The sequence below is a fragment of the Pseudomonas lactucae genome (assembly GCF_036688725.1).
In the GTDB taxonomy this organism is placed as follows: domain Bacteria; phylum Pseudomonadota; class Gammaproteobacteria; order Pseudomonadales; family Pseudomonadaceae; genus Aquipseudomonas; species Aquipseudomonas lactucae.
In genome coordinates this window covers 1-115,343 of sequence record NZ_JAQQPT010000008.1, presented here as the reverse complement: position 1 = coordinate 115,343, position 115,343 = coordinate 1, and the positions used below count along the sequence as shown (strand labels likewise).

Annotated in this window: 102 protein-coding genes, 1 tRNA gene and 1 pseudogene (1 of these 104 running past the window's edge); 42 read left to right on the top strand and 62 right to left on the bottom strand. The window is 60.7% G+C overall.

Going from position 1 to position 115,343, the window contains the following annotated elements:
• Positions 1-885: the 3' portion of a transporter substrate-binding domain-containing protein gene (locus V6M90_RS11170; RefSeq protein WP_332846474.1), read on the top strand. The gene continues 2,736 nt to the left of window position 1, outside the view; 885 of the gene's 3,621 nt are visible here — the last part of the coding sequence; the start codon falls outside the window, past its left edge; it ends in the stop codon at positions 883-885.
• Between the two features lie 216 nt (positions 886-1,101).
• Here the strand turns inward: V6M90_RS11170 and V6M90_RS11165 are convergent, their stop codons facing one another.
• The 9 genes from V6M90_RS11165 to V6M90_RS11125 form a co-directional block, all read right to left on the bottom strand.
• Positions 1,102-2,397, bottom strand: a complete 1,296-nt coding sequence (locus V6M90_RS11165) for a tetratricopeptide repeat protein (protein ID WP_219996003.1) — start codon at positions 2,395-2,397, stop codon at positions 1,102-1,104.
• A 180-nt stretch (positions 2,398-2,577) separates the two neighbouring features.
• Complete coding sequence (locus V6M90_RS11160) at positions 2,578-4,383, bottom strand: TolC family protein (RefSeq protein WP_332846473.1); 1,806 nt, start codon at positions 4,381-4,383, stop codon at positions 2,578-2,580.
• Positions 4,384-4,386: 3 nt separating this feature from the next.
• Positions 4,387-5,628 carry an HlyD family type I secretion periplasmic adaptor subunit gene (locus tag V6M90_RS11155; RefSeq protein WP_141063336.1) on the bottom strand — a complete coding sequence of 414 codons (1,242 nt, stop codon included), beginning with the start codon at positions 5,626-5,628 and terminating at the stop codon, positions 4,387-4,389.
• Positions 5,625-7,955, bottom strand: coding sequence for a type I secretion system permease/ATPase (locus V6M90_RS11150; RefSeq protein ID WP_332846472.1), 2,331 nt, complete (start codon positions 7,953-7,955; stop codon positions 5,625-5,627). Before V6M90_RS11150 ends, V6M90_RS11155 begins: the two co-directional genes overlap by 4 nt.
• Positions 7,956-8,372: 417 nt before the next feature.
• A complete protein-coding gene (locus V6M90_RS11145) occupies positions 8,373-9,293 on the bottom strand; it encodes an OmpA family protein (RefSeq protein ID WP_003174614.1) in 921 nt (306 codons plus the stop codon).
• 224 nt (positions 9,294-9,517) lie between these two features.
• Entirely contained in the window at positions 9,518-10,444 is a 927-nt protein-coding gene (locus V6M90_RS11140; protein ID WP_332846471.1) for an OmpA family protein, read from the bottom strand.
• 124 nt (positions 10,445-10,568) lie between these two features.
• The gene (locus tag V6M90_RS11135; RefSeq protein ID WP_332846470.1) at positions 10,569-11,036 is read right to left on the bottom strand and encodes a hypothetical protein; all 468 of its coding nucleotides are present in this window, start codon (positions 11,034-11,036) and stop codon (positions 10,569-10,571) included.
• A gap of 344 nt (positions 11,037-11,380) precedes the next feature.
• Positions 11,381-14,878, bottom strand: a complete 3,498-nt coding sequence (locus tag V6M90_RS11130; RefSeq protein WP_332846469.1) for an Ig-like domain-containing protein — start codon at positions 14,876-14,878, stop codon at positions 11,381-11,383.
• A gap of 397 nt (positions 14,879-15,275) precedes the next feature.
• Complete coding sequence (locus V6M90_RS11125) at positions 15,276-15,947, bottom strand: LuxR C-terminal-related transcriptional regulator (RefSeq protein WP_003174617.1); 672 nt, start codon at positions 15,945-15,947, stop codon at positions 15,276-15,278.
• Positions 15,948-16,372: 425 nt separating this feature from the next.
• Here V6M90_RS11125 and V6M90_RS11120 point away from each other — a divergent pair, with 425 nt between their 5' ends.
• Positions 16,373-17,869: a catalase gene (locus V6M90_RS11120; RefSeq protein ID WP_408637296.1), complete on the top strand. Its 1,497-nt coding sequence runs from the start codon at positions 16,373-16,375 to the stop codon at positions 17,867-17,869.
• An 88-nt stretch (positions 17,870-17,957) separates the two neighbouring features.
• A complete protein-coding gene (locus tag V6M90_RS11115) occupies positions 17,958-18,782 on the top strand; it encodes a mechanosensitive ion channel family protein (RefSeq protein WP_003174619.1) in 825 nt (274 codons plus the stop codon).
• Positions 18,783-19,094: 312 nt separating this feature from the next.
• Here V6M90_RS11115 and V6M90_RS11110 read toward each other — a convergent pair whose 3' ends face one another.
• The 20 genes from V6M90_RS11110 to V6M90_RS11015 form a co-directional block, all read right to left on the bottom strand.
• Positions 19,095-19,604 (bottom strand): C40 family peptidase, encoded by a 510-nt coding sequence (locus V6M90_RS11110; protein ID WP_003174620.1) that lies wholly within the window; start codon positions 19,602-19,604, stop codon positions 19,095-19,097.
• Between the two features lie 221 nt (positions 19,605-19,825).
• A complete protein-coding gene (locus V6M90_RS11105; RefSeq protein ID WP_332846468.1) occupies positions 19,826-20,848 on the bottom strand; it encodes a hypothetical protein in 1,023 nt (340 codons plus the stop codon).
• Positions 20,849-21,287: 439 nt separating this feature from the next.
• Positions 21,288-22,859 (bottom strand): lactate dehydrogenase, encoded by a 1,572-nt coding sequence (locus V6M90_RS11100; protein ID WP_332846467.1) that lies wholly within the window; start codon positions 22,857-22,859, stop codon positions 21,288-21,290.
• Positions 22,860-23,093: 234 nt separating this feature from the next.
• A tRNA-Lys gene (locus V6M90_RS11095) sits at positions 23,094-23,169 on the bottom strand.
• A gap of 111 nt (positions 23,170-23,280) precedes the next feature.
• Entirely contained in the window at positions 23,281-23,928 is a 648-nt protein-coding gene (queE, locus tag V6M90_RS11090) for a 7-carboxy-7-deazaguanine synthase QueE (RefSeq protein WP_141063342.1), read from the bottom strand.
• Positions 23,929-24,092: 164 nt separating this feature from the next.
• Positions 24,093-24,926: a tol-pal system protein YbgF gene (ybgF, locus tag V6M90_RS11085; protein ID WP_141063343.1), complete on the bottom strand. Its 834-nt coding sequence runs from the start codon at positions 24,924-24,926 to the stop codon at positions 24,093-24,095.
• A gap of 6 nt (positions 24,927-24,932) precedes the next feature.
• Positions 24,933-25,433, bottom strand: a complete 501-nt coding sequence (gene pal / locus V6M90_RS11080; protein ID WP_003175795.1) for a peptidoglycan-associated lipoprotein Pal — start codon at positions 25,431-25,433, stop codon at positions 24,933-24,935.
• Positions 25,434-25,488: 55 nt separating this feature from the next.
• Entirely contained in the window at positions 25,489-26,769 is a 1,281-nt protein-coding gene (tolB, locus tag V6M90_RS11075) for a Tol-Pal system beta propeller repeat protein TolB (protein ID WP_003175796.1), read from the bottom strand.
• A gap of 17 nt (positions 26,770-26,786) precedes the next feature.
• Complete coding sequence (gene tolA / locus V6M90_RS11070) at positions 26,787-27,860, bottom strand: cell envelope integrity protein TolA (RefSeq protein WP_003175797.1); 1,074 nt, start codon at positions 27,858-27,860, stop codon at positions 26,787-26,789.
• Positions 27,860-28,312 (bottom strand): protein TolR, encoded by a 453-nt coding sequence (tolR, locus tag V6M90_RS11065; protein WP_160384999.1) that lies wholly within the window; start codon positions 28,310-28,312, stop codon positions 27,860-27,862. The genes tolA and tolR overlap by 1 nt, the downstream gene beginning before the upstream one ends.
• A 23-nt stretch (positions 28,313-28,335) precedes the next feature.
• Positions 28,336-29,031, bottom strand: a complete 696-nt coding sequence (gene tolQ, locus V6M90_RS11060; protein ID WP_003175799.1) for a protein TolQ — start codon at positions 29,029-29,031, stop codon at positions 28,336-28,338.
• 1 nt (position 29,032) lies between these two features.
• Positions 29,033-29,488 carry a tol-pal system-associated acyl-CoA thioesterase gene (gene ybgC, locus V6M90_RS11055; protein WP_003175800.1) on the bottom strand — a complete coding sequence of 152 codons (456 nt, stop codon included), beginning with the start codon at positions 29,486-29,488 and terminating at the stop codon, positions 29,033-29,035.
• A 139-nt stretch (positions 29,489-29,627) separates the two neighbouring features.
• On the bottom strand, positions 29,628-30,686 hold the full coding sequence (gene ruvB / locus V6M90_RS11050; protein WP_003175801.1) for a Holliday junction branch migration DNA helicase RuvB: 1,059 nt from the start codon (positions 30,684-30,686) through the stop codon (positions 29,628-29,630).
• Positions 30,687-31,298: a Holliday junction branch migration protein RuvA gene (gene ruvA, locus V6M90_RS11045; protein ID WP_003175802.1), complete on the bottom strand. Its 612-nt coding sequence runs from the start codon at positions 31,296-31,298 to the stop codon at positions 30,687-30,689.
• Between the two features lie 67 nt (positions 31,299-31,365).
• Entirely contained in the window at positions 31,366-31,890 is a 525-nt protein-coding gene (gene ruvC, locus V6M90_RS11040; RefSeq protein WP_024077147.1) for a crossover junction endodeoxyribonuclease RuvC, read from the bottom strand.
• 188 nt (positions 31,891-32,078) lie between these two features.
• Positions 32,079-32,825 carry a YebC/PmpR family DNA-binding transcriptional regulator gene (locus tag V6M90_RS11035; protein WP_141063344.1) on the bottom strand — a complete coding sequence of 249 codons (747 nt, stop codon included), beginning with the start codon at positions 32,823-32,825 and terminating at the stop codon, positions 32,079-32,081.
• A gap of 137 nt (positions 32,826-32,962) precedes the next feature.
• Complete coding sequence (gene aspS, locus V6M90_RS11030; RefSeq protein ID WP_021491234.1) at positions 32,963-34,738, bottom strand: aspartate--tRNA ligase; 1,776 nt, start codon at positions 34,736-34,738, stop codon at positions 32,963-32,965.
• Positions 34,739-34,846: 108 nt separating this feature from the next.
• Complete coding sequence (locus V6M90_RS11025) at positions 34,847-35,068, bottom strand: FmdB family zinc ribbon protein (protein ID WP_003175806.1); 222 nt, start codon at positions 35,066-35,068, stop codon at positions 34,847-34,849.
• 166 nt (positions 35,069-35,234) lie between these two features.
• Positions 35,235-35,576: a ribbon-helix-helix domain-containing protein gene (locus V6M90_RS11020; RefSeq protein ID WP_003175807.1), complete on the bottom strand. Its 342-nt coding sequence runs from the start codon at positions 35,574-35,576 to the stop codon at positions 35,235-35,237.
• A 182-nt stretch (positions 35,577-35,758) separates the two neighbouring features.
• Complete coding sequence (locus tag V6M90_RS11015) at positions 35,759-36,232, bottom strand: Dps family protein (RefSeq protein ID WP_003175808.1); 474 nt, start codon at positions 36,230-36,232, stop codon at positions 35,759-35,761.
• Between the two features lie 351 nt (positions 36,233-36,583).
• Between V6M90_RS11015 and V6M90_RS11010 the strand changes: the two genes are divergently transcribed.
• Positions 36,584-37,186, top strand: coding sequence for a cold-shock protein (locus V6M90_RS11010; RefSeq protein WP_078734478.1), 603 nt, complete (start codon positions 36,584-36,586; stop codon positions 37,184-37,186).
• A 70-nt stretch (positions 37,187-37,256) separates the two neighbouring features.
• Here the strand turns inward: V6M90_RS11010 and V6M90_RS11005 are convergent, their stop codons facing one another.
• Complete coding sequence (locus tag V6M90_RS11005; protein ID WP_003175810.1) at positions 37,257-37,463, bottom strand: SlyX family protein; 207 nt, start codon at positions 37,461-37,463, stop codon at positions 37,257-37,259.
• A gap of 3 nt (positions 37,464-37,466) precedes the next feature.
• Positions 37,467-37,892: an HIT domain-containing protein gene (locus V6M90_RS11000; RefSeq protein WP_003175811.1), complete on the bottom strand. Its 426-nt coding sequence runs from the start codon at positions 37,890-37,892 to the stop codon at positions 37,467-37,469.
• A 742-nt stretch (positions 37,893-38,634) separates the two neighbouring features.
• On the opposite strand from V6M90_RS11000, the gene V6M90_RS10995 reads away from it, so the two are divergent.
• Positions 38,635-39,915, top strand: coding sequence for an OprD family porin (locus V6M90_RS10995; RefSeq protein WP_003175812.1), 1,281 nt, complete (start codon positions 38,635-38,637; stop codon positions 39,913-39,915).
• A gap of 188 nt (positions 39,916-40,103) precedes the next feature.
• Here the strand turns inward: V6M90_RS10995 and V6M90_RS10990 are convergent, their stop codons facing one another.
• Entirely contained in the window at positions 40,104-40,946 is an 843-nt protein-coding gene (locus V6M90_RS10990; RefSeq protein ID WP_332846466.1) for a mechanosensitive ion channel family protein, read from the bottom strand.
• Positions 40,947-41,082: 136 nt separating this feature from the next.
• A complete protein-coding gene (locus V6M90_RS10985) occupies positions 41,083-41,568 on the bottom strand; it encodes a YajQ family cyclic di-GMP-binding protein (RefSeq protein ID WP_003175814.1) in 486 nt (161 codons plus the stop codon).
• A gap of 123 nt (positions 41,569-41,691) precedes the next feature.
• Here V6M90_RS10985 and V6M90_RS10980 point away from each other — a divergent pair, with 123 nt between their 5' ends.
• Genes V6M90_RS10980 through V6M90_RS10970 form a run of 3 tightly spaced genes read left to right on the top strand, consistent with a single transcriptional unit; the run spans position 41,692 to position 45,273 of the window.
• On the top strand, positions 41,692-42,609 hold the full coding sequence (locus tag V6M90_RS10980) for a putative 2-dehydropantoate 2-reductase (protein WP_141063347.1): 918 nt from the start codon (positions 41,692-41,694) through the stop codon (positions 42,607-42,609).
• A 46-nt stretch (positions 42,610-42,655) separates the two neighbouring features.
• Complete coding sequence (locus V6M90_RS10975; RefSeq protein WP_141063348.1) at positions 42,656-44,692, top strand: sensor histidine kinase; 2,037 nt, start codon at positions 42,656-42,658, stop codon at positions 44,690-44,692.
• Between the two features lie 2 nt (positions 44,693-44,694).
• The gene (locus V6M90_RS10970) at positions 44,695-45,273 is read left to right on the top strand and encodes a cob(I)yrinic acid a,c-diamide adenosyltransferase (RefSeq protein WP_141063349.1); all 579 of its coding nucleotides are present in this window, start codon (positions 44,695-44,697) and stop codon (positions 45,271-45,273) included.
• Between the two features lie 129 nt (positions 45,274-45,402).
• Here the strand turns inward: V6M90_RS10970 and V6M90_RS10965 are convergent, their stop codons facing one another.
• The 3 genes from V6M90_RS10965 to secA all read right to left on the bottom strand — a co-directional run bounded on the left by V6M90_RS10965 (position 45,403) and on the right by secA (position 50,444).
• Positions 45,403-46,347 carry a Nudix family hydrolase gene (locus V6M90_RS10965; protein WP_042945938.1) on the bottom strand — a complete coding sequence of 315 codons (945 nt, stop codon included), beginning with the start codon at positions 46,345-46,347 and terminating at the stop codon, positions 45,403-45,405.
• Positions 46,348-46,366: 19 nt separating this feature from the next.
• On the bottom strand, positions 46,367-47,584 hold the full coding sequence (argJ, locus tag V6M90_RS10960; RefSeq protein WP_003175819.1) for a bifunctional glutamate N-acetyltransferase/amino-acid acetyltransferase ArgJ: 1,218 nt from the start codon (positions 47,582-47,584) through the stop codon (positions 46,367-46,369).
• Positions 47,585-47,708: 124 nt separating this feature from the next.
• Positions 47,709-50,444 (bottom strand): preprotein translocase subunit SecA, encoded by a 2,736-nt coding sequence (gene secA, locus V6M90_RS10955; protein WP_042945209.1) that lies wholly within the window; start codon positions 50,442-50,444, stop codon positions 47,709-47,711.
• A gap of 305 nt (positions 50,445-50,749) precedes the next feature.
• On the opposite strand from secA, the gene V6M90_RS10950 reads away from it, so the two are divergent.
• Complete coding sequence (locus tag V6M90_RS10950) at positions 50,750-51,205, top strand: DUF721 domain-containing protein (protein ID WP_003175821.1); 456 nt, start codon at positions 50,750-50,752, stop codon at positions 51,203-51,205.
• A 4-nt stretch (positions 51,206-51,209) separates the two neighbouring features.
• Here V6M90_RS10950 and V6M90_RS10945 read toward each other — a convergent pair whose 3' ends face one another.
• On the bottom strand, positions 51,210-52,688 hold the full coding sequence (locus V6M90_RS10945; RefSeq protein ID WP_003175822.1) for a helicase HerA-like domain-containing protein: 1,479 nt from the start codon (positions 52,686-52,688) through the stop codon (positions 51,210-51,212).
• Positions 52,689-52,885: 197 nt separating this feature from the next.
• Between V6M90_RS10945 and V6M90_RS30130 the strand changes: the two are divergent.
• From V6M90_RS30130 to V6M90_RS10930, 4 genes and pseudogenes are all read left to right on the top strand, one after another.
• Positions 52,886-53,917 (top strand): annotated as a pseudogene (locus V6M90_RS30130) (cache domain-containing protein); the annotation flags it as partial.
• Positions 53,918-54,010: 93 nt separating this feature from the next.
• Complete coding sequence (locus V6M90_RS30125) at positions 54,011-54,775, top strand: methyl-accepting chemotaxis protein (RefSeq protein ID WP_370694862.1); 765 nt, start codon at positions 54,011-54,013, stop codon at positions 54,773-54,775.
• A 117-nt stretch (positions 54,776-54,892) separates the two neighbouring features.
• Positions 54,893-56,005, top strand: a complete 1,113-nt coding sequence (locus V6M90_RS10935) for a glycosyltransferase family 4 protein (protein WP_003175824.1) — start codon at positions 54,893-54,895, stop codon at positions 56,003-56,005.
• Complete coding sequence (locus V6M90_RS10930) at positions 55,998-56,741, top strand: DUF2334 domain-containing protein (protein WP_003175825.1); 744 nt, start codon at positions 55,998-56,000, stop codon at positions 56,739-56,741. Before V6M90_RS10935 ends, V6M90_RS10930 begins: the two co-directional genes overlap by 8 nt.
• A gap of 510 nt (positions 56,742-57,251) precedes the next feature.
• Here the strand turns inward: V6M90_RS10930 and V6M90_RS10925 are convergent.
• The gene (locus V6M90_RS10925; RefSeq protein ID WP_003175826.1) at positions 57,252-57,422 is read right to left on the bottom strand and encodes a hypothetical protein; all 171 of its coding nucleotides are present in this window, start codon (positions 57,420-57,422) and stop codon (positions 57,252-57,254) included.
• Positions 57,423-57,502: 80 nt separating this feature from the next.
• Positions 57,503-58,351: a formyltetrahydrofolate deformylase gene (purU, locus tag V6M90_RS10920; RefSeq protein WP_003175828.1), complete on the bottom strand. Its 849-nt coding sequence runs from the start codon at positions 58,349-58,351 to the stop codon at positions 57,503-57,505.
• 349 nt (positions 58,352-58,700) lie between these two features.
• Here purU and mvaT point away from each other — a divergent pair, with 349 nt between their 5' ends.
• Positions 58,701-59,075, top strand: a complete 375-nt coding sequence (gene mvaT / locus V6M90_RS10915) for a histone-like nucleoid-structuring protein MvaT (RefSeq protein WP_003175830.1) — start codon at positions 58,701-58,703, stop codon at positions 59,073-59,075.
• A 77-nt stretch (positions 59,076-59,152) separates the two neighbouring features.
• On the opposite strand, the gene sbcB is transcribed toward mvaT, so the two are convergent.
• On the bottom strand, positions 59,153-60,580 hold the full coding sequence (gene sbcB, locus V6M90_RS10910) for an exodeoxyribonuclease I (protein WP_332846465.1): 1,428 nt from the start codon (positions 60,578-60,580) through the stop codon (positions 59,153-59,155).
• Positions 60,581-60,747: 167 nt separating this feature from the next.
• On the opposite strand from sbcB, the gene V6M90_RS10905 reads away from it, so the two are divergent.
• The 6 genes from V6M90_RS10905 to V6M90_RS10880 are packed head-to-tail and all read left to right on the top strand — an operon-like array spanning position 60,748 to position 67,415.
• Positions 60,748-61,440 (top strand): RDD family protein, encoded by a 693-nt coding sequence (locus V6M90_RS10905; RefSeq protein WP_042945213.1) that lies wholly within the window; start codon positions 60,748-60,750, stop codon positions 61,438-61,440.
• On the top strand, positions 61,437-62,417 hold the full coding sequence (locus V6M90_RS10900; protein WP_003175833.1) for a stage II sporulation protein M: 981 nt from the start codon (positions 61,437-61,439) through the stop codon (positions 62,415-62,417). Before V6M90_RS10905 ends, V6M90_RS10900 begins: the two co-directional genes overlap by 4 nt.
• The gene (locus V6M90_RS10895; RefSeq protein WP_332846464.1) at positions 62,404-63,930 is read left to right on the top strand and encodes a DUF4129 domain-containing protein; all 1,527 of its coding nucleotides are present in this window, start codon (positions 62,404-62,406) and stop codon (positions 63,928-63,930) included. Before V6M90_RS10900 ends, V6M90_RS10895 begins: the two co-directional genes overlap by 14 nt.
• Positions 63,927-65,084: a DUF4350 domain-containing protein gene (locus V6M90_RS10890; RefSeq protein WP_332846463.1), complete on the top strand. Its 1,158-nt coding sequence runs from the start codon at positions 63,927-63,929 to the stop codon at positions 65,082-65,084. The genes V6M90_RS10895 and V6M90_RS10890 overlap by 4 nt, the downstream gene beginning before the upstream one ends.
• On the top strand, positions 65,081-66,076 hold the full coding sequence (locus V6M90_RS10885) for an AAA family ATPase (RefSeq protein WP_003175836.1): 996 nt from the start codon (positions 65,081-65,083) through the stop codon (positions 66,074-66,076). Before V6M90_RS10890 ends, V6M90_RS10885 begins: the two co-directional genes overlap by 4 nt.
• A 7-nt stretch (positions 66,077-66,083) precedes the next feature.
• The gene (locus V6M90_RS10880) at positions 66,084-67,415 is read left to right on the top strand and encodes a DUF58 domain-containing protein (protein WP_003175837.1); all 1,332 of its coding nucleotides are present in this window, start codon (positions 66,084-66,086) and stop codon (positions 67,413-67,415) included.
• A gap of 36 nt (positions 67,416-67,451) precedes the next feature.
• Here the strand turns inward: V6M90_RS10880 and V6M90_RS10875 are convergent, their stop codons facing one another.
• A complete protein-coding gene (locus V6M90_RS10875; RefSeq protein WP_141063357.1) occupies positions 67,452-67,814 on the bottom strand; it encodes a PilZ domain-containing protein in 363 nt (120 codons plus the stop codon).
• Between the two features lie 223 nt (positions 67,815-68,037).
• Positions 68,038-68,412 carry a tol-pal system YbgF family protein gene (locus tag V6M90_RS10870; protein ID WP_078734495.1) on the bottom strand — a complete coding sequence of 125 codons (375 nt, stop codon included), beginning with the start codon at positions 68,410-68,412 and terminating at the stop codon, positions 68,038-68,040.
• Positions 68,413-68,587: 175 nt separating this feature from the next.
• Between V6M90_RS10870 and pyk the strand changes: the two genes are divergently transcribed.
• A complete protein-coding gene (gene pyk / locus V6M90_RS10865; protein ID WP_078734496.1) occupies positions 68,588-70,039 on the top strand; it encodes a pyruvate kinase in 1,452 nt (483 codons plus the stop codon).
• A 161-nt stretch (positions 70,040-70,200) separates the two neighbouring features.
• On the opposite strand, the gene V6M90_RS10860 is transcribed toward pyk, so the two are convergent.
• On the bottom strand, positions 70,201-71,133 hold the full coding sequence (locus tag V6M90_RS10860; protein WP_003175841.1) for an iron-sulfur-binding ferredoxin reductase: 933 nt from the start codon (positions 71,131-71,133) through the stop codon (positions 70,201-70,203).
• A gap of 229 nt (positions 71,134-71,362) precedes the next feature.
• On the opposite strand from V6M90_RS10860, the gene V6M90_RS10855 reads away from it, so the two are divergent.
• The 4 genes from V6M90_RS10855 to V6M90_RS10840 all read left to right on the top strand — a co-directional run bounded on the left by V6M90_RS10855 (position 71,363) and on the right by V6M90_RS10840 (position 77,572).
• Positions 71,363-72,886 (top strand): fumarate hydratase, encoded by a 1,524-nt coding sequence (locus tag V6M90_RS10855; RefSeq protein WP_305427729.1) that lies wholly within the window; start codon positions 71,363-71,365, stop codon positions 72,884-72,886.
• Positions 72,887-72,991: 105 nt separating this feature from the next.
• On the top strand, positions 72,992-74,758 hold the full coding sequence (locus V6M90_RS10850; protein WP_042945217.1) for a sensor histidine kinase: 1,767 nt from the start codon (positions 72,992-72,994) through the stop codon (positions 74,756-74,758).
• Positions 74,752-76,086, top strand: coding sequence for a sigma-54-dependent transcriptional regulator (locus V6M90_RS10845; RefSeq protein WP_141063359.1), 1,335 nt, complete (start codon positions 74,752-74,754; stop codon positions 76,084-76,086). The genes V6M90_RS10850 and V6M90_RS10845 overlap by 7 nt, the downstream gene beginning before the upstream one ends.
• Before the next feature lie 166 nt (positions 76,087-76,252).
• Positions 76,253-77,572, top strand: coding sequence for an MFS transporter (locus V6M90_RS10840; RefSeq protein WP_332846462.1), 1,320 nt, complete (start codon positions 76,253-76,255; stop codon positions 77,570-77,572).
• Between the two features lie 85 nt (positions 77,573-77,657).
• On the opposite strand, the gene V6M90_RS10835 is transcribed toward V6M90_RS10840, so the two are convergent.
• Positions 77,658-78,413 (bottom strand): COG4705 family protein, encoded by a 756-nt coding sequence (locus V6M90_RS10835; RefSeq protein ID WP_332846461.1) that lies wholly within the window; start codon positions 78,411-78,413, stop codon positions 77,658-77,660.
• A 188-nt stretch (positions 78,414-78,601) separates the two neighbouring features.
• Here V6M90_RS10835 and V6M90_RS10830 point away from each other — a divergent pair, with 188 nt between their 5' ends.
• Positions 78,602-79,234 (top strand): flavin reductase family protein, encoded by a 633-nt coding sequence (locus tag V6M90_RS10830; protein ID WP_332846460.1) that lies wholly within the window; start codon positions 78,602-78,604, stop codon positions 79,232-79,234.
• 11 nt (positions 79,235-79,245) lie between these two features.
• Here V6M90_RS10830 and V6M90_RS10825 read toward each other — a convergent pair whose 3' ends face one another.
• Positions 79,246-79,494 (bottom strand): hypothetical protein, encoded by a 249-nt coding sequence (locus V6M90_RS10825; RefSeq protein WP_332846459.1) that lies wholly within the window; start codon positions 79,492-79,494, stop codon positions 79,246-79,248.
• 44 nt (positions 79,495-79,538) lie between these two features.
• Positions 79,539-79,880 carry an antibiotic biosynthesis monooxygenase family protein gene (locus tag V6M90_RS10820; RefSeq protein WP_332846458.1) on the bottom strand — a complete coding sequence of 114 codons (342 nt, stop codon included), beginning with the start codon at positions 79,878-79,880 and terminating at the stop codon, positions 79,539-79,541.
• A 328-nt stretch (positions 79,881-80,208) separates the two neighbouring features.
• On the opposite strand from V6M90_RS10820, the gene V6M90_RS10815 reads away from it, so the two are divergent.
• Positions 80,209-81,138 (top strand): AraC family transcriptional regulator, encoded by a 930-nt coding sequence (locus V6M90_RS10815; RefSeq protein ID WP_332846457.1) that lies wholly within the window; start codon positions 80,209-80,211, stop codon positions 81,136-81,138.
• Positions 81,139-81,161: 23 nt separating this feature from the next.
• Here V6M90_RS10815 and V6M90_RS10810 read toward each other — a convergent pair whose 3' ends face one another.
• Genes V6M90_RS10810 through edd form a run of 4 tightly spaced genes read right to left on the bottom strand, consistent with a single transcriptional unit; the run spans position 81,162 to position 86,169 of the window.
• Positions 81,162-82,589, bottom strand: coding sequence for an ATP-binding protein (locus tag V6M90_RS10810; protein ID WP_003175852.1), 1,428 nt, complete (start codon positions 82,587-82,589; stop codon positions 81,162-81,164).
• Between the two features lie 31 nt (positions 82,590-82,620).
• Complete coding sequence (locus V6M90_RS10805) at positions 82,621-83,355, bottom strand: response regulator (protein ID WP_003175853.1); 735 nt, start codon at positions 83,353-83,355, stop codon at positions 82,621-82,623.
• 34 nt (positions 83,356-83,389) lie between these two features.
• Complete coding sequence (locus V6M90_RS10800; RefSeq protein WP_141063361.1) at positions 83,390-84,346, bottom strand: glucokinase; 957 nt, start codon at positions 84,344-84,346, stop codon at positions 83,390-83,392.
• Positions 84,343-86,169 (bottom strand): phosphogluconate dehydratase, encoded by a 1,827-nt coding sequence (gene edd / locus V6M90_RS10795; protein ID WP_003175855.1) that lies wholly within the window; start codon positions 86,167-86,169, stop codon positions 84,343-84,345. Before edd ends, V6M90_RS10800 begins: the two co-directional genes overlap by 4 nt.
• 221 nt (positions 86,170-86,390) lie before the next feature.
• Between edd and gap the strand changes: the two genes are divergently transcribed.
• The 6 genes from gap (at position 86,391) to V6M90_RS10765 (ending at position 93,069) form a co-directional block, all read left to right on the top strand.
• On the top strand, positions 86,391-87,392 hold the full coding sequence (gap, locus tag V6M90_RS10790) for a type I glyceraldehyde-3-phosphate dehydrogenase (RefSeq protein WP_003175856.1): 1,002 nt from the start codon (positions 86,391-86,393) through the stop codon (positions 87,390-87,392).
• Positions 87,393-87,530: 138 nt separating this feature from the next.
• Positions 87,531-88,049, top strand: a complete 519-nt coding sequence (locus V6M90_RS10785) for an RNA polymerase sigma factor (protein ID WP_003175857.1) — start codon at positions 87,531-87,533, stop codon at positions 88,047-88,049.
• Positions 88,050-88,122: 73 nt separating this feature from the next.
• On the top strand, positions 88,123-89,091 hold the full coding sequence (locus tag V6M90_RS10780; protein ID WP_332846456.1) for a FecR family protein: 969 nt from the start codon (positions 88,123-88,125) through the stop codon (positions 89,089-89,091).
• Positions 89,092-89,207: 116 nt separating this feature from the next.
• Positions 89,208-91,775: a TonB-dependent receptor gene (locus V6M90_RS10775; protein ID WP_332846455.1), complete on the top strand. Its 2,568-nt coding sequence runs from the start codon at positions 89,208-89,210 to the stop codon at positions 91,773-91,775.
• A 137-nt stretch (positions 91,776-91,912) separates the two neighbouring features.
• Positions 91,913-92,521, top strand: coding sequence for a biliverdin-producing heme oxygenase (locus V6M90_RS10770; protein WP_141063364.1), 609 nt, complete (start codon positions 91,913-91,915; stop codon positions 92,519-92,521).
• A 146-nt stretch (positions 92,522-92,667) separates the two neighbouring features.
• Complete coding sequence (locus V6M90_RS10765) at positions 92,668-93,069, top strand: YbaN family protein (protein WP_332846454.1); 402 nt, start codon at positions 92,668-92,670, stop codon at positions 93,067-93,069.
• A 54-nt stretch (positions 93,070-93,123) separates the two neighbouring features.
• Here the strand turns inward: V6M90_RS10765 and V6M90_RS10760 are convergent, their stop codons facing one another.
• The gene (locus V6M90_RS10760; RefSeq protein WP_003175862.1) at positions 93,124-93,687 is read right to left on the bottom strand and encodes an NAD(P)H nitroreductase; all 564 of its coding nucleotides are present in this window, start codon (positions 93,685-93,687) and stop codon (positions 93,124-93,126) included.
• 139 nt (positions 93,688-93,826) lie between these two features.
• Between V6M90_RS10760 and V6M90_RS10755 the strand changes: the two genes are divergently transcribed.
• From V6M90_RS10755 to V6M90_RS10745, 3 genes are read left to right on the top strand one after another with little or no spacing between them, the layout of a single operon-like run.
• Positions 93,827-95,266 (top strand): di-heme oxidoreductase family protein, encoded by a 1,440-nt coding sequence (locus V6M90_RS10755; protein ID WP_003175863.1) that lies wholly within the window; start codon positions 93,827-93,829, stop codon positions 95,264-95,266.
• Between the two features lie 31 nt (positions 95,267-95,297).
• Positions 95,298-96,362, top strand: a complete 1,065-nt coding sequence (locus V6M90_RS10750) for an imelysin family protein (protein ID WP_003175864.1) — start codon at positions 95,298-95,300, stop codon at positions 96,360-96,362.
• Positions 96,363-96,364: 2 nt separating this feature from the next.
• A complete protein-coding gene (locus V6M90_RS10745) occupies positions 96,365-97,462 on the top strand; it encodes a DUF1513 domain-containing protein (RefSeq protein WP_332846507.1) in 1,098 nt (365 codons plus the stop codon).
• A gap of 90 nt (positions 97,463-97,552) precedes the next feature.
• On the opposite strand, the gene V6M90_RS10740 is transcribed toward V6M90_RS10745, so the two are convergent.
• From V6M90_RS10740 to colR, 5 genes are all read right to left on the bottom strand, one after another.
• The gene (locus V6M90_RS10740) at positions 97,553-97,780 is read right to left on the bottom strand and encodes a hypothetical protein (protein ID WP_042945223.1); all 228 of its coding nucleotides are present in this window, start codon (positions 97,778-97,780) and stop codon (positions 97,553-97,555) included.
• Positions 97,777-98,496, bottom strand: coding sequence for a lipopolysaccharide kinase InaA family protein (locus V6M90_RS10735; RefSeq protein WP_003175867.1), 720 nt, complete (start codon positions 98,494-98,496; stop codon positions 97,777-97,779). Before V6M90_RS10735 ends, V6M90_RS10740 begins: the two co-directional genes overlap by 4 nt.
• 4 nt (positions 98,497-98,500) lie before the next feature.
• The gene (locus V6M90_RS10730; protein WP_003175868.1) at positions 98,501-99,181 is read right to left on the bottom strand and encodes a class I SAM-dependent methyltransferase; all 681 of its coding nucleotides are present in this window, start codon (positions 99,179-99,181) and stop codon (positions 98,501-98,503) included.
• Between the two features lie 187 nt (positions 99,182-99,368).
• Entirely contained in the window at positions 99,369-100,649 is a 1,281-nt protein-coding gene (locus V6M90_RS10725) for a sensor histidine kinase (RefSeq protein ID WP_141063366.1), read from the bottom strand.
• Positions 100,639-101,322: a two-component system response regulator ColR gene (colR, locus tag V6M90_RS10720; RefSeq protein ID WP_003175870.1), complete on the bottom strand. Its 684-nt coding sequence runs from the start codon at positions 101,320-101,322 to the stop codon at positions 100,639-100,641. Before colR ends, V6M90_RS10725 begins: the two co-directional genes overlap by 11 nt.
• Before the next feature lie 201 nt (positions 101,323-101,523).
• On the opposite strand from colR, the gene V6M90_RS10715 reads away from it, so the two are divergent.
• On the top strand, positions 101,524-103,473 hold the full coding sequence (locus V6M90_RS10715; RefSeq protein WP_332846453.1) for an LTA synthase family protein: 1,950 nt from the start codon (positions 101,524-101,526) through the stop codon (positions 103,471-103,473).
• A gap of 51 nt (positions 103,474-103,524) precedes the next feature.
• Entirely contained in the window at positions 103,525-104,244 is a 720-nt protein-coding gene (locus V6M90_RS10710) for a phosphatase PAP2 family protein (protein WP_332846452.1), read from the top strand.
• A gap of 78 nt (positions 104,245-104,322) precedes the next feature.
• On the opposite strand, the gene groL is transcribed toward V6M90_RS10710, so the two are convergent.
• From groL to V6M90_RS10685, 5 genes are all read right to left on the bottom strand, one after another.
• Positions 104,323-105,969 carry a chaperonin GroEL gene (gene groL, locus V6M90_RS10705; RefSeq protein WP_003175873.1) on the bottom strand — a complete coding sequence of 549 codons (1,647 nt, stop codon included), beginning with the start codon at positions 105,967-105,969 and terminating at the stop codon, positions 104,323-104,325.
• Positions 105,970-106,019: 50 nt separating this feature from the next.
• A complete protein-coding gene (locus V6M90_RS10700; protein ID WP_003175874.1) occupies positions 106,020-106,316 on the bottom strand; it encodes a co-chaperone GroES in 297 nt (98 codons plus the stop codon).
• Between the two features lie 247 nt (positions 106,317-106,563).
• Positions 106,564-107,040 carry an FxsA family protein gene (locus V6M90_RS10695; protein WP_003175875.1) on the bottom strand — a complete coding sequence of 159 codons (477 nt, stop codon included), beginning with the start codon at positions 107,038-107,040 and terminating at the stop codon, positions 106,564-106,566.
• Positions 107,041-107,106: 66 nt separating this feature from the next.
• Positions 107,107-107,838 carry a HugZ family pyridoxamine 5'-phosphate oxidase gene (locus V6M90_RS10690; RefSeq protein WP_332846451.1) on the bottom strand — a complete coding sequence of 244 codons (732 nt, stop codon included), beginning with the start codon at positions 107,836-107,838 and terminating at the stop codon, positions 107,107-107,109.
• Between the two features lie 96 nt (positions 107,839-107,934).
• Positions 107,935-108,942, bottom strand: coding sequence for a DUF481 domain-containing protein (locus V6M90_RS10685; protein ID WP_042945227.1), 1,008 nt, complete (start codon positions 108,940-108,942; stop codon positions 107,935-107,937).
• Between the two features lie 132 nt (positions 108,943-109,074).
• On the opposite strand from V6M90_RS10685, the gene V6M90_RS10680 reads away from it, so the two are divergent.
• From V6M90_RS10680 to V6M90_RS10665, 4 genes are all read left to right on the top strand, one after another.
• On the top strand, positions 109,075-109,449 hold the full coding sequence (locus V6M90_RS10680; RefSeq protein WP_003175878.1) for an MGMT family protein: 375 nt from the start codon (positions 109,075-109,077) through the stop codon (positions 109,447-109,449).
• Between the two features lie 43 nt (positions 109,450-109,492).
• Entirely contained in the window at positions 109,493-111,025 is a 1,533-nt protein-coding gene (locus V6M90_RS10675; protein WP_141063367.1) for an AmpG family muropeptide MFS transporter, read from the top strand.
• A gap of 156 nt (positions 111,026-111,181) precedes the next feature.
• Positions 111,182-112,897: a proline--tRNA ligase gene (locus V6M90_RS10670; RefSeq protein WP_003175880.1), complete on the top strand. Its 1,716-nt coding sequence runs from the start codon at positions 111,182-111,184 to the stop codon at positions 112,895-112,897.
• Between the two features lie 20 nt (positions 112,898-112,917).
• Positions 112,918-113,871, top strand: a complete 954-nt coding sequence (locus tag V6M90_RS10665; RefSeq protein WP_003175881.1) for a hypothetical protein — start codon at positions 112,918-112,920, stop codon at positions 113,869-113,871.
• A gap of 66 nt (positions 113,872-113,937) precedes the next feature.
• Here the strand turns inward: V6M90_RS10665 and dinB are convergent, their stop codons facing one another.
• The gene (dinB, locus tag V6M90_RS10660; protein WP_042945229.1) at positions 113,938-114,996 is read right to left on the bottom strand and encodes a DNA polymerase IV; all 1,059 of its coding nucleotides are present in this window, start codon (positions 114,994-114,996) and stop codon (positions 113,938-113,940) included.
• Positions 114,997-115,343 lie beyond the last annotated feature (347 nt).

Below are 115,343 nucleotides of genomic sequence, written 5' to 3'. Positions count from 1 at the left end.
AGCATCTGCACGCGCCTGGCGACGCTGCTCGGCGCACGGTTGAGCATCAACAGCACACCCGGCCAGGGTTCATGCTTCCAATTGGAGTTCAAAGCCGAACAGACCCGCCAAGCCCCCACCACGACCGTGGCCGCGGCACTGCCCCAATCCCGTTATCACCTCAACATTCTGGTCGTCGAAGACCACGCCCCCAACCGCCTGCTCCTGTGCCAGCAGATCGAATACCTGGGCCACACCGCCGTGCCCTGCGATGACGGTGAAACCGCCCTGGCCAAATGGAAGCAGGCCGACCCGCCGTTCGACCTCACCATCACGGACTGCAATATGCCGCTGATGGACGGCTACGAACTGGCTCGGCAAATGCGCCGGATCGAGCAGTCGCGCGCCGTGCGACCCCATCCGATATTCGGCCTCACGGCCCATGCGCAATCCCAAGTGGTGGACGATTGCCTCGCGGCCGGTATGACTCAGTGCCTGTTCAAACCGCTTGGCATCGAGACGCTTACCCAGCATATCGGCGCCGTGTCGGCTCAGGCTGAACGCAGGGCCGGCGCGGCCCAGGCCGAAGGCGGTGAACTGCAAAAACTCAGGGCCCTGGCGCCAGAAGCGTATAAGCCGTTGGTTGAGCAATTTATCCGCTCCAGCCAAGAGGATCGAGCCAGGTTCGAGGCCCTGCTGAGCGACAACGATTGGAAAAAAATCAACACCCTGACGCACAAGGTCAAGGGCGGCGCCTTCATGGCCGGCGCGCAACCGCTCATCGAGGCGTGCAACCGCCTCGAAGCGTTAATCGAACAAGATGACCTGACCGCCGGCAAGACCCAGGTCGGCATCGTACTGAACGTCATGCAAGCCCTGGAACAACACCTGCTGGCAGACCTTTGACGCGCTGCAAATGAGCTGTCGTGGTGAGCGGGCTTGCCCCGCGCCGGGCTGCGAAGCGGGCCTAAAACCTGCATCTCGGTTAATCCCGGTACACGGCGGCGACCTTATCGGGGCTGCTTAATGCCAGTCAGTCAAGGCTTTGAAGGGGTAAAAAGTGACCTGTGGCGAGGCAGCTTGCTCCCTCGCCACAGATACAGTGTTGTCCCTTAAGCCCGCTCACCCCAGAGAGGACGTCAGTTCAACCCGCCACTGGCCCTTGGCGATGGGGTCGGCGATAAAAAACGGCAGGTCCGCGCGCCATTGTGCGTGGCTCACCACCGAGCGGTAGCGGCACACTTCAACGCCGTCCTGGTTCAGTACACGCCACCCCTGAAAGGCTCCGTCGGCCTGGTCGCTGGTACCGCGAATGCCTTGAAAGCTGGCATTGCTGCCGACATGAAACTGATCGGTTTGCCAACGGATCGGCGCATGCGGCGCAAACGGCTGGGCGTCGTGGAAGTCGAACCACGCATCGTGGCTCAGGACACTCGTGCGCAAGGTCGGCCACACCTGTTCGCGCAAAAATATCTGGTCGGCGAAGCGCGTCACGTCCGATTGACGGCCAAGCCAGGCTTGCATCAGCGGTTTGAGTGGCGGCAGAGCACCCCGTGCGCCGCCCCACAACCCCGCCAGAATCAACTCGGTATGGGTAAAGTAGTCACGCATGTGGTGAAACCAGCATGAGCCGGCCAGCCATTGCGCAACCGCCGCTTGCTCGCGTTCGCAGAGCAGCGAATCGGCATCGCGGATCAGGTAGCGGTCCACCTGCGGGTCGTCGGCTACCAGAAAACGCCACATCAACGGATGCACGCCATCCTGGGCCGAACCGCTCATGTCGACCACTTGCGCACCGGCCTCGACCAACCGTTGCTGGATCGACGGCGGCACACTTTCATCCAGGTAAACACGGCAGCGCCAATGGGGGAACAATTCGGCGGCCACCTGGACGTTGGCGATCGCCGGTTCGCAATAGCGCGGGCTCTCGCCGAACAAGCTGTAGGCAATGATGTTGCGCTGCGGCTGGTCGGTGCGAAACGCCGGCGGATGCTCGCTCGCCGGTCGGTATACGACGCCCTGGGCATGGCGGGCATCGGCGCGTTCCAAGGACAGTTTGCCGTAGCGTCGTGTGTCGTCACGCAAGCCAAGATGGCCGCATACTTCCGCCAGGCCATCGAGCCAGGTGGCCCCGGCCTGTGCCTGCTGGCCTTCGGGCGCGTTGAAGATGCGCAGGTAAATCGCATGCGCCTCGGCGAAGCGACGCAGCCGCATCAGGCACAAGGCGTAGTCCGAGAGCACGCCCATGTGCTGCGGCACGATCTTCAACGCCTGCTGCGCGGCGGTGCAGGCGCCCGCGTAGTCCTGGCTCGCCATGGCCACGCTGAACGCCTGGGCCAGTTGTTGGAACTGACGAGCCAGCGCCGCCTGACCCTGGGCCGGGCGCACGCGCGCGGCGGATTTTTTTCGATGGCTCATGCCGTTATCTCCAGCGGGGCGTAGGTACCTACACGCCGTCAATATGATGATGCTACACGCAAGGGCATAGGTATCTACGCAACTTGCGCTGAACGAAAAATCTAGAGCCAATGGCTGTTGTGGTGAGCGGGCTTGTCGAATCGTCGCACCGCCCGCTCACCACAGCGACGGACAAAACGCTCATCGCCCGTCACCCTGCAGCCAATTGCCCAACGCGCCGGCGCCGGCATACTGGCGCAAGATCGCCTGGTAGCCGTCGAAACGGTTAGTGATCTCGCTGACTTTGTTGCCGTAGTGGTCGCTCTCGGCGGACAGCACATCCAGCAGCGTGCGCTTGCCCAGGTGATACCACTGCTCGTAAAACGCCACGCGAATGCCCTCGGACTCGGTGGTGAGGCTGCGGTACAACTCGGCGCGTTCCATAAACGTGCGCGCTTCATGGTTGGCGGTGCGAATGCCGTACTCCAGGTCCAGGCGCTGCTGCTCGCCCTGCTGCCGACCGGCTTCGGCGCGTTGCAAGGCCGCGCGCTCCGAAGCGCGGGTGGAGCCGCCACGGAAGGCGCCCCACGAGACGGCCAAGTGGGTTTCCCACGGTTGTTCACGGCCCAGCGAATCTTCGGCGGTGGACTTGCTGACCACCCAGTTCAATTGCGGCAATGAAGAGGCCCGTACCACTTTGGCCTGCAACTCGGCCGATTCGGTCTGCGCCTTGGCCTGGTGCAGCGTCGGGTGGTCATCGACCTTGCTCAACAAGCTCTCGAGGTTGGCCAGACGAATGTTCCATTGCGGCGTGCGCGGAATCAACAGCGGACGCTCGCCCACCAGTTTGCGCAGGTTGATCTCGGCATCCCGGGCACGGGTTTCGGCCGAATCGCGGGCGGCTTGCGCTTGCAGCATCCGCGACTTGGCCTGGGTCAGTTCGCTGGCGCGGCCTTTGTCCACGGCGACGATACCGGCCAGCATCTTGACCAGTTCGTTCATGCGGTCCATGTACTGCTGGCTGAGGTCGACGATGATGCGCTGCTTGCCCAGCTCGACAATCTTGGTGGTGACATCGAACGCGGAGTTTTCAAGCTCGGCTTCAATCGCAGAGGCCGCCGCCGCCGACAGGTGCCGACGGCTCTCGATGGTGTGGCGAATGCGCCCCCAGTCGTACACCGGGGTGACCACGTTCAGGTTGATCCCCGCACTGTTACCTTCGCTGTGTTCCGAGCCCGAGCCGAACTTCTTCGAACCGGCGGTGGTACCAATGTCCACCTGGGGCCAACGCTGCCCCTTGGCTTCATCGATATCGGCCTCACTGGCCGAGTGTTCCGCCAGCGCCGCCTGCACCCGCGGGCTGCGTTCGGCGGCGGCCCGCACGGCGCGATGGAACAGTTCGCGCAGTTCGCGCTCGGACGGCCCGACCGCCGTGACTTGACTGGCCGCCACGGCGCTCGACACGCCCAGCGTGGCCAAGGCCGATACGCCCGGCACCGTCTGGCGCACGTTACCCGACGCGGCACCGGATGCACCGACAGGCCGCGTTTGAGCGCCGGACGTCGCGGTGAACGTGAGCGGCTTTGACGCGGTGTCGGCGTTCACCTTGGAAAACGCCAGTGTCTCATCGCCCGAACGCAACGGACGGGCCGCCGGGGTATACGCCGTCACCGGCGCCGCGCGCTCGAACACCACCGGTGCTTGCGTGACCCGCGCCGCCGGCGGGCGCACTTGCAGCTCGGGTTCCAGCGACACCGTTCTTACCCTGGCAGGCGCGGCGGGTTCCAGCGATACGGTCTGGACCTTGGCGCGCGGTGCCGGCGCAACGGGGGTCACCGGCGTACGCGCGGCCGGGGTGGCCGCTTCAAACGTCGGCAACTCGTTGGCCTGCACCGAAGCCCCATACAGGCCGGCCGACAAGCACCACAGCAGCGAAGCGAATACGTTCAAGCGATACGGCGGTTCAGCGGCGGTATGCGCCGCTGTCTGGTTATGAATGGAAACCATGATTCATCTCTCCCGGAAGGCTTCACGCGCCTTGAGCACGGGCTTGAGCAAGTAATTGAGGATGGTCTTTTCACCGGTGCGGATCTCCACCGAGGCAACCATGCCCGGAATGATCGGCAGCGACTTGCCGCCCGCCGTCAGCTCACTGCTGTCGGTCAGCACCAAGACCCGGTAATAGGTGTCGTCGGGGCGACCCGATGCGGCTTTCTGGTCGTCCTTGAGGGTGTCCGGGCTGATGTGTTCCACCCGCCCTTTCAGGCCGCCATAAATCGCGTAGTCATAGGCGGTGATCTTCACCGTGGCCGCCAGGCCAGGGCGCAGAAAGGCCACGTCCGAAGGGCGGATCTTGCCTTCCACCAGCAGTTGCTCCTCCAGGGGCACGATCTCAAGGATGTGCTCGCCGGGCTGGATCACCCCGCCAATGGTGCTGACCCGCACGTTTTTCACGGTGCCGCGTACCGGTGCGGTGATCACCGTGCGGTCGCGGATGTCGGCGCGGCCGATCAGGTTCTCGCTGATCTGCGACAGCTCCAGTTCCAGCCGTGACAGCTCGGAGTTGGCGTCGGCCTGGAACTTGTTGATGCGCTCGACGATCTGCGACTTGATGTCGTTGGCCGAACGGCGGATACGCAGCAACTCAACTTCCGACATCAGCCCTTTGGCCGCCAGCGGCTCGGCCAGGCGCACTTCACGCGAAGACAGCGTAAAGCTGCGCTCCAGTGCGCTGATGCTGTCGTTGAGCGCGCGTTTACGCGACTCATAGGCACGGGTTTCCTGAGCCACCACGTCCGGGTCCTGCTTGACCATGTCGTCGAACTCCAGCGGCTGTTGATACGCCTCGGAACGCAGACGAGCGATCGACGCTTTGAGGCCGATGACCTTGGACAGCACTTCGCGGTAGCTCGACTCGGCGCGGGTCGGGTCGATCTTGAGCAGCACCTGGCCCTTCTCCACCACGGCGCCTTCGCGCACGTTCATCTCCAGCAGGATCCCGCCCTCAAGGCTCTGAATCACTTGTTCACGGCTCAGCGAAATGATCTTCGCCTCGCCCAGGGTGATTTCCTCCACCCGGGCGAAATACGCCCACACCACGCCGATCACCAGCACGGCGGCGATGAGGTACAGCACCAGCTTGGAGCCGGGGGTGGTCTGGGACAGCAACGACTCTTGAACGTCGTTCATGAACGCGGCATCGCCGGGCTCAAGGTTGGCCGGTTTGTCACGGCGCAAAAAGGTGCGGATCACGGTCTTACCTCTGCTTTTACAGTCGCGCTCGCTGGGCGTGCAGGCACTGCCGCCGCAACGCTGGGGGTCGGTTTTGGCGCGGCGGGGGCGCCTGGGCGGGCCGCGGCCTGGGCCGTTTGCACGGCTTCGGGTGGGGTGTTGCTCGACAGCGCCGCGAGGATCTGCGCCTTCGGGCCATCGGCCACGACCTTGCCGTCGTCCACCACCACGATGCGGTCCACCAGCGCCAGCAACGACGGACGATGGGTCACCACCACCATGGCCTGGCCTTCGGTGGCGCGTTTGAGGTGCTCCAGAAACAGCACTTCGGTCTGCGAATCCATGGCGCTGGTGGGCTCATCGAGCAACAGCATTTTCGGCCGCGCCAGCAGGCTGCGGGCCAGGGACACCAACTGCCGCTGGCCGCCCGACAGGCCTTCGCCCATCTCGCCGATCGGCAGGTTGATGCCCTTGGGATGCTTGGCCGCCACGTGGTCGAGACCGGTCAGGCGCAATACCCGCAAAAACTCTTCGGCGGTGGCATCCGGACGGCCGATCATCACGTTCTCGCGCAGCGAGCCGTAGAACAGCCGCGCATCCTGGCCGACATAACCGACCGCTTTACGCCAGTCGGCCGGGTCGATCTGGTTGACGTCCAGGCCGTCGGAGAACATCTGCCCTTCGACCGGGGCATACAGGCGCGCCATCACCCGCAACAAGGTGGATTTACCGCTGCCGATACGCCCCAGGATCGCCACGCGCTCACCGGCGGCCACCGTCAGGTTGACGGCCTGCAGCACCGCGGGGTTGGGTTGCATCGGCGGCGCGGGGTACGAAAAGCCTACGTTCTTGACCGTCAACTGGCCGGTCAGCGGCGGCTTGGACAGGTACTGGCAGGTCGAGTCGCGATCCACCGGCATGGCCATCAAACCATTGAGCGAACCCAGCGCCGCCTTGGCTTGCTGGAAGCGCACGGCCAGGCCGATCACTTGCCCCAGCGGCCCGGTGGCACGCCCGGCGAGCATCACGGTGGCGATCAGGCCGCCCATGGTCAGGTCGCCGGCGTCAATCAGGTACACACCGATGATGATCAACACCACGGTCTGGATCTGTTGCAAAAAGGTCACCACGCCCGTCGCCAGGCTGGACAACGAACGCGACTTCATCGAGGTCGCCGCCGACAGCGCGCTGAAGTTTTCCCAACGGCGCTGCATGTAGGCTTCGCCGCCCACGGCCTTGAGGGTTTCCAGGCCTTCGACCGATTCCACCAGCACGCCTTGCTTGAGGGCGCCTTCACGCATGTTCTCTTTCATGGTGCGCGCCAGCGGCCACTGGATGATCACGCTGATGATCAGAATCAGCGGGATCAGCAGCAACGGCACCCAGCCCAGCGGGCCGCCCACCACAAAGATCACGCCAACGAACATCAGCACGAACGGCAAGTCGGAAATCGCCGCCAGGGTGGCCGAGGTGGCGAAGTCGCGCACCGATTCGAATTCGCGCAACTGGTTGGCGAACGAGCCGGACGACGCCGGTTTGTTTTCCATGCGAATCGACAGCGCCTGGCGAAACAGCATCGTGCCCAGCACTAGGTCGGCTTTCTTGCCGGCCACATCAAGCAAGTGCGCACGCACATACCGCGCCACCGCTTCAAAAATCATCGCGATGGACACACCGATGCCCAACGACCACAGGGTCACAAACGCCTGGTTCGGCACCACCCGGTCGTACACGTTCATGGTGAAGAAAATCGTGGCCAGGCCCAGCACGTTGATCAACACCGCGCCAATGGCCGCACTGCGGTAGTAACTGCGGTAGCGCCACAGGGTACTGAGCAGCCAGTGGCCGGCCGGGCGCGCGACTTCATCGCCGGCGCGCAGGTCGACCTTGGCCCTGGGCTTGACCAGAATGGCGTGGCCGGCATACAGCGCATCGATACCGGCCTGGTCCAACTCAACCGGCTCGCGGCCGATTTCCGGCAGGATCACCTGGTAGTAGTGGGCTTTCTTGCCCTCTTCATTGGCACGGATCACCCGCCCGAGCAGGATGCAACCGCCCTGCTCCTTGCGCAGCAGGACCATCGGCACCAATTGCTTGGGCAGGGCCTGGGGCCGGCGCTCCACCAACCCGGCGGTGAGCCCGGCGGCAGACAACGCCGCCAGCGCCAGCGACGGCGCCAGCTGGTTGCCCTTGGGCAAGCCGGCAGTGAGCGCCTCGGCGGACTTGCCCACGCCGTAGTGATCACACATCCACGACACACTGTCGAGCAAGGTGTCCTGGATAGTCGTTTGAGAAGCGGGCAACACCTTGTCTTGCACGCTTGAGCCAACAGGCGCGTCTGTAGTCATCACAAGAGTCCTGGATCGCCGGTGGCGATCACCATGAAAATGGATGTCTCAAGGCAGACCCACCTGTGCGGTGGAGCCTTGGAAACCGTTAGGAGAATTCTGACAAGACGGCCTGTTTGGATGAATAAGACCTGTCCCAAAACAGTGGCATGCCATGAGAGATGAATGTGCAGGCCACATTTGAATCTCCTGCACTTTTTGGATCTTCTGCAGTGCCTGGATACCCAGTTTTGATCGGGTTGTTGTGGTGAGCGGGCGGTGCGACGATTCGACAAGCCCGCTCACCACAGAGAACGGAACGATCTCAATCTCAGAACGGTGCATGCGAAGGTGGAGGCAAGCCCCCTCCCACATTTGGATCTCCAGCACTTTTTTGGATCTCCAGCAGTGCCTGGATGCCCAATTGCATCCCGTCTTTCAGCGCTGCCCCAACTCCACCGTTACCACCACCCGCCGGTTCGGCGCGTAGCAGGCGATGCGTTGTTCGCGGTTGCCGTAGCAGCTGTACACCACCGGCTCGCGGTTGCCGGCGCTGGAGGCGCTGATGATCGATTCGGGGATGCCCTTGGCGATCAACAGGCTGCGCAAGGTGTCGGCGCGGCGCTGGCCCAGTTGCTGGTTGGCGGCCTCGTCGCCGATCGGGTCGGTGTGCCCCACCACTTGCATCTGTTTGATCTGTGCATCGTCGTGCTGCAAGGCGGTGATCAGTTGGGCCAGGGCCTTGTGCCCGGCGGCGGAGATGTCCTGCGGGCCGGATTTGCCGAAGTTGAACACCACATCACCCGACAGCTCATAGCGCTTGAAGCGCGAGGTGTCGACCAGGTAGTCGTAATGCCGGCACGCTTCCACGGTCGAGGCGCGGGACACCGCATGGGCTTGCGTGCGCGACGTCGCCAGCTCACGCTCGGCCTCGGCGCGGTTCACCGGTTGCGGGAAGGTGTTGCCGTCTTCGCGCACTCGCAGAAAATAGGTTTTGCCGCCTTGCAGCGACGCTTGATACAGGTCGCTGTGCTTGCCTTTGTACAGCGGCATATCGTCCAGGTAAGCCCCCAGCGTATGCAGGCCCGGCGCCACGCACAGCGTGGTGTGGCCGCCCGGCAACAGGCCAGTGTGGAATTCGCGGTCAACGTAGACGTGGGCCGCGCTTTGGCGCTGCACCCCGCCTTGGGCGCGGTAGTACACCACCTGCACCTGGTCTTCGCCAACAGCGGGCGCCGACAGGTAAGGGGCATCGAATACTTTGCCGGCGTCTTTGACCACCACGGTGGCCAAAACCGGCAAGTTGAACAGGGCCGCGCTTAACAGCACGGCGGTTTGTTTCCTATCAAGCAAAAACATGGGGCGTTACTCCGCCGTGATCACCGCCTTGGCGATGACTGATGATTTATCGGAAAAAAAAGCCGCCACTGCAGGGCAGTCGCGGCCAGGGTGACCGGGTGGGCACATACGATCCAGGGGGAAGCTGTCGAGCCTCGGCGAGGCTGCGATTGTTGATCGTTCCCAGGCTTCGCGTGGGAACGATCTCAACAGGGCTCGCGCCCTCCCGTTGAAGACAACCCGTCTTACGGGCGGCTTACATCCACACGCACCACCACCCGACGGTTTGGCGCGTTGCACGCCACTTGCTCGGCTTTGCCGCCGTAGCATTCGTCGACGACCGGCTCGCTGCTGCCGGCGCTGCGCGCGGTCACGGCGTTGGCCGGCAGGCCACCGTCGATCAGCAGGCGGCGTACGGTTTGGGCGCGCTTGAGGCCCAGGGCCTGGTTGGCGGCATACGAACCGATCGGGTCGGTATGGCCCACCACTTCAACGCGGTCGAGCTTGGCGTGCTCACGGTTAAGCTGAGTGATCAGCTCCAGGATCGCGATGCGGCCACGGCTGCTGATGTCCTGGTAACCCGACTTGCCAAACGCGAACAGCACATCGCCCGACAACGCGTAGTCCTTGAACTGCGCGGTTTCTGGCGCCATCGCCAGGCTGTTGCACTGCTGCACCTTGGAGGCACGCGACAGCGCCTGCACCTGGGCACGGCTGCCGGCCAGGTCACGCTCGGCTTCGGCGCGGGTCACCGCCAGCGGCGCGCCGCTGTTGTTGTCGCGCACTTTGAGGAAGTAGGTCTTGCCGCCTTCCAGGTTGGCCGAATACAGGTCGACGTTCTTGCCGGTGTAACGCGGCGCGTCACCGATGTAGGCACCCAGGGTACGGTTGCCCGGTACCACGCAGAAGGTGCTGTAACCGCCCGGTAACAGGCTGGTGTGGTACTCGCCGTCTACATAAACGTTGGCGGCGCCTTTGGCTTGGCCCATGCCGCCGGTGCGGTAGTACACCACTTGAGCCTGGCCATCGGCCACCGGCGCCACGGCGCTGTACGACGTACCGAAGGTCTGGATACCACCCGAACGGTACTGTTGCTCTGCCTGAGCCAGTGGCATCGCGCAGAGGGCAGCGGCAAACGCCGCGGCACTGAAGGTCTTGTTACGTGCAAACATGATTAAAACTCCACCGCGAACACCCCATGGCGTTCGCAGCTATTGAATAGGTTGAGGCTGGCGTGAACCAACCGCTTGGCCGCCCAAACCCGGCGCAGGCAAAACCTGCGCTGGGTGTTGGTCGTTACACCAGGTTGGTGGTGACGCCGTCCTGAACCAGCAACTGCGCATCGAGGGTCGAGTGTTGGTACACGTTGTACGTCACACCGGCGACGGTGGTGGTACCCACGGTGGCCCAATCACCCGGATCGGTGCCGTCCGGCAGCAGGTCGTCGAGGTTGACGACGTCGCCGGCGTTGCCTTTGATCATCATCTGGGTCACGTCGTCGCCGGTGAACAGGCTGCTGTCACCCTGGGCCAGAACGTCGCCGAGGGACAGGTTCAGGGTGTTGTTGCCGGTGCCGGTGAGGTCGATGATTTCGATTGAGGTGACTTTGTTGGCCAGGGCCGACAGATCCAGAACTTGATCAGCACCGGTGAGCTTCACGGTGTCGATATCGTCACCACCCTTGATGAAAACGCCTTCCGCGTCGAGTTCTTCGATGTTGTCGAGAAGGAAAACGTCGTTATCAATTTTATCGCTATTGGCCACTTCATTTACTGGCAGAGTTACATCCTGCCCTAATTTGAAATTATCAATGGCGATTCCAGAAAGATCGCTAACGGACACTTCAAAGTACGAAACGCCAACTCCATGCGGAGGAGTATATGAAAATTCATTCAATCCAAAACCGACATCAAATCTAACACTTTCTATAAGATTTCCGTCAGCATCGTAAAAGTCAATAATTGTATGGCCATAATTGCCACCACCCACCGAAAACTGTATAGCATCGGTAACCCCATCAATATCAAATCTTGAGCGACTACGATCCGATAACACCATCACAGTAGTGCCAAACTCAGGAATTGACAATGAATCTGCTTCAATTCCATTTACCCCCCCCCGCCAGTAACAAGACCAAGCGCTAACATACTTAAAGTCAGCCCCCCACCTATAGCTACCGAAGTATTGAGATTGAATGTTTGATGAGTAAGCCCCTCCATATCTGCAGTGCCCGAAAAGCCAACTACCGAAAACTCAAACGGAGTACTTTCAGCACTAACATTTCCTACCGCATCCACTGTACTTGCAGTAAATTCATGCTCCCCTAACGCTATCGGTTCAACCGTCTGAAAATCCCACTTGCCCGTTGTTGTATCCGCAACAGCAGTGCCAAGAAATTCTCCGTCCAAGAAAATAGAAACAGTGCTACCAGGCTCAGCCGTGCCTGAAAGCGCCGGCAATTGATCGTCTGTAAGACCACCACTGGCCACAGGATCAGTATTGGAACCAACGTCGTCGATCAAAGAGCCGATGACCGGTACAGCAGGCGCCGAGGTATCAACAATAATGGTCCACGAAGCCGACGGCACACTCTGATTCCCCGCCGCATCCTGAGACACAACAGTGAACACGTTAGTGCTGCCGTTGTTCAACGGCGGGTTAGGCGTAAACGACCAGCTACCGTCCGGATTGACAGTGACACGGTGCAATTCCACACCACCGTTTCGAATGATGATGGTTTCACCCGCCACACCGGTACCCCGCAGGGTCGGAGTGGTGTCGTCGGTGGTCGAGCCATCGACGAGCGGGTCGCGAACGCTACCCACGTCATCGGTGATCGAATCAATGGTCGGCGCCGCGGATGGCGTCAGGTCGATTTCCAGACGGAACGGTGCCGTTGGGGCGCTTTCGCCGCCAGCCGGGGTGGTCACGGTGGCAGTGAACACATAATTGCCTTCCGCCAGCGCCGGGTTGATTTCAAAGCTCCATCGGCCCAACGGGTCAACCTTCGCGGTCATAGGCAACGCCTTGCCGTCCACGTAAATGGTCACGGTGCCACCGGGTGTGCCACGGCCGCTCAGGGTCGGCGTGGTGTCATCGGTCACGCCGCCGTCAACCAGTGGGTTCCGGATGACGCCGACATTATCGCCAGCCTCGTCAATGCTGATGACCACAGCGCGGGTGTCAATGGTGAAGTTGATTGGCGTGCTGGCCGCACTGCGGTTACCCGCGTCATCCACTACGACCGTGCTGAAGCTGTAGCTGCCATCCTTCAGTGAGGGCGGGGTGAATGTCCAGTTACCGTCCGCGTCGACTTTTACGCTGTAAGACTCACCGTTACCCAGGGAAATAATGACCGTGGCATGCGGCTCAGCGGTGCCGTTGAACGTCGGGGTGCTGTCATCGGTGGTGTCGCCGTCCTCAATCGGAACGATTGTACCGACGTTATCCGTCAGGGTGCCATCCGCAGTTGCTGGAGCGGTAGTATCCACGATGATCGGGTACGGGCCGGAAGGCACGCTGGTGTTGCCTGCTGCGTTGGTGGCGGTCACCGTCAGGTCATTGGCCCCTTCGCTCAGCGCCGGGTTGGGCGTGATGGCCCAGCGGCCCACCGCATCGGCGGCGATGCTGCCCGCCGGAACGCCGTTGACGAACAGCTGAATGATCGCAAACGGTTCGGCGGTACCGGAGACTTCCGGCAGGGTGTCGTTGGTGTGACCGTCCGGCGAAATATTGCCGATGCCATCGGCCACATCATCGGCCACGCCGGTGATGCTCGGTGCGGTTGGCGTGCCACCGGCGATCAGTTCGAAGCGATGCTCGCCGGACGATTGGCTGACATTGCCGGCCGGGTCCGTGGCTGTAACGGTCAACACATGGCTGCCGTTGAGCAGTGCCGGTACCGGCAGGTGCGACCAGTTGCCGTCGGCGTCGACGCGCTCGCTACCGATTGCGATGCCGTTGTCGTAGATGATCACCAGGCTGCCGGGCTCGGCGGTACCGGAGATGTGCGGCTGGGCATCGTCGGTGGTGCCATCCTGGCCAATCGGGCCGATAACGTTGCCCTGGTCGTCCACGACACTACCGATGGTCGGTGCGGCGGGAGCGGTGGTGTCGACAATCACGATCCATGGGTCGGACGGCTCGCTGTCGTTGCCGGCCGGGTCACGGATGACTACCACAATTTCGTGGGAACCTTCGCCCAGGCCAGGTTCTTCCGGCGTGAATTCCCAGCGGCCGTCTTCGCCGACGATGGCGGTGCCGATTTCGACGCCGTTGTCGATGATGACCACAGTGTCGCCGGGTGTGGCGCCGCCGCCTTGGAAGGTCGGGGTTTTGTCGTCAGTGGTGTCGCCATTTTTGATGTCGTCTTGGTCCGGCCCGAAGTTGTCTTGTACAAGCTCGATGGCACCGGTGCCCGCGCCCGGTTTGGTCGGTGCAGTGGTGTCGACGATGATCGGGAACGGCAGCGAAGGTACGCTGACGTTGCCGGCGGCGTCTTCGGAAATCAGGGTGAACTCGTGAGCGCCTTCGGCCAGTGCCGGGTCCGGGGTGAAGCTCCACTTGCCATCGGCATCGGCCAAGACGCTGCCGATTTCCACGCCGTTGTCGAGGATGCGCACGATGGAGCCGGCTTCGGCGGTACCGCTGAGGGTCGGGGTGGTGTCGTTGGTGTGGCCGCCGCTGGCGATCAGGCCTTCGTTCGGCGCGACGTCGTCGAAGACGCCTTCGATCAACGGACGCCCAGGCGCCACGGTGTCGACGATGATTTCATGGCCTGGGGAAGGCTCGCCTTTGTTGCCGTCCTGGTCCACCGGAATGATCACAATGGTGTGCGAACCGTCGCTCAGGCCAGGCTCGGCCGGGGTGAACGTCCACTTGCCGTCTTCGCCGACGATGGCGGTGCCGATGGTTTTGCCGTTGTCGACGATTTCGACGCTGGTGCCAGGGCGGCCGATGCCGGTGAAGGTGGGGGTGCGGTCGTCGGTGGACTCGCCAGGCAGGATATCGCCTCGCTTGTCGCCGACGTCGTCGTTCGCGCCGCCGATGGCGCCTTTGTCCGGGTTGCTGCCGGCAGCGACGCCGTCTTTTTTGCTGTCGCTGTCGCGGGTGGCCGCATAGATGCCGCCCAGCAGGCCCAGGGCACCCAGGCCCAGCAGCGCCGGCCAGAACCAACCGATACCGCTGCCGGCCACCAGGCCATTGCCGAAACCGGCCAGCGACTGTGCGCCCAGCACTTGTGGCGATTCAATGCCTTCGTACAGGAACGCGGCGGAGCGGTCCTGGTCGGCGTCGGAGGAGATGTACGGGTAGTAGGAACCGTCTTCGGCAATACCGACCAGTTGGCCACCGGTGCCTTCGAAGTTTTCGATGATCAGGTCGGGCTGGTCCGGGTCGGAACCTTCCAGAGCGATGTGCAGGTTTTTGCCTACGCGCTTGATGGTGATGTTTTCCGGGGCGATGCCTTTTTCACCTTCGCCGAGGATGTATTTGCCACCCTGCACGGCTTTGATACGCACAGGTTGACCGGTTTTGGCGGCACCGAGGTCCACCGTTTGGGTAATCGTTTTGCCGTCTACAACGGCGACATTCACTGCTTTGTTCACGTTATCTGCCTACTGTTTAGTCAGGATGGTCGTCATACCGGTAAATCCGGTATACCTATCAACCAAGCCACTCCGTTAAGAGGAATCCTTGGGATGCAGGAATTGTCCTTGTATGGCGTAATCCGCAATATAAGAACTGTCTCAAAACCCCGAACCTCTACCAGGTAGTTGACCGGGTAATACGGGCACGGTATTTCCCGTGCCAGGGTGCTGCCTCGCTTTAAAAAAAAACCCGCGCAAGCGCGGGTATAAAAGTCAGAGCGAAGAGGTAACAACTTACACACCGTCCCACGCGCTACACGCGCTGGCCGTTTACTGCATTTAACACACGGGTGGGTCTCATCCTTGAAACCACTTGATCATAACGACTTCATTTTTTGCGTCTTTGAGATTTGTCTCAAATGCCGTCAAAACCACCGGGCTGAGACAAGCGTTTAAACAGGTCCATATCGCTCTTGACGCCCAACTTGCGATAAGCCGCCAACTTTTGCGTGCTCACGGTTTTCAGGCTGCGGTGGGAAATTTCGGCAATGCGCGTGACCGTCAGCCCGCTGATGCACAAACGCAGCACCTCACGCTCGCGCAGCGACAGCGCAGGGTGGGCGGCGAGTACCTCGGCGGCATCGGAGCAATCCCACCAGGCGGGGATGGGGCTGTACGCCTGCGCCGCGACAATGCTCGGGCTCAGGTAGCGTTCGCCAGCCGCAACGGCCCGCACGGCCTGGATCAGCACGTCCAGCGGCTCGCGCTTGCACACCACGCCGTGGGCACCGCCGGCACGCAGCGACAGGGCGACCTTGGGGTCAGCCTCGTCGACAATCAGCAGTTGCTTGAGCTGCGGGCAATCGTGGCGTATGGCCTTGACCAGGTTCAATGCATCGGTTTTTTGCAGCGCGTGGCTCATCACCAGCAGGTCGATCAGGTTGTGTTCCAGCGCCCGCCATACCGCGCCCACTTGGTCGTACACCCCCGCCACGCTGATACCGGACTGCTCCGCCAAATGCGTGTGCAAGCCATAACGGACTACCTCATGTTCATCCAGCACCCCCACTCTAATAACCCCAGACATCATGCACCTCATTTTCCCAGGCTGTTTAAGCCGTGTTCTTTATCGCACGGCCCAGGCCGCCCAATTACGCAGTAATAAATGCCCTCGCTTATTAAGAAAGGGCCTCGAATGTTGATAAAACAGTCAGCGCCAAGTGGCTATTTTTTTATGACCGATCGTCCAACAATAATCGCAAAAAAAACCAGGCACTCTAAGAACTGTCTCAATTGCCGAATCAGGCGGTGCACGGGGTATTTTTTTACTTTCGAGACAAGTCTCAAAGCAACACAGCTAACTAACAGACGACAGTAAGCGATTGCGCACGCATAGATCCGGATGAACTTCGATGACGACCCCGAACATGCGTGAGTCGTTATTAACCGTTTCTGGAGTGCTATACGTTGGCCAGCCTTCGCGTGTTCTTGTCCCGCCCGCAACAACTGGCAGTGTCCCTGCTGACCCTTTGCCTGCTGCCGCTCGCGGCCCAGGGTGACGCACTCACCCGTGACAATGGCGCTGCCGTCGGTGACAACCGGCATTCGCAAACCGCCGGGCCCAACGGGCCGGTGTTGCTGCAAGACGTGCACCTGATTCAAAAGCTGCAGCGGTTTGCCCGCGAGCGTATTCCCGAACGCGTGGTGCATGCCCGCGGGACCGGTGCCTATGGCGTGTTCGTCGCCAGCGACAACCTGCAAACCTTGACCCCCGCCGGGGTGTTCACCCAGGGCACCGTGACACCGGTATTCGTGCGTTTTTCCTCGGTGGTGCACGGCCACCACTCGCCCGAGACCCTGCGCGACCCCAGGGGGTTCGCCACCCGGTTCTATACCACCGAGGGCAACTGGGACCTGGTGGGTAACAATTTCCCGACGTTTTTCATCCGTGACGCGATCAAGTTTGCCGACATGGTGCATGCCTTCAAGCCCGACCCGCGCACCAACCTGAGCGACGATGCGCGCCGCTTCGATTTCTTTTCCCACGTGCCGGAGGCCACGCGCACGCTGACCGAGCTGTATTCCAACGCCGGCACGCCCGCCAGCTACCGGGAAATGGATGGCAACGGCGTGCACGCCTACAAGTTCGTCAATGCCGACAAGCAGGTGCACTACGTCAAGTTTCATTGGAAGAGCCTGCAGGGCAAGCGCAACCTGACGCCCGACGAGGTTGCACGGGTGCAGGGCGCCGACCACAGCCATATGACCCACGACCTGGTCACCCAGATCGAGCGGGGCAACTTCCCTAAATGGGACCTGTACGTGCAATTGCTCAAGCCCGAGGCACTGGCCGACTACCCCTTCGACCCGCTGGATGCGACCAAGGTGTGGCCGGACGTGCCGCTGCGCAAGGTCGGCCAGATGGTGCTCAACCGCAACCCGTCCAACGTGTTTCTGGAAACCGAACAGGTGGCCATGGCCCCGTCCAACCTGATCCCCGGCATCGAACCTTCCGAGGACCGCCTGCTGCAAGGGCGCCTGTTCGCCTACGCCGACGCGCAGATGTATCGCCTGGGCGCCAATGCCCATCAGTTGCCGGTCAATGCGCCGAGAAAACCGGTCAAGAATGTCAACCAGGACGGCGCGCTCAATGCGGCCATCAGCCTTTCCGGGGTGAACTACCAACCCAGCCGCCTGCTGCCCTTGAACGAAACGCCCCAGGCCCGCTACAGCGCCACAGCGCTGTCGGGCAGCACCCAACAGGCGGGCCTTTCGCGCGAACAGAACTTCCAGCAAGCCGGCGACTTGTATCGCTCGTTCAACAGCCAGGCGCGCAAGGACCTGATCGCCAACTTCGGCCACTCGCTGGCCGGCGCGGACGACGAGAGCAAGCACCATATCCTGTCGTTTCTGTACAAGGCCGACGCGGAGTACGGGGCCGGTGTCACCCGCGTCGCCAAAGGCAATTTGAGCCGCGTGCAAACGCTGGCGGCGCAGTTGCGCGACTGAATCAGATTCGCCCCACAAACCGGCCACTGCGTGGATGTTAGGTTGCAAACGCGCGCGCAGTGGCCTTACTTAATCAACGGATATACACATGGAACTCGATTTAAACGCACTGATTCAACACACCGAAAGCTGGCTGCCCGTCGTCCTCGAACACGCTTTCAGCCTTAGCCTGGCCGCCATCACGCTGGCTGTCGGTTGGTGGCTGATCAGCACCGTGACCCGACGCATTGGCGAGCTATTGGGCCGACGCAGCGTCGACAAGACCCTGCAGGGGTTTGTCGGCAGCCTGGTCAATGTCGCGCTGAAGATCATGCTGATCATCAGTGTCGCCTCGATGATTGGCGTGCAAACCACCAGCTTCGTCGCCGCCTTGGGCGCGGCCGGGCTGGCGATTGGCCTGGCATTGCAGGGCAGCCTGTCGAATTTTGCCGGCGGGGTGCTGATTTTGCTGTTCCGGCCCTTCAAGGTCGGCGACCGCATCGAGGTGCAGGGGGTGTACGGCGAAGTCGACGCGATCCTGATCTTCCACACGGTCATCCGCAGCGTCGATAACAAACGCATCGTCGTGCCCAACGGCAGCTTGTCCAACGGGGTGATCGTCAACTATTCGGCCGAAGCCTTGCGCAAGGTGGTATTCGACGTCGGCGTGGACTATGCCGCCAACCTGGACACCGCCAGGCAGGTACTGCTGGGGCTGTGCGATAGCCCGAAGATCCATCGCGATCCGCCACCGGAGGTGGTGGTCAAGGCATTGGGCGACAGCGCGGTGACCGTATCGCTGCGGGTGTGGGTGAACAATGAAGACTATTGGGACGTGATGTACCAGTTCAACGAAAGAGCCCGGGATGCGCTGGCGCGCCAAGGTATCTCGATTCCGTTTCCGCAACGGGTGGTCACGCTGGTCAAGGGTTGAGGCGAGTCAGTTGAGGGCGAACACTGTGCCTGTGGCGAGGGAGCTTGCTCCCGTGACAGCCGGACAGCTGGCAGACATCTACCTGATTCCCCGGGATCCAAATGTGGGAGGGGGCTTGCTCTCGATAGCGGTATCTACACAACTTTCGGTGAGCGAAAAAACTATGGCGAGTGGGCTGATGTGGTGAGCGGGCTTGTCCCGCTCACCACAGGGAGGAATTGCGGTTTTTAATTTGTATGCAGACCTATCGCCAACACACAACAGCCCCCGTCTCGCTGAAAGACGGGGGCTGTTGTGTGCGTTCAGGTGCTTTCAATGAAAGCGTTTGGCGGTGTGATAACTCTTATTCCAATAACTATTGCTCAATGAGTCGATTCGAATCGTCTTGCCGGTACGCGGCGAATGAATAAAGCGGTCATTGCCGATATAAATCCCCACATGGTTCATACGCTGCCCACCGTTATGTTTGAAGAACACCGCATCACCGACTTTCAAACGACTGCGCGCAACCGTCTTGGCGTTGGAGGCCAGCATCGTGGTGGTGGTGCGCGGAATGGACAGCCCTGCCTCGGTGCGGAACAAGTAATGCAACAGGCCGCTGCAATCAAAGCCGGTTTTGAGCGAAGCACCTCCCCAGCGGTAAGGCGTGCCGATCAACTCATGGGCACGCTCCACCACCTTACCGATACGCTGGTCGGTATGGGCAGCCAGGCTTGAATCATGGCGCATATAAGCGGTATTTAAATACTCGGCGCGTACTTCAGGGGCGAAGTAATCCGAGAACAGATAAGTAAATAGAACAACGAACGTTAACTTTGACATCACAGGAACCATTAAATGTTTCATAAACCAAACGAAACACAATGGTAGGGATAGGAAAGCCGCTAAAAAATAAGATCTGTCTCAGTATTGTCCGCGCCCTTGGGAGACCGACGGACGGTTTTGTACTGAACATAGGCTACCCGCCAAGGTTTGCACGGGTAGCGACTTCACGCAGGACTTACGCTGTCAATCTGACTGCGCGCCTGAACAAACGTAATGCCTCAGGCTTTTTTCTGGTAACCCACTCCCTGAAACGAAAAATGCAGCAGCTTACCTTTACCCGACTCCTTGGTAAGTTCTTCGTTACCGACCATCGAGTTCTTGTACCGGCCATATAGCCCACTACTTCTGATTTCACCCGTCCTGACATTGCCCTTATCATCCGTGGTAAAGGGCGCTGAAAAACTGCCGCTCATTGTCCCGATCTGCGAGCTTCGATTGATTCCCGCGCCGTAGTGCTCTACGAAACCTACATCACGACCCGACAACGCGACTTTCTGATCGACGTAAAGGTCTTTGACGTGTTGTTTGGAGCCGGGCTTATCGGGGTCTGTGACATCCTGAATAAAGCCTTTGAGCCTGTGAGGGTCATTAGGGTCGACCTCGATTGTCAGGTTATATTTATGGCCAAATTTGAAATCCACCAAGGTGCTATTACTGCCGCCCGCCCCCCCATCAGCCTCGGCGCGCCCCTGAGGGGCCTTGAAATGCGAACCAAATCCAGAAAAAACCACCAGTGCCTTGCCATCCCCCCGAGGCTGCAAACCAATATACCCCCTGGCAAGCGGTGCACCCTTCGGATTATTAACGCCAAACTGCATCGCAAAATAAGTGCCGGCATCCCCCGCTTTCTTTCTTTGCAGGCCTTCATCGATACTGATTGGAAAGGTGATGTTATTTAACCCAGGACCAGGCGCCGAAAGTGAGTAATTTACCGCGTATAAACCATTGGGCGATGTGGCCTCTTTCTTGATTTCGAGTTTTGGATCGCTGACTTTATCAAGCTTAGTGCGAACAATAGTGCTCGTCGATGCAGCAGGCGGTGTTGTGGCCTCTCTTGTCGTGCGAATGGACTCGGTATTCCATACGCCATCAGGCTCCGACGGATGCAGGCTGTTCGGTTGTGTTGGGTGTGGGTCGCTCCGTTGCCGGGTAATCACATTGACCGCGGCTAACGTAGGTACATGGGCAAAAGCATCAGACAGTTGTGTTGAAAACACTGGCGAACGATCAATAGGCGTCAAAGTTCTAGGCTCTTTTTTGGGTCAATCAATTGATAAGCGTGAGATCCGGAGCCTATCCATGGGCATGATGACAAGAGAACCTTTCCAGGGTGAGCAACTCACCAACGTAAACACGTTGGGTAATCAACCACCGTCCGGATCGCTGTTCAAACAGGTCTGATCAAATAGGAAACGTCATACAACTGTATTAAACGCTGCCCTGTATCAAGACACTTTCGATCATAGACGGGCGCCCCCAAGCAGACTGCAAGAAAGAACGCTCGACCGACACGGATTTTTCCTAAAACCAATAAGAGCAGTAGCCGACAGCTACCGCGAATATCGCGCATGACATTCCACGACTGGGTACTACAGCCAATGGGCGGTTGTGGTGGGGGACTTGCCGAATATGCACACCACCCGCGCCGGGTGGTGTGAGGGCTTACACGTACGTCATCAATCAGTGTGTCAGGGCGGACGGATCTTCCTGCAACATCACCGATTCATGCAGGGTCGCCAGGGCATCCTTCAAGGTGGACTCTTGCAGCGCATCCTTGGACTTCCTGCTCTCCTTGGCCGCGTATTCCAACAGCACCAGGTAGTCACGCTGAGCCGAGGCTTGCTTGGGCACGAAGGTTTCGTCCACCAACTTACCCTGTACGTACTTCTGCGTGCGGGTGGTCTGGCTTGCCTCTTGGGAAACCGAAGCGTTGGTCAGCAGGCCATTCTTGTAGGAGAGGTTGGCCGAACTTGTGGCCTTGTCCTCGACTTGAATGTAAAGATAGTTTTGCGAGTTTTCATCGCGCCCCAGGCTTGGGTTTTTACTGCCATCAAGGCCCTTGTGATAGCTGGCCGAGAGGCTCGACTTCTGGTCCTGGGTGATGCTGCGATCCAACGCGCTGGCGCCGCTGACACGGGTTTTCTGCGACACTTTATAGGCAAAACTGTCGATTTCAGCCGGGCGCATCGGGTTGGAGGATTCGCTGGCCTGCCTGATGGACGCCTTGAAGTCCGCCAGGCCGGTCAGCAAGCCCTGGTCGGTCGGGTTGAGGGTCAACGCCTCAGGAACGCCGGGGCCCTGGGGATAATTGCTGTTCATGGCGCTGAACGCGTCCTTGAACATCGTCATCAGTTGCGCCTTCGCATTGCCACGCTCCTGAACCCGATCGAACTGTGCCAGGTAGCTTTTCAGCGCCTTGGCCTGTTGCTGGGCGTTGCCCAGGATCGCCGCGTTTTTCAGGTCCACGGACAGGTCCAATTCGCCGTCCGGACCGCTCATGCGTGTGCTGCGGCTTTGACTGTCCGCATGAAAGGCCAGGGTCTGGTCCTGCCCTGCCGAGGTTTTCAGTTTGGCGTTGAGGTCAACCGAGGCCAGCACCTTCGAGTCGAACTGAGTCAAGTTGCTTAAATCAAGCCTGGGCGGCATGGCGGTAAGCCCATCTACCGCCGCCTGGAACGCACTGCCCAGTTGACCCACGGCCTTGAGCTCGTCGGCGGTCAACTCACCCCCATCCACGGTGGCCTGCACGCCCAAGCCATCGCTCTGGCTGGACAGGCTGAAGGTGACGGTCTTGCCGCTGGCCGTCTTGATACTCAGGCTGACCTGGTTGTCGGCCTTGCTGTGCAGCAACGACTGGTCGATTTTGAGCTCGCCGGCGTTGTCCGCACGATCGGCGCTGGCGTAGAGCACTGACTGGGAAATGTCCCTGCCGTCCTTGGCGAACTGCTCAAGCAAGCCTGCGCCCAGGCCATTGAAGCGGCTGGCTGTGGACAATGAATTGAAGTTGGTACCCATCGTTTTGCCGAGCGCGTTCTGGCTGTCGCTTTCCCAGGCACGTACGCTTTCGTGACCCGGTAACTGTCCGCGGCGCGAATAGGTATCGGCGAATGTGTCGGAGACGACATTGCCCAGACTGACCACTGAGGAGGGACGCGCAGAGAGGGTGTCGCTGCTTTGTATCGGCGTCGCGGCAACGCTCTCTGGCCGGCGAACAATGAGGGTATTGGCAGCAATGGGTGAAAGAGTGGTCATGAGACGATCCATGTCTTGAACTGAACAGGCTTTAATTTAACCAAGACAGAGATCGATTGACAGCCCATTAATAGCAAAGCGCCAGGTCAAAAAAACGACACGCACTCATTAACCGGGCATTGGAAACGGTAAGTCACCGATAACAGTGACAGGCAGGTGTGATTTCACAAGGCAAAAAAAAACCCGGAAATCCTCACTTGCGTGGGCCTTCCGGATTTTCTAAACCGCCAAAAATGGTGGGTCGTGTGGGATTCGAACCTACGACCAATTGGTTAAAAGCCAACTGCTCTACCAACTGAGCTAACGACCCGCTGTGTGGTGGCGCGTATAATACTGATTTCTAAGGATTATTCAACACCTTATTTTAAAAAAACCAGAAATAACGCGTCTGGGCCGTCATAGCGGCTGTTTGCACGCCCTCTCAGCGCCCCGGTTCGTCGTTCCACAGGTACTTGTGCAACTGCAATTGCAGGCGCACCGGCAGGTTGTCCGCCACCACCCAGTCCGCCAGCTCGCGTGCATTCAGGTCGTGATGGCTTGGGGAAAACAGCACCTCACCCGCACGGCGCTCCAGGCCATATTGGATCAGCTTGGAGGTGGCCCAGTCATAATCGTCGCGGGAACAGATGACGAACTTGACCTGATCGTTGGGCGTCAGCAGTTCGATGTTCTCGTAGCGGTTGCGGTGCGCCTCTTTGGAGTCCGGGGTCTTGAGGTCGACCACTCGGCTGACCCGCGGATCGACAGCGGAAATATCCAGGGCGCCGCTGGTTTCCAGGGACACCTCGTAGCCGGCGTCACACAGTTGCTTGAGCAAAGGGATGGCGTTGGGCTGGGCCAACGGCTCGCCGCCTGTTACACAGACGTAGCGCGGCTTGTAACCGGCCACCTGCTCCAGGATGTCGTCGAGGGTGCGTATAGTGCCGCCACTGAAAGCGTAGGCGCTGTCACAGTACTGGCAACGCAACGGGCAGCCGGTCAAGCGCACAAAGACTGTGGGCAGGCCGGCGGTGCGCGTTTCACCCTGTAACGAGTAAAAAACTTCGGTAATGCGTAGTGTGTCTTGCATAGTCGCCACGGGCGTAACAGCTGAACAGGCTGTCCGCCTCCGTCAGGCACTTCAAGGAACCCCGCCAACGCGTGGGCCCCAAGGAGCGTATTTCATAAAAGGGCGTGGATTCTAACGAAAAAACCCGCGCCAGGCGCGGGTTTCTTCTAAACGGGCGGCATCGCTTACAAGCGCTGCAGGTCCCGTTGAGCCAACTGGGCAGCGGAAGTACCCGGATATTGGGCTACGACCTGCTGCAGAATGCCTTTGACCTTGTCGGTATGACCCAGGCGGCGTTCTACGTCAGCGAGCTTGTACAGCGAATCCGGCACCTTGGCATGCTTGGGATACAGTTGGCTGACCTTGGCAAACGCCTGGCCCGCGCCCTGCAAGTCACCCTTGGCCAGGTTGACCTCGCCCAGCCAGTATTGGGCATTGCCCGCGTACTGGCTGTTCGGGTATTTGCGCAGGAACGCGCTGAATGCCTGGCTGGCTTTGTCGAAATCCTTGGCTTTGATCAGGTCGAAGGCTGCATCGTAATACAGTTTTTCCTTCGCCGGATCACCCGGTTCGCTGCTGGCGGCAGGGGCTTGGCTGGCAGCCGCCCCCGCTGCCGCACCACCGATGGCCGCACTGGGCGCGCCACCGGCAGAAGAATTATCAGGAGTAGCGGCAGGTGCAGCACCGGCTCCTATACGTCGATCAAGATCCTGGTAACGCTCCAGGCCTTCTTGCTTGAGCTGGTTCACCTGGTTCTGCAGCACTTCAATAGCGCCTTGTTGCTGCGCGATTTGATCCTGCATGCGTTGCAGCTGGTTGAACAGCTCGCCCTGTGCCGAGGGCGCGGCCGTAGCCGCTCCCCCAGCATAGGCGCCGTTCGTGCCATAACCCGCTGGCGGATAACTGCTCCCGCTATTGTTATAGCCAGAGTTGCTATCCGTTACAGGAACCGCAGCCCACACCGCAAGCGGTGCGAAGCTGAGAGCCAATACAGTTAGAGCACGACGGCACGTTCGCATGACGAATTACTTACGCAGTTCGACGCGACGGTTTTGAGCCCAGGACTGCTCGTCGTGGCCAGTAGCAACTGGACGCTCTTTACCGTAGGAAACCAGTTCCAGTTGGCCTGGAGCAACACCTTGCAGTACCAGGTAGCGCTGAACGGCTTTCGCACGACGCTCGCCCAGTGCCATGTTGTACTCACGAGTACCACGTTCGTCAGTGTTACCTTCCAGAACAACGCGAGCGCCGTTAGCTTTCAGGTCCTTGGCGTGAACGTCCAGAGCGCGCATGGCTTCTGGTTTCAGGTCCGAACTGTCGTATTCGAAGTAGAAAGTGGTGATAGCGCGCAGAGCAGCTTCTTCGCTCAGGGAACCGTCAACGGCACCCGAGTTAGCGCCGTAACCAGCGTTTGGATCAACAGCTGCGCCTTCACCGGCATTGTCGCCGCCTTTGGACGAGCAACCAACGGCTACGGACAGAGCCAGAGCCAGAGCAGCAAACTTACCAAACTTCAGCATTTCCATCGTGAAACTCCTAATGAACCCCAGTGTGTTAAGCAAATCTTTTTGTAGCGCCGCGTCAGTTCAGGTAAGGGGACCAGGATGGTTCTCTGACTTCGCCTTGTGCGGTAGGAAGCGGGAGCCTTACGCGTCCATTAATGGACACGAGCATCAAGACTCCCCGGCCCTGCTGGCGGGTGGCGTAGATTACCATGGTGCCGTTGGGCGCAACAGTGGCTGACTCATCAAGGTTGGTATCTGTAAGGATTTTTACGGTTCCACGCTGCAAATCCTGGGCCGCAACCCGGAAATTAGTGAAACCATCCTGACGGTGAATCATCACCAACGTCTTTTCATCGGCCGAAAGCTTCGGATTGGCGTTGTAGTTACCAATAAAGGTCACACGCTCCGCACCACCACCGCCCACGCTTGTTTTGTAGATTTGTGGCTTGCCGCCGCGATCGGAGGTGAAGTAGATGGTCGAACCATCCTTGCCCCAGAACGGTTCGGTATTGATACCCGGGCCACTGGTGACGCGAGTGATCTGGCGCGAAGCCATGTTCATCACGTAGATATCCGGGTTGCCGTCCTTGGACAGCACGAACGCCAGGCGCGAACCATCCGGCGACCAGGCCGGCGCACCGTTGAGGCCTTCGAAGTTGGTGATCTGCTCACGACGGCCGGTATCGATGTGCTGGACGAAGATACGCGGGCGCTTCTGTTCGAAAGACACATAGGCGATACGCTTGCCGTCCGGTGCGAAACGCGGCGACAGGATCGGCTCACGCGATTGCAGCAAGGTCACGGCCCGCGCACCGTCGTAGTCCGAGCGCTGCAGGGTGTAGCGCGTGTTGTCCACGGAGAAACGCTCAGCCGTTACATACAGCAGACGTGTGGAGAACGCACCTTTGATACCGGTGAGTTTTTCAAACGACTGGTCCGAGATGTAGTGGGCCATGTCCCGCAGTTGTTCGGCGGTGCCCGAGACGCTGCCGGTCAGGACCTGCTGCTCGGTGGCCACGTTGAACAAGGTGTAGGTGATCTGCAGGCGACCGCCGGCCGGCGTGATGTTGCCGACCATCAGGTACTGGGCGCCCACGGCTTTCCAGTCACGGAACACAACTTCGCTGGCCTGGTTCGGCTGGCTGATCATGTTGCCTTTCGGAATCGGTGCGTAGTAGCCGGAGTTGCGCAGGTCGTCGCTGACGATCTGGGCCATGTCATCCGGCAGCACGCTGCCGCCCTGCCAACCGAACGGTACAACGGCGATCGGGGTGGCCCGATCACTACCGCTGGTGACCAGGATGTTCTTTTCATCCGCCGCCGCTATCCCTGCCATACAGCAAATAACGACAAGCATTCCTCGAAGAAGGTTTCTCACAAGGCTAGATCCTCAGGTGTGAATGTCATCTTGAATGAACGATAGGGAGCGAAGTCGCTTGGTTTCATTCCCTGCATCTCGGTCAACCGGCCAATGTTCTTGACCGCGGCAACTGCCGAACTGTCGAACGATGGATCGCCACTGCCCTTGGCCACGCTGACCGAAGTCACCGTACCGTCCGGCAACATGCCGATCTGTAGCACTACTGTCATGCCTTTGCGTGCCGAAGGTGGACGTGTCCAGCCTTCCGCTGCCCGCGCCCGAATCAGGTCGTCGAAACTGCCCGCGACTTCATCGCCACGTTCATCGGCCAAGGCTTGCTGACGCTGCGGCGTGTCGGAGAGCAAATCCGCCAAGGCCTGGGCCTTTTTCTCTTCGGCGGATTTACGCGCTGCTTCCTGGGCCTTTTTCTTGGTGGCATCGGCGGCAGCTTTCTTCTTCGCGTCGTCGGCGACTTTCTTTTTCGCCTCGTCTGCTTCAGCTTTTTTCTTGGCGTCTTCGGCGGCTTTCTTCTTCGCGTCTTCGACTATCTTTTTCTTGGCTTCTTCAGCGGCCTTTTTCTTGGCCTCTTCTTCGGCAGCCTTTTTGGCTTCTTCTTCGGATTTCTTCTTGGCTATATCAGCCAATTGTTTCTCTTCGGCTTTTTTCGCTTCGGCAGCTTTCTCGGCTTTCTTGGCTTCGTCAGCCTTTTTCGCCTCGTCAGCCTTCTTGGCTTCATCCGCCTTTTTCGATTCCTCGGCCTTTTGAGCCGCCTCTTCTTTCTTTTGTTCCGCAGCAGCCTTCACCGCTTCCTGCTCGACCTTCTTCTGTTCCATCTGTTCGACTTCAGTCTGGCGCGCAGCCGACTTCTGGGCCTCACCCGCAATCTTTTGATTGGTCTGGGTGGTGGCCTGACTTTTCGATTTCAGCTGATACAGGGTCGCCTGCACGATCGGCTTGGCCGGCGGCAGATCCGGGGTCATGGCAAAGCTGACGAACAGCATGCCAAACACCAGGATGTGCAGGGCAATTGCCCAGACGCTAGGCCAGAAGTAGCTTTCCGAGGCGGACGGCTCTCGCTGTTGCTGCATCAGGGCGCCTCGGTAATCAAGCCAACGTTACCCACGCCGGCCTTCTGCAGCCCGCCCATGGCGCCCATGACGGAACCGTAGTCGACCGACTTGTCGCCGCGGATGAACACCTGGGTGTGCTTGCCGCCTTCGTTGCCGGAGCGAATGATCTTGGTCACCGCATCGGTCATCGCCGGCAGGGTCAAGGCCTTGTCCTGCTGCTTCTGGGTGTCGACTTCGCTGCCGAGGTTCCAGTAGTAGGTCTTGTCTGCCTTGATCGAAATGGTCAGCACCTGGGTGTTGTTGTCCTGGGGCAAGGCTTCGCTGGATACCTTGGGCAGGTCAACCTTGACACCCTGGTTGAGCATCGGCGCGGTCACCATGAAGATCACCAGCAGCACCAGCATCACGTCGATGTAAGGCACTACGTTCATCTCGGCGACCGGCTTGCGCTTGGTTCGAGCTCGAGTGATTAAAGCCATCGGGGAGTACCTGCTTATTCTTCGCTGGTGTGCACTTTACGGTGCAGGATCGCCTGGAATTCATCGGCGAAGGTGTAGTAACGGCCAATCAGGTTTTCGCCGCGTGCGGCAAAACGGTTGTAGGCGATAACGGCCGGGATCGCGGCGAACAGGCCGATCGCGGTGGCGACCAGGGCTTCGGCGATACCCGGGGCCACGGTGGCCAGGGTGGCTTGCTGCGCCTGGGCCAGGCCACGGAAGGAGTTCATGATCCCCCAGACGGTACCGAACAGGCCGATGTACGGGCTCACGGAGCCGACGGTGGCGAGGAACGGCAGGCTTTGCTCCAGCTTCTCTTCTTCGCGGGAAATGGCGACGCGCATGGCGCGGGCCACGCCTTCCATCACGGCTTCCGGGTCAACGCCTGGCTGCTGGCGCAGGCGCGAGAATTCCTTGAAGCCGGCACGGAAAATCTGCTCGACGCCCGAGTCCGGGTCCGGGTTGCTGCCGGCCTGGCGATACAGCTTGGACAGGTCGATACCCGACCAGAAGCGCTCTTCAAAGCTCTCCAGGGCACGTCGACCGGCACGCAGCAGGTTGCTGCGCTGAAAAATCATGACCCAAGAGGTAACCGATGCGGCTACCAGGATCAGCATGACCAGTTGAACCACAACACTGGCATTGCTGACCAGGCTCCACATGGAGGAATGGTCGACGACGGTAGGTTCCACGCTAAATCTCCTGCTTTGATTGTTTACCCGCGCCGCTCACGGCGGCAAAGGCCGCACGTAGAGTTTCGGGAATGGCCCGAGGTTTCAAACTGTTGGTGCGCACACACGCCACCAGGAACTGCCCCTCACAGAGCAGCGTTGCATCCGTGGCCCGCCTGACCTGCTGCTTGAAACGCAGGCTGGCACGGTTCAATTCGATTACTTCAGCGCTGACCAGCAGTTCGTCGTCCAGTCGCGCCGGTGCGTGGTAACGCGCCTCGCTGGAATGCACGACGAACAACAGGTCCTCTCCCGCAAGCGTGGACTGGGCAAAGCCCAGCTCCCGTAGCCGCTCGGTTCGAGCCCGCTCCATGAACTTGAGGTAATTGACGTAATACACGATGCCGCCGGCATCGGTGTCCTCGTAATAAACGCGACAGCGATGTGCGAACGACTGATCCCCGTTTTGCGCGCGCATACTCTAGTGCTTACTCCTGAGGTTGCCAATCCGGATCGGCAACTGTTTTTGCATTCTCGAAGACATTTCCTACGACTGAATGACGACGCCCGACACTGGGACAGCACAAACCTTGAATAAATCGACGCGCGTCGCCTTTTTAATCGTCCACTGCATCGAGAAATTCGTCTACCACGGGCATCTCACCCAATCGTGACGGAATGTTTAGCCCAAAGTGCAGATACGCATGGCGTGTCACCACCCGGCCCCTTGGCGTGCGCATGATGTAGCCCTGCTGGATCAGGTACGGCTCCAGCACATCCTCGATGGTATGGCGCTCCTCGCTGATGGCCGCCGCCAGGCTGTCGACGCCCACCGGGCCACCGTCGAATTTCTCGATCATGGTCAAGAGTAGACGCCGGTCCTGGTGATCGAAGCCATGCTCGTCCACATCCAACAGGTTCAACGCCAGGTCGGCCACGGCCTTGGTGATATGCCCCTTGGCCCGCACTTCGGCAAAATCGCGCACCCTACGCAGCAAACGGTTGGCAATACGCGGCGTGCCACGGGCACGACGGGCGATTTCAAACGCGCCTTCCGGGTCCAGGGGCAAGCCGAGAATGCTCGCCGAACGGCTGACGATGGTCGCCAGGTCCGCCGTGCTATAGAACTCCAGACGTTGAACAATGCCGAAACGGTCTCGCAACGGGTTGGTCAACATGCCCGCGCGCGTGGTTGCGCCCACCAGCGTGAACGGTGGCAGGTCGAGCTTGATCGAGCGTGCCGCCGGGCCTTCGCCGATCATGATGTCGAGCTGGAAGTCTTCCATGGCTGGGTACAGCACTTCTTCGACGATCGGCGACAGCCGGTGAATCTCATCGATAAACAGCACATCGTGCGGTTCGAGGTTGGTCAGCAACGCGGCCAAATCGCCTGGACGCTCCAGCACCGGGCCGGAGGTGGACTTGATCGACACGCCCATTTCCTGGGCAATGATGTTGGCCAGGGTGGTTTTACCCAAGCCCGGCGGGCCGAAGATCAACGTGTGGTCCAGGGACTCGCTGCGCCCGCGCGCGGCCTGGATGAACAGCTCCATTTGCTCGCGCACGGTGGGCTGGCCGATGTAGTCGGCCAGGCTCAGGGGGCGAATGGCACGGTCCTGGACTTCTTCACGGTCGCGCGGGCCGGTGGCGGCGATCAGACGATCAGCTTCAATCACTTAAATCATTCCCTTCAGGGCTCGGCGGATCATATCTTCACTGCTCAGGTTCTTGTCCTTGATGGCCGACACGGCCTTGCTGGCTTCCTGCGGCTTGTAGCCCAGGGAGATCAGCGCACTGACCGCATCGCTTTCGGCGCTGGCGACCTGGCCCGCCGGCATGTCCGGCTGGTTCGGCACCAGGGCGAACATGCTCGGCACCACTTCCCAGGCTTTAAAGCGGTCCTTGAGTTCCACCAGCAGGCGCTCGGCGGTTTTCTTGCCCACGCCCGGCACCTTGGTCAGCGCCGAGGTGTCCTGGGCCGAGACGGCACGCACCAGTTCGTCCACTTCCAGGCTCGACATCAAGGCCAGGGCGAGTTTCGGCCCTACGCCATTGAGGCGAATCAATTCACGGAAGAAGTCGCGGTCACGCTTGCCAATGAAACCATAGAGCAATTGTGCGTCTTCGCGCACCACCAGGTGGGTGTGCAGCGTTATCGGCTCGCCGACCGACGGCAGGCGATACAGGGTGGTCATGGGCACTTCCAGCTCATACCCCAGCCCGTTCACATCCAGAATCAGGTGCGGCGGCTGTTTTTCAGCCAGGGTGCCGCGCAAGCGTCCAATCACGGTTCAGATCCTTAAAACTTGGGGTCAGATCAAGGCCTGACCCGACATAACGATTGCGCTGATGCTATCAGAGACGCAGCCGCCCGCCACGACTGCGTGCCGTGCCCAAGCCATGTGGCAGCAGGCTGGAACGGGTGTGCGCATGGCAAATGGCGATGGCCAGGGCGTCGGAGGCGTCGATCTGTGGCTTTGAGGTGAGCTTGAGCATGTGCATGACCATCATCTGCACCTGTTCTTTATTGGCCGCACCGGTGCCGACCACGGCCTGCTTGACCTGGGTCGCGGTGTATTCGGCGATTTCCATGCCCTCCTCGGCTCCGGCGACAATCGCCGCGCCACGGGCCTGACCCAGTTTCAGCGCCGAGTCGGCGTTCTTGGCCATGAATACTTTCTCGATGCCCATGGTCACCGGGCCGTAGGTCTGGATCACCTCACGCACACCGCGATACACAATCTGCAAACGCTCGGCCAGCTCGCCCGCGCCGGTACGGATGCAGCCCGAGGCGACGTAGACGCAGCCGCGCGGGGTGTGTTGCACCACACCAAAACCGGTGATGCGCGAACCGGGGTCGATACCTAGGATTAAAGTCATAACGCCTGCGGGTTGGGTAAACACATTTTTTGATACACAGAAGATCCAATGTGGGAGGGGGCAAGCCCTAATGCCAGTCAGTTAAGGCTTTGAAGGGGTAAAAAGCTCCCTCGCCACAGATACAGTGTTGTCCCTTAAGTGACTGGCATTAGGGCTTGCCCCCTCCCACAATTAATCCACATCGCACTTCAGCCTAGCTGTTCGGCCACTGACTCTGGAATGTCGGCATTCGAATACACGTTCTGTACATCATCCAGGTCTTCGAGCATATCCAGCATTTTCAACACCTTCTGCGCGCCGTCCAGGTCGAGTTCGGCACTGGTGGTCGGCAGCATCACGATTTCCGCGTCGGTGCCCTTGAAACCGGCGGTCTCCAGGGCGTTACGTACCGCATAGAAGCTGGCGAACGAGGTAAACACATCGATGGAGCCGTCGTCGTTGGTCACTACGTCGTCGGCATCGGCCTCCATCGCCGCTTCCATCAGGGCGTCTTCATCGGTGCCCGGCGCAAAGGAAATCTGCCCCTTGCGTTCGAACAGGTAGGCCACCGAACCGTCGGTGCCGAGGTTGCCGCCACATTTGCTGAACGCATGGCGCACGGCGGCGGCGGTACGGTTGCGGTTGTCGGTCATGCACTCGACCATCACCGCCACACCGCCGGGGCCGTAGCCCTCGTAGGTCAGCTCGACCATGTCGTCGGTGTCGGCCGCGCCGGCACCACGGGCCACGGCGCGATCGATGATGTCGCGGCTCATGTTGGCGCCGAGGGCCTTGTCCAGCGCCAGGCGCAGACGCGGGTTGGAGCCTGGGTCACCACCGCCCTGGCGAGCGGCGACGGTCAGCTCGCGGATCCACTTGGTGAAAATCTTGCCTTTCTTGGCATCCTGACGCTCTTTGCGGTGCTTGATGTTCGCCCACTTGGAATGGCCAGCCATAACACAACTCCGAAATTCTTATAGAAACCTTATCAATCCCGCCCCAAGCGGGATGCACCCCTTGTAACGCAAAGGCGCATCCGAAGATGCGCCTTTTTGACTGCCTACAATCTTACTCGCGCTTTCATGCAGCAGCCTTACTCAGCCTTCGGCGTCTCGCGCAGACGGATGTGCAGTTCACGCAGCGCCTTGGCATCCACTACACCCGGAGCCTGGGTCATGACGTCCGCGGCACTCTGGGTTTTCGGGAAGGCGATCACTTCACGGATCGACTGGGCGCCGGTCATCAGCATGACCAGACGGTCCAGGCCAAACGCCAGGCCACCGTGCGGCGGTGCGCCGTATTTCAGGGCGTCGAGCAGGAAGCCGAATTTCTCTTCCTGTTCCGCTTCGTTGATGCCCAGCAGGCGGAAGACCGCTTGCTGCATCTCTTTGCGGTGGATACGGATCGAACCGCCACCCAGCTCGGTGCCGTTGAGCACCATGTCGTACGCACGGGACAGCGCGCCTGCCGGGTTGGCTTCCAACTCGGCCGGGGAGCACTTCGGCGCGGTGAACGGGTGGTGCAAGGCGCTGAAGCTGCCGTCGTCGTTCTCTTCGAACATCGGGAAGTCAACCACCCACATCGGCGCCCATTCGCAGGTCAGCAGGTTCAGGTCGTGACCGAGCTTGATGCGCAGCGCGCCCAGGGCCTCGCTGACGATCTTGGCTTTGTCGGCCCCGAAGAACACGATATCGCCATCGACCGCACCGACGCGATCGAGGATCGCGTTCAGGTTGTCCAGCGGGATGTTCTTGACGATCGGCGATTGCAGGCCGTCAACACCGTTGGCGCGCTCGTTGACCTTGATGTACGCCAGGCCCTTGGCACCGTAGATGCCGACGAACTTGGTGTAGTCGTCAATCTGCTTGCGCGGCATGCTCGCGCCGCCAGGCACGCGCAGGGCGGCGATGCGGCATTTAGGATCGTTGGCCGGGCCGCTGAACACCTTGAAGTCGACTTCTTTCAACTGGTCGGCCACGTCCACCAGTTCCAGCGGGTTACGCAGGTCTGGCTTGTCGGAACCGTAGCGGCGCATGGCTTCTTCGAAGGTCATGTGCGGGAAGTCACCGAATTCCAGGTCCAGCACTTCCTTGAACAGGTTGCGGATCATCTGCTCGGTCAGGCCCATGATCTCTTTTTCATCGAGGAAGCTGGTCTCGATGTCGATCTGGGTGAATTCGGGCTGGCGGTCGGCGCGCAGGTCTTCATCGCGAAAGCACTTGGCGATCTGGTAGTAACGGTCGAAGCCGGCCACCATCAGCAGTTGCTTGAACAGCTGCGGCGATTGCGGCAGCGCGAAGAACGAACCGGCGTGGGTACGGCTCGGCACCAGGTAGTCACGCGCGCCTTCCGGGGTGGCCCGGGTGAGGATCGGCGTTTCGACGTCGAGGAAGCCGTTCTCGTCGAGGAAGCGGCGGATGCTGGTGGTCATGCGCGAACGCAGGCGCAGCTTCTCGGCCATTTCCGGACGACGCAGGTCCAGGAAGCGGTAGCGCAGGCGGGTTTCTTCGCCCACGTCGGAGTATTCGTTAAGCGGGAACGGCGGGGTTTCCGACTCGTTCAACACTTCCAGCTCGTAGCCCAGCACCTCGATACCGCCGGAGGCCATGTTCTTGTTCACGGCACCGGCCGGACGCAGGCGCACCTTGCCGGTGATCTTCACCACGTATTCGCTGCGCACGCGGTCGGCGGCGGCGAAACTCTCGGCGCGGTCCGGGTCGAACACCACCTGGGCCAGACCATCACGATCACGGATATCGAGGAAGATCACCCCGCCGTGGTCGCGGCGACGGTGAACCCATCCGCAAAGGGTAATTTCCTGACCTTCCAGGGTCTCGTTCAGTTGGCCGCAATAGTGGCTGCGCATCATGGTCGTGGTTTCACTTCTCGTAATTCGAAATTCGGTGGCAGGCGTGCCTCGTCACCGTACAGTTAAGCAGGGGACGGATAATGCAGGAGCCTGCGCGTTGAGTTCAACTCAGTCTGCTTTATCGCCGCCCGCCAGATTCTTCTTGGAGCCGGTCTTGAAGTCGGTCTCGTACCAGCCGCTGCCGCTCAGGCGAAAGCCCGGCATGGACAAGCTCTTCTTGAGCTCAGGGGCCTTGCAGGCCGGGCAATCGACCAGCGGCGCTGCGCTGATCTTCTGGATGGCTTCCAACTGATGACCACAGGAAGCACATTGATAATCGTACATGGGCATGGCGATGTCTCGGCGATCAGATCGTTACTGCGCCACGCCGGCCCCAAAGGTTGAGCACATGCGCGGCAAAGCGCGGGATTATATCTGGTAAATCGAGGCAGCGCAGCCGGCTTTCTGCCCGGAGCCTTGCCCGCCTGTGCTGCGAGCCGGCCCCGGAGCGCCCCGATTACTCGGGGTTGGGCGAGGCGACACGGCCTGTGAGGACGTGAACCACGCACACCACCCTGACCAGCCCACTGAAGTTCTTCACCCCGCCGTAACGCAAGTGCACTTCCCGATCGACGTAAGACAACAACGCGCTGACTGAGCACGCGTTGATCCTGGCGATTTCCGTGAGGATATTCCAATAGATCTGTTCGAGCCGCAGGCACGTTGAAAACCCGTTGAGCCTGACCGATCGAGACAATGGCCTGGCCAGTCCCATGTCGAACCCCTTGCTGAAAGGATCGACTTTTATCTTATGAAAACCACAGGCTTCCATCACTCCATTACCTACTGCGCGTGACATACACCTGACACTCCATTGCCAAACAGCTGCCCATGGGTTGCTCCCATTGGGCGGTGAACCTATAAAACAGCAGGAAGCGAGGGCACAGCCAGAAGACGCGGAGTCGATAGTTGTAGGACAACGCCAGGAAACACGGAGAAACAAGCGAGCGGCATCAGGACGACACCGCTCAGGCGCAAGCCTTACTTGTCTTCGAGCAGGGAGCGCAGCATCCACGCGGTTTTTTCGTGAACCTGCATGCGCTGGGTCAGCAGGTCGGCGGTGGGCTCGTCGCTGACCTTGTCGAGCAGCGGGAAGATACCGCGCGCGGTACGCGTGACCGCTTCCTGACCCGCCACCAGTTGCTGGATCATTTCTTCGGCACTGGGCACGCCCTCTTCTTCCTTGATGGACGACAGGCGGGCGTAGATCGAATAGGCACCCGGCGCCGGGAAGCCCAGGGCACGGATACGCTCGGCAATGGAATCGACCGCCAGCGCCAGCTCGTTGTACTGCTCCTCGAACATCAAGTGGAGTGTACGAAACATGGGGCCGGTGACGTTCCAGTGGAAATTGTGGGTCTTCAGGTACAGCACATAAGTATCGGAAAGCAGACGCGAAAGCCCGTCGACGATGGATTTGCGATCTTCTTCACTGATACCGATATCGATTGCCATGTTTATCCCCTTCAATTGAGCAACATTCATTGACCAGGTGCCGCCCCACTCTAGCAAGAGCGCCGGCAATGCGCAGCCCGACACACCCAGGCGACGTGCGGCAAATCGTCCGCACCTGTCTAGGACAAGCGTTTGCCCTGGAAATGCCCGAAGCCTCGCAACGCCCGCAAAGGCTTGATTTGAGTAGGCACGGCCTTTGCTGTTAAATAGGCAGCGTGTCGCCGTCGTTAATGTCCACGGCAAGCGACATAGGCTGATACCCGTGCACGTGCCCAGCGCCTCCCATTGTTCAGAAGCGAACCGTGCCAGTCAGCTCTTCCTTGTGATCCGTCTTAACGTGAGTTAATCAAAATGTTGAAAATCGTCCACCTGCTAACGGGCGTTGCAGCGTTGCTGCTGTCCTTTATCCCGAGCCTGCAGCCTGAAAGCCTGCCCTACCTGCAACAACATGATGCTTTGTACCTGGCCTTGTTCGGCCTTCTCAACCTGACGCTCGCCCCGGTAATCCCTTACTGGAACAAAGGCACCCGTCATCAACTGCAAAACCTGGTCAGCGCGCTGCTGGTACTGACCGTCGTTGTACAAACGCTCACCCTCCTGGCACCCATGCCTGAAGTCGGCGGCCACCCGGCCATCCTGCTCAGCCTGGTGATCGCTGTGGTTGCCATCGTTCTTCACCTGGCCATCAGCTTCTACCGCTCGTCCCCGGCGGCCGCGTCGCAAACCTACGACATGACCAATCGGGATACCGGTACCGTCAAGTGGTTCAACACGTCCAAAGGCTTCGGCTTTATTTCCCGTGATTCGGGCGACGATATCTTCGTCCACTTCCGGGCCATTCGCGGCGAAGGCCATCGCGTCCTGGTGGAAGGCCAGCGCGTGGAGTTCTCCGTGATGAATCGCGACAAAGGCCTGCAAGCCGAAGACGTGATCGCGGCGCTGCCGCGTCGCTGATACCCGCCTTCGCAGCAAAAAAAACCGCGATCCAGCGCTGACTGGATCGCGGTTTTTTATTGCACGCCGATCAATAGTGCGGCGGCGGTGCTTCTTCTTCGGACGTCTCGAACTGGCCACCCATTTCTTCCTGGCGCTTGAGCAGCGCGGTCATCTGCAGTTGCAGACGTTCAACCGCGCGTTGCTGGGCAACCAGGATGTCATTGAGGGTCTCGATGGTGTCGTCCTGAAAAGCCAGGCGGCTTTCCAGGTCGGTAACGCGTGCTTGCAGGTCCATGATTCAGCCCTGGGTAAATTTGAAATCGGCGGGCAGCAGCTCGCGCAGGCGTGCACGGATGCCCGCCACTTGCTCGTCAGTATACGGCCGCGCCGGGTGCTTGCCCCACACCGGTGCCGGCCAGGCGGCGTCATCGCGCTTGCGTACGATCACATGCACATGCAATTGGCTGACAACGTTACCCAGCGCACCAATGTTCATCTTGTCGGCGCCCAGGCCTTCGTTCAGCAATTGCGCCAGGGTCGTCGTCTCTTGCCACAGTGTTTGTTGATCTGCGACACCCAGCTGAAACACTTCGCTGATACCGTTGATACGCGGCACCAGAATGAACCAGGGGTAGTTCGAGTCATTGGACAGCAGCAGGCGGCACAGCGGGAAGTCCCCGAGGACCAGTGTGTCTTGTTGCAGGCGTTGATCTAGGGCGAACACCGCGGGCACTCCATTCGGCAGGTCAGGTTCAGGGGCCCAGCATACCGTTGAATGCCCAAGGCTTCACGGCGATTGCACACACACCTGCGCAATCGGATAAAAAATCTGCACCCTTTCGATGCAGATCGTTATTTGAGCTACGCTAACTCGGGCCTCACCGGAATGCACCAAAATGACCCACTTGTGCTTCAAAGAGAACCGCCGACTACCCACTCAACGGGGTGGACCGGTAACGTTTTTCACCGGAACAGGTTTTTCGCACGTGCGAACAGAAGTAACACGTGGGCGTCAAGCCCAAACCAAACGGCGTAAAAAGCCCGTGTTTATGCGGCTTTTACAGGACCATCACATTTTTCACGAAAAAATGACATTTGATTACCGGTTTGGGCGCGCTTGTTGCATTGACCCCGCTATCGTCGGCAACGACACCCAGCGGGAAGCAGGTGTTACGCGATAAGAAACAGCAGCGTTTCAATGCAGATCAAGGAAGGATTCAAACTTCGAAAGGCGTTTGAAACAGTATTGAAGTTGTCAGCCCAGCTACACTCGGGCTGTGAATTTGCGACACGGAGCTAGCAGTTTACGACAGCCTCGTAAAGAAGCTGAAAGGAAAGATGGGTAAGTATCGTCAATAGAGCCGGCGTGATATAACTTTGCGCCGACACAAAAAAGAAAGAGCCGCCCAGATAAAAATACAGGTGGGACGGCAGTACTCTTCCGAAAACCAAAGGAGCAAATCACGATGCGCGTGATGAAGTGGAGCATGATCGCCCTGGCTGTTTCAGCAGGCACCTCGCAGTTCGCAATGGCGTCCGCCCAGGACGATTCCAAGGGCTTTGTTGAAGACAGCACTTTCAGCATCAATACTCGCGCTCTGTACTTCAGCCGCGATTTCCGTAACAACCCGTCGGGGCCTGGCTCCAAGAGCCGTGCAGAAGAGACCGGCCTTGGCTTCAACGCTCTGTACGAATCGGGCTTCACCCAAGGCACCGTGGGTGTCGGTGTTGACGTGATCGGCCTGCTGGGCGTGAAACTCGACAGCGGCAAGGGTCGTGCAGGCACTGGTCTGTTCCCAACCGGTTCCGACGGTCGTTCGCAGGACGACTACTCCAAAGGCGGCGGCGCGGTTAAATTCCGTATCTCCAATACTGTCCTGAAAGTCGGTGACCAGTACACCACAGCCCCTGTGTTCGCTTCCGACGACAGCCGTCTGCTGCCGGAACTGCCACAAGGTATCTCGATCACCAGCAACGAGATCAAGGGCCTGAAACTGGAAGGCGGTCACTTCACTTCCAGCGTCGCGCAGAACCAGACCTACCGTGACAGCCTGGGCCTGACCAAGACCGACTTTGTCGGCGGTGTCTACTCGTTCACTCCAGAAGTCACCGGTAGCCTGTACTACGCGAAAACCGAAGACTACTTCCGTAAGTACTACAGCAACCTGAACTGGACCCACGCGCTGAGCGACGACCAGTCCTTTGCTCTGGACTTCAACATCTACGACACCAAGAGCGAAGGTGCAGGCCTGCAGCGTGCCGAGAAAGATGGCACCACCAAGCTCGACAACCGCGCGTTCAGCTTGCAGGGTGCGTACACCATTGGTGCTCACACCTTCACCCTGGCTGCTCAGAAAGTCACTGGCGACGGCGACTACGGCTACGGCGTAGACGGCGGCGGCTCGATCTTCCTGGCCAACTCCATTGCCCGTTCCGACTTCAACGCCGAAGGCGAGAAGTCCTACCAGGCACGTTACGACATCAACATGGCAACCTTCGGCATTCCTGGCCTGAGCTTCATGACTCGTTACGTGACCGGTAGCGGCGCCAACACTGGCACTACCTCGAACGGTAAAGAGTGGGAACGCGACATCGAAGCCAAGTACGTCGTGCAGAGCGGCCCAGCCAAAAACCTGAGCCTGCGCCTGCGTCAAGCGACCTATCGCTCCGGTGATGGCGTGTACTACGGTTCGCCTTCGATCGACGAGCTGCGTCTGATCGCGAACTACCCGCTGAACATCCTGTAATTGCCCGTTCAATTACAACGATGACTTAAGGCCTCGGCCTTAAACAAAAAGCCGCTCCCCTGTTTGCAAGGGAGCGGCTTTTTTATTGCAGTTTTAAGTCAGCTCATAATAACTAGCTAGCTAAGTAACTAAAGTCAGCTGGCACGTTTAACTTGACCTTTCGGCCAAGTTAAACATGATGCATGCCATTACTTCGATGCGGGCTCCTGCATTACGCGAATAACCCGCTGCGGAAATGGAATATCAATCCCCGCTGCCTTTAAACGATCACGCGCCAGCTCATTAAGCATGAACACCACATCCCAATAATCCGGGGTGTTGGTCCAGCAGCGCAGGGAAACCGTGATCGAGCTGTCGCCCAAGGTCGAAACCACCGCCACCGCAGCAGGATCGGTCAATACGCGTGGATCCTTGGCCAGCTCCAGCAACACTTCACGAGCTTTTTGCAAATCCGCCTCATAATCCACGCCCACGTCAAACACCACCTTGCGGGTCGGCTGACGGTTGGTGTTGGTGATGATGCCGTTGGACAGGCTGCCGTTAGGAATGATCACCGTCTTGTTGTCACCGGTGCGCAGCACGGTGTGGAAGATCTGGATGCTGTCGACGGTACCCGAGGTGCCCTGCGCTTCGATCCAGTCACCAATGCGAAACGGGCGGAACAACAGAATCAGCACGCCACCGGCGAAATTCGCCAGGCTGCCTTGCAAGGCCAGGCCGATAGCCAGGGTCGCCGCGCCAATCGCGGCAACGAACGAGGTGGTCGCCACACCGATCATCGAGGCCACGTTGACCACCAGCATGACTTTGAGCGCGATATTCGCAAGGCTGGTGATGAAGTGTTGCAGCGCCAGGTCCGCACTGCGCAAGGCCAGCAGGCGACCCACGCGGTGGGTCAATAGGTTGATCAGCCACCAGCCGATGGCCAGGGTGAGCAGCGCCAGCAACACGCGGCTGCCGTATTCCATGATCATCGGGATCCACGACTGTGAGGTCTTGATCAAGTGATCCATTTCAGCGTTTAAATCCATGTAGCTTCTCCTGTGTGGCGGATGTGCGGCTTTATTGACTGCCTAAAAACGCAAATGAGCCCCGTAGGGCTCAAGTGTAGGCACGGATTCTGCGGCGTGGGACGTCAAAAACGCCCGCAGGTTCCGCAAAGTGCCATCAGTCGCGAAAGTTATTGAACTGCAGCGGCATGTCGAAGGTCTTGGCGCGCAGGGCCGCAATGGCCTCTTGCAGGTCATCACGCTTCTTGCCGGTCACGCGCACCTGCTCACCCTGGATGGCGGCCTGGACCTTGAGCTTGGCATCCTTGATATGCGCGACGATTTTCTTCGCCAGCTCCTTGTCGATGCCTTCCTTGAGCACGGCTTCCTGCTTCATCAGCTTGCCGGAGGCATAGGCGTCCTTGATTTCAAGGCACTGCGCGTCGATCTTGCGCTTGACCAGCGACAGCTTGAGGATCTCGATCATCGCTTCCAGCTGGAAATCGGCTTCAGCGGTCAGGTTGACGGTCAGCTCCTTTTCCTTGAACTCGAAGCTGCCCTTGCCCTTGAGGTCATAGCGACGGTCCAGTTCCTTGACGGCGTTCTCGACGGCGTTGGTGACTTCGTGTTTGTCCAGTTCAGATACCACGTCGAACGAAGGCATGTGATTTCTCCAATATAAGGGGCGGGCTCAGTAGAGATGGAGCGCGCCCGAGCTAAAATGCCGGGGCATTATAGCGGTTCTTTCGTCCCGTTCACCGCTGATGACCCTACGGAGCACACACTGATGTCGACCACCTGGCATATTCTCGGCGCCGGCAGCCTGGGCACACTCTGGGCCACGCGCCTGGCCCGCGCCGGGCTGCCTGTGCGATTGATCCTGCGCGATGAGGCGCGCCTGGCCAGCTATCAGTCGAGCACGGGCCTGACCCTGGTGGAACAGGGCATCGCCCACACCTACCCGGTGGTTGGCGAAACGCCCGACAGCCCGGAACCGATCCGTCGCCTGCTGGTGGCGTGCAAAGCCTACGACGCGCAAAGCGCTGTCGCACAGCTGCAACATCGCCTGGTGCCCGACGCGGAACTGATCCTGCTGCAAAACGGCCTCGGCAGCCAGGACGCGGTGGCCGCGCAATTGCCCCAGGCACGCTGCATCTTTGCCTCCAGCACCGAGGGCGCATTTCGCGATGGCGACTGGCGCGTGGTGTTCGCCGGTCATGGCTACACCTGGCTGGGGGACGCGGGCCACCCCACCCCACCGCTGTGGCTGGACGACCTGTACGCCGCCGGCATCCCCCACGAGTGGAGCACCGACATCCTGACGCGACTGTGGCGCAAGCTGGCCCTCAATTGCGCAATCAATCCACTGACCGTGCTTTACCAGTGCCGCAACGGCGAGTTGCAGGCCCACCACTGCGAAGTGGCCACCCTGTGCGCCGAGCTCGGCGAACTATTGGAATGCTGCGGCCAACCCGCCGCCGCGCAGGATCTGCAGCACGAAGTGGAACGGGTGATCCACGCCACCGCCGCCAATTACTCCTCCATGTACCAGGACGTGGCCAACGCCCGCCGCACCGAGATCAGTTACTTGCTGGGCTATGCTTGCCAGGCGGCCGCCCGTCACCAACTGAAGCTGGCGCATTTGCAACAATTGCAGGTGCGTTTGATCGACCTGTTGGCCGCACGCGGATTGCCCCGCGACTGAGGCACGCGCTACCCTGCCAACCTGTCTATCACCTGGGAAAACCCTGATGCCGCTGCGCCAGCGTCTTGAAAACTTACCGGTAGGGCAGAAACTGCTGGCCGCCCTGCTGGTACTGCTGACCACTGTACTGCTGGTGGCCAACCTGACCTTTATCAGCGCCGCCTACTGGATCTCCCAGGAAAGCATGGCCCCCCAGGCTTTGCAGGCCATAGGACGACTGGTGTCCAACCCGGCCCTCGCCGCCGAAGCCCTCGAATCCCCGGCCAAGGCCGAAGCGCTGCTCAACGAGCTGACCAGCTATTCGCCGCTGCGCGCTGCCGCCCTGTACGACGGCGAAGGCAACCGCCTGGCGCAGATGCAACACGGTGATCGCCTGCATCTGCCGGATCACTACCGGCATATCGAAGCCTGGCGCGTGACCGAGTTTCGCAGCAACCAGGTGATCACCCTGCCCCGCGTCGGCCAACCGTCCGGGCATCTGTTGCTGGTGGCCAGCAGCGAACTGCCGGTGGCGTTCTATACCGGCACGCTGACGGCCAGCCTCGGCATCCTGATTTTCAGTGTGCTGCTGTGGCTGGTGATCGCGCGGCAGATCAAGCGCCTGATTACTCGGCCGATCCACGAGCTGGAAGAACTGTCGCGCCAGGTGACCCGTGAAGAAAACTATGCCCTGCGCGCCGGCCGTGGCAACCGCGATGAAATCGGCAGCCTGGCCGAAGCGTTCAATACCATGCTGTCGCGCATCGAAGCCCGTGAGCAGCAACTCAAGCGCGCGCGGGACGACTCCCAGGCCGCCTATGACCAGGCCCAGGGGCTGGCCGAAGAGACCCGCCATACCAACCGCAAGTTGGAACTGGAGGTGCAGGTCCGCAGCAAGATCGAGAAAAAACTCACCGGTTTTCAGAATTACCTGAACAGCATCATCGACTCGATGCCCTCGGCGCTGATCGCCCTGGATGAGCAACTGTATGTCACCCAGTGGAACCAGGAAGCCAGCGCGCTTTCCGGTACGCGCCTGGACGAAGCCCTGAACCAGCCGATCTATCTCGCCTTCGAACCAATCAAACCGTTCCTGCCGCAGATCAAGGCCACGATCGAACAACACACGGTAGAACGCATCGAACGTGTCACCTGGATCAAGGATGAAGAGCCCAAGCATTACGCCCTGACCTTCTATCCACTGATGGGCGGTGCCGGGCGTGGCGTGGTGATCCGCATCGACGACATCACCCAGCGCCTGTCCCTGGAAGAAATGATGGTGCAGTCGGAAAAAATGCTCTCCGTCGGCGGGCTGGCCGCCGGCATGGCCCATGAGATCAACAACCCGCTCGGGGCAATCCTGCATAACGTACAGAACATCCGCCGCCGCTTGTCCGCCGACTTGCCCAAGAACCTCGAATATGCCGAACAGGCAGGCATCGAGCTGGCGACGGTCAATCGCTACCTGGAGGGGCGTGAAGTGCCGCAACTGCTCGATGGCATCCAGCAAGCCGGGGCACGCGCCGCCAAAATCGTCACCCACATGCTCAGCTTCAGCCGTCGCAGCAACCGACAGATGGCACCTTGCGACCTGCCGGCGCTGATCGACCAGGCGGTGGAAATTGCCGGTAACGACTTCGACCTGACCATCGGCTTCGACTTCAAGGGCCAGGCCATCATCCGTCAGTTCGACCCACAGCTAGGCCCCGTGCCCGGCACCGCCAACGAGCTGGAACAAGTGCTGCTCAACCTGTTGAAAAACGCCGCCCAAGCCATTCACCTGCGCGAAGGCGACAGCGAACCGGGGCGTATCATCCTGCGCACCCGCCTCAATCCGCCATGGGCCGAGATCCAGGTGGAAGACAACGGCATCGGTATGAGCGAGAACGTGCGCAAACGCACCTTCGAACCGTTCTTTACCACCAAGGAAATCGGCCAGGGCACCGGGCTGGGCTTGTCGGTGTCGTATTTCATCATTACCAACAACCACAAAGGCCAGATGGAAGTGCATTCCACACTTGGTCAAGGCACCTGCTTCACCCTGCGCCTTCCCTTGGCCGGCAGCCAATTGCCGCCTTATGAACCGACCCAACTGGAGCACTGACCATGGGCTTTCGCCTGTCGAAAATTTACACACGCACCGGCGACGGGGGCGAAACCGGGCTGGGTGATGGCCGCCGTGTGCCCAAGGACCACCCGCGGGTGGACGCTATCGGCGAGGTCGATACGCTGAACAGCCAACTGGGGTTGTTGCTCGCCGGTCTTGAAGAGCAGAGCGGCAAGCACCCTGAACTCAAGGACGTGATCGAGGTACTTACGCCTTGCCAGCATCGTTTGTTCGATCTGGGCGGTGAGTTGGCGATGCCGGTGTACAAGGCGTTGAGCGCGGCGGAAGTGGATCGGCTGGAAGCGGCGATTGATCGCTGGAATGAAGAGGTCGGGCCGCTGGAGAACTTCATCCTGCCCGGAGGCTCCGCGTTGATTGCCCAGGCCCATGTCTGCCGCAGTCTGGCGCGCAGCGCGGAACGGCGCTGTCAGCACCTCAACGCGGTGGAGCCGTTGGAGGGAGTGGGGTTGGCGTATATCAATCGGTTGTCGGACTTGCTGTTTGTGGCGGCGCGGGTGATTGCCAGGCGCCAGGGTGTGGCTGAGGTTTTGTGGCAGGCGGCGGCCAAGCCACACTGAGATTTTTCAGCTGAATGACAGGACCTCATCGGGAGCAAGCCCCCTCCCACATTTTGTCCACATTCCAAAGGTGGAACTCGGTCGAATGTGGGAGGGGGCTTGCTCCCGATAGGGCAAGTCAGAACAGCATCAAACCTGCGGCCAGAACGCTCTGATACCTGCCACTCCTTGCGCCCCGGCTTCCCAAGCCTGCTCCCGCTCACCCGGCCCCACCCCACCCAGCAGAAACACCGGCCTGCTGAACCCACGGATCAACTGTGCCGCCTGCTCCCAACCCAATGGCTGGGCATCAGGGTGCGTCCGGGTAGGCTGCACCGGCGACAGCGTGACAAAATCCACGTCCATCAATTGCGCCAGTGCCAGCTCTTCAGCGTTGTGGCACGACGCAGCCAACCAGCGGTCCTTCGGCAGCGGCCGGCCTTTGCTCGCGTATTTACGCAGTTGGGCCGAGGTCATGTGCCAGCCGGCCGCTGGAAAATCTCCCAGCCATTCAAACGGTCCCTTGAGCATCAACTGTGCCTTGCCGGCGCACAGGCCCACCGCATCCACCGCCAGGTCGCGGTATTTGGGGTCGTAGCCGTTGGGTGCGCGCAGTTGGACCAGTTTGATGCCCCCGGCAATAGCCTTCTGAATCCCGCGCAACAGCGTCGGGGTTTCCAGTTCGCCCGGCGTGATCAGATACTCGGCGGGCAGGCGCGCGGCAGCCACGATCGGCGCGTTGGCGGCCGGGAACGCGAAGTTGATCAGGTCCCGCGGCGCCACCCATTCCAGGGGTTGCCCCTCGGCACCGTGCGGCTCGCCGGTAAAGGCCGAGACTTCCCAGACATCCAGCAACACCTGTTTGTCCGGGTAGTCATGGTGCACCTTGATCAACGGCCGCGCCGTGGTGACCTGGATGCCCAACTCTTCCTGCAGTTCGCGGGACAGGGCCACAGCGACCGACTCGTCGGCCTCCACCTTGCCGCCGGGAAACTCCCAGAGGCCGCCCTGATGCTGGGTATCGGCGCGGCGCGCCAGCAGGATCCTGCCATCGACACCGCGGATCACCGCCGCTGCTACATGCACTCGTTTCACCGCGCTCATCCTCCAGGCTTCAGGTACGGTATTCCGCGTTGATCTTCACGTACTCGTGGGACAGGTCGGTGGTCCAGATGGTTTCGCTGCACTCACCGCGACCCAGTTCGATACGGATGGTGATCTCTTCCTGCTGCATCACCGCCGAGCCCTGGGCTTCGGTGTAGCTCTCGGCGCGGGCGCCACGGCTGGCGATGCACACGTCACCGAGGAACACGTCGATCTTGCTCACGTCCAGGTCCGGCACTCCGGCACGGCCAACCGCGGCGAGGATGCGGCCCCAGTTCGGGTCGGAGGCGAACAGGGCGGTCTTGATCAGCGGCGAATGGGCCACGGTGTAGCCGACATCCAGGCATTCCTGGTGATTGCCGCCGCCGTTGACTTCGACCGTGACGAACTTGGTTGCACCTTCACCGTCACGCACAATGGCCTGGGCCACCTCCATGCACACCTCGAACACCGCCTGCTTCAACGCTGCGAACAGCGGGCCGCTGGCCTCGGTGATTTGCGGCAGGTTGGCCTGGCCGGTGGCGATCAGCATGCAGCAGTCGTTGGTCGAGGTATCGCCATCGATGGTGATGCGGTTGAACGACTTGTTGGCGCCGTCCAGGATCAGGCTGTGCAACACCTCGCGGGAGACTTTGGCGTCGGTAGCGATATAGCCGAGCATGGTGGCCATGTTCGGGCGGATCATGCCCGCGCCCTTGCTGATGCCGGTCACGGTCACGGTCACGCCATCGTGTACGAACTGACGGCTCGCGCCTTTTGGCAAGGTGTCGGTGGTCATGATGCCGGTGGCCGCCGCCGCCCAGTTATCCACAGACAGATCGTCCAGCGCGGCTTGCAGGGCGCCTTCGATTTTCTCGACCGGCAGCGGCTCGCCGATCACGCCAGTGGAGTACGGCAGCACTTGGCTGGCGTCCACGCCGGTCAGTTGAGCCAGCTTCGCACAGGTGCGCGCGGCGGCAACAAGACCTGGCTCACCGGTGCCTGCGTTGGCATTGCCGGTGTTGGTCAGCAGGTAACGAATAGCGCCGGCAACGCGCTGTTTGGCCAGGATCACCGGCGCGGCACAGAACGCGTTGAGGGTGAACACACCGGCGACGGTCGAGCCTTCGGCACAGCGCATCACCACTACATCCTTGCGCCCCGCACGTTTGATGCCGGCAGAAGCGATACCGAGTTCAAAACCGGCAACCGGGTGCAGCGTGGGCAAAGGACCAAGACCAACAGCCATGAATGCGCTCCTCAAAAAATAGGTGATATCTGTGCCGTCGCTATCGACGGGGGAATTAATGGCAAAACGCCGCGACGGCAAAGGCCGGTCGCGGCGCGGGGTGTTGCAGCGTCAGGCGAAAATCTTATTCGATCTGGCCGTGGCAGTGTTTGAATTTCTTGCCCGAACCGCAGTAGCACAGCTCGTTGCGGCCCAGTTTCTGCTCGTTGCGCACTGGCGATTGAGCCAGGGCCACATCGACCTCCTCGCCCAATACTTCAGGCGCGTCCAGGCCCGGTGCTTCGTCGTGCTGGAACTGCATGCGCGCCGCCAGTGCCTCGGCTTCCTGACGCAGGCGCGCCTCTTCCTCGATCGGGTCTTCGCGACGCACCTGAACGTGGGACAGCACGCGAATCGAGTCGCGCTTGATCGAATCCAGCAACTCGGAGAACAGCGTGAAGGACTCGCGCTTGTACTCCTGCTTCGGGTTCTTCTGGGCGTAGCCGCGCAGGTGGATACCGTGACGCAGGTGGTCCATGGTCGACAGGTGGTCTTTCCACAGGTCGTCCAGCACGCGCAGTACGATTTGCTTCTCGAAGGTGCGCAGTGCTTCGGCACTCGCCTGCTCTTCTTTCTCGTTGTACGCGGCCAGCAGCTCGGCCATCAGTTTTTCACGCAGGGTTTCTTCGTACAGGTGGTCGTCTTCGTCGAGCCATTGCTGGACCGGCAGGTCGACACCGAAGTCGCTCTTCAACGCAGCTTCCAGGCCGGCAACATCCCACTGCTCAGGCAGGGACTGTGGCGGGATGTGCGCGCTGACGGTGGCGTTGAGCACGTCCTGACGGAAATCGGCGATGGTCTCGCCAATGTTGTCGGCGGCCAGCAACGTGTTACGCATGTGATAGATCACTTTACGCTGTTCGTTGTTGACGTCATCGAACTCGAGCAGTTGCTTACGAATGTCGAAGTTGCGCCCTTCAACCTTGCGCTGGGCCTTCTCGATGGCGTTGGTCACCATGCGGTGCTCGATCGCTTCGCCGGACTGCATGCCCAGGGCCTTCATGAAGTTCTTCACGCGGTCCGAGGCGAAGATGCGCATCAGGCTGTCTTCCAGGGACAGATAGAAGCGGCTGGAACCGGCGTCACCCTGGCGACCGGCACGACCACGCAACTGGTTGTCGATACGGCGCGATTCGTGACGCTCGGACGCAATCACCTGCAGGCCACCGGATTCCAGCACGGCCTGGTGGCGCTTCTGCCAGTCAGCCTTGATCTGGGCGATCTGCTCAGGCGTCGGGCTGTCCAGGGAGGCCACTTCCACTTCCCAGTTGCCGCCCAACAGGATGTCGGTACCACGACCGGCCATGTTGGTGGCGATGGTCAGTGCGCCTGGGCGACCGGCCTGGGCAATGATCTCGGCTTCCTTTTCGTGGAACTTGGCGTTGAGGACCTTGTGCTCGATGCCTTCCTTGTTGAGCAGGTTGGACACATGCTCGGAGGTCTCGATGGTCGCGGTACCCACCAGGATCGGGCGCCCCTTGGACAGGCCGTCCTTGATGTCGTTGATGATCGCCGCGTATTTCTCTTCGGCGGTCAGGAACACCAGGTCGTTGAAGTCTTTACGCGCCAGCGGCTTGTTCGGCGGGATGACCACCACCGACAGACCGTAGATCTGGTGGAACTCGAACGCTTCGGTGTCGGCCGTACCGGTCATGCCGGACAGCTTGTTGTACAGGCGGAAATAGTTCTGGAAGGTGGTGGACGCCAACGTCTGGCTTTCGGCCTGGATGTTGAGCATTTCCTTGGCTTCGATCGCCTGGTGCAGGCCTTCGGACAGACGGCGACCCGGCATGGTGCGGCCGGTGTGTTCGTCGACCAGTACTACCTGGCCATCCTGCACGATGTATTCGACGTTGCGATGGAACAGCTTGTGGGCGCGCAGGCCGGCATACACGTGGGTCAGCAGGCCCAGGTTGTGCGCCGAGTACAGGCTTTCGCCTTCTGCCAGCAGGCCGATCTGGGTCAGCATGTCTTCTACATACTGGTGGCCGGCTTCGTTGAGTTCGACCTGACGGGTCTTCTCATCGATGGTGAAGTGACCTTCTTTGGTCACCACGCCTTCCACTTCCTCGATGTGCTGCTCAAGACGCGGGATCAACTTGTTGATCTCGGTGTACAGGCGCGAGCTGTCTTCGGCCTGGCCGGAGATGATCAGCGGGGTACGGGCTTCGTCGATCAGGATGGAGTCGACTTCGTCGATCACGGCAAAGTTGAGTTCGCGCTGGAATTTTTCTTCCATGCTGAACGCCATGTTGTCGCGCAGGTAGTCGAACCCGAATTCGTTGTTGGTACCGTAGGTGATGTCGGCGGCGTAGGCGGCGCGTTTTTCTTCCGGCGGCTGGAACGGCGTCACGACGCCGACGGTCAGGCCGAGGAATTCATACAGCGGGCGCATCCAGTTGGCGTCCCGGCGAGCCAGGTAGTCGTTCACCGTCACCACGTGCACGCCCTTGCCGGACAGTGCGTTGAGGTAAACACCCAGGGTCGCTACCAGGGTCTTGCCTTCACCGGTACGCATTTCGGCGATCATGCCTTCATGCAGGGTCATGCCGCCGATCAACTGGACGTCGAAGTGGCGCATGCCCATGATGCGCTTGCCGGCTTCGCGGGCGACCGCAAAGGCTTCGGGAAGCAGCTTGTCGAGGGTTTCACCTTTGGCTATGCGGGCCTTGAACTCTTGGGTCTTGGCGCGCAATTGCTCGTCCGACAGGGCAACCATCTGCTCTTCGAAGGCATTGACCAGCTGCACCGTCTTGAGCATGCGTTTGACTTCGCGCTCATTCTTGCTTCCAAAAAGTTTCTTTAACAAAGGCGCAAACATATCGGCAGGTTCTTCCACACATAGGGATGGAGGGCGCACCGTGAGTGGCCCGAGCAGCCCTCACGGCCGCATGCGAACGCGCATTCTACCCGGAATCGTGGGTGAGGAAAGTGGCGTTGTTCCTAGATGCTGGCATGGCGCCGTGAGAGGGCCTGTTTAAAATAAGGGCTTTTGCGCGAACTTCAACCCATGGAGCGCAGAAGTTACCTATTGATTTGACAGGCAAAGCCTCATTGACGCTTTGCCTGGGGGCATGCAGGCGCTTTCTGCTAAGATGGCCGCTCTGTTACTTAAGGTGTCCAATAATGGCATTTCGCCCTCTTACAGCCCGCGCTCCCGGCGCGTTGCTTCGCGAAGCCAAGCCGTTGAAAGCCATCTTTGGCCATGCACAACGCTTGGGCCATTTGCAGCGACTGCTCGAAAGCCAACTGCAACCGGCCGCGCGCGAACATTGCCATGTAGCGTCCTGGCGCGAAGGCAACCTGCTGCTGATTGTCACCGATGGCCATTGGGCGACCCGCCTGCGCTACCAGCAAAAACGCCTGCAGCGGCAATTGATGGCCTTTGATGAATTCGCCAACCTCACACGCATCCAGTTCAAGGTACAGCCCCCCACCGTCCAGCAAGGCGCGGTCGGGCATACCATCGACTTATCGGTGAGTGCGGGCGAAACCATTCAGGCCACCGCCAATGGCATCAAGGATCCGGGCCTGCGCGCAGCGCTTGAGCGGCTGGCCGCCCACGCCAAGCCCAAGACCTGAGCCGCTACTTGCGCTTGCCGCCGCCCAGCAAAGACCCCAACAAGCCACGCACCAATTGCCGCCCCATCTGATTGGCGGCCTGCTGCATCGCTGACTTGAGCGCCTTGCCTGCCGCGCTGCCCAGAAACGCCCCTGCCTTATCGGTAAAGCTCGGCTCCTCGGCAACCGGCGTGGCGTCTTCGGCAGGGCCCAAATCCTTGCGGGCCATCAGCACCTCATAGGCCGACTCCCGGTCAATCGGTTTGTCGTAGCGCCCCTGCAAGGGCGAACGCGCGATCAGTGCGACGCGTTCTGCCTCGGTAAGCGGTCCGATCCGCGATTGCGGTGGCGCAACCAATACCCGCTGGACGACTTGCGGCGTACCTTTTTCCTGCAAGGTTCCGACCAGCGCTTCCCCGGTGCCCAGCTCGGTGAGCACCGCCAAGGCATCAAACGCCGGGTTTGGCCGAAAACCGTCTGCCACCGCGCGCAGGGATTTCTGCTCTTTGGTGGTGAATGCGCGCAGGCCATGCTGGATACGCAAGCCGAGTTGGGCGAGCACCGTGTCCGGCAGGTCGCCAGGCGATTGAGTGACGAAATACACGCCAACCCCTTTTGAACGAATCAACCGCACCACTTGCTCCAGGCGCTCCTGCAAAGCCTTGGGGGTGTCGGCGAACAACAGATGCGCCTCATCGAAAAACAGTGCCAACAGCGGTTTTTCCGCATCGCCGCGCTCGGGCAATTGCTCGAACAATTCCGCCAACAGCCACAGCAGGAAGGTCGCGTACACCTTCGGCGCCTCGTGCACCAGGCGGCTGGCATCCAGCAGGTGGATGCGCCCGCGCCCGTCGCTGGCCGGTTGCAGGAGATCTTCAAGCTGCAGGGCCGGTTCGCCGAACAACGCCTCCGCGCCCTGTTGTTCGAGCACCGCCAGGCGCCGCAACAGGGCCTGGCTGGAGCCGGTGGTCATCAGCGCGGCGTCGTCACCCAATAACTCCGGGTGATAGCGCAGATGATTGAGCAGCGCCTTGAGATCCTTGAGGTCCAGCAGCAGCAAGCCTTCGCGATCCGCAACCTTGAATGCCGCGTAGAGAGCCGACTGCTGGCTGTCCGTCAGCTCCAGCAAACTGCCGAGCAACAACGGGCCCATTTCACTGATGGTGGTGCGCAACGGATGGCCGGACACCCCGTGTATATCCCACAGCGTGACCGGATACGCCTGGGCCGTGTAATTCAGGAAAGGCATGCCGGCGATACGCTCCGCCACCTTACCCTGAGGGAAGGCAGCGGCCCCCAGGCCACAGAGGTCCCCTTTGATATCAGCGGCGAATACCGCCACGCCCGCATCACTGAAGGCTTCGGCCAGGCGCTGCAGCGTGACGGTCTTGCCCGTACCCGTGGCGCCGGCAATCAGCCCGTGACGATTGGCCAGGCGCATGGCCTGGGCGATGGGCTGGCCGTCAAGGTCGGCGCCGATAAGGAGTTGCGTGGAGTCAGGCATTTCGTCACCCATGGTTAATCTTTAGTGTCGCCAGGTCGATAAAACAGATGTGAGACCCATAAAAGTCTAAAAACGCTCGGATACTTCCTACAGGGAGCAACGGAAATATCAAACTTTTTTTGACGCGAATCTTCGGCATGTTCCACAAGAGCGCGCCTTGGATATTGATATCAAGACCTTAGCGGACCCTACAAGCCATGAATAAAAACCTACGTTTCAGCCATAAAATCCTGCTTGCAGCCTCCCTTATCGTGATCGTGGCTTTTTCGCTGTTTACCCTCTACAACGACTACCTGCAACGCAACGCCATCCGTGACGACCTCAATAGTTATCTGCATGAGATGAGCGATGTCACCGCCAACAGTATCCAAACCTGGCTGAGCGGGCGTATCGCGCTGGTGGAAAACGCAGCACAGAACATCGCAATCAACCCTGAACCCGCTGTCGTTGCCAGCCTGCTGGATCAGAAAACCCTGACATCTTCATTCATGGCGACCTACGTGGGCGACAGCAAGGGTGCCTTCACCATCCGTCCCGACACCAAGATGCCGGACGGTTTCGACCCCCGCGTTCGTCCCTGGTACAAAGGCGCCCAGGCCAGCAATGGCTCAACGCTGACCGAACCCTACATCGACGCCGCCACCGGCAAACTGATCATCTCCATCGCAACCCCAAGCACCCGGGCCAGCGAGGCCGTGGGCGTGGTCGGCGGCGACCTCAGCCTGCAAACCCTGGTGGATAACATCGGCGCGCTGAAGTTTGGCGGCATGGGCTACGCGTTCCTGGTGAGTGCCGACGGCAAAGTGCTGGTCCACCCGGACAAGAACCTGGTGATGAAGACCCTCGCCGATGTGTATCCGAAGAACACTCCGAAAATCAGCAGCGACTTCAGCGAAGTCCAGGCCAACGGCAAAGACAACATCGTCACATTCACACAGATCAAAGGCCTGCCCTCGGTGAACTGGTACCTGGGGGTATCGGTGGACAAGGACGAAGCCTACGCAATGCTCAGCAAATTCCGCACATCAGCGGTGATTGCCACCGTGATCGCGGTCGTGATCATCATCGCGCTGCTGGGCATGCTGATCCGCGTCCTGCTGCAACCGCTGCACCTGATGACCCGCGCCATGCAGGACATCGCCGATGGCGAGGGTGACCTGACGCGCCGCCTGGCCATCCAGAATCATGACGAGTTCGGCACCTTGGGTGACGCGTTCAACAGCTTCGTGGAACGTATTCATACCTCCATCCGCGAGGTGTCCTCGGCCACGGAGCAAGTCAACGAAGTGGCACTGCGCGTCGTCAGCGCGTCCAATTCCTCGATGGTCAACTCCGATGAGCAAGCCAACCGCACCAACAGCGTCGCGGCCGCGATCAATGAACTGGGCGCCGCCGCGCAGGAAATTGCGCGCAATGCGGCACAGGCGTCCAATCAGGCCAGCGATGCCCGCCAACTGGCCGAAGATGGGCAACAGGTGGTAGAGCGCAATATCAAGGCGATGACCCAGCTGTCCGCGATGATCAGCGCCTCCAGCAGCAATATCGAAGCACTTAACAGCAAGACGGTGAACATCGGCCAGATTCTTGAGGTGATTACCAGCATCTCCCAGCAAACCAACCTGCTGGCGCTGAATGCCGCCATCGAGGCTGCGCGGGCGGGCGAGGCCGGGCGTGGTTTCGCCGTGGTCGCCGATGAAGTGCGCAACCTGGCCCATCGCACCCAGGAATCGGCGCAACAGGTGCAAACCATGATTGAGGAGCTGCAAGTCGGTGCCCGCGACTCCGTGAGCACCATGGGGGAAAGCCAGCGCCACAGCCACGACAGCGTGGAGATCGCCAACCTGGCCGGGGAGCGCCTGAACAGCGTGACCCAGCGCATTGGCGAGATCGACGGCATGAACCAATCGGTCGCGACCGCCACCGAAGAGCAAACCTCAGTGGTGGAGTCGATCAATATGGACATCACCGAGATCAACACCCTGAACCAGGAAGGCGTGGAAAACCTGCAGTCGACCCTGCGCGCCTGCGCCGACCTTGAGCGCCAAGCCTCGCGCTTGAAGCAACTGGTGGGCAGTTTCCGGATCTGATCCACCGCAGGCGCCGGTCCGGCGCCTGCACTGACGCCCTGCGATGAACGCCAACCGAACATCTATTCTTACCGAAGGTCCACGTAAGGAGAGCAATGGATCGGAGGGACGTTCATCGTGCATATCGCTGACATAACCATGTTCTACGCCCCGGCCAGCGGCGGCGTGCGCACCTACCTGGATGCCAAGCACCGGCGTCTGGCGCTCAAGTCCGGTATCCGCCACAGCCTGTTGATCCCAGGCGCACAGTTTGGCGAACACGATGGGATATTCACCGTGCCCTCGCCTCCCCTACCCTTCGGCAAGGGCTATCGTTTCCCACTGCGGCTGGCGCCATGGCGAAACGTCCTGCGTGATCTACAGCCCGACCTTATAGAAGTGGGCGATCCTTACCTGACTGCCTGGGCCGCATTGGATGCTCGGCGCCAACGGGATGTGCCGGTCATCGGGTTTTATCACTCCGACCTGCCCCTGCTGGTGAGCAACCGGATGGGGCCCTGGTTTGCGCCGAATGTCGAGGCGTACGTCGGCAAACTCTATGGGAATTTCGACCGCGTACTGGCCCCTAGCCAGGTCATGGCCGACAAACTCGTGGGCCTTGGCGTGAGAAATGTCTTCGTGCAGCCGCTGGGCGTGGATCTGCACACCTTCACGCCGGACGCGCGCGACCCTGGACTGCGCGCAGAATTGGGCATCAACGAGGACACGCGTCTGCTGATTTTTGCCGGGCGCGGTTCAAAAGAGAAGAACCTGCCGGTGTTGCTCAACTGCATGAAACGCCTGGGTGACCGCTATCACTTGCTGCTGGTGGGCTCCGGCATGCCGAACAACGTGCCGGACAACGTCAGCGTGATCGATAGCTTCCGCCCCGCCCCGCATGTCGCCCGGTTGATGGCCAGTGCCGATGCGCTGCTGCATGCCGGCGACCAGGAAACCTTTGGCCTGGTCATTCTGGAGGCCATGGCCTGTGGCATACCGGTGATCGCCGTGGCCGCCGGTGCCTTCAATGAAATTGTCGATGAACGCTGCGGCCTGTTGTGTGCGCCCAACAACCCACAGGCGATGGCCAACGCGGTGCGCGAACTGTTCAGCACCGACAGCCGCCGCTTGGGCGCGCAGGCCAGGGATCACGTAGAACGGCGGTATGCGTGGGATACGGTGGTCGACAGCCTGCTTGGGCACTACCACGCGGTCACAGGCAGCCACACCCCCATGCTCGCCCATGGCTGAGCGCTCGGTGCTGTTGGTGCTGCACGATGTGGCGCCGCACAACTGGACCGACTATCGCCCGTTTGTCGAGGCTGTCGATACGCTCGGCCCTGTACCGATCACCTGGCTGGTGGTGCCCGACTTCCACCAACACGACGCCCTGGCCGCTCACGGCGATTTCCGTCGGCTGCTGGATGGCCGGGTTGCCAGAGGCGACGAACTGGCGTTGCACGGCTACTACCATCGCGACGACCAGCCCGCCCCGCGCACGGCCAGGGACTGGTTCATGCGCCGGATCTACACCCATGAGGGCGAGTTCTATCAACTGTCACAGGCCCAGGCACTGCAGCGTCTGTGTGCGGGGATTGAGGTATTTCGCCGCAACGACTGGCCGTTGCAGGGGTTTGTCGCGCCCGCCTGGCTAATGAGCCAAGGCACCCGTGAGGCATTGCGCCAATTGCCGTTTTGCTACACCAGCGACCCGCAGCACCTGTATCGGCTGCCCGACTTCAGCCGCATCGACGCACCCGGCCTGGTCTGGAGCGCCCGCAGTGCCTGGCGCAGAGGCATGTCCAAAGTGATCAGCGACTACCGGGAAGCGCGTTGGCGGGCCGCTCCGGTGATTCGCTTGGGACTGCACCCGGTCGATATGCGCCACGAATTTTCCCGACGCTATTGGTTCGACACCTTGAAGCGGTTGCTGAAGGCTGGACGAATTCCGCAGACCAAAGCCGCCTGGCTGGCGGCGCAACCTTGAGCCAAGGGGTCACGGCGTGAAGGGGGTCAATCCTTGGCCGGCACTTGGGTATCTACACCTCTCGTGTAGTAGGTTGAACCTGTGGCGAGGGGGCTTGCCCCCGATGGCGGCCTGACAGCCGACCAGGATGTTGGATTAGACCGAGTACATATCCGTTGCTGCGGTAACGGCCACTTAGGGTTACGCCCTTACGGCGTGTCACTTTGCGTACACGAAAGCGGCAAAGTAACCAAATGCTCTTGCCCCAACACTCGGCACCTCGCTTAGGCTCGGTGTGCCCGAACACAGGCTTGAATCCGTGGGCCGCCGCCCTGCCGGGTTACCCACGGATTCAAGCCTGCGTTCGGCCAGCGTGTTTGACGGGGCGCCTGAAATCAAGATCAAGATCAAAAGCCAGAGCCAGAGCCAGAGCCAGAGCCAGAGCCAGAGCCAGAGCCAGAGCCAGAGCCAGAGCCAGAGCCAGAGCCAGAGCAACAGCCTAGGAGCAAGAGCAAGCAGTTGTGTAGATACCTATGCACTTGGAGGGTTGTCCGTCTCCTGCAATTGCTCCCACAATTGGGCGGCGCCCGGAAACTCGGTACCGTCCTCGGCATCCAGTGCATCCGGGTCATATCGGCTCAGGCATCCTTCCCCCAACGTCGCGGGCGCCTTGGCGGTGGCTTTATCGAGAGGGTCGGTCATTGCGCGGTCCTGCCATGCAGTGAAAAAAAGGGCCTGAAGCGATTTAACGCCCAGGCCCTTGATTGTTCAACAGGTGTCGATCAGAACACCACGGTCTTGTTGCCGTGCACCAGTACGCGATCTTCCAGGTGGTAACGCAGGCCGCGGGCCAGCACCATTTTTTCGACGTCACGGCCGAAACGCACCATGTCTTCGATACTGTCGCTATGGCTGACACGTACCACGTCCTGCTCGATGATCGGGCCGGCGTCCAGCTCCTCGGTCACGTAGTGGCAGGTCGCACCGATCAGCTTGACGCCACGCAGGGACGCCTGGTGATAAGGCTTGGCGCCTACGAACGACGGCAGGAAGCTGTGGTGAATGTTGATCACCTTGCCCGCGTATTCACGGCACAACTGCGGAGGCAGGATCTGCATGTAGCGCGCCAGTACGACCACATCGGCTTCATGCTGCTTGACCAGACGGGACACCTCGGCGAACGCCGGCTCCTTGTCCTGTGGGTCGACCGGTATGTGGTAGTAAGGAATGCCGTGCCACTCGACCATGCTGCGCAGGTCGTCATGGTTGGAGATGACGCAGGCGATCTCGCAGTCCAACTCATCGCTGTGCCAGCGGTGCAGCAAGTCAGCCAGGCAGTGGGATTCGCGGCTGGCCATCAATACCACGCGCTTTTTCTGCTCGGTGTCAGTGATGTGCCAGGTCATCGAAAACTCTTCGGCAATCGGCGCAAACGCCTCGCGGAAGGCCTCAAGACCAAAGGGCAACGTGTCGGCACGAATTTCGTGACGCATGAAGAACCAACCACTCAGATTGTCCGAGTGATGGCTCGCTTCGGTGATCCAACCGTTATGGGAGGCCAGAAAGTTACTGACCTTGGCAACGATGCCGACCCGGTCCGGGCAAGCAATCACCAGCCGAAAAGTGCGCATTAGGGGAAAACTCCAGAACTTCGCAAAGGCCGCCATTCTAGCGATTGCGCAGGAAAACTGCAGTATTCGTTCGCGCTTATTCTGATCGGGGACGCGTGCATTGCCCCTTAATCGCCCAGGGTTTTACCGCCCTTATATGACGCTACTGTGTCCTTCCAGGCGTGTGGTGATTTCCCGCGAGATTATGTTTCGTTCTACACCGTTGTAATTAACGAGGTCGCAGGGATTTGCCGCAAACATTCAACCTAATTCACATAAATGCGGCCTTAAATGTTTACTTGAGGAAACTGCCTGACTATTATTAGCCAACGTTCACTGTCCAATCAGCGCTCTCCATAAGGTAGTCCACATGTCCCTGATCAACGAATACCGTGCCACCGAAGAAGCTATCAAAGAGCTGCAAGCCCGTTTGAAGAACCTGTCCCAAGACGACAAACTGAAAACCGAGCTGGAATTCGAAGGTAAATTGCGCACCCTCATGGGTGAATACTCCAAGTCCCTGCGCGACATCATTGCGCTGCTGGATCCAGAGTCGAAAGTTAAAGCACCTCGTGGCGCCGTGAAAACTACCGGCACCAAGCGCGCTCGCAAGGTCAAGCAGTACAAGAACCCGCACAACGGCGAAGTGATTGAAACCAAGGGTGGCAACCACAAAACCCTGAAAGAGTGGAAAGCCAAGTGGGGCGGTGACGTGGTTGAAGGCTGGGCTACCCTGCTGGGCTAAGCCGACGCGGATACGCAACATATTAAAAACGCCAGCTTGCTGGCGTTTTTTATTGCCTGTCTATTCTGCAGGCCTGATTAGAGATTCAAACGGGCCGCCAAAGAATCGGCATATTCCTGCCACTGCCCCAACACCTGCTGCTGAAACGGCGTCGCACTAACCGCCAACTCCAGCCGGGCCTGCTTAAATGCCTCAAGGGTATTCGGCGCGCCCCACTCGGGATTTGACAAACGTTGCTGACAGAAAAGTTTCCAACGTTGTTGCTCCTCGCTGTCCAACGTATCGGGGAAGTTACGCGCGCGGTAGCGAAATAATAATTCAGGCAGGCGATGATCATCAAAGGGCCACTGCGCGCGAGCTAACTGCGATGGCTCAGCCATTCGGACTTGTTCGCATAAGCGTCGATCGCGATCACCGATAAAACCATCGTAGAGCTGCTGTTCCGGGTCCGCATTCGCCGCAAATTCTTCCTGCGCATAAATGGCCGCCAATTTATCGCGCCAAAGTTCCTGTGCGTCAGTTAGCCGCAGTGCTCGCGCCTGATAAACAGCCATGTCCAATTGTAGGCGTTCACGGTCTTCAGCCCGCAATACGCTCAAAGGCGCCACCACCGGGCAACGGTTGACATGCACCAACTTGAGCGGGACGGGCAGCTCCCCTTCGGCCAGGTCATCACGACGGGTGTAGAGCCGCTGACGCAGGGTTTCGGCATCGGTGTCCAGCAGCCCCTGAGGGTCGAGCCCAAGGTCGCAGACAATCAGCGCATTGCGGTTGCGCGGGTGCCAGGCCAGGGGCAGCACCACGCCCAGGTAATGACGCTCGGCGGAAAAACGTCCGGAGATATGTACCATCGGTTGCAGCAGGCGCACCTGATCCATCACCCGTTGTTTGCTGCGCAGTTGAAACAGCCAGTCGTAGAGCCTGGGTTGTTTCTCGCGAACCAGCCGAGCCAGGGCGATCGTGGCGCGCACGTCGGACAACGCATCGTGGGCCTGGCCATGGTCGATGGCGTTCGCGGCAGTCAGGCGCTCAAGCTTGAGCGTCACGCACCCGTCCTGCTGCGGCCATTCGATGCCCTCCGGACGCAGGGCGTAGGCGGTACGCACCACGTCAATCAAGTCCCACCGGCTGTTTCCCCCTTGCCACTCCCGCGCATAGGGGTCGAAAAAATTGCGATACAGGCTGTAGCGCGTCATTTCATCGTCAAATCGCAAGGTATTGTAGCCGGCACCACACGTCCCCGGAGCGGCCAGCTCGGCATGAACCCGAGTCATGAAATCGGCCTCGGCCAGGCCCTTTTCGTCGAGTACGCCGGGCGTGATGCCGGTGATCGCACACGCGGCGGGGTGGGGCAGGATATCGTCGCTGGGACGGCAATAGAGATTGACCGGGGGGCCGATCTCGTTGAGTTCGAGATCGGTACGAATTCCGGCTACCTGAAGAGGACGATCATTGCGCGGGTTAATGCCGGTGGTTTCATAGTCGTACCAGAAAATGGAGGTCACGGGCTGTTCCTGTACTGAAGATCGACAGAGTCTAGGCGCTGAACAGCGTCAGGGGCCAGCCTCAATTAAACTGTACAAACATCCAGCAAAAACTTGAATGATTGATTCCACCGCCGACACTGATAGCATCCGTATCTCCCAGCCGCTCTGCACTGCCAAGGATCGCGATGCCATCAGCCCCATTGGACACCCGCTACCAGATCGAAACCCCGGAGGGAATCGACCTGCCACTGCGCCCGGCCGGCCTGGTTCCGCGCGCGCTGGCCTTTACCTTCGATCTGGGCGCGCGCGGCGTGCTCATGGGCGTCCTGCTGGTGCCCTTGGCATTGCTCGGCAACATCGGCATAGGCCTGGGCTCGCTGCTGCTGTTCCTGGTCAGCTGGTGGTACATGGTGTTGTTCGAAGTACTCAATCAAGGCTGTTCGCCGGGCAAACAGGTCATGGGGTTGCGCGTGGTACAGGACGACGGCACGCCCATCGGCTGGTCCGCATCGCTCATCCGTAACCTGCTGCGGTTTGTCGACATGTTGCCTTTCGGCTACTTCCTCGGCTCAATCAGTTGCCTGCAGCATCCTCATTTCAAACGCCTTGGCGACCTCGCGGCAGGCACCCTTGTGGTCTACCGCGAACTCCCGCTGGCGCGCCCGCAAGTGCCTCAAGCCAAAGCCCTGCGACTGCCTTTTGCCCTGGAACTGAGCGAGCAGCGGGCGATCCTGGCCTTCGCCGAACGCCAGGGCGAACTGTCTGCCGAGCGCACGCACGAGTTGGCCTCGATCCTGGCGACCCCCTTGCAGGTTTCACCGGCACGCGCCGTGGAACAGCTCAATGGCGTGGCCCGTGGCCTGTTGGGGCCGACATGAAACAAAGTCTTTTCGAAAGTCGCCACCAACCGCAATGGCAAGCCTTTGCCGAACAGCTCCAGCAGCTGGAACAAGGTAAAGCCAAGGCCGGTGACAGTGCAGACTTCCCGCATCAATACCGGCGGTTGTGCCAGCACCTGGCCCTGGCCCAGGAGCGCGGCTATAGCAGTTATCTGGTTGACCCGCTGCAACAACTGGCACTGCGCGGCCACCAACAACTGTATCGACATCGTGGCCAGTTGGCGGCGAACGTGCTGAGCTTCCTGCTGGCGGGTTTCCCACGGCTGGTGCGCGAGCAGTATCTTTTCGTATTGGCCGCCAGCCTGCTGTTCTTTGGCAGCCTGCTGGGGATCGCCCTGCTGGTCTACCTGTTTCCCGACCTGATCTACAGCATCGTCAGCCCCTCGCAGGTTGCCGAAATGCAGGCCATGTACGATCCCGATGCCAGTCGCCTGGGCCGCGCCGCCGAACGCGCATCAAGCGAAGACTGGATGATGTTCGGCTATTACGTGATGCATAACATCGGCATCGCCTTCCAAACGTTCGCCGCCGGTTTGCTATTTGGCCTGGGCAGTGTGTTTTTCCTGATTTTCAACGGGTTGATCATCGGCGCGATCTCCGGGCACCTGACCGAAATCGGCTATGGGCAGACCTTCTGGTCATTTGTCATCGGTCATGGTGCCTTTGAACTGACGGCCATCGCCCTCGCCGGCGCCGCCGGCCTGCAACTGGGCTGGGCGCTGATCGCACCGGGGCAGTTGACGCGAGGTGAATCCCTGCGGCTCGCCGCCCATAAAAGTGTGCAATTGCTATGCGGTGTCATGCTGTTCCTGCTGATCGCAGCGTTTATCGAAGCCTATTGGTCCTCCACCACACAGATCGCTCCGGGGGTCAAATACCTGGTAGGGGCCGCACTGTGGATACTGGTGGGCGCCTACCTGACCCTTGCCGGACGGACCCGCCATGCGCCTGAGTGATGCGAGCGTGGTGATCAGGCCGCGCACTGCCTGGGAAGCCATGGATCTGGGCGCACTGATGGCCCGTGAATATCGTGTGCTGCTGATGGGCAGTTGGGCACTGGTGACCTTGCCGGTATTTGCCTTGCTCACTGCGCTGTTGTGGAAATATCCCTCCATGGCCATGTTCCTGTTCTGGTGGTTCAAACCGGCATTCGAGCGCTTGCCTCTGTATATCCTGTCCAAGGCGCTGTTCGGCGAAACACCCAGCCTCAAGCAGGCCGTGCGCCAGTGGCCACGCCTGCTTAAAGGCCAATTGCTGGCCAGCCTGACCTGGCGGCGACTGAGCCTCAGCCGCAGCTTCGTGATGCCGGTCAGCCAGCTTGAGGGCCTGGACGGCGAGGCGCGTCAAAAACGCCTGGGCGTGTTGCAACAACGTAACGCGGGGGCCGCACGCTGGCTGACGATCGTCGGTGTGCATCTGGAAAGCGGGCTCTGGTTCGGCTGCCTGGCGCTGTTCTATCTGCTCATTCCACAGCAACTTGAACTGGATTGGGACTGGCAACGTCTGGCGCTGGCGGCGAATGCCGAAGTGCTTTGGCTGTCACACCTTAGCAATGCGTTCTACGCCTTGATCCTGGTGTTTTGGGAGCCCATCTATGTCGCCTGCGGTTTCAGCCTCTATCTCAATCGACGCACCGTGCTCGAGGCATGGGATCTTGAGCTGGTATTCCGGCACCTGCGCCAGCGTCTGAGCAGCGGGGTGGCGCTTTTATTGCTGGTGATCGGGCTGACGCTACAGCCATTCGTAACGCCCGCAATGGCCGCTGAAACCAAACCCTTGAGCACCCAGGACTCCAGACAATCGATCAAGTCATTGCTGGAAAAGCCGCCCTTTAAAAATCCGGAAACCGTTACCCGCTACCGGTTCGGCGAAGAACAAAAAACCACGGTGAAAAAAAACAAGGTCCACAGTGACGGAAAGCTACCGGCCTGGCTTCAATCCCTACTGGACAACCTCAACAGCGATGCCTTCAAACACGTCGCACGCGGCCTGGAAGTCGTGCTGTGGAGTCTACTGGTGGGCGGCATCGCCCTGCTGGTGTGGCGCTATCGCGATTGGCTGCGCACGTTTGTCAGTCGACGAGGGCCACGCAAGCCTGAACAGACCCGACAGGTACCTGCGCAACTCTTCGGCCTGGAACTGGGCACAGAAACCTTGCCTCTGGATATCGCCAGCGCAGCGGAACACCTCTGGACCACCCAGCCACGGGAAGCCCTTGGTCTTTTGTACCGCGGTCTGCTCAGCCGCCTATTGCATGATTACAACGTGCCGCTTAAAAGCGCCGACACCGAGGGGCAGGTACTGGAACGCGTGCACCAACTGCAGCTACCGCCATTGCTGGCCTTCAGTGATGAACTGACCCGACACTGGCAAAACCTTGCCTATGGCCATCACCTCCCTCCCGCCTCCGCCCAACAAAAACTATGCAGCGATTGGCGCGCCCTGTTCAGTTCGGGGGGCACTCAATGAACCGGCCATTGCCGTGGGTACTGTTAATACTGGCGTGCCTGCTCGGAGCGGGCGGCTTTTATGCCTGGCGCAACGCGATTCCGTACGACGTCGTGGTCGACAGAGGCCCAGCGCCCCAAGCACTGGCCAACCCTTACCTCGCGGCCGAGCACTTCCTGCGCCAGCAAGGCCTGAGCGTGGAGCATGCCAATAGCCTTGCCCATCTGGACACCCTTGCATCCAAGGGTAATAGCCTTTTGCTGCTGGGCGAACGAAGCAACCTGTCGCCACGTCAGGTGGGCCAACTGCTGGACTGGGCCAAATCCGGCGGTCACCTGTTAGTGGTGGCGGAGGCACTATGGGACGAAGAAACCGGCAAGAGCGGTGACTTGCTGCTCGATCGCCTGAATATCCACCAGGCCTTGAGTGACGAACCCGAAGAACCCGTCCCGGCGCGTAAAAAGAACGCGCCGGACCTGACCAAACTCTATGTCGACAACGAAACCGCCCCGGCCTACTTCAGCTTTGACACCGACTTCAACCTCATAGACCCCGGGCACCTGGCACAGTTTTCGGCCAATAGCGCCCAGTCGAGCCACCTGATGCAACTCGAGGTCGGGAACGGTCGCGTCACCGTGATCACCGACAGTGACTTGTGGAAAACACCGGACATCGGCAAACACGATAATGCCTGGCTGCTGTGGTACCTGAACCAGGGAACTGCCGTGACCTTGCTGTTCAACAGCGACGTCGACGATCTGTTCACCCTGCTGGTACGTTATTTCCCCCAGGCACTGGTCGCGCTCATTGCCCTGATCGCTCTGGCTCTCTGGCACGCAGGCATGCGGCAGGGCCCGATCCAGGCGCCCGCCTCCAGGGCCCGCCGACAGTTGCAGGAACACTTGAAAGCCAGCGCCGACTTCCTGCTGCGGCGCAACGGCCAAGGCACGCTGTTGCACGCGCTGCAACGTGATATCCAGCGCGCCGCGCGGCGCCGCCACCCCGGTTTTGAGCACCTCGACAATACAGAACAGTGGCGCGTGCTTGAACACCTGACGCACCAACCCTCTCATATCATCAGCCAGGCCCTCGGCCCACTCCCGGAAAAGCGGCTGTCCAGCGCCGACTTCAGCCGACAGGTGGCGTGCCTGCAAACCCTCAGGAATGCCTTATGAGTGATTTTTCCAGCGCTACCGCCTTGACCGACGACACGTTGCAACGCGCCACCCAGCAGGCACAGGCCCTGCGCATTGAGTTGCGCAAGGCGGTGATCGGGCAAGACCTGGTGATTGATGATGTACTCACCGCACTGATCGCCGGCGGCCATGTATTGCTCGAAGGCGTGCCCGGACTGGGCAAGACCCTGCTGGTGCGTGCCCTGGCCCGCTGCTTCGACGGAGACTTCGCGCGAATCCAGTTCACCCCGGACCTGATGCCCAGCGATGTAACCGGCCATGCCGTGTACGACCTGCACTCGGAACAGTTCAAGTTGCGCAAAGGGCCGGTATTCACTCACCTGTTGCTGGCCGACGAAATCAATCGGGCGCCGGCCAAGACCCAGGCGGCCCTGCTGGAAGCCATGCAGGAACGACAAGTCACCCTCGAAGGCGAGGCGCTGCCCATCGACCAACCCTTCATGGTGCTGGCCACCCAGAACCCCATCGAGCAGGAAGGCACCTACCCTCTGCCCGAAGCGGAACTGGACCGTTTCATGCTCAAGGTGCGCATGGATTATCCCGATGCCCGACAGGAACTGGAAATGGTGCGCGAAGTGACGCGCTCATCACGCGCCGACATGCTGGATGTGCAGCCGCTGCGCACCGTGCTGCAGGCCGAGGACGTGCTGCAACTGCAACAGGTCGCCAGTGCGCTGGCCCTGGATGAACACGTGCTCGACTACGCCGTACGCCTGGCGCGAGCTACCCGCAGTTGGCCAGGACTGGCCATCGGCGCCGGACCACGCGCGTCCATCGACCTGGTACGCGGCGCCCGCGCCCGCGCGTTGTTGCGCGGTGGCGCATTTGTTACGCCTGACGACATCAAGGGATGTGCCCTGGCGGTACTGCGCCATCGCGTACGTATCGCGCCGGAGTTGGACATCGATGGGCTGGAGGTCGATCAGGTACTCAAGCAGATGCTGGATCAGATTCCGGCGCCTCGGCAATGACACGCCCATGAAACCGACCCGCTTGCTGTTGATCTGGCTTGGTGTGCTGCTGGGCTTGAGCATTCTGTTGGGCGCTGCCGAAGCCTTGCAGTTCAAGGTGCCCGATACCTTGCACTCGGTGGTGTGGGGCTTGCTCCTGGCACTGTTGCTGCTCGCCCTGCTGGACGCCCTGCGGTTGCGCCGTCGTGCATCCCCGCAGGTGCATCGGCAGTTACCGGGCAGCCTGGCACTGGGGCGCTGGGGCGAAGTGCGCCTTGCGGTGGAGCACACGTCCCCACAGCCCGTGACGGTGCAGGTGTTCGATCACGTCCCGGACGGGCTGAGCGTAGAGAGCATGCCGCAGTCCATCCAACTGCGTCCCGGTGAACGCAGTGAGCTTGGCTATCGTTTGCGGCCCTTGCGACGTGGGCATTTCGAGTTCAGCCGCTGCGAAATCCACCTGCCCAGCCCATTGGGGTTGTGGTCGGCAAGGCGCGTGATCGAGGTCAAGGATGCCACCCGCGTCTACCCGGATTTCGCCCGCCTGTACGGTGCTCAACTGTTGGGCGTGGATAACTGGTTGAGCCAGCTTGGGGTACGTCAACGCCAACGGCGGGGGCTTGGGCTGGAGTTTCATCAACTGCGCGAATTTCGCGAAGGCGATAGCCTGCGGCAAATCGATTGGAAAGCCACCGCGCGGCAACGCACACCCATTGCCCGTGAATACCAGGATGAACGCGACCAACAGATCGTGTTCATGCTTGATTGCGGCCGACGCATGCGCAGCCAGGATGACGAGCTGTCGCATTTTGACCATGCCCTCAACGCCTGCCTGCTGCTCAGCTATGTCGCCTTGCGTCAGGGTGATGCCGTGGGCCTGTGTACCTTTGCCGCCGACGAGCCGCGCTATCTGGCGCCGGTCAAGGGCAGCAGCCAATTGAACGTGTTGCTCAACACGGTCTACGACCTGGACACCACGCGCCGAACGGCCGACTACCAAGCCGCGGCAAGCCAACTGTTGGCACGGCAAAAACGTCGGGCATTGGTGATTGTGGTGACCAACCTGCGTGATGAGGACGATGAAGCGCTGCTTACCGCGGTCAAGCGCATCAGCCGGCACCATAGGGTGATGGTCGCCAGCCTGCGCGAGGAAGTACTCGATCACCTGCGCCAGGCCCCCGTGCAAACCTTGCCCGAAGCCTTGGCCTACAGCGGCACCGTCGATTACCTCAATGCGCGGGATGAACTGCATGACCGCCTGGCCGCTCACGGCTTGTCGGTATTGGATACCTTGCCGTCAGACATGGGCGCGGCGCTGGTCACACGCTACCTGGGATGGAAAAAAGCCGGGGTATTGTAAGAAACAACGCCCGGCCACGGCAGGGCGAGTCCGGTGTTATCCAGAAAGGGCCCGCAAAGGATCAAAGCTGAAGTAATGCAGCAACGCGCCGATCAGTTGCTTATAGTCTTCGGACGCCTCAAGCACGCTGAACCCTGAGTCGTAATGCTGGGGATTGATATCTTCACGGCTCCACAGACAGCTCGCGGTGATATCGATCGGACGAAAACTTCCGTCAGCTTCGGGAAGCTTCAAGCGCAGCTCGAAGTCAACGCCCACCATCATCGGCAACTGGCTGATCAACATCAGCCCGTCTTGCGAAACATTGCCCAAAAAGCCGATGGGCTTGTCGGTGATACGGTTAAACACTTGCAGGAAACAAGTGAGTTGATGCCGCTCGATCCGTCGGTCGGTAAACATGCTGAGATCGCCATCCGTGGGCCATGACTTCGGCCGTGCCAGTGATTCGGAACGAGCATACGCTCGCTCTCCCTGGATCTCGGTGTGACAACGCACTACGTTTTGCCACCAGACATCTGCCGAATCCGGGCCTTGCATTTGTTCGACTATAAAGTTGTACAAACCAATACTCGAAGAATAGCCCAAGACTGGCAACGGGCCACTTATAAAACGACGAATAGCCTCACAAAGAGGCCGGACGCGGCTGAGCGACGCTTGCCCCGCCATAATGTCCCAGCTGTTGCAGGGTATCCAGTCTCGCACGGGCGCGGTAAGCGTACTCGCTCGACGGGTACTGATTGATGATGAACTGGTAGGTCTGGACCGCATCGACGAACAGCTTCTGTCTTTCGAGACACTGCCCGCGCAGCATCGAAACCTCCGGTTGCACGTAACGGCGGCTACGGCTTTCACGGTCCACCTGGGACAACTCCAGGGTGACGCGCTCACAATCACCGACCTTGTAGGCACGATAGGCGTTGTTCAAATGATGGTCCATCGACCAGCGGGTGCAGCCGACCGCACTGACGGCCAGGGCGGCAATAAGCAAAATTCGCATGAGGGTTCTCCTGTCTTGAGCAATATATCGACCCCTCGTCGAAAATCTTCAAGGACGTTGGTTTTTTTCAGCCGCCGCGAAACAACTCAATCGTCAATAAGTAGTGCAAACGAACAATGACTACAACGAAAGAGCATAGTAGCCTTCCCCAGCGCTTGAACTCAGGAGTCTGTGCATGTCCGTCCGTCGTACCAAAATCGTCGCCACCCTTGGCCCGGCCAGCAACTCGCCGGAAGTCCTCGAACAGCTGATTCTGGCTGGTTTGGACGTTGCCCGTCTGAACTTCTCCCACGGCACCCCGGACGAGCACAAGGCTCGCGCCAAACTGGTGCGTGACCTGGCCGCCAAGCACGGCCGCTTCGTCGCACTGCTGGGTGACCTGCAAGGCCCGAAAATCCGTATCGCCAAATTTGCCAACAAGCGGATCGAGCTGAAGATCGGTGACACCTTCACCTTCTCCACCAGCCACCCGCTGACCGAAGGCAACCAGCAAGTCGTGGGTATCGACTACCCGGACCTGGTCAAGGATTGTGGCGTCGGTGACGAATTGCTGCTCGATGATGGCCGTGTGGTCATGCGCGTCGACACCGCCACCGGCACCGAGCTGATCTGCACCGTGATCATCGGCGGCCCGCTGTCCGACCACAAAGGCATCAACCGTCGCGGTGGTGGCCTGACGGCGCCGGCCCTGACCGAAAAAGACAAGGCCGACATCAAGCTCGCCGCTGAAATGGAAGTGGACTACCTCGCCGTGTCCTTCCCACGCGACGCCGCCGACATGGAATACGCCCGCAAACTGCGCGACGAAGCCGGCGGTACCGCCTGGCTGGTGGCGAAGATCGAACGCGCCGAAGCCGTGGCCAATGACGAAACCCTCGACGGCCTGATCAAGGCCTCCGACGCGGTGATGGTTGCCCGTGGTGACCTGGGCGTGGAAATCGGCGACGCCGAGCTGATCGGTATCCAGAAAAAGATCATCCTGCACGCACGCCGTCACAACAAAGCGGTGATCGTGGCGACCCAGATGATGGAGTCGATGATCCAGAACCCGATGCCCACCCGCGCCGAAGTATCCGACGTGGCCAACGCCGTGCTCGACTACACCGACGCCGTGATGCTCTCGGCGGAAAGCGCCGCGGGCCCGTATCCGCTGGAAGCCGTGCAGGCCATGGCGCGTATCTGCCTCGGCGCCGAGAAGCACCCGACCAGCAAGACCTCCAGCCACCGTATCGGCAAAGAGTTCGAAAGCTGCGACCAGAGCATCGCCCTGGCAGCGATGTACACCGCCAACCATTTCCCGGGCGTCAAAGCGATCATCGCCCTGACCGAAAGTGGCTACACGCCGTTGATCATGTCGCGCATCCGTTCGTCGGTACCGATCTACGCGTTCACTCCTCACCGCGAAGCCCAGGCCCGCGCGGCGATGTTCCGTGGCGTGTACACCATTCCGTTCGATCCGGCTTCGCTGGCACCGAACGAAGTCAGCCAGAAGGCTATCGATGAATTGGTTAAACGCGGCGTCGTAGAGAAAGGCGACTGGGTCATCCTGACCAAGGGCGACAGCTACCACACCACCGGTGGCACCAATGGCATGAAGATCCTGCACGTGGGCGACCCGCAGGTCTGAGTGACACGCTGAAAAAACAAAAGCCCTGCCATGAGAATGGCAGGGCTTTTTGCATTTCAAATGCCGGTTGAGGTGTTGAACCGTCAGGCCTCATCGGGGGCAAGCCCCCTCTCACAGTTAATCGCGTAAACTCGCAAAGCCTGCGCTCGGACAGTCAGCGCTCAACCTCGGGGTAGGAACACATCGGCCAGCAGTTGATTGCGCGGCAGCCCCGCAAGGAACAAGCGCTTGGAAAAGGCTTCGACGCTGGCAGGATGCCCGCAGAGCAAGGCCAGCGTTTGCCGCGAAACCACCCGCAGTTGCGTCAATGCCTGGCTCAACTGCGCCGCGGTCCACAACTCCACCGTAAGGTTGGGATGGCTGGCGGCCAGCGCCGACAAGGGTTCGGCCAGGTAATGGCCATCGGCATCGTGGGCCAGGTGAATGACGCGAATGGCCCCCTGATGATCCTGGCGCAACGCCTCACGCAGCACGCCCCACAGCGGCCCCAGGCCGGTGCCGGACGCCAGCAGCCAGAGCGGCCGGGATTGCCAGTCAGGGTCGTATTGCAGCGCACCGCCACGCAATTCGCCCAGGCGCAGACGGTCGCCGACCCGCATCTGTCGGGCCATATCGCAGAATTCACCGGGCAGACGGCAATCGATATGAACCTCCAGAAAAGCATCCTCCTGGGGCAGGCTCGCCAGGGAATACGGCCGCGCCACCTGCCCCGCCCACAGCACCAGATGCTGGCCGGCCCGATAGCGCAAACCACGCTCCGGTTGCAGGCGCAGGCGCAACACCGTCGCGTTCAGCCAATCGGCCCCCACCACCTGGGCCGGCAAACCCTCACGCAGCGGGTCAAACGCTTCAACCCGCACATCCCCCGTCACTTGGCACTGGCACGCCAGGCGCCAGCCATCCTGGCGTTGCGCCGGGCTCAGGGCATCGGGCTGCGCGTCCTCCACCTCACCCAGGCAACGCACCAGACAGGCGTGGCAACTGCCCGCCCGGCAACTGTAGGGCACGGCCACACCCGCCTGGTTCAAGGCGTCCAACAGGTTGCTGCCGGTGGATACCGACCAGTGGCGTTCGCCGACGTGCAGTTCAGGCATGGATACTCTCGAATCAAAAAGGCCCGCACAGGGAATCATGCCGGCGACAGTTTGACCATAGTCGGGTGTATCGGCCACCGTGCCGGGTTATACTGCCGCGCCTTTTTAGCGTCGCGCCAACAATACCTGCTCTTCTTGGCGACGCGCCTTGGAAAGGTGGCTTCAGCCGACCGATGCACTTCACTGAAGCCACCTTTATTGAATGTTCCCTTATAGAGGAGCGCGACTCATGACCGTGATCAAGCAAGACGACCTGATTCAGAGCGTTGCCGACGCCCTGCAATTCATTTCCTACTACCACCCCGTTGACTTCATCCAGGCGATGCACGAGGCCTACCTGCGCGAAGAGTCGCCGGCAGCCCGTGACTCCATGGCCCAGATCCTGATCAACTCGCGCATGTGCGCCACCGGCCATCGCCCGATCTGCCAGGACACCGGTATCGTCACCGTGTTCGTGCGCGTGGGCATGGACGTGCGTTGGGATGGCGCCACCATGGGCCTGGACGACATGATCAACGAAGGCGTGCGTCGCGCCTACAACCTGCCGGAAAACGTGCTGCGGGCGTCCATCCTCGCCGACCCGGCCGGCGCGCGCAAGAACACCAAGGACAACACCCCGGCCGTGATCCACTACTCCATCGTCCCGGGTAACACCGTGGAAGTGGACGTGGCAGCCAAGGGTGGCGGTTCCGAAAACAAGTCGAAGATGGCCATGCTCAACCCGTCCGACTCGATCGTCGACTGGGTGCTCAAGACCGTTCCGACCATGGGCGCCGGCTGGTGCCCACCGGGCATGCTCGGCATCGGCATCGGCGGCACCGCCGAGAAAGCCGCGGTGATGGCCAAGCAAGTGTTGATGGAATCCATCGACATCCACGAGCTGATCAAGCGCGGCCCGTCCAACCGTATCGAAGAGATGCGCCTGGAGCTGTTCGAGAAGGTCAACCAACTGGGCATCGGCGCCCAGGGCCTGGGTGGCCTGACCACCGTGCTCGACGTGAAGATCATGGACTACCCGACCCACGCCGCCTCGTTGCCGGTGTGCATGATCCCCAACTGCGCCGCCACCCGTCACGCGCACTTCGTGCTCGACGGTTCGGGCCCTGCATCACTGGAGGCGCCACCGCTGGACGCCTACCCGGAAATCGTCTGGGAGGCCGGCCCATCGGCCCGGCGCGTCGATCTCGACACCCTGACCCCGGAAGACGTGCAAAGCTGGAAGCCGGGCGAAACCGTGCTGCTCAACGGCAAGATGCTCACCGGTCGCGACGCGGCGCACAAGCGCATGGTCGAGATGCTGAACAAGGGCGAAAGCCTGCCGGTGGACCTCAAGGGGCGCTTCATCTACTACGTCGGCCCGGTGGATCCGGTGCGCGAAGAAGTGGTTGGCCCGGCTGGCCCGACCACCGCGACGCGGATGGACAAGTTCACCCGTCAGATCCTCGAGCAGACCGGCCTGTTGGGCATGATCGGCAAATCCGAACGCGGCCCGACCGCGATCGAAGCGATCAAGGACAACAAGGCGGTGTACCTGATGGCCGTGGGCGGCGCCGCTTACCTGGTGGCGCAAGCCATCAAGAAGTCGCGCGTTGTCGCCTTCGCCGAACTGGGCATGGAAGCGATCTACGAGTTCGACGTCAAAGACATGCCGGTCACCGTCGCGGTGGACAGCCAGGGCGAATCCGTCCACATCACCGGTCCTGCCATCTGGCAGAAAAAGATCAGTGAAAGCCTGGCGGTAGAGGTGCAGTAAGCACTTTTCCTGCAAGGATAAAGGCGACTGCGGCACCAAGGCCCAGTCGCCTTTTTTATGGCGCATGGTATGGTGCCTTCCCTTATTGCAGCTGTTCATATCCGTATGATCGCGATACCTCGCCCCCTGCGTCTGACCTTCTATTCCCTGATGATCATCGCCGGTGCGGTGCTCGCCGCGACATTGGCCATGCGCCATGCAGAACGCGAGGCGCTGGTGGACGACGCCGCCCGTGCCAATCAACAGCTGGCGCTGTACGCCAATTCCCTGCATACCCTGATCGAACGTTACCGCGCCCTGCCCGCCGTGCTGGCGCTGGACTCGGAAATGATCAGCGCGCTGAAAGGCCCGGTGGATGCTGCCACGCAGGACACACTCAACCGCAAACTCGAACGCATCAACGGTGCCGCGCAGTCCTCCACCCTGGAGTTGATGGACCGTAACGGCCTGGCCGTGGCCGCCAGCAACTGGGCGTTGCCGAGCAGCTATGTGGGCCATAACTATGGGTTTCGCCCCTATTTCATCCAGACCAAAAGCCAGGGCACCGGACGCTTCTACGCAGTGGGGGTGACCACTGGGATCCCGGGGTACTTCCTCTCAAGCGCAGTGCTCGACGACCACGAACAGTTCCTGGGTGCCATGGTGGTGAAACTGGAATTCCCCGAGCTTGAACGCGAATGGGCCCAGGGCAATGACCTGCTGCTGGTCAGCGATGCGCGCGGCATCGTGTTCATCGCCAATCAACCGGGCTGGCGCTATCGCAACCTGCGCCCGTTATCGGACAGCGACCTGGCCGAACTCAAGGCCACGCGCCAATATGACAAGAAACAACTGCAGCCGTTGGACACCCAGACGTTGCAACGCTTCGACGAAAACAGCCATTTGATGCGCATCAACGGCCCCGACGGCAACGCCAATTACATCTGGGAATCCCTGCCACTGAAGGCCGAAGGCTGGACCCTGCACCTGCTGCGCAAACCTCAGTTCGCCTTCGAAGACCAACGCAACGCCGGCCTTGCCGCCGCGGGTTCCTGGCTGGCGCTGGTGTTCCTGGCACTGTTCCTGAGCCAACGCTGGCGCCTGGCCCGCATGCGCCAGCGCAGCCGCGAGGAGCTGGAGCAATTGGTCGAAGAACGCACCCAGGCCCTGCGCACCGCCCAGGATGGTTTGGTGCAATCGGCCAAGCTGGCCGCGCTGGGGCAAATGTCCGCCGCCCTTGCCCATGAAATCAACCAACCACTGACCGCACAGCGCATGCAACTGGCCACGCTGCGACTGTTGCTGGACCACGGCCGCGTGGACGACGCCTACAAGGCCCTCACGCCGCTGGACGACATGCTCACGCGCATGGCCGCGCTCACCGGCCACCTCAAGACCTTTGCGCGCAAAAGCCCCAGCGGCCTGCGCGAACGCCTGGACCTGGCCACCGTGGTCGACCAGTCACTGCACTTGCTCGACGCGCGCCTGCGTGATGAAGCCATCGGCGTCATGCTGGACCTGACCCGCCCGGCCTGGGTACGCGGCGATGCGATCCGCCTGGAACAGGTGCTGATCAACCTGCTGCGCAACGCCCTCGACGCCATGGCCGACAAGCCGCGCAAACGCCTGGAAATCCGCTTGCATGCCGACCAGCAGCTGTGGGTCTTGAGCGTCAGCGACAGCGGCGGCGGAATTGCCGAAGAACACCTGAACAACGTGTTCGACCCGTTCTTCACCACCAAGCCGGTGGGCGACGGTCTCGGCTTGGGGCTGGCGGTGTCCTACGCTATCGTGCACGAACTGGGCGGACGCCTGATCGCCGGTAACCGTGGCGACGGCGCCGTGTTCACGCTGACCCTGCCCATCGCGTTGGAGACGCCGGACCTATGTTGAATGCGGTGATTGTGGTCGATGACGAAGCCAGCATTCGCACGGCCGTGGAGCAGTGGTTGAGCCTGTCGGGATTTGATGTGCAACTGTTCAGCCGTGCCGAAGAATGCCTGGCGCAATTGCCCAGGGACTTTCCCGGGGTGATCCTGAGCGACGTACGCATGCCGGGGCTCAGCGGCCTGGAGCTGCTGGCCGAGGTGCAGCGTCGCGACACCGACTTGCCGGTGATCCTGCTCACCGGCCATGGCGATGTGCCGATGGCCGTCGAGGCGATGCGCGACGGGGCCTATGACTTCCTTGAAAAACCCTTCAGCCCCGACGCCCTGCTCAACAGCCTGCGCCGCGCCCTGGATAAACGTGGGTTGATCCTCGAAAACCGCCGCCTGCATCAACAGGCCGGTCACCGCGCGCAACTCGAATCCAGCCTGCTTGGCGTATCTCGAAGCCTGCAGAACCTGCGCCGCCAGGTGCTCGACCTGGCGAGCTTGCCGGTCAACGTGCTGATCCGTGGCGAAACCGGCAGCGGCAAGGAGCTGGTCGCCCGCTGCCTGCATGATTTCGGCCCACGGGCGAAAAAACCGTTCGTAGCGCTCAACTGCGCGGCGATCCCCGAGCAACTCTTCGAAGCCGAGCTGTTCGGCCACGAAAGCGGCGCATTCACCGGCGCCCAGGGCAAACGCATCGGCAAATTGGAATACGCCCACGGCGGTACGTTGTTCCTGGATGAAATCGAAAGCATGCCGCTGGCCCAGCAAGTGAAACTGCTGCGGGTGCTGCAGGAGCAAAAACTGGAGCGCTTGGGCTCCAACCAGAGCATCCACGTGGATTTGCGCATCATCGCCGCCACCAAGCCGGACCTGCTGGAAGAAGCTCGCGCCGGGCGCTTTCGCGAAGACCTGGCCTATCGCCTGAATGTTGCACAACTGCGCCTGCCACCGCTGCGCGAGCGCCGTGAAGATATTCCACTGCTGTTCGATCACTTTGCGCACAGCGCCGCCGAACGCCTGGGCCGCAGCGTCGAGCCCCTGAGCGGCGCACAGCTGGGGCGCCTGCTCAGCCACGACTGGCCGGGTAATGTGCGGGAGCTGGCCAATGTCGCCGAACGCCAAGTGCTGGGGCTGGGTGAGCCGGAACCGGAAGGCATCGAAGCCGGGCAATCCCTCGCCGCGCAGCAGGAAGCCTTTGAGGCCCATTGCCTGAAAGCTGCATTGACTCGCCATAAGGGCGATATCAAAGCGGTGTTGGCGGAGCTGCAACTGCCTCGTCGAACCTTCAATGAAAAGATGCAGCGCCATGGCCTCGCACGGGACATGTTTCTCAAAGATGAATGAGCGGATTTCCGCTCACTACTGCAAAAACATCAGCGACATTCCGCTCAAAAAAATCCGCCTACCCCTCTAGACCGGGCCTTCATCCACCTGGCACAGCTCCTGCTATAGCCCCAGCCAGGCAGCGTTCGCGCCGCTCCATAAAAACAACTAGATGAAGGATCCTTCGATGGATAACTCCAACTCCCTGCCTCTGGGCTCGGCGGCCGCGCCGGCAAAAGAACGCACCACGTCCAGCCGCATCAAATCGATCTTCAGCGGATCGGTCGGCAACATGGTCGAGTGGTACGACTGGTACGTCTACGCCGCCTTCTCGCTGTACTTCGCCAAAGCCTTCTTCCCCAAAGGCGATACCACCGCTCAACTGCTCAACACCGCCGCGATCTTCGCCGTGGGTTTCCTGATGCGGCCGATCGGTGGCTGGCTGATGGGCCTGTATGCCGACAAAGTCGGGCGTAAAAAAGCCCTGATGGCCTCGGTCTACCTGATGTGCTTCGGCTCGCTGCTGATTGCCCTGAGCCCAGGCTATGAAATCATTGGTATCGGTGCGCCCATCCTGCTGGTGTTTGCCCGTCTGCTGCAGGGACTTTCAGTCGGCGGCGAATACGGTACCTCCGCCACCTACCTCAGCGAAATGGCGACCAAGGAACGGCGTGGTTTCTACTCCAGCTTCCAGTACGTGACCCTGATCTCCGGCCAGCTCATCGCGTTGGCGGTGCTGATCGTGCTGCAACAGGTCCTCACCACCGAACAGCTGTATGCCTGGGGCTGGCGTATCCCGTTCGCCATCGGCGCCCTGTGTGCCGTGGTCGCCCTGTACCTGCGTCGTGGCATGGAAGAAACCGAGTCGTTCACCAAGAAGGAAAAAGCCAAGGAAAGCGCGATGCGCACCTTGATGCGCCACCCCAAGGAACTGATGACCGTGGTCGGCCTGACCATGGGCGGCACCCTGGCGTTCTACACCTACACCACCTACATGCAGAAGTACCTGGTGAACACCGTCGGCATGAGCATTTCCGACTCCACCACCATCTCGGCGGAGACACTGTTTCTGTTCATGTGTCTGCAACCGATCATCGGCGGGCTGTCGGACAAGGTCGGCCGTCGTCCGATCCTGATCGCCTTCGGTATCCTCGGCACCCTGTTCACCGTGCCGATCCTCACCACGCTGCACACCATCCAAAGCTGGTGGGGCGCGTTCTTCCTGATCATGGCCGCGCTGATCATCGTCAGCGGCTACACCTCGATCAACGCCGTGGTGAAGGCCGAGTTGTTCCCCACCGAAATCCGCGCCCTGGGCGTGGGCCTGCCGTATGCGCTGACCGTGTCGATCTTCGGCGGCACCGCTGAATACATCGCCCTGTGGTTCAAGAGCATCGGCATGGAAACCGGGTACTACTGGTATGTGACTGCGTGTATCGCGGTGTCGCTGGCGGTCTATGCAACCATGAAGGACACCCGTAAGCACTCTCGCATCACCACGGACTAAACGTCTGACCCGGTAAAACTGTGGGAGGGAGCAAGTCGAATCGTCGCACCCCCCCTCCCACATTGGTTATATGTCGCTTGGTGAATCAGGACAGTTCCGCCGCCTCGCTCCGTCCATACCGGCGCTGCGCATACGACGCGCCGGCAATCATCACCACCAGGATTGCAGCCAACACGGCTGACGAACCGATGGTGCCGAAATCCAACCCGCCCTTGTCATGAGGCTTGGTGAGAAAGTCGCCCAGTGTCGCGCCAAACGGCCGAGTCAACACAAACGCCACCCAGAACAACAGCACCGACGAAATCCGCGTGAAGTACTTGAGCGCCACCACCACAGCGATGGTTGAGCCGATCAGCAGCGCACCACCAGCAAAACCCAGCCCCGAATCGTCCGCAAGGAAATCGCCCAAGGCAGTGCCCAAGGTATTGGAGAACAGGATCGCCATCCAATAGAACAACTCGCCCCGGAAGGTCTGCACCTTGTTCACGTTCAGCGAATCACCGCTGAGGCGCCACAACGCAAAGATGATCATCAGAATCACGATCAGGATCATTGAGCCGGTGGCGTAGCCCAGGCCCAGGGTTCGGTCCATAAAGTCCGACATCGTCGTGCCCGCCGTACTGGTGGACAGGATCACGATCCAGTACAGCACCGGGTTGTAGCTTTTCGACCAGAGTTGCGTCACCAAGGTGACCAGGAACACGCTGATCAGGATCATCGAACTGATCGCGTAACCGACATTCAGGGTCATCGACAGCAAGTCCCCGGCGGTTTCGCCCAGGGTGGTTGCGCAGATTTTCATGACCCAGAACGCCAGGGTGATCTGAGGAAGTTTATTCATAGGATGGAAGGCTCCGAAGTTCAGTTGTTCAATGGCCGACTTATAGAGGTGTCGACTTGGCGCGCAGACTGAACGGGAGGCTGTGAAAAATAGGTGGGCGATGAATGAAAATTCCATGGGGTCGATGGAAATTCGCGGCCATGGGTTGCACTATGATCGCCCCCCCAGAACCCCGCAGGAACCAGGCCATGTCCGACGATATCCATTTCTACGAACCCGCCAACGGCCACGGCCTGCCCCATGACCCGTTCAATGCCATCGTCGGCCCTCGGCCGATCGGCTGGATTTCGTCACACGACCGTGAAGGCCGCCTGAACCTGGCGCCCTATAGTTTCTTCAATGCGTTCAATTACATTCCGCCGATCATTGGGTTTTCCAGTGTCGGGCGCAAAGACAGCCTGAACAACATCGAACAGACCGGCGAATTCGTGTGGAACCTGGCCACCCGACCGTTGGCCGAGCAGATGAACCAGAGCTGCGCGGCGGTCTCGCCGCAGGTGAATGAGTTCGAGCTGTCCGGCCTGACGCCGGTGGCTTCAAAAATCGTTGGCGTACCACGCGTGGGCGAGAGCCCGGTGGCGTTCGAATGCAAGGTGACGCAGATCATCCAGTTGCAACGCGCCGACAAGGGGTTGGTGCCGAGCTGGCTGGTGCTGGGCGAGGTGGTCGCGGTGCACATTGCCAAGTGGTTGCTCAAGGATGGCATCTATGACACCGCTGCCGCCGAACCGATTTTACGCGGTGGCGGCCCGGCGGATTACTTCCAGCTGGGGCCGGAGGCGCTGTTCAAAATGTACCGCCCAGGCGCCAACAAACCCTGATTGGAATGCGATCAGTTGTGGGAGGCAGATGCCCAAGTCAGCTGACCATCTTGATCCACATCAATCAGGCGCTCAAGCTGCACAGTCGCCGCATCATCCGCATCCGAAGCCGTCTTGAACCTTTGCCCCTCCAGGATCTTGTGAAACCGCGGGGCGCCCATGCCATCCAGTGCCTTGACGGCAACGGCGGCGCTGTAGCCCCCTTCTCCCGGTACGACGGCGGAAACGGCTTCGTGGTGGGCAAATTGTTTACGTGCCATGTTGCAGGTCCTGGCCAATGGAAAGGCGGCCATTCTAAACCGGTTCAACCGGCGAGTTGCAGGTACTCGCCGTAGGCGTGTGCGGCGGATGCATCGGTGAAGGTCTGGAAGTCCATGCTGCGCAGCACGCCGTCATTCAACAGCTCGGTGAAGATCATCAGCGCCGGAGAACTGAAGTAGTCGCTCATCGCCTGCTCGCTGCTCCAAAAGCCCGAGACCAGCCACACGTCGGGGTCAACCTGGGAATGCTGCAATGAGAACTGCAGGCAACCCTGAGCCTGGCGGCCCGGTTCGATCAAACTGCTCAAGCGTGCACCCAGCTCGGTGCTGCACCCGGTGCGGGCGCGGATAAAGGCCATATGGCTCGCGGGAATGGGGGTGGACATATTCGACTCTCCCGTTGAGAAGTGATGCTCGGCAAGCACTGTGAGGGTGTGTTGCCACAGGATCAACGATAACGGCGCGGGTACACCCGCGGTTAGTCAATTCCTGCCGGCTTATTGCACGATCCTGCGAGAAGCGTAGATAGGACGTTGGCCCAGCGGTTTTATTCCACGCGCAAACGCCGGTTTTCAGGCAGATGACCGGCCTCGCGCTTGCCTGATTGACGACAGGCCGCAGGATCAGGCAAGGATTGTGCAGAATCGACCTAACACTTTTTGAAACGTCGCCGCTAAGCTGACCCCCATCAAAGCAGCCAGCAGAGGACGCGCCATGTCGTCGCCCGACCATCAGCCCCCCCCCCTCGATGCCGAGATGGAAAAACAGCGTGCCGAGCTGGCCAGCATCGTGCACCGCCATACCTGGGAGGACGGTTCCTACGGCACGGCGATCACCTCGCTGTACCTGAACCGTCACAACACGCCGCGCGATTTCATGCCGGTGCTGGTGGAGCCCGCGCTGTGCATCCTCGCCAACGGCAGTAAGGAAGTGCGCCTGGCCGATGAAATCTTCGCCTATGACCCGCTCAACTATTTGGTGTTCTCGGTGGCGATGCCGGTGGCCGGGCGGATCATCGATGCCACGCCGGATGACCCGAACCTGTCAGTGCGCATTAATATCGACCCGGCGCAGCTCACAGCGCTGATCGCCGAGGCCGGCCCCATGGGCGTGCCCACGCGCCCGACATCGCGCGGGATGTACGTGGACCGGATCGACAATCAACTGCTCGACGCGGTACTGCGCCTGGCGCGCTTGCTGGATACGCCCAAAGACATCGCGATGCTCGCGCCGTTGATCAATCGCGAAATTCTCTACCGCCTGCTGCGTGGACCACAGGGCTATCGTCTGTATGAAATTGCCGTGGCCAACAGTCAGAGCCATCGGGTGAGCCAGGCGATCAAGTGGCTCAATGGCAACTACGAACAACCGTTGCGCATCGATGACCTGGCCAAGGAAGTGAACCTGAGCGTCTCGACCCTGCACCATCGCTTCAAGGCAATCACGGCCATGAGTCCGCTGCAGTATCAGAAGCAGTTGCGCTTGCAGGAAGCGCGCAGGCTGATGATTGCCGAAGGGCTCGAAGCCTCGGCGGCCGGGTATCGGGTGGGGTACGAAAGCCCGTCGCAGTTCAGCCGGGAGTACAGCCGGTTATTTGGTGCGCCGCCCTTGCGCGACTTGGCCAGGTTGCGCCAGAGCATCTGACCCCACATTTTGCCCGCGTACAGTCAGTCCAATCCACGGGGCAGTTGCAAAGTCACCCTAAGGCCGCCTTCGCGAAGGTTCTGCAAACTCACTTCCCCCCCATGGCTGTGGGCAATATTGCGTGCAATCCCCAAGCCCAACCCATAACCCTGCTGCTGCCCGGACAGGCGGAAGTGCGGTTCGAATACCTGCTCCAAACGCTGCTCGGGCACACCCGGTCCTTCGTCATCCACATGCAGGATGAACTGCGCGCCATCGTCTTCGATATGCAAATGCGCGTTCTGCCCGTACTTCAAAGCGTTGTCGATCAGGTTGCCGATGCAGCGTTTGAGCGCCAACGGCTTGCCGGGGTAGGCCGCCAGAGCGTAGCCATCCAGGGTCACGCGGCCATTGCCGTTGGGTGCGACGTAAGGCTCCACCAGGCATTCGAGCACATGGTTGAGGTCGACCGGCTGGATGTTCTCGTGGATATCGGTGTCTTTCACGCATTGCAGCGCGCCCTTCACCAGCAATTCCAATTCGTCCAGGTCGCGGCCGAATTTGGTTTGCAGGTTCTCGTCTTCCAGCAGTTCCACGCGCAGGCGCAGGCGGGTGATCGGTGTGCGCAGGTCGTGGGAAATCGCGCTGAACAACTGGCTGCGCTCGGTCAGGTAACGGCTGATGCGTTCGCGCATGGCGTTGAAGGCGCGACCCACTTCCACCACTTCGCTGCCGCCGCCTTCGGCCACCGGCTCCACATCGGCGCCCAGGGACATGTCCCGCGCCGCCCGCGCCAAGCGCTTGAGTGGGCGGCTCTGCCAATGCACCAGCAGGCCGATAAACAGCAATAGAAAACCGCTGGTCAGCACGATGAACCACACCTGCTGGGACGGCAGGCCTTGTTCTTCAAGGCTGGTGTAGGGCTCGGGCAGCAACGAGGCGATGTACAGCCATTCGCCGGGGGCAAGTTGGATCTGGGTGACCAAGACCGGCGGGTTCACCGGTTCCAGGGTCAATGCGTAATGGGCCCAGGAACGCGGCAACTCATCGAGCTTGAGGCCGGCATTGAAGATGCGCAGCTCCTCGGCACTGACGAACTCCACCGAGATCACCACGTCGGCGCCCAGGGTCTGGCGCAATACTTCATCCACCGCGACCAGCACGGCCTGTTTGCGCGGGGTCTCGGGCAGGACCTGCATCTCCAGCGGGCGATCGTTGAGGGTCACCACAAACCGAGTGCCGCCCATGCTGCGCAACTGATCGAGGACCAACGGCCGGTAGGCCACCGGCAACGAACGGAAATAGCTCACGCTGGCCGTCATCGAATGCGCCAGGCTCCGGGCGCTGGTGACCAGGCCTTCGAGCTGGGTCGCGCGTAACTGCGACACCCAGATCACGCTGGACAGCGCCTGGGCGAACAGCACCACCAGCAAGGTCAGCAGCAACATGCGCCCCAGCAATGAGCGCGGCACCGGGAAGCGACGGCGGCGTTCGGTTACAGGCTCAGTGGGCATTGCCGGCAACCACGCTGGCTGCCAGTTGATAACCGCTGCCGCGCACGGTGCGGATCAGCCGCGGGGGCTTTTCGGTGTCGCGCAGGCGTTGGCGCAGGCGACTCACGGCCATGTCGACGATACGGTCCAGCGGCATCAGGTCCCGGCCACGGGTGGCGTTGCCGATGGTGTCGCGGTCGAGGATTTGCTGGGGGTGGTCGAGAAACAATTTGAGCAGGGCAAAGTCGGCACCGGAAAGGATCACCTCTTCGCCATCCACGTGGAACAGCCGGTGGCTGATCATGTCCAGGCGCCATTCGTCGAACACCAGCACATCGGCGCTACCACTGCGCTCCTGGCCGAACTGGCAGCGGCGCAACAGGGCCTTGATCCGCGCCTGCAATTCACGGGGGCTGAACGGCTTGCCGATGTAATCATCGGCGCCCAACTCCAGGCCGATCACACGGTCGGCTTCGTCGGAACTGGCGGTGAGCATGATGATCGGCACCTGCGCCTGGCGCGGGTGCTGGCGAATCCAGCGGCAGAGGCTGAAGCCGTCTTCGTCGGGCAACATCACGTCGAGGATGACCAGGTCGCACGGCGCCTCGTTCATCGCCTGGCGAAACCCCGCGCCATCCGGCACGCCACGCACCTGGAAACCGGCGCGACTGAGGTAGGTTTGCAGCAATTCGCGGATTTCCTGGTCGTCGTCGACGAGGAGAATCGATTTACTGATTACGCTCACGAGGTCCTCCTTGTTGTTATGGGGCCATCACTGCCTAGGCAAAAGCCTGCTCCAGCGCCACGCCCGCCCCGGTCAACCCGGAATACGGCGCCGTCACCAACCACACCGGAATACCTTTGAAGTAGTCGCTCATGCAGCCTTTGTCACTGAAGCTCTTGGCGAAACCGCTGGCGATAAAGAAGTCGGCAAACCTCGGTATCACCCCGCCCACGATGTACACGCCACCGCGCCCACCGGTGGTCAGTACATTATTGCCTGCAACCCGGCCCAGCCAGATGCTGAACTGGTCCAACACTTCCATGGCGATCGGATCACCGGCCAGACCCGCCGCCGTGATGGCTTCGGGCGTTTCGAGCACCGGCACATGGCCGTCGACCGCACAAATCGCCCGGTACAGACGCGGCAACCCGCCACCGCTCAAGGCGGTTTCGGCGCTGACGTGGCCGATTTCGTTGTAGATGTGCTGCCACAGCTGGGTTTCCCGCGGGCTGCTCAGCGGCAGGTCGACATGCCCGCCCTCCCCCGGCAATGCCGCGTAGCGACCCGCACCGAGGTCCAACAACGTTCCGACTCCCAGGCCCGTGCCCGGGCCGATCACCACCGCCGGGCGCAACGGCTCCGGCGTGCCTTCGCAGACCACGCGGAATTCGTCGGGTTGCAAGCGGGTCATGCCCAGGGCCATGGCCGAGAAGTCATTGACCAGCAGCAGCTCATCCACCTGCAGCGTGTTGCAAAACGCAGTCTTGCTCAGGCGCCAGTGGTTGTTGGTGAATTTAAATTCATCGCCGCTCACCGGCCCGGCCACCGAAAGGCACACTGCACCGATATCGCCGACGTTCAGGCCTTCTTCGCGCAAATAGACCTTGATCGCCTCTTCGGGGCTGGAGTAGTCCACCGTGGCATGCACACGAATCGAATGCAGTGCCGAATCCCGCCACAACGCAAAACGCGCGTTGGTACCGCCGATATCACCGACCAGCGCTAACTTCACTTAAGCGTCTCCAAGGCAGAGGTAAAGGCGCTGGCGCCCTGCTCTGCGGAGCTTGCGGCCAAGCGCATAAATGCAAACAACTCGCGACCTGCCCCCACATTATTGCCCAACAGGCCCGTGGCAGGCGTGCGCGCTGCGAATTCTTCGGCGTCCACCTTAAGCTCCAAGGTGCCTGTCACGCCATCCACACGAATGATATCGCCATCGCGCACTCGCGCCAGTGGCCCACCGCTCTGGGCTTCGGGGTTGACGTGAATCGCGGCGGGGATCTTACCCGACGCGCCGGACATACGCCCGTCCGTCACCAATGCCACCTTGAAACCACGGTCCTGCAACACACCGAGGAACGGGGTCATCTTGTGCAGTTCGGGCATGCCATTGGAACGCGGGCCCTGGAAGCGCATGACTGCGACAAAGTCTTTTTCCAACTGGCCGGCCTTGAACGCATCGGCCAGGTCCTGCTGGTCCTGGAACACCACCGCCGGTGCTTCCACCACTTGGTGCTCCGGCGCCACGGCGGAGACTTTCATCACGCCACGCCCCAGGTTGCCTTCCATCACGCGCAGGCCACCTTCGGGCGAGAACGCACGGGCCACGGGGCGCAGGATGGTTTCGTCGAGGCTCTCGATAGGGCCGTCGCGCCAGACCAGCTCGCCATCGACCAGGAACGGTTCCTGGATGTAACGGCTCAGGCCCTTGCCCGCGACCGTGTTGACGTCTTCGTGGAGCAGGCCGGCCTCGAGCAGCTCGCGGATCAGGAACGACATGCCGCCCGCCGCCTGGAAGTGGTTGATGTCGGCCTTGCCGTTCGGGTACACGTGGGACAGGGTCGGCACCACCTCGGAGAGGTCGGCCATGTCCTGCCAGGTGAGGATGATGCCCGCGGACATGGCGATGGCCGGCATGTGCAGGGTGTGGTTGGTGGAACCGCCGGTGGCATTGAGCGCGACGATGGAATTGACGATGGATTTTTCGTCGACAATCTCGCCGATCGGCGTGAAGTTGCCGTTGGCCTTGGTCAGACGCGTGACCTGATGCGCCGCTTCGCGGGTCAGCGCATCACGCAGCGGCGTGTACGGGTTGACGAACGACGCGCCCGGCAGGTGCAGGCCCATCACTTCCATCAACAACTGGTTGGTGTTGGCGGTGCCGTAGAAGGTGCAGGTGCCGGGGCTGTGGTAGGACTTCATCTCCGATTCCAGCAGCTCTTCGCGGGTGGCCTTGCCTTCGGCGTAGCGCTGGCGCACATCGGCCTTCTGCTTGTTGGAGATGCCTGAAGGCATCGGCCCGCCCGGCACGAAGATCATCGGCAGGTGGCCATAGCGCAGCGCGCCCATCATCAGGCCGGGAACGATCTTGTCGCAGATGCCCAGCATCAGCGCGGCATCGAACATGTTGTGGGACAGCGCGACGGCCGTGGACATGGCGATGACTTCACGGCTGAGCAGGCTCAGTTCCATGCCCGGCTCGCCCTGGGTCACGCCGTCGCACATGGCCGGGGTGCCGCCGGCGAACTGACCGACCGAGCCGACTTCGCGCAGGGCTTTCTTGATCTGTTCCGGGAAGTGTTCGTACGGCTGATGCGCCGAGAGCATGTCGTTATATGAAGAAACAATTGCCACGTTGGCGGCATTCATCATGCGCAGGCTGTTTTTGTCTTCGGTGCCGCAACCGGCCACGCCGTGGGCGAAATTGGCGCATTGCAGCTTGCCGCGCATCGGCCCGTCGCTGGCAGCGCCGCGAATGAGCGCAAGGTAAGCCTCGCGAGTGGCGCGGCTGCGGGCGATAAGCCGTTCGGTGACCTCAAGAACGCGGGGATGCATGTGTAGAACTCCAGGCTAACGGATGTGGTGACCCTCGTTCCTATGCTGATCAAACGCCCGCAGCGCATGGGATGGCAGGGTGTCGTTTAAATCATCGGACCAGTTGATTCAGGTCACTCGTTGTAGATTGAACAAAATATTGCCACTAAAAAGGCTTGTTTTCTATTTTTATGCGAATAATCTTGTAATTCTTACAACAAATCGACGACAGGCACTTTCCAATGACTCTTCGTATCGCAATCAATGGTTTTGGCCGTATCGGCCGTAATGTCCTGCGCGCACTGTATACCCAAGGCTACCGCCAGGATTTGCAGATCGTCGCCATCAATGATTTGGGCGACAGCTCGATCAATGCCCACCTGCTCAAATTCGACACCGTGCACGGCACTTTCGACGCAGAGGTCGCCCACGATCAGGAAAGCCTGACCGTCAATGGTGACCGGATTGCCGTGAGTGCCATTCGCAACCCGGCCGACCTGCCATGGGCTGCCCACAAGATCGACGTGGTGTTCGAATGCACCGGCCTGTTCACCGACCGTGACAAGGCTGCCGCCCATATTACTGCCGGCGCACGCAAGGTGATCATCTCGGCACCGGCCAAGGGCGCGGACGCGACCGTGGTCTACGGCGTGAACCATGACATTCTGCGTCAATCCCACCAGATCATCTCCAACGCCTCGTGCACCACCAACTGCCTGGCGCCGGTCGCCCAGGTGCTGCACCGTGAGCTGGGCATCGAAAGCGGCCTGATGACCACGATCCATGCCTACACCAACGACCAGAACCTGACCGACGTCTACCACACCGACCCGTACCGCGCGCGCTCGGCCACCCAGAACATGATCCCGAGCAAGACCGGTGCCGCCGAAGCGGTCGGCCTGGTGCTGCCGGAACTGGCGGGCAAGCTGACCGGCATGGCCGTGCGCGTGCCGGTGATCAACGTGTCGCTGGTCGACCTCACCGTACAACTGAAAAAAGAAGCCACCGCCGAAGAGGTCAACGCGCTGCTCAAGGAAGCCAGCCAGCACTCGAAAATCCTCGGCTACAACACGCTGCCGCTGGTCTCCAGTGACTTCAACCACAACCCGCTGTCGTCGATCTTCGACGCCAACCACACCAAGGTGAGTGGCAAGTTGCTCAAAGTGTTGGCGTGGTATGACAACGAGTGGGGTTTCTCCAACCGCATGCTGGATAACTGCCTGGCATTGTGTAACGCCGAGTAATTCCTTGAGGGAAGAGCTTTTGCTTGGGAGGGGTTTGCCCCTCCCACATTTTCCTATCGTAGGCCTGGGGAAATAGCCACTTGCCATTTCGGTTGATGATAAGCATTATCATTCACTGCAAATCGGTCTGGTATCAGTGTGAGCCAATCTCGCTTCAACCATGTCTTTCTCACCCAACGGGTGATTCTGCTGCGTACCTTGCAGCGGATGGTGCATAACCACAGCACCGCCGAGGACTTGCTGCAGGAAACCTACCTGCGCGTCACGCGGGCGCTGAGCGAGCGGCCGATCGATCACCTCGAACCCTTCGTCTATCAAACCGCGCGCAACCTGGCGCTGGATCACCTGCGCTCGCGTCGGATCCAGGCGCGCACGCTGCAGGAAGATGTCCCGCTGGGCATCCTGCAAAGCGTCGCCGCCCCCATCAGTACCCCCGAAGACGCGACCCATGCCGAGCAGCTGCTGGAGCACCTGAGCGTCAGCCTGGGCCAGTTGAGCGCGCGCCAGCAACAGATCTTCATCCTCAGCCGCCTGCATGGTTGCAGCTATCAGGAGATCGCCGATCAGTTGGACGTGTCCTTGAGCACCGTGCAAAAGGAATTGAAATTGATCATGGCCATCTGCGTAGGTGTGGCCGAACGGCTGGATCGGCCTTAAGCTTCATCCGACAGAAATGTCGACCCAGGTCGTAAGAAGATGAATAGAACGTGGCGAAGACCCGAGGCACACCGTGACGGACCCGAATAAACTGCGCCCCCATGAGCTGGCTCATGAGGTGTTGCAAGACACGGCGATGGACCAGGCCCTCGATTGGCTGATCGCCTTGCAATGCCCGCAACCCGGGCAGCAGGCGGAATTTGAAGCCTGGCTGACCAGCGATCCGGCCCACGCGCACGCGTTAGGCAAGGCCCAGGCCGCCTGGGGCGGCGCGCCGGTGCACAGTGCCGCCGTGGCCCTGGCGGTGCCGCGCAAGCCCAGCGCCTGGCGCCGGATCAAACCCCATTGGAAACCGCTGGCCACGGCCGCCGTGCTGCTGATCGGTCTGTTCAGTTTCAGCAACCTGCCGGTGCGCCTGCAAGCCGACCATCTCACCGTGGTGGGCGAACGCCAGCGCCTGCAATTGGACGACGGCTCCAAAGTACTGCTCAACACCAATTCGGCGTTTTCCAGCACCGTGCTGGGCCATCAGCGCATCGCCCGCCTCTACCAGGGCGAAGCGTTTTTCGACATCCCTCCAAGCCACGACCTGCCCCTGCAAATCGACGCCGGCCCGGTACGCGCCAGCGTGCGCGACACCGCCTTCGCCGTGCGCTACCTCAATGGCGAGGCGCAAGTGCAAGTGCAGCGCGGTGATGTGGACCTGAGCAACACCATCAACGATGCCCGCGTGCGCCTCAGCGCCGGGGAAAGCATCCGCATCGGCCCCAAGGGCTTCGGCCCGCCGGCCAAGCTGGACGCCGACAAGGACCTGGCCTGGGTGCAAGGCCGGCTCGTTTTCGAAAACTGCCCGATGAGCGAAGTGCTCGCCGAGTTGCGCCGCTATTACCCAGGGTGGATCGTCAACACCAACGACAGGCTCGCCAGCGTCGCCGTCACCGGCAATTATCGCCTCGACCAGCCGCTGGACGTGGTGCGCTCCCTGGCGCACATCACCTCAGCCAAGCTCTCGGAATTCCCGGCGCTGGTGATCCTGAACTAAATGAGAATTATTTTTACTCGATAGCCGTCGGTGGTACGTCTCGTCTTAGCCAATGCAACTGATTCCTATTTGGTTCGGTTCGCAACTATAAAGATTCGTACCCCGGAGCGCTCTCGATGTCCTCTCGTTTCAACCACCGGTCTTCTTCGCCCGTGTTGTCCTTGCTGACCGCCGCCATTCTGCTGGCCGGCGCGCCGCTGATGACCGCCAGCGCCGCCGAACCTGCAACCCACAGCCACGGCAATTACACCTTTAGCATTGAACAGCAACCGCTGGTTTCGGCGCTCAATGCCTTTACCGCGGTGACCGGCTGGCAAGTCGGCCTGCCGGCGGAGCTGGGCCAGGGCGTGTCGTCGCCTGGCGCGCACGGCCCGTTGACGCCGGAAAAAGCCCTGGACCGGCTGTTGGTGGGGACCAACCTGAGCTATCGCAAACTGGGCAGCAATACTATCGTTTTGGAAAAACATGCGGCCGGCAGCACCCTCAACCTGCAACAGGTGACCATCAGCGCCACCCGCAACGAGCAGGACGTGACCAGCGTGCCAAGCACGGTCAGCGTGTATGAGCGTGAAGCACTGGACCGCCAGAACGTGAATAACATTCGCGAACTGGTGCGCTACGAGCCTGGCGTATCGGTGGGCGGTGCCGGCAGCCGTTCGGGCAATGCGGGCTACAACATTCGCGGTATCGACGGCGACCGCATCCTCACCCAGGTGGATGGCGTGGAAGTGCCGAATAACTTCTTCAACGGCCCCTACGCCAAGACGCGTCGCAACTACGTCGACCCGGAAATCGTCAAGCGTGTGGAGATCCTGCGCGGCCCGGCCTCGGCCCTGTACGGCAGCAACGCTATCGGCGGTGCGGTGAGCTACTTCACCCTCGACCCGGATGACATCATCAAGCCCGGCCAGGATGTCGGCGCCCGCCTCAAGACCGGCTACAGCTCCGCCGACGAGAGCTGGCTCACCTCCGGCACCTTCGCCGGTCGCGTACAGAACGTCGACGGCTTGCTGCACCTGAGCCAGCGCAACGGCCACGAAACCGAATCCTACGACGGCAACAATGCCACCGGCCTGGCCCGCACCGGCGCCAACCCGGAAGACGCACGCACCACCAACATCCTGGCCAAACTGGGTTGGAACTACGGCGATGACAATCGCCTGGGCCTGACCTATGAGAAGTACAAGGATGATCGCGACATCAACCTTAAAAACGCCGTCGGCGGGCCGTTCACCGGGGGACGCGGCTTCAATTTCTATCGTGCCCGTTCGGGCAACGACACCATCACCCGTGAGCGCTTCGGCCTGGAAAACAGCTTCGCGCTTGAGTCGCCGATCGCCGACCGCATCAAGACCAGCCTCAATTACCAGATCGCCAAGACGGACCAGACCACCGCCGAAATCTATCAACCGTCACGCCGTGTATTGCGCACCCGCGAGACGCTCTACGAAGAAAAACAATGGGTCTTCGACGCACAGTTGGACAAGGCCTTCAGCCTGGGCGCAACCGATCATCAAGTCACCTACGGCACCACCCTCAAGCAGCAGAAAGTCACCGGTTCGCGTGAGGGCAGCGCCACCTGCCTGACAGTCGGCAGCGGCTGCACGGCCATCGGCGCCCCCAGTCCATCGGCCAGCGACAGTGTCAAGCGCGCCAGCGATTTCCCGGACCCGACCATCAACACCTACTCGCTGTTTGCCCAGGACCAGATCGCCTGGGACAAGTGGACCTTCCTGCCCAGCGTGCGCTACGACTACACCCAGCTCAAACCCAAGCTGACCGAGGCATTCCTCAACACCGTCGACCCAACGCGGATCTACGATCACAGTGACAGCGAGAAAACCTGGCACCGCGTCACGCCGAAATTCGGCCTGACCTACGCATTGACCGAGCAATACACCTGGTTTGGCCAGTACGCTGAAGGCTTCCGCACCCCGTCGGCCAAGGCCTTGTATGGCCGCTTTGAAAACCTCGATCAGGGCTACACCGTCGAGCCCAACCCGAACCTCAAGCCGGAAACCAGCAAGGGCATCGAAACCGGCATTCGCGGCAACTTCGACGCCGGCTCGTTCGACATCGCCGTGTTCTATAACAAATACCGCGACTTTATCGATGAAGACGCGGTGGTCGCCGGCAGTACCGTCGAAGCCTTCCAGGCCAAGAACATCAAGCGCGCGACCATCAAGGGCGTGGAGGCCAAAGGGCGCCTCGACCTGGACGCACTGGGTGCACCGCAAGGGCTCTATACGCAGGGAGCGATCAGCTACGCCCATGGCCGCAATGACGACACCGGCCAACCGCTCAACAGCGTCAACCCGCTCAAGGGCGTGTTCGGCCTGGGGTATGAGCAGGCGCAGTACGGCGCGCTGGTCAGTTGGACGCTGGTCAAAAAACAGAACCGCGTCGACAGCACCACCTTCTTCGCGCCCGACGGCAATTCCAGCAATGGCCCGTTCAAAACCCCAGGCTTCGGCATCGTCGACCTGACCGGTTTCTACAAAGTCACCCAGGACGTGACGCTCAACGGCGGTCTCTACAACCTCACCGACAAGAAGTACTGGAACTGGGACGACGTGCGCAGCTACGACGGTGTCGGCGAAGCCGGCGTGACCTCGCCCGCCAACCTCGACCGCCTGACCCAGCCCGGCCGCAACTTTGCGATCAATGTGATCTGGGACATCTGATAACACCGCCCGCTCACCCCGCCGACATTTCATCGGCGGGGTGAGGATTTTTTACTGTGCCGCGTCTTCTTGTTCGTCTAGTTGATAACAGCTCTCTTTACGGGCAACCAGGCGCTTCCCTTCCCAAGGACTTTTTCATGACCGTTTCCACAACCACAGAACGCCCAAGCCTGCGCTCCCAGCGCCTGAACCAGATTACAAATGAGCCGCACACCAAGCTGGACGCTTTGGTCAAGGCTCACGCGCCGTTTGAAACCCAGGCCAACTTCGCGCGGTTCGTGGTGGCGCAGTACCTGTTCCAGTCGGAACTGGTGGCGCTGTACAACGACCCCGAACTGATCGAACTCGTGCCCGACCTGGCCGAACGCTGCCGCGCCGAGGCCGCCAAGCTTGACCTGAGCGACCTGGATACCGAAGTGCCAGCACCGGTACCCGGCGCGGTGAAAAACCCAAGCAAAGCCGAGGCCCTGGGCTGGCTGTTCGTGTCCGAAGGTTCCAAGCTGGGCGCCGCGTTCCTGATCAAACGCGCCGTGGGCCTGGGCCTGAGCGAAACCTTCGGTGCCCGCCACCTGGGTGAGCCGGCAGGCGGTCGCGCCGAAGGCTGGAAGCGCTTTACCCGAACCCTCGACGCTCTGGAGTTCAGCGCCGAAGAAGAAGCCGCCGTGGAAAAAGGCGCGGTCGATGCGTTTGTGCGCTTCACCGTGTTGCTGGAACAGGCGTACGCTACTGCACCTGAACTGGCCTGATCCCCCAAATTGAAATGCAATTTAAGTGTGAGAGGGGGCTTGCTCCGGTACAAACCATTGCCATCGGGAGCAAGTCGAATCGTCGCACCGCCCCTCCCACACTTACATTATTTCAAGCCGATTTTTTTCATACTTTGCAAATACCCATGACCGGCAAAACCCAATCCCCCTCGAAAATCGCCCAGCTCCTCTTCGGCCTGCTGGCCTATGTCAGCCTGGGCATCGGGCTGGTGGCGATTGTCATACCGGGGTTACCCACCACCGAATTCATCCTGCTGGCCGCCTGGGCCGCCACTAAAAGCTCGCCCCGCCTGAGCGCCTGGCTGGAAAACCATCGCCTGTTCGGACCGATCCTGTACAACTGGCGCAACGGCCGGATCATCGCGCGCCGGGCCAAAGTCAGCGCGACGGTGAGCATGGTGCTGTGCGCGATGTTGATGCTGGTGATGCTCGACCACGGCTGGCCGATCTACCTGGCCATTGCCGGGATGGGCCTGGGCAACCTGTGGATCTGGTCGCGCCCCGAGCAATTTGTAGCGCCCATCTGAACCCTCGGTTGCCGTAAGCCAGCTCACCCATACAGCAGGACGCGGGGGGGGGGGTTACCGACCTGTCCAGGCCTGAACAAACTGCGCCAGATCTTCTTTCGGCGCCGTGCGCGGTGGGTTCTGCGGCGTGCCCAGGTAAAGGAAGCCAATCACCTCTTCATCCGCCGTCAGCCCCAGGCCTTGGGCGACATGGGCTGAATAAGACAACTCACCGGTGCGCCACACCGCGCCAATGCCTTGGGCGTACGCCGCCAGCAAAATACCGTGGGCCGCACAGGCAGCGGCCAGCAGTTGCTCAGACTTGGGCACCTTGAAGTGCTCCTGCAAACGCGCAATCACCACCACCACCAACGGTGCGCGCAAGGGGCCGTTCTGGGCCTTGTCGATGACGGCTTGCGGGGCGTCGGCGTCCTGCAGGCGCGCGGCTTCGGCCAGTAGCGTGCCCATCTGCTCGCGGGCGGCGCCTTCCACGGTGAGGAAACGCCAAGGCCGCAACTGGCCGTGGTCGGGCGCCCGCATGGCGGCGGCGAACAGCACGTCGCGCTGCGCCTGGGTCGGTGCCGGCTCCAGCAAGCGCGGCACGGAAACACGGTTGAGCAAAGCGTCGAGAGCCTGCATTGGCCACCTCCAGAAAAAAATGTGCGGTCATTCTAGCGGGAATGAATCGGCTATCACCAAACGATAATTGCTCTTATTCATTCCCCCCGGCCCTGTTAGACTTTGCGACCGCATTTTTCGCCTTGGTCCAGGAAACTCGATGTTCCGTTCGCTTTTTCGCCTGTCCGTCGCCTGCATGGCCTTGAGCTTGACTGCATGCGACGACGCCCCAAGGTTTGCCAAGGCCGAGCCGGGCGAAGCACGCGCGGGCGGCGCGGCGACGGTGAACAAGCGTGACCAGAACGCGTTTTCCTTGCCGTCGGCCAACCTGCCGCCAACGCGCCGCGTGGATTTCAGCGTCGGCAACAGCTTCTTTCGCAGCCCCTGGGTGATCGCGCCGTCCACCACCACCGCGCGTGATGGCCTGGGCCCGTTGTTCAACACCAATGCCTGCCAGAACTGCCATATCAAGGACGGTCGCGGCCATCCGCCGCTGCCCGACGCGACCAATGCGGTATCGATGCTGGTGCGCCTGTCGATTCCCCTGTCCAGCCAGGAGCAGCCGGCCTACGCCAAACTCATCGAGCAGGCCGGCGTCGTGCCGGAGCCGGTCTATGGCGGGCAGTTGCAGGATATGGCGGTGCCGGGCGTCGTGCCGGAAGGCAAGGTGCGCGTCGACTACACGCCGGTGAATGTCACCTTCAAGGACGGCAGCGTCGTCGAGCTGCGCAAGCCCAGCCTGCAGATCACCCAGCTCGGCTATGGCCCGATGCACCCCGATACGCGTTTTTCGGCGCGCATCGCCCCACCGATGATCGGCCTGGGCCTGCTCGAAGCCATCAGCGATGCGGATGTGCTGCGTAACACCGACGCGAAAACCGCTGATAAAGAAGCCCTCGTCGGCCACGCCAATTGGGTCTGGGACGACGCTCAACAAAAAACCGTCCTCGGGCGATTCGGCTGGAAAGCCGGGCAACCCAACCTCAATCAACAAAATGTTCACGCGTTTTCTGGTGATATGGGCCTCACCACCTCCCTGAGACCCTTCGATGACTGCACCGACACCCAAGTGGCCTGCAAGCAGGCGCCCAACGGCAATGGCCCCGACGGCGAGCCGGAAGTCAGCGATAACATCCTGCGCCTGGTGCTGTTCTACACCCGTAACCTCGCCGTGCCCACGCGCCGCGACGTCGACAGCCCGCAGGTGCTGGCCGGCAAGAACCTGTTCTACCAGGCCGGTTGCCAGGGCTGCCATAAACCGACATTCACCACGGCGGCAAACGCTGCCGAACCTGAATTGGCCAACCAGGTGATCCGCCCCTACAGCGACCTGCTGCTGCACGACATGGGCCCAGGCCTTGCCGACGATCGCAGTGAATTCAAGGCCGGCGGCCGCGATTGGCGCACCGCGCCGTTGTGGGGTATCGGCCTGACTCAAACCGTGAGTGGCCATACCCAGTTTCTGCATGACGGCCGCGCGCGCAACCTGCTGGAAGCCGTGCTCTGGCACGGCGGTGAGGCACAAGCCGCGCAACAGCATGTGTTGTCCTTCAATGCCGAGCAGCGTGCTGCGTTGCTGGCGTTCCTGAATTCTTTATAAGCTTCGCCCCACTTACACAAGGGAGCTCGACATGTTCCGTCCCAAGTTGTTGTTCACCAGCCTTGCCGCCCTCGCCCTCGGCGCCTGCTCGCCACAAGACCCACAAGCCGTGACCTCGGCGGCAATCGCCAAACAAGTGATCCTGCCGACCTACAGCCGCTGGGTCGAAGCCGACCGCCAACTCGCCGTCAGCGCCTTGGCCTACTGCCAGGGCAAGGAAAACCTGGACACCGCCCGCGCCGACTTCCTTCACGCGCAAAAAGCCTGGGCCGAGCTGCAACCGCTGCTGATCGGCCCGCTGGCCGAAGGCAACCGTTCCTGGCAGGTGCAGTTCTGGCCGGACAAGAAGAACCTGGTAGGTCGCCAGGTCGAGCAACTGGTCGAAGCCCAGCCGCAGATCGACGGCGCCGCCCTGGCCAAGTCCAGCGTGGTAGTGCAAGGCCTGTCGGCCTACGAATACATCCTCTACGACGCCAAGACCGACCTTGCCGACGACGCGCAGAAAGCCCGCTATTGCCCACTGCTGGTGGCGATCGGCGAGCGTCAGAAAGCCCTGGCCGAAGAGATCCTGGCCAGTTGGAACAGCACCGACGGCATGCTTGCGCAGATGACCAAGTTTCCGAACCAGCGCTACGCCGATTCCCACGAGGCCATCGCCGATCTGCTGCGCGTACAGGTGACGGCACTGGACACCCTGAAGAAAAAACTCGGCACGCCGATGGGCCGTCAGACCAAGGGCATCCCGCAGCCGTTCCAGGCCGATGCGTGGCGCAGCCAGTCGTCCCTGCAGAGCCTGGAGGCCAGCCTCACCGCCGCCCGGACCGTGTGGGTCGGCGTCGACAACAAGGGCCTGCGTGGCCTGTTGCCGGCGGATCAGAAGCCATTGGCCGACAAGATCGACGCCGCCTACGCCGCGTCCCTGAAACTGTTCGCCAGCAATCAGCGCACCCTCAACGAACTGTTGAACGATGACGCCGGGCGCCAGCAACTCAATGACCTTTACGACAGCCTCAACGTGGTTCACCGCCTGCACGAAGGCGAATTGGCCAAGGCGCTGGGCATCCAACTGGGCTTTAACGCCAACGACGGTGACTGATGATGCTCAGGCGACAGGCTTTGGCCATTGGCAGCGTGCTCCTCAGTGCACTCACATTGGGTGGCTGGACGCTGTTCAAGCAAAAAGACAAAGGCCCGCTGCTGCTGTCGGCACGGGATGATGCGGACGGCAAGCACTATGCCGTGGGTTATCAGCTGGACGGCAAGCAAGTGTTTGCCACCCAGGTCGGCCAACGTTGCCACGACATCATCAACCACCCGACGCAGCCGATTGCACTGTTTGTCGCCCGTCGCCCGGGCACCGAGAGCTACCTGATCGACCTGCGTGATGGCGCCTTGCTGCAGACCATCACCTCGAACGTCAATCGCCACTTCTATGGCCACGCGGTCATCCACAAGAGCGGCGACTGGCTGTACGCCACCGAGAACGACACGTCCGACCCCGGCCGCGGCCTGCTCGGTGTGTATAAGTTCGAAGGCGAGCGGCTGGTGCACAGCGGCGAGCTTTCCACCCACGGCATCGGCCCGCACCAGGTGTCATGGATGCCCGACGGCGAAACCCTGGTGGTGGCCAACGGCGGCATTCGCACCGAAGCCGAAAGCCGTGTGGAAATGAACCTCAACGCCATGGAACCAAGCCTGGTGTTGATGCAGCGCGACGGCACCCTGATCAGCAAGGAAACGCTCAGCCAGCCGATGAACAGCGTGCGCCATATGGGCATCGCCAGCGACGGCACCATCCTGACCGGTCAGCAATTCATGGGGCCGTCCCAGGAGCGTTCCGAGCTGCTGGCGATCAAGCGGCCGGGGCAACCGTTCGTGGCGTTCCCGGTGGCTGATGAGCAACTGCAGGCGATGGGGCACTACACCGCCAGCGTCGCCGTGCACAGTGAACTGCGCCTTGTAGCGCTGACGGCACCACGGGGCAACCGCTTCTTTATCTGGAATATGGACAGCGGCGAGCTGCGCCTGGATGGGCCGTTACCCGATTGCGCGGGCGTCGGTGCGGTGGCCGATGGGTTTGTCGTCACCTCGGGCCAGGGGCGTTGTCGGTTCTACGATTGCCGCCAGCAACCGTTGGTAGCCACACCGTTGGCATTGCCGGCGGGACGTTGGGATAACCACCTGCACCTGATTTAAACAAGATGGCGCCTGCCCCCAGCGCTGATCGACAAGCAAAAAAAAAAGGGCCTCGCATCGCAAGGCCCTTTTCGGGTGGTTTCAATCGTTTCAACTCTGCGGCCTCATTCCTTGAGACAGGCCAAACATGAACAGCAGCAGCTCGTGATCAGGCTTGGCCGCCACACTCGCCTTGGCAACGCGCGGCAGCAAACATTGCGCGCCGTCCTGCGTTGCACTGAGTACCTGCGTGCGAGGCTGCTCCCACGCGGCCAGGGCCAGGGCTGCAACGCCCAACGCCCCCACCAGGAACACACCTCGTGCTATTTCTAGCTTCATTTGGTTAAACCCTTGATAGCGCTGCCAAACGCCGTCTCATAAAAGTAGCTGAGTTTTTGCCAGTCGCTATCGCTCCACGACGAATGGCGGCGCAGTTGCCGCATATCATGGGACGCCGCCCGATGAGCGGTCAGGCGCTGGCGACACTTCTCAAAATCCAGCAGGGCCACTTCCACATTGGCCGCGTCGCCCTCGCCGGTTACCCGCACAAAGATGTGCTTGATATACAGGCAACCGTGCTGCCAGCGCCCTTTATGCATACGCGCCAGGGTGCCGGCCAATTCCTTGAGGACACGCTCGTGCACCCGCTCGCCGTAGCGTTCACGGCCACCGCCGGCGTACCAGTGTTCAATTTCTTCGAAACCGTCGAGTGACGCAGTCACCAGCAAGGCCTTCCACTGGTGCTCGGCATCACGCCGTGCCTCGCAGAACACCAGCTCAGGCACGCGCACATCCAGCAGGCGCAGGCCCTTCAGGGCATCTCGCTCGCGCAGCACGGTGGGACGGCCGAACGGGTGCAGCCAACTGCGGTAGATGTGGCCGGTCTGGCGCTTGCTGTAGAGCAGGCGGCCGTTGGCGCTCGTTACGCGCTGCACACCACTCTCACCGCCGCGTCGACGGTTGGGTTCCTCGACCCATTCGCCTTGCTGGCGCCAGAAATAATCAAAGCGTTCCTCTGGAGCTACGTGACTGCCTGCTACGCACTCAACTGCCATCCTGTTACCTCTTGCGTAATACGTACACTCGCCACATGGCGTAGAGCGGTATGAAGTCCAGGGACTCCTGAACACGGAAACCGGCTTCCTCGAATTCTGCTTCGACGGTAGCAGCCGGTAACACAAACCGGTTTTGGTAACTTTCCTGCTCACCTTTTTTGCGACGCTGGCCTTCCAGGCGCTTGCGTTTCCACGCTTTGAAATTGCCGTCGACCCACAGCGAAACAATTACGCTGTCACGGGTAACCCGCTGAAACTCGCGCAATATCGCCATTCGGTGCGCCGGATCACCAATGTGGTGCAGCAGGCGCATGCAGAAAATGCTGTCGACCGAGTTATCGGGCAAATCGATATCAAAGGCAGATGTCTGCAAGGGCCGTACCCGTTTCACCACCTGCGCCGGTTGGGCGACAGTCGCGACTTTCAACATCGAGGCCGAATTGTCGGCACCGATGATCACTCGGTTGGGTTTCTCAGCCAACAGCGGCCAGAAACGCCCGGCACCACACGGCAAGTCCAGCACCAAGCCCGGCTCACCAGCCATCGCCAGGGCGCCACGGGCCAATTGCTCATCGCGTTTATGGGACAAGCGACGCGCCAGACTGTCCTGATGCTTGAGCAAATATTCCCGGGCGTGTTCGTCGTCGTACTTTTCGGAAAATTCGAGCTTGATGGGGTTAGGCATCACTGATCTCCAGTTACTGATGCCTACAACCTTAAGCAGCGCACTGTGATCAACAGGTCAACCGTGTGTGAAAAACTTGTCCTGTCCAATCCCATACATTTCAAGACTTTACAAGCACAAACAGTAGCATGGGGCCATCTTCGCCGAATTGCGGGCAGGTCTGGCAGGATAGCGGCAGAAGGCAAGGTCAGGCCTTGTCCGGCCCCAGTTCGACGTGGAAGCGGCAGCCGTTGGGCTCCATGGTGCTGAGACTGACGCTCCAGCCCTGGTTCTCGCAGATACGCTGCACCAGCGACAAGCCGAGCCCCAGGCCATCCCCGCGTTTTTCACTGCCGCGCACGAACGGCTCGAACATCGCCTCGCGCTTCTCTTCGGGAATACCCACGCCGCTGTCCTCGACCACGAACCCACAGGGCTCCAGGGTCAGCCGGATAAAACCGCGCTCGGTGTAATGCAAGGCGTTGCGCAGCAGGTTGCCCATCACCGCATGCAGGAAGGTGGTGTTGTAGCGCGTGTCCAGTGGCTGGCCCGGCTGGTAGATCAGCTCAAGGCCCTTGTGTTCGATTGGCTCACGCCAAATGCCGAGCAAGTCCTCAGCCACCTGGCTGAGGGTCACCTGGGGCGACATCGACGCATCGTTATGCTGAGCGCGGGCCAGCATCAGGAAGGTCTGCACCAGCTCGCGCATCTCTTCACAGGCGCGGGCAATGCGCTGCACCTGGTTACGCCCGCGCTGGTCGATGGCCGGGTTTTCCAGCAACAGCTCACAGGAGCTGGCCAGCACCATCAACGGCGTGCGCAATTCGTGGCTCACATCGCTGGTAAACAACTGCTCGCGCGACAACGCCGCGCGCAGCCGCCCCAACGTGGCGTCGAACGCCACCGCCAGCTCGCCCACTTCATCGGCCGCATAGTCCGGCGCCAGGGGCGGCGCCAGGCCCAGCAACTGGTCGCGGTGACGCACCTGGCGGGCCAGGCGCACCACCGGCGCCATCACCTTGCGCGCCAGCACCCAGCCGAGGAACACCGCCAGTGCCAGGCTGAGCACGAAGCCCACCAGCACCACGGCGAACAGCACGCGCTCACGCTCTTCGAAATCACTCTGGTCCTGCAACAGCACATAGCGCCGGCCGTCGACGACTTCGACCATGGCGTGGTACGACAGTGATTCGCGGAACACTTCGTGAAAACCTGGTTCCAGGTGGCGCAGGTCCTTGGGCAATTCAAAATCACCCGGCCCGCCGCTGAAATAGAACAACTGGTCCGGCTCGGGTCGGTGGCGCCAGTCTTCGACCGTGTCCATCAGCAGCAAGCGTTGCAAGTCACCGCCCAGGCCCGCCGAGATCAACTTCTCTTCCACCAGGTGCACGGTCGCGATAATGCCCATGGCGAAGGCCCCCGCCACCAACGCACTCATCAAGGCAAAGGCAATGATGATCCGCTGGGAAAGGCTTTGCTTAAACTCCATCACGCCCCTCGGCCAGGCGATAACCAACGCCGTGCACCGTCTGCAGTAACGGCTTGGCGAAGGGCTTGTCGATGACTTGGCGCAACTGGTGGACATGGCTGCGCAGGCTGTCGCTGTCCGGGCAATCGTCGCCCCACAGCGCCTCTTCAAGGATTTCGCGGCGCAGCACGTGAGGACTTTTTTGCATCAGCACCGCCAGCAGCTTGAGGCCGACCGGGTTGAGCTTGAGCAGGCGCCCTTCACGGGTGACTTCCAGGGTGTCGAGGTCATAGCTCAAATCGCCGACCTGCAAGGCGCGGCGGCCGCCGCCCTGGGCACGGCGCAGCACGGCTTCGATGCGCGCGGCCAGTTCCGACAGGGCAAACGGTTTGAGCAGGTAATCATCGGCGCCAGACTTGAAGCCCTGCAACCGGTCGTCCAACTGATCACGAGCGGTGAGCATGATCACCGGTGTGTCGCGACGTGCGTCTTCGCGCAGGCGCTTGCACAGGGTGTAGCCATCGATACCGGGCAGCATGATGTCGAGCACGATCAGGTCGTAATGCTCGGTGGCCGCCAGGTGCAGGCCCGACAAACCGTCCTGCGCACAGTCCACGGTGTAGCCCTTGAGCCCCAGGTAATCCGCCAGGTTGGCCAGAATATCGCGGTTGTCTTCAACCAATAAAATTCGCATGGGCAGTGTCTCCGTACGCGGTAACGGCCGTGTTGGCTCGCGCAGCTTAAGGCCAAGCGGAGCTCAGGGATAGAGTTGGAAGGTGCGTTGATAAGGGTTTTCAACCGATTCAACCGCTCAACGAGTTTTTCACTATAGCTTCACAAACTGACTACAGTGTCAGGGCGAATATCGCCGCCCATTGATATAAGGAACATGGACATGGGGTTTTTCAAATCGGCGCCAATGCGCTATCTGCAGTTGATCACCGGTGCCTGGCTGGTGGTTTTCCTGCTCACTCGCAGCGTGCTGCTCATTACTCACCTGGACGAAGTCGGCGGCAACCTGCTGCCGGTGTTTGGCGTCGGTGTGCTCTACGATCTGGGTTTCCTGGCCTATGCGGCGCTGCCGCTGGGACTTTACTTACTGCTCTGCCCTCCGGGACTATGGCGCCGCCGTGGACACCGCTGGTTCCTGCAGGCGGTGTTGACCGTGAGCCTGTTCGCCATGCTGTTCACCGCGGTCGCCGAATGGCTGTTCTGGGACGAGTTCGGCGTGCGCTTCAACTTTATTGCCGTCGATTACCTGGTGTATTCCGACGAGGTGCTGAACAACCTGCTGGAGTCCTACCCGATCGGCAAGCTGCTGAGCCTGCTGGCGATGCTGGCCATTGTGCTGAGCCTGGCGCTGCGCAAACCGTTCAACGCGGCGATGAACACTCCGCTGCCAGCCCTGCGCGGCCGCGTGTTGAACGCCGTGGCGCTGCTGGTCGTCGCCGGCCTCAGCCTGCAATTGATCAGTCAGGACAGCCCGCGCACCCAGGGCGGCAACGCCTACAAGAACGAGCTGGCGAGTAACGGCCCCTATCAGTTTTTCGCCGCGTTCCGTAACAACGAGCTGGACTACCCCCAGTTCTACAAAACCTTGCCAACCGACGTGGTCGCCCAGCAATTGCGCGCCGAACTCAGCGAACCCAACGCCCGCTTCGTCGGCCAGGACCCGCTGGATATCCGGCGCGAGATCAGCAACCCCGGCACCTTGCGCAAACCCAACATCGTGCTGGTGACCATCGAAAGTTTCAGCGCCAAGTACATGGGCAGCAATGGCGATGGGCGCAACCTCACGCCTAACCTGGATGAGCTGCGTAAACAAAGCCTGTATTTCAATAATTTCTACGCCACCGGCACCCGGACCGATCGCGGCCTTGAGGCCATCACCCTGGCGATCCCTCCGACGCCGGGGCGCTCGATCGTCAAGCGCATTGGCCGCGAGAGCGGGTTCGCCAGCCTCGGACAACAACTCTCGGCCATCGGCTACGACAGCGTGTTCGTCTACGGCGGGCGCGGTTACTTCGACAATATGAACGCGTTTTTCAGCGGCAACGGTTACCGGGTCGTGGACCAGAGCAGCGTACCCGAAGCGGAAATTTCGTTTAAAAACGCCTGGGGCATGGCCGACGAGGATCTCTACAAACAGACCCTCAAGCTCGCCGACGCCGACTACGCCAGGCAGCAGCCGTTTTTGCTGCAACTGATGACCACCTCCAACCATCGTCCCTACACCTATCCGGATGGGCGCATCGACATCAAATCCGGCAATGGTCGCGACGGCGCGGTGAAATACACCGACCACGCCATCGGCGAATTCCTCGCCGCTGCGCGCAAGAAGCCGTGGTTCGATAACACGATCTTTGTGTTCGTCGCCGACCACACCGCCGGCAGCGCGGGCAAGGAAGACCTGCCCATCACCAACTATCAGATCCCCTTGTTCATCTACGCGCCAACGCTGATCGATGCTCGGGAAACCGCGCAACTGGCCAGCCAGATCGACATTGCGCCGACGCTGTTGGGCCTGATCAACCTGAGCTACGAGTCGACCTTCTTTGGCCGTAACCTGCTGCAGGACAACCCACTGCCGCCTCGGGTCGTGGTCGGCAACTACCAGCATCTGGGGTTGTTCGACGGCAAGGACCTGGCGATCCTCAGCCCACGCCTGGGCCTGCGTCGCCATGACCAGGCCCTGGGTGAGAGCCAGGAGTTGCGGGTGAACAGCGATGATGCATTAATCCAGCGCGCGATCACCTACTACCAGGCCGCCAGCTATGGGTTCAAACAACAATTGCTGAGTTGGAGGGGGCACAAGGACGAGGCCCCAGCGCTGAGCACACGCTAAACAGAGCGTCCCGTACAGGTGAGTGCGGGACGTCTTCGATCAAGGTCCGCCATGCCATCCCCTCCCGTTGCGCCGGCTTCCAAGCCGCTTGATTTTCGGTTGTACCTGGGCCTTCCCGCCGCCGCCGCGCTGGCATTGCTGTTGCTGGAGCTGACCCCGCTGGACATGGCTCTCGCCAAACGGTTCTACAACGCGGCGGAGGGCGGCTTCGTCGGTCGCTACAGCTTCTTGCTCGAAGACATCCTGCATGACCGCGCCAAGCAGTTGGTGATCCTGTTTTCGGTCATGGCGATCCTGGGGTTTGTCGGCACGTTTATCCTGCAACGCCTCAAGCCCTACCGCCGCGAACTGGGCTGCCTGGTGCTGTCCCTTGGACTGGCGACCGCCTTTGTCTCACCGTTGAAAACCCTGACTGGCGTGCAGTGCCCGTGGAGCCTCAAGGAGTTCGGTGGCGAGGAAACCTACAGCACGCTGTTGAGCCATCGCCCAGCCACCGATAAACCCGGACGCTGCTGGCCCGGCGGCCACGCGGCAACCGGGTTCGCCCTGTTCGCGCTGTTTTTTGCACTGCGTGACCGCAAGCCGCGGATGGCACGCTACGCATTCATCTTCGCGGCCGGCTTGGGCAGCATCTTTTCAGTGAGCCGCATGCTGCAAGGGGCGCACTTCTTTTCCCACAATGTGTGGACGGCGATTTTTTGCTGGCTGATCTGCCTGGGCCTGTATGGTTGGTTGCTGTATCGGCCATCGAGGCCCTTGGCGCCGCGCTGAACCTCAGACAGCGCGCATAAAAAAGCCCCGCCTGCATCACTGCAGGCGGGGCTTTTTCAGTACAGGGGTAAGGCTGGCTTACATCATGCCGCCCATGCCACCCATGCCGCCCATGTCTGGCATACCGCCGCCAGCCGAGCCTTCTTTCTTCGGTGCATCAGCGATCGCAGCTTCAGTGGTCAGGATCAGACCGCCGATGGAGGATGCTGCCTGCAGCGCCGAACGGGTCACCTTGGTAGGGTCCAGGATGCCCATTTCGATCATGTCGCCGTAGACGCCCGTCGCAGCGTTGTAACCGTAGTTACCCTTGCCGTTCTTGACTTCGTTGACCACAACGCTTGGCTCGTCGCCGGAGTTGGCAGCGATCTGGCGCAGCGGTGCTTCAACGGCGCGGCGCAGTACAGCGATACCGACGTTCTGGTCTGCGTTGTCGCCGGTCAGACCGGTGAGGGCTTCCAGAGCACGGATCAGCGCAACGCCACCGCCAGGTACCACGCCTTCTTCGACGGCTGCGCGGGTTGCGTGCAGGGCGTCTTCAACGCGGGCTTTCTTCTCTTTCATTTCAACTTCGGAACCGGCGCCAACCTTGATCACCGCAACGCCGCCGGACAGCTTGGCCAGACGCTCTTGCAGTTTTTCGCGGTCGTAGTCCGAGGAAGTCTCGGCAACCTGGGCACGGATCTGGTTGATGCGCGACTGGATGTCGCCTTCAACGCCAGCACCGTCAACGATGATGGTGTTTTCCTTGGAGATGGTCACGCGCTTGGCGCTGCCCAGGTTTTCCAGGGTGGCGCTTTCCAGGCTCAGGCCGATCTCTTCGGAGATAACGGTACCGCCGGTCAATACGGCGATGTCCTGCAGCATGGCCTTGCGACGGTCGCCGAAGCCCGGAGCCTTGACGGCTGCGACTTTGACGATGCCACGCATGTTGTTCACAACCAGCGTCGCCAGGGCTTCGCCTTCAACGTCTTCGGAGATGATCAGCAGTGGACGGCCGGCTTTGGCCACGGCTTCCAGCACTGGCAGCATTTCGCGGATGTTGGAGATCTTTTTGTCAACCAGCAGGATCAGCGGGCTGTCCAGCTCGGCAACCATGGTTTCTGGTTTGTTGACGAAGTACGGGGACAGGTAGCCACGGTCGAACTGCATGCCTTCTACAACCGACAGTTCGTTTTCCAGGCCCGAGCCTTCTTCAACGGTAATCACGCCTTCTTTACCGACTTTTTCCATGGCTTCGGCAATGATGTCGCCGATGGAGCTGTCGGAGTTGGCGGAGATGGTACCTACCTGGGCGATAGCCTTGGTGTCAGCGCATGGCTTGGACAGGTTTTTCAGCTCGGCGACGATGGCGATGGTTGCCTTGTCGATGCCGCGCTTGAGGTCCATCGGGTTCATGCCGGCAGCGACGGCCTTGTAGCCTTCGTTGACGATGGCCTGAGCCAGAACGGTGGCGGTGGTGGTGCCGTCGCCTGCGTCATCGTTGGCACGGGAGGCAACGTCTTTGACCAGCTGCGCGCCCATGTTTTCGAAACGGTCTTCCAGTTCGATTTCTTTGGCGACGGAAACGCCGTCCTTGGTGATGGTCGGAGCGCCGAAGCTCTTCTCGATGATCACGTTACGACCTTTCGGGCCCAGGGTCGCTTTTACTGCGTCAGCCAGGATGTTGACACCGGTGAGCATTTTCTTGCGGGCGGAATCGCCGAATTTAACTTCTTTAGCAGCCATGATCGATATTCCTTAAATACTTTGTAGTAACGGGAAAATGAGCGGGGAAATCAGTCTTCCAGTACGGCGAGAATTTCATTCTCAGCCATGACCAGCAGGTCTTCGCCGTCGACTTTCACAGTGTTGCTGCCGGAGTAAGGGCCGAAAACAACCTTGTCACCCACTTTCACGGCCAGGGCGCGGACATCACCGTTTTCCAGGGTCTTGCCTGGGCCCGCAGCGACGATCACACCGTGGTTGGCTTTTTCAGCAGCCGAACCTGGCAGAACGATGCCGCCAGCGGTTTTCTTTTCTTCTTCGCTGCGACGGATGACGACGCGGTCGTGCAGAGGACGAAGCTTGCTCATTGTCGATCTCTCCTAATTGTGTTTTTCATCGGCCGGTATCAATTCCGGCGGGTTAAATTCCGGCGGTGCCGGTCGCGGTTCGCTGGGCGAAACGCGGAAGTCTGTCTAGTGTCACCACCAGAAACCTTGCGGTGACCGATACATAAGGGCGCATAAGCTGATTACAAGGGGACGCAGATGAAATTTTTTGTGTCTGCGGCCGGGAAAATGCAACACGGCACCCGAAGGTGCCGTGCCAATGAAGCGGTTATTTGCTGTCGCGGTGTTCGAACTCGCCTTCGATCACATCGCCTTCACGCCCCAACGGCTGGCGCGGAGCCGGGCCGCCACGGGGTTGCAGGTCGTCGGCGAACGCACGTTGGCGCAGCGCCGCCTCTTCGGCGCGCTGGCGCATCTTGCCGGCCAGCAGCTTGCGGGTGAACGGCAGCAACAGAAACAGTCCGACCACGTCGCTGACAAAACCCGGCAGGATCAACAGACCACCGGCCAGGGCCATCATCAGGCCTTCAAGCATGGTCTGGGCCGGCAGTTCGCCGCGGTTCAGGCTTTCACGGGCACGCAGCGCCGTGGCCAGGCCGGCGACGCGCAGCACCAGGACGCCGAGCATCGAGCCCAGGATGATCAGCAACAGAGCCGGGAAAAACCCGATCGCGCTGCTGACTTGAACGAATACGAACAGCTCCAGCACCGGGAACAGCAGAAAGAGCAATAAAAAAGGGCGCATCAAATGGTTCCTCAACGCAAGAATGCCTTGCCAGTACACACTAGATGACGCCACCCCTGCCTGAATTCAAGCTGAAGCCGGTTCTTTTTTCGGCCAGGCCTCGGCATGGGCCAGTGAAACCAGGGCTTCGCGCACTTGTGTCGGAGTGTTGCAGGGCTCGGCGAACGGCAACCAGTGCAGCGCCTGGCCGATGCGCAGGTGCATGCCCTCGCTGTCGATGCCGGCCAGCTGTGCCGGCTCGCTGACAGATAATCCCGCCAGGTCGACGTAATGGGCGATGGCCTGGGCATGATCAGTGTTCATGTGTTCGACCATGCTGCGCTCGGCCTTGCCGAAGAACGGGTTGGCCAGGGTCAACTGATCGATCCAGTGAATCGCACCGAACCCGCCTATATAACGGTGACGGACCGGCTTGAGCACCCAGAAGTCGAAATCGTGGGCCTTGTGATAGTTGGCCGAATCGGGGAAGTAGCGGTAATAACGCTCGGCGGCCGCCTCGATGGCGACGGCGTCCGCCAGCTTCTCGGCTTCGGCCAGATAGGTCAGGCGCCCGACGGCCTGCACATCATCCGCCTCGCGCTCCCCTATCAACAGCGAGCATTTGGGGTCCTGCCGCAGGTTGTGGGTGTGCTGGGCGATGCGGCTGATCAGGATCAGCGGGCGGCCCTGCTCGTCCAGGCAATACGGCACGACCGAGCCGAAGGGAAAGCCGGGCATGGCCTTGGACAATGTGGAGAGAGCCCCACGGTATTCCTTGAGCAACAGCTCTCGGGCGTTCCTGGCAACCTGTGCGCTCAACGTTTGACTCCTCGGGTAATGGTCCACCCACAGTCTATGGGAATGGATCTCAACTCAAGGTAATCAATATACGCGCCGGTTGCCAGAAGGTCTGTGTTACCAGGCGACGCCGAAGCCTGCGGTGTAGCGGGTCTTGCTCAAGCTGCTTTCGGAGTCGCCGCTGATCACGTCGCGCTCGGCCTTGAGGTTGAGCGATGCCCACTCGGTGACCTTGTAGCGCAGGCCGACTTCCGCATCCAGGGAGTAATCGGCGGGTGCATCGATAGGCTTGCCCAATTCGCCGTTGGTGAAGAACTCGACGGTCTTGCCCACCAGGTAGCGGTTGTAGTTCCACTTCATGGCCAGCGAATAGAAGTTGTCCTTGCCGCCGTCGGCATATTCGTAATCGGTGCGGTTAACCAGCGAGCCCAGGGAGAACGCGCCCAGTTCATCGTCCCAGAACTGGTAGCCCGGGCCGGTACCCACGGTGCGCTGGCGCGCGAGGTCTTCTACCTTGTCGCGCTTGTAGGTCAAGCGACCTTGCCAGAACCAGTGTTCGGTGATGAAGCGGTCGAGGTCGTATTCCAGTGCCCAGTTGTCGGTGGTGGTCACATCGTCCTGGAATTCGCGGTTGTATTCACCCTGACCGGTATGACGCCATTGGCCATGGCGGGCAGTGGTCTTGAAGTCGATGTCGTAGTCGTTGGTGTCTTTCTCGGCACGTTTGTAGTCCAGTGCCATGTCGACATTGCCCTTCCACACCAGGTCTTCGATCACAGGCTTGGGCTTGATGATCTGCTGGATGCTCGCCAGGTCGACGGTCTTGGGCGCCTCGCCGTTGGCCAGCACTACTTTGCCGTCATCCGCCGCTTGCAGGGATTTGGCCTTTTCACCGGTGTAGGCATCTTGCTTGACCAGCAGTTCCTGGTCGCTTTCCAGGGTTTTGACCTGCTTCCAGTCCACCGGGACAGCGCCGGCGTAATCGGTCTGAATCAGCAGTTTGCCGCCGTCGAAGACCTTGATCTTGCCGGTCAGGCGGTCACCGTTCTTCAACCAGACGGTGTCTGCGAGCAAGGGCGTTGAGGCGCTGAAAACAGCAAGGCACAGCAGGGTTCTGGACAACATAAGCGGATTCGAGGCTCGGAGTGGGCGAAAAGAGGGCATTATCGTGTTAGATAATGGCTTAGCAAGCACTGACTCAAGGATCCGGCATGAGTTCAATGCTCAGCGCGATGTTTACAGACGTTTCTTACAAGAATGCCGACGATTTCAACGGATAGCCTCACAGTGAACGACCCTGCCGAAAACCCCGCCGAAATGCGCCGCACCGCGCTGTACCTGACCTTGGCGCAAGTACCCGAAGGCTGCGTGGTGAGTTACGGCGAGCTGGCGCAACTGGCGGGGCTGGGCCGCGCGGCGCGCTGGGTGGGACGGACCTTGAGCCAACTCCCCGAGGGCACTCGATTGCCCTGGCACCGTGTGTTGGGCGCCGGCGGTCGGATAAGCCTGCCGGTGGGCAGTGCCTCGGGCGACGAACAACGCGCGCGTTTGCGCGCTGAAGGCATTACGGTCCGCAATAATCGCGTGGATATTCAGCGCCATGGCTGGCGCCCGGTAGAGCACAGCGGTTAGAGTGCGCGCTTTGTTTCCGCAAACCTGAGGCAGACTCCAGCCCATGCCCCGTAAAACCTGGCGCGCCGCGCTCGCTGCCTATGCCAGCCCCTCGACGTTAGTTCTGTTGTTGCTCGGCTTTGCCGCCGGCTTGCCTTACATGTTGGTGTTCTCGACGCTTTCGGTGTGGCTGCGTGAGGCCGGTGTGGCCCGCGAGACCATCGGCTATGCGAGCCTGATCGGTTTGGCGTACGCGTTCAAATGGGTCTGGTCGCCGCTGCTCGACCAATGGCGCCTGCCACTGCTGGGCAAACTCGGACGCCGTCGTTCCTGGCTGGTGCTGTCCCAGTCGCTGGTGATCCTCGGGTTGATCGGCATGGGCTTCTGCGACCCGCAGAAACACTTGTCCTGGCTGATCGCCATTGCCGTCATCGTCGCCTTCGCGTCCGCCACCCAGGACATCGCGGTCGACGCCTATCGCCTGGAAATCGCCGACGACAGCCGCCAGGCCGCACTGGCCGCCAGCTATATGTCCGGTTATCGCATCGCCGCCCTGCTGGCCACGGCCGGTGCTCTGTTCTTTGCCGAAGGCTTCGGTTCCACCGGTTTCAACTATAAGCACGCGGCGTGGACCGGCACCTATGTGCTGTTCGGCGTGCTGATGGTCCCGGCGCTGCTCACCACGCTGTTCATGCGCGAACCGAACGTGCCGCTGCGTACCCAATTGCAGGCCGGGCGCTACAGTTTCGTGCATCAGTTGGTGTCGGTGTTTGTGCTGATCGTATTGCTGGTGTCGGTTCCGGCGATGTTTACCCAGTTGTTCAATACCGATTTCGCCAGTGTGCTGTTCCAGGGCGTCAGCCTGTGGGACCTGCTGATGGAAGACCGTGCCTTCCTGCGTGCCATCCTCTATATCACGCTGACGGCGCTGTGCCTGTCGGCCATGGGCCGCCGCGGGCTGGCACCGGTGCTGACGCCGGTCAATGACTTCATCCTGCGCTACCGATGGCAGGCGTTGCTGCTGCTGGGGCTGATCGCCACCTATCGCATGTCCGACACCGTGATGGGCGTGATGGCCAACGTGTTCTACATCGACCAGGGTTTTACCAAGGACCAGATTGCCGGGGTCAGCAAGATCTTCGGCCTGATCATGACCCTGCTCGGCGCCGGCATGGGCGGCCTGCTGATCGTGCGTTTCGGCATCCTGCCGATCCTGTTTATCGGCGGCGTGACCTCGGCCGGCACCAACCTGCTGTTCGTGATGCTCGCCGACCGGGGCCCGGACCTGCAGATGCTGATCTTCACCATCTCGCTGGATAACTTCAGTTCGGGCCTGGCGACATCGGCCTTCGTGGCCTACCTGTCGAGCCTGACCAACCTCAAGTTCTCCGCCACCCAATACGCACTGCTCAGCTCGATCATGCTGTTGCTGCCGCGTCTGATCGGCGGGTATTCGGGGGTGATGGTGGAGAAGTTCGGCTACCACAACTTCTTCCTGATCACTTGCGTACTGGGAGTGCCGACGCTGCTGCTGATTGCGTTGCACTGGTATCAGGAGAATCGGCGGATCAAATTGAATCCGCCCGCCGAGGACTGATTTTTGGGGGCCCTTTAAAAGCCAGACCGCGGCGCCCCCATCGCGAGCAAGCTCTGCTCCTACAGACAGCCCTACATTCTGATGCCTGTACGGCGGCAGTTTGCGCCCGTACAATCCCAAGTCATTTCAAGTCCAAGCAACCGACAACGGCCTACCATGCGTACCAGTCAATATTTGCTCGCCACACAGAAAGAAACGCCTTCCGACGCGGTCGTGATCAGCCATCAGTTGATGCTGCGCGCCGGCATGATCCGCAAACTGGCCTCCGGCCTGTACACCTGGCTGCCCATGGGCTTGAAGGTGATGCGCAAGGTCGAAGCCATCGTTCGTGAAGAAATGAACGCTGCCGGTTCTCTGGAAGTGTTGATGCCGAGCACCCAGCCGGCTGAGCTGTGGCAGGAATCCGGGCGCTGGGAAGAGTACGGCCCTGAGCTGCTGCGCTTCAAGGACCGTCATGGCCGCGACTTCTGCGCCGGCCCGACCCATGAAGAAGTGATCACCGACCTGATGCGCAATGAGCTGAGCAGCTACAAACAGCTGCCGCTGAACCTGTATCAGATCCAGACCAAATTCCGCGATGAAATCCGCCCACGCTTCGGTTTGATGCGTGGCCGTGAATTCATCATGAAGGACGCCTACTCGTTCCACGCCGACCAGGCATCGCTGCAGGTCACTTATGACCGCATGCACCAGGCCTACTGCAACGTGTTCACGCGCCTGGGCCTGAAATTCCGCCCGGTTGAAGCGGACAACGGTTCCATCGGCGGCGCCGGCTCCCACGAATTCCACGTGCTGGCCGAGTCCGGCGAAGACGATATCGTGTTCAGCAACGGTTCCGACTACGCGGCGAACATCGAGAAGGCCGAAGCCATACCGCGCGAAACCTCGCGCCCGGCGCCGGCTGAAGAACTGCGCCTGGTGGACACCCCGGACACCAAGACCATCGCGGCCCTGGTGGAGAAATTCAATCTGCCGATTGAAAAGACCATCAAGACCCTGATCGTGCACGCCGAGGAAGAAGGCAAGCTGATCGCCCTGGTGATCCGTGGCGACCACGAACTCAACGAAATCAAGGCTGCCCAGCAACCTGGCGTTGCCAGCCCGCTGGTCATGGCCTCCGATGCCGAACTGCGTGACGCCATTGGCGCCGGTGCCGGCTCCCTCGGCCCGCTGAACCTGCCGTTGCCGATCATCATTGACCGCTCGGTCGAGCTGATGAGCGACTTCGGTATCGGCGCGAACATCGACGACAAGCACTACTTCGGTGTGAACTGGGAGCGTGACCTGCCGGTTCCGACCGTGGCCGACCTGCGCAACGTGGTCGCTGGCGACCCAAGCCCGGACGGCAAGGGCACCCTGGAAATCAAGCGCGGCATTGAAGTCGGGCACATCTTCCAGCTGGGCAACAAGTACAGCAAGGCGATGAAGTGCGAAGTGCTGGGCGAGAACGGCAAGCCGATCACCCTGGACATGGGCTGCTACGGCATTGGTGTATCCCGCGTGGTTGCCGCCGCCATCGAGCAGAACAACGACGACAAAGGCATCATCTGGAGCGACGCCCTGGCACCGTTCCAGGTGGCCCTGGTACCGCTGCGTTACGAAACCGAGCAAGTACGCGAAGCCACCGACAAACTGTATGCCGAACTGACGGCCGCCGGTTTTGAAGTGTTGCTCGATGACCGGGACAAGAAAACCAGCCCGGGCATCAAGTTCGCCGACATGGAACTGATTGGCATCCCGCACCGCATCGTGGTCAGTGACCGCGGCCTGGCTGATGGCAATCTGGAATACAAGAGCCGGACCGAAGCCGAAGCCCAACCGTTGCCGGTGGCTGACGTGCTGTCTTTCCTCCAGGCGCGTATTCGTCGCTGAAAACCAGATCAAGAGAAGTCATGTTCAAGCGAAACACCAGAGCCCTGGGGGGCGCCGCCTTGTGCGGCGCCCTGCTGGTCAGCGGCTGCGCCAACCAGATGTCGCAACGCAGTGAGCACGAGGAGCGGGTCGAGCGAAAGTTGCTCGACCATAGCCTGCAGATCGATGTAGGCGAACCTAAAGTGCTGGAGCTGCCGCAACGCCGGGTTCGCATTCATGAGCAGAAGACCTTCGAGGTCACCGAATTCGAAGTCACCCGTCGTTACGACCGCTACACGCCCTACCAGCCCTGGCGCAAACTCTATGAGATGCCCCTGGGTGCGGTGGCGTTGGTGGCGGGCGCCGGTGCCAACGTGGCGAATATCTTCGCCCTTGGCAACTTGCCCACCAGCATGACTCACGACTGGCTGACCTACGGCGTGGACGGCCTCAACCCGTTCATGAACGTGCAGTCCCATGGCCGCGCGCAGCAGAACCTGGCGGGTATCGATGAAGTCCAGCGCGACAAGCGCCTGGAGTATTCGAGCCTGCCCTGGAGCGAGCGTCCGGTACAGGTCTTCGCCGGCAAACAGACCCATGAGCTGACCACCGACCGCAACGGCGTTCTGCGCCTTAACCTGTTGGACAGCCCGTTTGCCGAACAGGACCTGAACCACGTCACGACTTTGAAGATCAGCGTGCAGGATGGCCAGGACGATGTGCATTCGGACTCGACCCTGGCGATCAGCAGCACCCTGCGCGGCAAGTTGCTGGAAGCCCACGGCCTGATTTACGACGACCTGGAGGACGACGAAGTCAGCCAATGGGTGCACCGGGTCAAGCGCCTGTCGGAGCTGGGCCTGGAAGAAGAAGCCAGCGAACTGGAACAAAGCCTGATCGAACTGACCCGTAATGATCCGGAGTTGCAGCAGGAGTTTCTGCAAGCGCTGACCAAGGATGCGGGGCGGTTGGTGGCGGATCCAGGGGCACGTTGAATCTGAAGCCTGGCGCAGATCAAATGTGGGAGGGGGCTTGCTCCCTCCCACATTTTGTTCCGGTTTCTACCAGGAGAACTCTAACTGTTCGTTGCCGCCGCTCAGGTCCAGCAACCGTACGCCAATCCCCAGCAACCGCACCGGTTTCCCTCCGCGGTTAAACGCCTGAGTCAGCAACTGTTGATAACTCTCCAGGTCCCTCCCCGCCCCGGACTGTTCCAGCGTCGTCTGGGTAAAATCGTGAAATTTCACCTTAACGAACGGCTTGCCCGCCTTATAGCTGCTGTCGATACGCGCCATGCGCCCGGTCAGGGTCTCCATCAGCTCCGGGAGTTTTGCCAGGCAACTTGAAAGATCCGGCAGGTCTACATCGTAGGTATTTTCCACACTAATTGATTGCCGTCGGCTGTCGTTCTGCACCACGCGGTCATCGATCCCACGCGCCAGGCTCCAGAGCCGCTCGCCAAAACTGCCGAATTCGCGCACCAGTGCCAGCTTGTTCCATTCGCGCAGTTGCAGACAGTCTTCAATCCCCAGGCGCGCCAGCTTATCGGCAGTGACCTTGCCTACGCCGTGCAGCTTGCTCACGCGCAACTGGGAAACGAAGTCTTCGACCTGGTCCGGGGTAATGACGAACAGGCCGTTGGGCTTTTTCCAGTCGCTGGCGATCTTGGCCAGGAATTTGTTCGGCGCCACGCCTGCGGACACGGTGATGTGCAACTGGTTGGAGACGCGACGACGAATATCCTGGGCGATACGCGTGGCGCTGCCGCCAAAATGCGGGCTGTCGGAGACGTCCAGGTAGGCTTCATCCAGGGACAACGGCTCGATCAGGTCGGTGTAATCGCGAAAGATCAGCTGAATTTCCTTCGACGCTTCTTTATAGGCATCCATACGCGGCTTGACGATGGTCAGGTCCGGGCAGAGCTTCAAGGCATGTCGCGACGACATGGCCGAACGCACCCCATACGCCCGCGCCTCGTAGTTGCACGTAGCGATCACCCCCCGTCGATCCGCCGAACCGCCCACCGCCAGCGGTTTTTGCGCCAGGCTCGGGTCGTCGCGCATCTCGATGGCGGCGTAGAAGCAATCACAGTCGACGTGGATGATTTTGCGCTGTGTCATATAAAGGAGGCAATCCAACGGGTGGCCAGTATCGCATTCACCCCTGTATATAGCACCAGTAGTTTGAATCTTCCGTCTAAGCGGTAGGAAAATTCCTGGATGAATTTATTTTCTCAATCGAATTTAGCCTTCCGATAGAGCTGAAAGCCACGGCCCGACTGGCCCGCACCGCTCAAACGGCCCGGCGTGGAGAGCTAACCGCTTGAACCACAAGCGCTTTTCTTTGAATCACGGGTTGACACACTCGCGTTCCTCTGTAGAATGCCGACACACAGACGCGGGATGGAGCAGTCTGGTAGCTCGTCGGGCTCATAACCCGAAGGTCGTCGGTTCAAATCCGGCTCCCG

Excerpts from the sequence above, each read along its gene's own strand:
- V6M90_RS10885 (WP_003175836.1), top strand. The coding sequence starts at position 65,081 with ATGAGTGATTTTTCCAGCGCTACCGCCTTGACCGACGACACGTTGCAA.
- V6M90_RS11110 (WP_003174620.1), bottom strand. The coding sequence starts at position 19,604 with ATGTCAAAGTTAACGTTCGTTGTTCTATTTACTTATCTGTTCTCGGAT.
- V6M90_RS10945 (WP_003175822.1), bottom strand. The coding sequence starts at position 52,688 with ATGCCTGACTCCACGCAACTCCTTATCGGCGCCGACCTTGACGGCCAG.
- V6M90_RS10830 (WP_332846460.1), top strand. The coding sequence starts at position 78,602 with ATGTCCGACGATATCCATTTCTACGAACCCGCCAACGGCCACGGCCTG.
- V6M90_RS10855 (WP_305427729.1), top strand. The coding sequence starts at position 71,363 with ATGACCGTGATCAAGCAAGACGACCTGATTCAGAGCGTTGCCGACGCC.
- V6M90_RS10700 (WP_003175874.1), bottom strand. The coding sequence starts at position 106,316 with ATGAGCAAGCTTCGTCCTCTGCACGACCGCGTCGTCATCCGTCGCAGC.
- aspS (WP_021491234.1), bottom strand. The coding sequence starts at position 34,738 with ATGATGCGCAGCCACTATTGCGGCCAACTGAACGAGACCCTGGAAGGT.
- ybgF (WP_141063343.1), bottom strand. The coding sequence starts at position 24,926 with ATGCGAACGTGCCGTCGTGCTCTAACTGTATTGGCTCTCAGCTTCGCA.
- V6M90_RS10685 (WP_042945227.1), bottom strand. The coding sequence starts at position 108,942 with ATGTTGTCCAGAACCCTGCTGTGCCTTGCTGTTTTCAGCGCCTCAACG.
- queE (WP_141063342.1), bottom strand. The coding sequence starts at position 23,928 with ATGCAAGACACACTACGCATTACCGAAGTTTTTTACTCGTTACAGGGT.
- V6M90_RS10985 (WP_003175814.1), bottom strand. The coding sequence starts at position 41,568 with ATGCCTTCGTTCGACGTGGTATCTGAACTGGACAAACACGAAGTCACC.
- edd (WP_003175855.1), bottom strand. The coding sequence starts at position 86,169 with ATGCATCCCCGCGTTCTTGAGGTCACCGAACGGCTTATCGCCCGCAGC.
- mvaT (WP_003175830.1), top strand. The coding sequence starts at position 58,701 with ATGTCCCTGATCAACGAATACCGTGCCACCGAAGAAGCTATCAAAGAG.
- V6M90_RS10695 (WP_003175875.1), bottom strand. The coding sequence starts at position 107,040 with ATGCGCCCTTTTTTATTGCTCTTTCTGCTGTTCCCGGTGCTGGAGCTG.
- V6M90_RS10890 (WP_332846463.1), top strand. The coding sequence starts at position 63,927 with ATGAACCGGCCATTGCCGTGGGTACTGTTAATACTGGCGTGCCTGCTC.
- V6M90_RS10840 (WP_332846462.1), top strand. The coding sequence starts at position 76,253 with ATGGATAACTCCAACTCCCTGCCTCTGGGCTCGGCGGCCGCGCCGGCA.
- V6M90_RS11165 (WP_219996003.1), bottom strand. The coding sequence starts at position 2,397 with ATGAGCCATCGAAAAAAATCCGCCGCGCGCGTGCGCCCGGCCCAGGGT.
- V6M90_RS10735 (WP_003175867.1), bottom strand. The coding sequence starts at position 98,496 with ATGGCAGTTGAGTGCGTAGCAGGCAGTCACGTAGCTCCAGAGGAACGC.
- V6M90_RS10850 (WP_042945217.1), top strand. The coding sequence starts at position 72,992 with ATGATCGCGATACCTCGCCCCCTGCGTCTGACCTTCTATTCCCTGATG.
- V6M90_RS10750 (WP_003175864.1), top strand. The coding sequence starts at position 95,298 with ATGTTCCGTCCCAAGTTGTTGTTCACCAGCCTTGCCGCCCTCGCCCTC.
- colR (WP_003175870.1), bottom strand. The coding sequence starts at position 101,322 with ATGCGAATTTTATTGGTTGAAGACAACCGCGATATTCTGGCCAACCTG.
- ruvC (WP_024077147.1), bottom strand. The coding sequence starts at position 31,890 with ATGACTTTAATCCTAGGTATCGACCCCGGTTCGCGCATCACCGGTTTT.
- tolA (WP_003175797.1), bottom strand. The coding sequence starts at position 27,860 with ATGCAGCAACAGCGAGAGCCGTCCGCCTCGGAAAGCTACTTCTGGCCT.
- dinB (WP_042945229.1), bottom strand. The coding sequence starts at position 114,996 with ATGACACAGCGCAAAATCATCCACGTCGACTGTGATTGCTTCTACGCC.
- V6M90_RS10815 (WP_332846457.1), top strand. The coding sequence starts at position 80,209 with ATGTCGTCGCCCGACCATCAGCCCCCCCCCCTCGATGCCGAGATGGAA.
- V6M90_RS10725 (WP_141063366.1), bottom strand. The coding sequence starts at position 100,649 with ATGGAGTTTAAGCAAAGCCTTTCCCAGCGGATCATCATTGCCTTTGCC.
- V6M90_RS10755 (WP_003175863.1), top strand. The coding sequence starts at position 93,827 with ATGTTCCGTTCGCTTTTTCGCCTGTCCGTCGCCTGCATGGCCTTGAGC.
- V6M90_RS10665 (WP_003175881.1), top strand. The coding sequence starts at position 112,918 with ATGTTCAAGCGAAACACCAGAGCCCTGGGGGGCGCCGCCTTGTGCGGC.
- V6M90_RS30125 (WP_370694862.1), top strand. The coding sequence starts at position 54,011 with ATGGTCAACTCCGATGAGCAAGCCAACCGCACCAACAGCGTCGCGGCC.
- V6M90_RS10715 (WP_332846453.1), top strand. The coding sequence starts at position 101,524 with ATGGGGTTTTTCAAATCGGCGCCAATGCGCTATCTGCAGTTGATCACC.
- V6M90_RS10970 (WP_141063349.1), top strand. The coding sequence starts at position 44,695 with ATGGGCTTTCGCCTGTCGAAAATTTACACACGCACCGGCGACGGGGGC.
- V6M90_RS11020 (WP_003175807.1), bottom strand. The coding sequence starts at position 35,576 with ATGTCACGCGCAGTAGGTAATGGAGTGATGGAAGCCTGTGGTTTTCAT.
- V6M90_RS11160 (WP_332846473.1), bottom strand. The coding sequence starts at position 4,383 with ATGGTTTCCATTCATAACCAGACAGCGGCGCATACCGCCGCTGAACCG.
- V6M90_RS10775 (WP_332846455.1), top strand. The coding sequence starts at position 89,208 with ATGTCCTCTCGTTTCAACCACCGGTCTTCTTCGCCCGTGTTGTCCTTG.
- V6M90_RS10905 (WP_042945213.1), top strand. The coding sequence starts at position 60,748 with ATGCCATCAGCCCCATTGGACACCCGCTACCAGATCGAAACCCCGGAG.
- V6M90_RS10980 (WP_141063347.1), top strand. The coding sequence starts at position 41,692 with ATGTCGACCACCTGGCATATTCTCGGCGCCGGCAGCCTGGGCACACTC.
- V6M90_RS10995 (WP_003175812.1), top strand. The coding sequence starts at position 38,635 with ATGCGCGTGATGAAGTGGAGCATGATCGCCCTGGCTGTTTCAGCAGGC.
- V6M90_RS11150 (WP_332846472.1), bottom strand. The coding sequence starts at position 7,955 with ATGACTACAGACGCGCCTGTTGGCTCAAGCGTGCAAGACAAGGTGTTG.
- V6M90_RS10760 (WP_003175862.1), bottom strand. The coding sequence starts at position 93,687 with ATGCAGGCTCTCGACGCTTTGCTCAACCGTGTTTCCGTGCCGCGCTTG.
- secA (WP_042945209.1), bottom strand. The coding sequence starts at position 50,444 with ATGTTTGCGCCTTTGTTAAAGAAACTTTTTGGAAGCAAGAATGAGCGC.
- V6M90_RS10765 (WP_332846454.1), top strand. The coding sequence starts at position 92,668 with ATGACCGGCAAAACCCAATCCCCCTCGAAAATCGCCCAGCTCCTCTTC.
- V6M90_RS10880 (WP_003175837.1), top strand. The coding sequence starts at position 66,084 with ATGAAACCGACCCGCTTGCTGTTGATCTGGCTTGGTGTGCTGCTGGGC.
- V6M90_RS11145 (WP_003174614.1), bottom strand. The coding sequence starts at position 9,293 with ATGTTTTTGCTTGATAGGAAACAAACCGCCGTGCTGTTAAGCGCGGCC.
- V6M90_RS10860 (WP_003175841.1), bottom strand. The coding sequence starts at position 71,133 with ATGCCTGAACTGCACGTCGGCGAACGCCACTGGTCGGTATCCACCGGC.
- V6M90_RS10975 (WP_141063348.1), top strand. The coding sequence starts at position 42,656 with ATGCCGCTGCGCCAGCGTCTTGAAAACTTACCGGTAGGGCAGAAACTG.
- V6M90_RS11115 (WP_003174619.1), top strand. The coding sequence starts at position 17,958 with ATGGAACTCGATTTAAACGCACTGATTCAACACACCGAAAGCTGGCTG.
- V6M90_RS10745 (WP_332846507.1), top strand. The coding sequence starts at position 96,365 with ATGCTCAGGCGACAGGCTTTGGCCATTGGCAGCGTGCTCCTCAGTGCA.
- V6M90_RS10930 (WP_003175825.1), top strand. The coding sequence starts at position 55,998 with ATGGCTGAGCGCTCGGTGCTGTTGGTGCTGCACGATGTGGCGCCGCAC.
- ybgC (WP_003175800.1), bottom strand. The coding sequence starts at position 29,488 with ATGCGCGCGCAAAACGGGGATCAGTCGTTCGCACATCGCTGTCGCGTT.
- V6M90_RS10900 (WP_003175833.1), top strand. The coding sequence starts at position 61,437 with ATGAAACAAAGTCTTTTCGAAAGTCGCCACCAACCGCAATGGCAAGCC.
- gap (WP_003175856.1), top strand. The coding sequence starts at position 86,391 with ATGACTCTTCGTATCGCAATCAATGGTTTTGGCCGTATCGGCCGTAAT.
- V6M90_RS11035 (WP_141063344.1), bottom strand. The coding sequence starts at position 32,825 with ATGGCTGGCCATTCCAAGTGGGCGAACATCAAGCACCGCAAAGAGCGT.
- V6M90_RS10875 (WP_141063357.1), bottom strand. The coding sequence starts at position 67,814 with ATGTTTACCGACCGACGGATCGAGCGGCATCAACTCACTTGTTTCCTG.
- V6M90_RS10770 (WP_141063364.1), top strand. The coding sequence starts at position 91,913 with ATGACCGTTTCCACAACCACAGAACGCCCAAGCCTGCGCTCCCAGCGC.
- V6M90_RS10835 (WP_332846461.1), bottom strand. The coding sequence starts at position 78,413 with ATGAATAAACTTCCTCAGATCACCCTGGCGTTCTGGGTCATGAAAATC.
- V6M90_RS10825 (WP_332846459.1), bottom strand. The coding sequence starts at position 79,494 with ATGGCACGTAAACAATTTGCCCACCACGAAGCCGTTTCCGCCGTCGTA.
- argJ (WP_003175819.1), bottom strand. The coding sequence starts at position 47,584 with ATGGCTGTTGGTCTTGGTCCTTTGCCCACGCTGCACCCGGTTGCCGGT.
- V6M90_RS10990 (WP_332846466.1), bottom strand. The coding sequence starts at position 40,946 with ATGGATTTAAACGCTGAAATGGATCACTTGATCAAGACCTCACAGTCG.
- V6M90_RS10680 (WP_003175878.1), top strand. The coding sequence starts at position 109,075 with ATGCCGACGATTTCAACGGATAGCCTCACAGTGAACGACCCTGCCGAA.
- pyk (WP_078734496.1), top strand. The coding sequence starts at position 68,588 with ATGTCCGTCCGTCGTACCAAAATCGTCGCCACCCTTGGCCCGGCCAGC.
- V6M90_RS11100 (WP_332846467.1), bottom strand. The coding sequence starts at position 22,859 with ATGACCACTCTTTCACCCATTGCTGCCAATACCCTCATTGTTCGCCGG.
- V6M90_RS10740 (WP_042945223.1), bottom strand. The coding sequence starts at position 97,780 with ATGAAGCTAGAAATAGCACGAGGTGTGTTCCTGGTGGGGGCGTTGGGC.
- V6M90_RS11140 (WP_332846471.1), bottom strand. The coding sequence starts at position 10,444 with ATGTTTGCACGTAACAAGACCTTCAGTGCCGCGGCGTTTGCCGCTGCC.
- V6M90_RS10925 (WP_003175826.1), bottom strand. The coding sequence starts at position 57,422 with ATGACCGACCCTCTCGATAAAGCCACCGCCAAGGCGCCCGCGACGTTG.
- pal (WP_003175795.1), bottom strand. The coding sequence starts at position 25,433 with ATGGAAATGCTGAAGTTTGGTAAGTTTGCTGCTCTGGCTCTGGCTCTG.
- V6M90_RS11010 (WP_078734478.1), top strand. The coding sequence starts at position 36,584 with ATGTTGAAAATCGTCCACCTGCTAACGGGCGTTGCAGCGTTGCTGCTG.
- tolB (WP_003175796.1), bottom strand. The coding sequence starts at position 26,769 with ATGCTTGTCGTTATTTGCTGTATGGCAGGGATAGCGGCGGCGGATGAA.
- V6M90_RS11015 (WP_003175808.1), bottom strand. The coding sequence starts at position 36,232 with ATGGCAATCGATATCGGTATCAGTGAAGAAGATCGCAAATCCATCGTC.
- V6M90_RS10895 (WP_332846464.1), top strand. The coding sequence starts at position 62,404 with ATGCGCCTGAGTGATGCGAGCGTGGTGATCAGGCCGCGCACTGCCTGG.
- V6M90_RS10950 (WP_003175821.1), top strand. The coding sequence starts at position 50,750 with ATGGCATTTCGCCCTCTTACAGCCCGCGCTCCCGGCGCGTTGCTTCGC.
- V6M90_RS10845 (WP_141063359.1), top strand. The coding sequence starts at position 74,752 with ATGTTGAATGCGGTGATTGTGGTCGATGACGAAGCCAGCATTCGCACG.
- purU (WP_003175828.1), bottom strand. The coding sequence starts at position 58,351 with ATGCGCACTTTTCGGCTGGTGATTGCTTGCCCGGACCGGGTCGGCATC.
- V6M90_RS10710 (WP_332846452.1), top strand. The coding sequence starts at position 103,525 with ATGCCATCCCCTCCCGTTGCGCCGGCTTCCAAGCCGCTTGATTTTCGG.
- V6M90_RS10730 (WP_003175868.1), bottom strand. The coding sequence starts at position 99,181 with ATGCCTAACCCCATCAAGCTCGAATTTTCCGAAAAGTACGACGACGAA.
- V6M90_RS11025 (WP_003175806.1), bottom strand. The coding sequence starts at position 35,068 with ATGCCCATGTACGATTATCAATGTGCTTCCTGTGGTCATCAGTTGGAA.
- V6M90_RS10670 (WP_003175880.1), top strand. The coding sequence starts at position 111,182 with ATGCGTACCAGTCAATATTTGCTCGCCACACAGAAAGAAACGCCTTCC.
- V6M90_RS10675 (WP_141063367.1), top strand. The coding sequence starts at position 109,493 with ATGCCCCGTAAAACCTGGCGCGCCGCGCTCGCTGCCTATGCCAGCCCC.
- V6M90_RS10870 (WP_078734495.1), bottom strand. The coding sequence starts at position 68,412 with ATGCGAATTTTGCTTATTGCCGCCCTGGCCGTCAGTGCGGTCGGCTGC.
- V6M90_RS11005 (WP_003175810.1), bottom strand. The coding sequence starts at position 37,463 with ATGGACCTGCAAGCACGCGTTACCGACCTGGAAAGCCGCCTGGCTTTT.
- V6M90_RS10820 (WP_332846458.1), bottom strand. The coding sequence starts at position 79,880 with ATGTCCACCCCCATTCCCGCGAGCCATATGGCCTTTATCCGCGCCCGC.
- groL (WP_003175873.1), bottom strand. The coding sequence starts at position 105,969 with ATGGCTGCTAAAGAAGTTAAATTCGGCGATTCCGCCCGCAAGAAAATG.
- V6M90_RS11125 (WP_003174617.1), bottom strand. The coding sequence starts at position 15,947 with ATGTCTGGGGTTATTAGAGTGGGGGTGCTGGATGAACATGAGGTAGTC.